The 114,283-nt window shown below is 69.3% G+C and carries 103 protein-coding genes and 2 pseudogenes (1 of these 105 cut by a window edge); 51 read left to right on the top strand and 54 right to left on the bottom strand.

Translation table 11 applies throughout. The features are described 5' to 3' along the window. A protein-coding gene (locus ACWDMM_RS26330; RefSeq protein WP_357112226.1) for an SDR family oxidoreductase crosses the window boundary here: on the bottom strand, positions 1–666 show its 5' portion. The gene continues 138 nt to the left of window position 1, outside the view; 666 of the gene's 804 nt are visible here — the first part of the coding sequence; it begins with the start codon at positions 664–666; its stop codon lies off the left edge, out of view. 417 nt (positions 667–1,083) lie between these two features. Here ACWDMM_RS26330 and ACWDMM_RS26325 point away from each other — a divergent pair, with 417 nt between their 5' ends. Together ACWDMM_RS26325 and ACWDMM_RS26320 are read left to right on the top strand one after the other, a co-directional pair. Next, positions 1,084–2,475 (top strand): three-helix bundle dimerization domain-containing protein, encoded by a 1,392-nt coding sequence (locus tag ACWDMM_RS26325; protein WP_449940013.1) that lies wholly within the window; start codon positions 1,084–1,086, stop codon positions 2,473–2,475. 97 nt (positions 2,476–2,572) lie between these two features. Beyond that, positions 2,573–2,896 (top strand): hypothetical protein, encoded by a 324-nt coding sequence (locus tag ACWDMM_RS26320; protein WP_195082514.1) that lies wholly within the window; start codon positions 2,573–2,575, stop codon positions 2,894–2,896. A gap of 6 nt (positions 2,897–2,902) precedes the next feature. On the opposite strand, the gene ACWDMM_RS26315 is transcribed toward ACWDMM_RS26320, so the two are convergent. The 5 genes from ACWDMM_RS26315 to ACWDMM_RS26295 all read right to left on the bottom strand — a co-directional run bounded on the left by ACWDMM_RS26315 (position 2,903) and on the right by ACWDMM_RS26295 (position 12,390). Further along, the gene (locus ACWDMM_RS26315) at positions 2,903–9,070 is read right to left on the bottom strand and encodes an amino acid adenylation domain-containing protein (RefSeq protein WP_449940011.1); all 6,168 of its coding nucleotides are present in this window, start codon (positions 9,068–9,070) and stop codon (positions 2,903–2,905) included. Between the two features lie 546 nt (positions 9,071–9,616). Next, positions 9,617–10,168 (bottom strand): hypothetical protein, encoded by a 552-nt coding sequence (locus ACWDMM_RS26310; RefSeq protein WP_357208240.1) that lies wholly within the window; start codon positions 10,166–10,168, stop codon positions 9,617–9,619. A gap of 139 nt (positions 10,169–10,307) precedes the next feature. Then, positions 10,308–10,919, bottom strand: a complete 612-nt coding sequence (locus ACWDMM_RS26305) for a DUF305 domain-containing protein (RefSeq protein WP_195082517.1) — start codon at positions 10,917–10,919, stop codon at positions 10,308–10,310. Positions 10,920–11,006: 87 nt separating this feature from the next. Further along, the gene (locus ACWDMM_RS26300; RefSeq protein ID WP_195082518.1) at positions 11,007–11,771 is read right to left on the bottom strand and encodes a hypothetical protein; all 765 of its coding nucleotides are present in this window, start codon (positions 11,769–11,771) and stop codon (positions 11,007–11,009) included. A 46-nt stretch (positions 11,772–11,817) separates the two neighbouring features. Further along, positions 11,818–12,390 (bottom strand): AMIN-like domain-containing (lipo)protein, encoded by a 573-nt coding sequence (locus ACWDMM_RS26295; RefSeq protein ID WP_195082519.1) that lies wholly within the window; start codon positions 12,388–12,390, stop codon positions 11,818–11,820. A 652-nt stretch (positions 12,391–13,042) separates the two neighbouring features. Between ACWDMM_RS26295 and ACWDMM_RS26290 the strand changes: the two genes are divergently transcribed. Both ACWDMM_RS26290 and ACWDMM_RS26285 read left to right on the top strand, forming a co-directional pair. Then, complete coding sequence (locus ACWDMM_RS26290) at positions 13,043–14,194, top strand: class I SAM-dependent methyltransferase (protein ID WP_195082520.1); 1,152 nt, start codon at positions 13,043–13,045, stop codon at positions 14,192–14,194. A gap of 133 nt (positions 14,195–14,327) precedes the next feature. Beyond that, positions 14,328–15,191 (top strand): Bax inhibitor-1/YccA family protein, encoded by an 864-nt coding sequence (locus tag ACWDMM_RS26285; protein WP_449940005.1) that lies wholly within the window; start codon positions 14,328–14,330, stop codon positions 15,189–15,191. A 57-nt stretch (positions 15,192–15,248) separates the two neighbouring features. Here ACWDMM_RS26285 and ACWDMM_RS26280 read toward each other — a convergent pair whose 3' ends face one another. The 3 genes from ACWDMM_RS26280 to ACWDMM_RS26270 all read right to left on the bottom strand — a co-directional run bounded on the left by ACWDMM_RS26280 (position 15,249) and on the right by ACWDMM_RS26270 (position 18,071). After that, on the bottom strand, positions 15,249–16,469 hold the full coding sequence (locus tag ACWDMM_RS26280) for an acetyl-CoA C-acetyltransferase (RefSeq protein WP_195082521.1): 1,221 nt from the start codon (positions 16,467–16,469) through the stop codon (positions 15,249–15,251). 38 nt (positions 16,470–16,507) lie between these two features. After that, on the bottom strand, positions 16,508–17,395 hold the full coding sequence (locus tag ACWDMM_RS26275) for an SGNH/GDSL hydrolase family protein (protein WP_449940002.1): 888 nt from the start codon (positions 17,393–17,395) through the stop codon (positions 16,508–16,510). Positions 17,396–17,609: 214 nt separating this feature from the next. After that, positions 17,610–18,071: a hypothetical protein gene (locus tag ACWDMM_RS26270; RefSeq protein ID WP_449940000.1), complete on the bottom strand. Its 462-nt coding sequence runs from the start codon at positions 18,069–18,071 to the stop codon at positions 17,610–17,612. A 103-nt stretch (positions 18,072–18,174) separates the two neighbouring features. Between ACWDMM_RS26270 and ACWDMM_RS26265 the strand changes: the two genes are divergently transcribed. Beyond that, complete coding sequence (locus ACWDMM_RS26265) at positions 18,175–19,563, top strand: cystathionine beta-synthase (RefSeq protein ID WP_195082524.1); 1,389 nt, start codon at positions 18,175–18,177, stop codon at positions 19,561–19,563. A gap of 55 nt (positions 19,564–19,618) precedes the next feature. On the opposite strand, the gene ACWDMM_RS26260 is transcribed toward ACWDMM_RS26265, so the two are convergent. The 3 genes from ACWDMM_RS26260 to ACWDMM_RS26250 all read right to left on the bottom strand — a co-directional run bounded on the left by ACWDMM_RS26260 (position 19,619) and on the right by ACWDMM_RS26250 (position 23,421). Then, entirely contained in the window at positions 19,619–20,098 is a 480-nt protein-coding gene (locus ACWDMM_RS26260; protein WP_195082525.1) for a DUF4254 domain-containing protein, read from the bottom strand. Between the two features lie 274 nt (positions 20,099–20,372). Then, a complete protein-coding gene (locus tag ACWDMM_RS26255; protein ID WP_357110859.1) occupies positions 20,373–21,995 on the bottom strand; it encodes an HD domain-containing phosphohydrolase in 1,623 nt (540 codons plus the stop codon). Between the two features lie 250 nt (positions 21,996–22,245). After that, positions 22,246–23,421, bottom strand: coding sequence for an acyl-CoA dehydrogenase family protein (locus ACWDMM_RS26250; RefSeq protein WP_357110856.1), 1,176 nt, complete (start codon positions 23,419–23,421; stop codon positions 22,246–22,248). Between the two features lie 228 nt (positions 23,422–23,649). Here ACWDMM_RS26250 and ACWDMM_RS26245 point away from each other — a divergent pair, with 228 nt between their 5' ends. Next, entirely contained in the window at positions 23,650–24,792 is a 1,143-nt protein-coding gene (locus tag ACWDMM_RS26245; protein ID WP_195082528.1) for a cystathionine gamma-synthase, read from the top strand. 97 nt (positions 24,793–24,889) lie between these two features. On the opposite strand, the gene greA is transcribed toward ACWDMM_RS26245, so the two are convergent. Continuing rightward, positions 24,890–25,384, bottom strand: coding sequence for a transcription elongation factor GreA (gene greA / locus ACWDMM_RS26240; protein WP_028477722.1), 495 nt, complete (start codon positions 25,382–25,384; stop codon positions 24,890–24,892). Positions 25,385–25,681: 297 nt separating this feature from the next. Continuing rightward, a complete protein-coding gene (locus ACWDMM_RS26235) occupies positions 25,682–26,146 on the bottom strand; it encodes a DUF4307 domain-containing protein (RefSeq protein ID WP_449939996.1) in 465 nt (154 codons plus the stop codon). Between the two features lie 120 nt (positions 26,147–26,266). Here ACWDMM_RS26235 and mca point away from each other — a divergent pair, with 120 nt between their 5' ends. The 4 genes from mca to ACWDMM_RS26215 all read left to right on the top strand — a co-directional run bounded on the left by mca (position 26,267) and on the right by ACWDMM_RS26215 (position 29,978). Next, positions 26,267–27,133 (top strand): mycothiol conjugate amidase Mca, encoded by an 867-nt coding sequence (gene mca / locus ACWDMM_RS26230; RefSeq protein ID WP_195082657.1) that lies wholly within the window; start codon positions 26,267–26,269, stop codon positions 27,131–27,133. After that, positions 27,130–27,408 (top strand): hypothetical protein, encoded by a 279-nt coding sequence (locus tag ACWDMM_RS26225; RefSeq protein WP_195082530.1) that lies wholly within the window; start codon positions 27,130–27,132, stop codon positions 27,406–27,408. Before mca ends, ACWDMM_RS26225 begins: the two co-directional genes overlap by 4 nt. Positions 27,409–27,563: 155 nt before the next feature. Next, the gene (locus tag ACWDMM_RS26220; protein WP_449939994.1) at positions 27,564–28,874 is read left to right on the top strand and encodes an FAD-binding oxidoreductase; all 1,311 of its coding nucleotides are present in this window, start codon (positions 27,564–27,566) and stop codon (positions 28,872–28,874) included. A gap of 528 nt (positions 28,875–29,402) precedes the next feature. Beyond that, the gene (locus ACWDMM_RS26215) at positions 29,403–29,978 is read left to right on the top strand and encodes a TIGR03086 family metal-binding protein (protein WP_449939991.1); all 576 of its coding nucleotides are present in this window, start codon (positions 29,403–29,405) and stop codon (positions 29,976–29,978) included. 52 nt (positions 29,979–30,030) lie between these two features. On the opposite strand, the gene ACWDMM_RS26210 is transcribed toward ACWDMM_RS26215, so the two are convergent. Beyond that, positions 30,031–30,486: an SbtR family transcriptional regulator gene (locus ACWDMM_RS26210; RefSeq protein WP_449940033.1), complete on the bottom strand. Its 456-nt coding sequence runs from the start codon at positions 30,484–30,486 to the stop codon at positions 30,031–30,033. Positions 30,487–30,659: 173 nt separating this feature from the next. Here ACWDMM_RS26210 and ACWDMM_RS26205 point away from each other — a divergent pair, with 173 nt between their 5' ends. Then, a complete protein-coding gene (locus ACWDMM_RS26205; protein WP_195082533.1) occupies positions 30,660–32,711 on the top strand; it encodes a thioredoxin domain-containing protein in 2,052 nt (683 codons plus the stop codon). A 96-nt stretch (positions 32,712–32,807) separates the two neighbouring features. Here the strand turns inward: ACWDMM_RS26205 and ACWDMM_RS26200 are convergent, their stop codons facing one another. From ACWDMM_RS26200 to trhA, 3 genes are all read right to left on the bottom strand, one after another. Then, positions 32,808–32,963, bottom strand: coding sequence for a hypothetical protein (locus ACWDMM_RS26200; RefSeq protein WP_195082534.1), 156 nt, complete (start codon positions 32,961–32,963; stop codon positions 32,808–32,810). Positions 32,964–33,355: 392 nt separating this feature from the next. Then, positions 33,356–34,993, bottom strand: coding sequence for an adenylate/guanylate cyclase domain-containing protein (locus tag ACWDMM_RS26195; RefSeq protein ID WP_195082535.1), 1,638 nt, complete (start codon positions 34,991–34,993; stop codon positions 33,356–33,358). Positions 34,994–35,552: 559 nt separating this feature from the next. Then, positions 35,553–36,176: a PAQR family membrane homeostasis protein TrhA gene (gene trhA / locus ACWDMM_RS26190; protein ID WP_067809364.1), complete on the bottom strand. Its 624-nt coding sequence runs from the start codon at positions 36,174–36,176 to the stop codon at positions 35,553–35,555. Positions 36,177–36,454: 278 nt separating this feature from the next. Between trhA and ACWDMM_RS26185 the strand changes: the two genes are divergently transcribed. Both ACWDMM_RS26185 and ACWDMM_RS26180 read left to right on the top strand, forming a co-directional pair. Then, a complete protein-coding gene (locus tag ACWDMM_RS26185) occupies positions 36,455–37,234 on the top strand; it encodes an isoprenyl transferase (RefSeq protein WP_067809301.1) in 780 nt (259 codons plus the stop codon). A 61-nt stretch (positions 37,235–37,295) separates the two neighbouring features. Next, positions 37,296–37,895, top strand: coding sequence for a hypothetical protein (locus tag ACWDMM_RS26180; protein WP_357208264.1), 600 nt, complete (start codon positions 37,296–37,298; stop codon positions 37,893–37,895). A gap of 6 nt (positions 37,896–37,901) precedes the next feature. Here ACWDMM_RS26180 and coaA read toward each other — a convergent pair whose 3' ends face one another. Further along, positions 37,902–38,834 carry a type I pantothenate kinase gene (gene coaA, locus ACWDMM_RS26175; protein WP_195082537.1) on the bottom strand — a complete coding sequence of 311 codons (933 nt, stop codon included), beginning with the start codon at positions 38,832–38,834 and terminating at the stop codon, positions 37,902–37,904. A 181-nt stretch (positions 38,835–39,015) separates the two neighbouring features. Here coaA and ACWDMM_RS26170 point away from each other — a divergent pair, with 181 nt between their 5' ends. Continuing rightward, on the top strand, positions 39,016–40,215 hold the full coding sequence (locus ACWDMM_RS26170) for a DUF885 domain-containing protein (protein WP_449939987.1): 1,200 nt from the start codon (positions 39,016–39,018) through the stop codon (positions 40,213–40,215). Positions 40,216–40,357: 142 nt separating this feature from the next. On the opposite strand, the gene ACWDMM_RS26165 is transcribed toward ACWDMM_RS26170, so the two are convergent. Continuing rightward, entirely contained in the window at positions 40,358–40,807 is a 450-nt protein-coding gene (locus tag ACWDMM_RS26165) for a nitroreductase family deazaflavin-dependent oxidoreductase (protein WP_449939986.1), read from the bottom strand. An 11-nt stretch (positions 40,808–40,818) separates the two neighbouring features. Continuing rightward, entirely contained in the window at positions 40,819–41,280 is a 462-nt protein-coding gene (locus ACWDMM_RS26160) for a PaaI family thioesterase (RefSeq protein WP_449939984.1), read from the bottom strand. A 94-nt stretch (positions 41,281–41,374) separates the two neighbouring features. On the opposite strand from ACWDMM_RS26160, the gene ACWDMM_RS26155 reads away from it, so the two are divergent. Next, positions 41,375–41,953, top strand: coding sequence for a TetR/AcrR family transcriptional regulator (locus ACWDMM_RS26155; protein ID WP_195082541.1), 579 nt, complete (start codon positions 41,375–41,377; stop codon positions 41,951–41,953). A 102-nt stretch (positions 41,954–42,055) separates the two neighbouring features. Continuing rightward, positions 42,056–43,351, top strand: coding sequence for a serine hydroxymethyltransferase (glyA, locus tag ACWDMM_RS26150; protein ID WP_195082542.1), 1,296 nt, complete (start codon positions 42,056–42,058; stop codon positions 43,349–43,351). Positions 43,352–43,453: 102 nt separating this feature from the next. Here glyA and ACWDMM_RS26145 read toward each other — a convergent pair whose 3' ends face one another. From ACWDMM_RS26145 to ACWDMM_RS26125, 5 genes are all read right to left on the bottom strand, one after another. Next, on the bottom strand, positions 43,454–44,194 hold the full coding sequence (locus tag ACWDMM_RS26145; RefSeq protein WP_195082543.1) for an ESX secretion-associated protein EspG: 741 nt from the start codon (positions 44,192–44,194) through the stop codon (positions 43,454–43,456). After that, a complete protein-coding gene (locus ACWDMM_RS26140) occupies positions 44,191–45,441 on the bottom strand; it encodes a hypothetical protein (RefSeq protein ID WP_195082544.1) in 1,251 nt (416 codons plus the stop codon). Before ACWDMM_RS26140 ends, ACWDMM_RS26145 begins: the two co-directional genes overlap by 4 nt. Positions 45,442–45,459: 18 nt before the next feature. Further along, positions 45,460–46,047, bottom strand: a complete 588-nt coding sequence (locus tag ACWDMM_RS26135) for a DUF3558 domain-containing protein (RefSeq protein WP_449939980.1) — start codon at positions 46,045–46,047, stop codon at positions 45,460–45,462. Next, entirely contained in the window at positions 46,044–46,430 is a 387-nt protein-coding gene (locus tag ACWDMM_RS26130) for a hypothetical protein (RefSeq protein ID WP_357110823.1), read from the bottom strand. The genes ACWDMM_RS26135 and ACWDMM_RS26130 overlap by 4 nt, the downstream gene beginning before the upstream one ends. Positions 46,431–46,628: 198 nt before the next feature. Then, positions 46,629–47,825 (bottom strand): FAD-dependent monooxygenase, encoded by a 1,197-nt coding sequence (locus tag ACWDMM_RS26125; protein WP_449939979.1) that lies wholly within the window; start codon positions 47,823–47,825, stop codon positions 46,629–46,631. 111 nt (positions 47,826–47,936) lie between these two features. Here ACWDMM_RS26125 and ACWDMM_RS26120 point away from each other — a divergent pair, with 111 nt between their 5' ends. Together ACWDMM_RS26120 and ACWDMM_RS26115 are read left to right on the top strand one after the other, a co-directional pair. Beyond that, a complete protein-coding gene (locus tag ACWDMM_RS26120) occupies positions 47,937–48,647 on the top strand; it encodes a TetR/AcrR family transcriptional regulator (protein ID WP_357110819.1) in 711 nt (236 codons plus the stop codon). Between the two features lie 23 nt (positions 48,648–48,670). After that, entirely contained in the window at positions 48,671–49,093 is a 423-nt protein-coding gene (locus ACWDMM_RS26115; RefSeq protein ID WP_195082549.1) for a limonene-1,2-epoxide hydrolase family protein, read from the top strand. A 6-nt stretch (positions 49,094–49,099) separates the two neighbouring features. Here ACWDMM_RS26115 and ACWDMM_RS26110 read toward each other — a convergent pair whose 3' ends face one another. Then, positions 49,100–49,372, bottom strand: coding sequence for a hypothetical protein (locus ACWDMM_RS26110; RefSeq protein WP_449939977.1), 273 nt, complete (start codon positions 49,370–49,372; stop codon positions 49,100–49,102). Between the two features lie 86 nt (positions 49,373–49,458). Here ACWDMM_RS26110 and ACWDMM_RS26105 point away from each other — a divergent pair, with 86 nt between their 5' ends. The 4 genes from ACWDMM_RS26105 (at position 49,459) to ACWDMM_RS26090 (ending at position 53,229) form a co-directional block, all read left to right on the top strand. Then, positions 49,459–49,827 carry a DUF488 domain-containing protein gene (locus ACWDMM_RS26105; protein ID WP_195046819.1) on the top strand — a complete coding sequence of 123 codons (369 nt, stop codon included), beginning with the start codon at positions 49,459–49,461 and terminating at the stop codon, positions 49,825–49,827. A gap of 266 nt (positions 49,828–50,093) precedes the next feature. Further along, positions 50,094–51,479, top strand: a complete 1,386-nt coding sequence (locus ACWDMM_RS26100) for a PhoH family protein (RefSeq protein ID WP_195082551.1) — start codon at positions 50,094–50,096, stop codon at positions 51,477–51,479. Between the two features lie 188 nt (positions 51,480–51,667). After that, positions 51,668–52,270, top strand: coding sequence for an LGFP repeat-containing protein (locus ACWDMM_RS26095; protein WP_195082552.1), 603 nt, complete (start codon positions 51,668–51,670; stop codon positions 52,268–52,270). 101 nt (positions 52,271–52,371) lie between these two features. Next, on the top strand, positions 52,372–53,229 hold the full coding sequence (locus ACWDMM_RS26090; protein ID WP_195082553.1) for an acyl-ACP desaturase: 858 nt from the start codon (positions 52,372–52,374) through the stop codon (positions 53,227–53,229). Between the two features lie 63 nt (positions 53,230–53,292). Here ACWDMM_RS26090 and ACWDMM_RS26085 read toward each other — a convergent pair whose 3' ends face one another. Beyond that, positions 53,293–54,696, bottom strand: coding sequence for a class II fumarate hydratase (locus ACWDMM_RS26085; protein WP_357110811.1), 1,404 nt, complete (start codon positions 54,694–54,696; stop codon positions 53,293–53,295). Between the two features lie 647 nt (positions 54,697–55,343). Next, positions 55,344–56,387: a class II fructose-bisphosphatase gene (gene glpX / locus ACWDMM_RS26080; RefSeq protein ID WP_067809270.1), complete on the bottom strand. Its 1,044-nt coding sequence runs from the start codon at positions 56,385–56,387 to the stop codon at positions 55,344–55,346. A gap of 130 nt (positions 56,388–56,517) precedes the next feature. On the opposite strand from glpX, the gene ACWDMM_RS26075 reads away from it, so the two are divergent. Both ACWDMM_RS26075 and ACWDMM_RS26070 read left to right on the top strand, forming a co-directional pair. Continuing rightward, positions 56,518–57,084 carry a DUF4245 domain-containing protein gene (locus tag ACWDMM_RS26075; protein ID WP_195082555.1) on the top strand — a complete coding sequence of 189 codons (567 nt, stop codon included), beginning with the start codon at positions 56,518–56,520 and terminating at the stop codon, positions 57,082–57,084. Between the two features lie 188 nt (positions 57,085–57,272). Beyond that, positions 57,273–57,764 (top strand): GNAT family N-acetyltransferase, encoded by a 492-nt coding sequence (locus ACWDMM_RS26070; protein ID WP_323124596.1) that lies wholly within the window; start codon positions 57,273–57,275, stop codon positions 57,762–57,764. Between the two features lie 16 nt (positions 57,765–57,780). Here ACWDMM_RS26070 and ACWDMM_RS26065 read toward each other — a convergent pair whose 3' ends face one another. The 4 genes from ACWDMM_RS26065 to ACWDMM_RS26050 are packed head-to-tail and all read right to left on the bottom strand — an operon-like array spanning position 57,781 to position 60,380. Then, on the bottom strand, positions 57,781–58,125 hold the full coding sequence (locus ACWDMM_RS26065; protein WP_357110803.1) for a VOC family protein: 345 nt from the start codon (positions 58,123–58,125) through the stop codon (positions 57,781–57,783). Further along, on the bottom strand, positions 58,122–58,388 hold the full coding sequence (locus ACWDMM_RS26060) for an exodeoxyribonuclease VII small subunit (RefSeq protein WP_195082558.1): 267 nt from the start codon (positions 58,386–58,388) through the stop codon (positions 58,122–58,124). Before ACWDMM_RS26060 ends, ACWDMM_RS26065 begins: the two co-directional genes overlap by 4 nt. A gap of 1 nt (position 58,389) precedes the next feature. After that, positions 58,390–59,712 (bottom strand): exodeoxyribonuclease VII large subunit, encoded by a 1,323-nt coding sequence (gene xseA / locus ACWDMM_RS26055; RefSeq protein ID WP_449939972.1) that lies wholly within the window; start codon positions 59,710–59,712, stop codon positions 58,390–58,392. After that, on the bottom strand, positions 59,709–60,380 hold the full coding sequence (locus ACWDMM_RS26050) for a lipid droplet-associated protein (protein ID WP_357208285.1): 672 nt from the start codon (positions 60,378–60,380) through the stop codon (positions 59,709–59,711). Before ACWDMM_RS26050 ends, xseA begins: the two co-directional genes overlap by 4 nt. Positions 60,381–60,664: 284 nt before the next feature. Between ACWDMM_RS26050 and ACWDMM_RS26045 the strand changes: the two genes are divergently transcribed. Then, on the top strand, positions 60,665–61,675 hold the full coding sequence (locus tag ACWDMM_RS26045) for a 4-hydroxy-3-methylbut-2-enyl diphosphate reductase (protein ID WP_195082561.1): 1,011 nt from the start codon (positions 60,665–60,667) through the stop codon (positions 61,673–61,675). Positions 61,676–61,707: 32 nt separating this feature from the next. Here ACWDMM_RS26045 and ACWDMM_RS26040 read toward each other — a convergent pair whose 3' ends face one another. Next, positions 61,708–62,568, bottom strand: a complete 861-nt coding sequence (locus tag ACWDMM_RS26040; RefSeq protein WP_449939969.1) for a DUF6542 domain-containing protein — start codon at positions 62,566–62,568, stop codon at positions 61,708–61,710. A 59-nt stretch (positions 62,569–62,627) separates the two neighbouring features. Next, positions 62,628–63,773, bottom strand: a complete 1,146-nt coding sequence (locus tag ACWDMM_RS26035; RefSeq protein ID WP_449939966.1) for a DNA recombination protein RmuC — start codon at positions 63,771–63,773, stop codon at positions 62,628–62,630. A gap of 307 nt (positions 63,774–64,080) precedes the next feature. On the opposite strand from ACWDMM_RS26035, the gene ACWDMM_RS26030 reads away from it, so the two are divergent. Together ACWDMM_RS26030 and ACWDMM_RS26025 are read left to right on the top strand one after the other, a co-directional pair. Beyond that, the gene (locus tag ACWDMM_RS26030) at positions 64,081–65,253 is read left to right on the top strand and encodes an exonuclease SbcCD subunit D (protein WP_449939965.1); all 1,173 of its coding nucleotides are present in this window, start codon (positions 64,081–64,083) and stop codon (positions 65,251–65,253) included. A gap of 34 nt (positions 65,254–65,287) precedes the next feature. Next, entirely contained in the window at positions 65,288–68,536 is a 3,249-nt protein-coding gene (locus ACWDMM_RS26025; protein ID WP_449939963.1) for an AAA family ATPase, read from the top strand. A gap of 28 nt (positions 68,537–68,564) precedes the next feature. On the opposite strand, the gene ACWDMM_RS26020 is transcribed toward ACWDMM_RS26025, so the two are convergent. The 4 genes from ACWDMM_RS26020 to ACWDMM_RS26005 all read right to left on the bottom strand — a co-directional run bounded on the left by ACWDMM_RS26020 (position 68,565) and on the right by ACWDMM_RS26005 (position 73,411). Beyond that, complete coding sequence (locus tag ACWDMM_RS26020) at positions 68,565–69,107, bottom strand: methylated-DNA--[protein]-cysteine S-methyltransferase (RefSeq protein WP_449939960.1); 543 nt, start codon at positions 69,105–69,107, stop codon at positions 68,565–68,567. Next, entirely contained in the window at positions 69,104–70,723 is a 1,620-nt protein-coding gene (locus ACWDMM_RS26015; protein WP_449939958.1) for a DNA-3-methyladenine glycosylase 2 family protein, read from the bottom strand. The genes ACWDMM_RS26020 and ACWDMM_RS26015 overlap by 4 nt, the downstream gene beginning before the upstream one ends. 172 nt (positions 70,724–70,895) lie before the next feature. Further along, positions 70,896–71,090 (bottom strand): YbdD/YjiX family protein, encoded by a 195-nt coding sequence (locus ACWDMM_RS26010; RefSeq protein ID WP_323124607.1) that lies wholly within the window; start codon positions 71,088–71,090, stop codon positions 70,896–70,898. Positions 71,091–71,152: 62 nt separating this feature from the next. Then, a complete protein-coding gene (locus ACWDMM_RS26005; RefSeq protein ID WP_449939956.1) occupies positions 71,153–73,411 on the bottom strand; it encodes a carbon starvation CstA family protein in 2,259 nt (752 codons plus the stop codon). A 203-nt stretch (positions 73,412–73,614) separates the two neighbouring features. Between ACWDMM_RS26005 and ACWDMM_RS26000 the strand changes: the two genes are divergently transcribed. The 3 genes from ACWDMM_RS26000 to ACWDMM_RS25990 are packed head-to-tail and all read left to right on the top strand — an operon-like array spanning position 73,615 to position 76,756. After that, positions 73,615–74,925 carry an ABC transporter substrate-binding protein gene (locus ACWDMM_RS26000; RefSeq protein WP_195082570.1) on the top strand — a complete coding sequence of 437 codons (1,311 nt, stop codon included), beginning with the start codon at positions 73,615–73,617 and terminating at the stop codon, positions 74,923–74,925. 50 nt (positions 74,926–74,975) lie between these two features. Further along, positions 74,976–75,851 carry a carbohydrate ABC transporter permease gene (locus tag ACWDMM_RS25995; protein WP_449940031.1) on the top strand — a complete coding sequence of 292 codons (876 nt, stop codon included), beginning with the start codon at positions 74,976–74,978 and terminating at the stop codon, positions 75,849–75,851. A gap of 11 nt (positions 75,852–75,862) precedes the next feature. Beyond that, positions 75,863–76,756, top strand: a complete 894-nt coding sequence (locus ACWDMM_RS25990) for a carbohydrate ABC transporter permease (protein WP_195082658.1) — start codon at positions 75,863–75,865, stop codon at positions 76,754–76,756. 127 nt (positions 76,757–76,883) lie between these two features. On the opposite strand, the gene ACWDMM_RS25985 is transcribed toward ACWDMM_RS25990, so the two are convergent. From ACWDMM_RS25985 to ACWDMM_RS25975, 3 genes are read right to left on the bottom strand one after another with little or no spacing between them, the layout of a single operon-like run. Then, positions 76,884–77,300, bottom strand: a complete 417-nt coding sequence (locus ACWDMM_RS25985; protein WP_195082572.1) for a VOC family protein — start codon at positions 77,298–77,300, stop codon at positions 76,884–76,886. A gap of 10 nt (positions 77,301–77,310) precedes the next feature. Beyond that, on the bottom strand, positions 77,311–78,147 hold the full coding sequence (locus ACWDMM_RS25980; RefSeq protein ID WP_195082573.1) for an AraC family transcriptional regulator: 837 nt from the start codon (positions 78,145–78,147) through the stop codon (positions 77,311–77,313). A 44-nt stretch (positions 78,148–78,191) separates the two neighbouring features. Then, a complete protein-coding gene (locus tag ACWDMM_RS25975; protein WP_195082574.1) occupies positions 78,192–78,824 on the bottom strand; it encodes an NAD(P)-dependent oxidoreductase in 633 nt (210 codons plus the stop codon). Between the two features lie 74 nt (positions 78,825–78,898). On the opposite strand from ACWDMM_RS25975, the gene ACWDMM_RS25970 reads away from it, so the two are divergent. The 4 genes from ACWDMM_RS25970 to ACWDMM_RS25955 all read left to right on the top strand — a co-directional run bounded on the left by ACWDMM_RS25970 (position 78,899) and on the right by ACWDMM_RS25955 (position 83,283). Then, on the top strand, positions 78,899–79,498 hold the full coding sequence (locus tag ACWDMM_RS25970; protein WP_195082575.1) for a TetR/AcrR family transcriptional regulator: 600 nt from the start codon (positions 78,899–78,901) through the stop codon (positions 79,496–79,498). A gap of 396 nt (positions 79,499–79,894) precedes the next feature. Next, positions 79,895–80,818, top strand: a complete 924-nt coding sequence (locus ACWDMM_RS25965; RefSeq protein WP_195082576.1) for a quinone oxidoreductase family protein — start codon at positions 79,895–79,897, stop codon at positions 80,816–80,818. A 106-nt stretch (positions 80,819–80,924) separates the two neighbouring features. After that, positions 80,925–82,004, top strand: coding sequence for a redox-regulated ATPase YchF (gene ychF / locus ACWDMM_RS25960; RefSeq protein ID WP_195082577.1), 1,080 nt, complete (start codon positions 80,925–80,927; stop codon positions 82,002–82,004). Positions 82,005–82,149: 145 nt separating this feature from the next. Beyond that, on the top strand, positions 82,150–83,283 hold the full coding sequence (locus ACWDMM_RS25955; RefSeq protein WP_449939952.1) for a hypothetical protein: 1,134 nt from the start codon (positions 82,150–82,152) through the stop codon (positions 83,281–83,283). Between the two features lie 223 nt (positions 83,284–83,506). On the opposite strand, the gene ACWDMM_RS25950 is transcribed toward ACWDMM_RS25955, so the two are convergent. After that, positions 83,507–84,982, bottom strand: coding sequence for a cytochrome P450 (locus ACWDMM_RS25950; RefSeq protein WP_449939950.1), 1,476 nt, complete (start codon positions 84,980–84,982; stop codon positions 83,507–83,509). 112 nt (positions 84,983–85,094) lie between these two features. Here ACWDMM_RS25950 and ACWDMM_RS25945 point away from each other — a divergent pair, with 112 nt between their 5' ends. Beyond that, positions 85,095–85,733 carry a TetR/AcrR family transcriptional regulator gene (locus tag ACWDMM_RS25945; protein ID WP_449939949.1) on the top strand — a complete coding sequence of 213 codons (639 nt, stop codon included), beginning with the start codon at positions 85,095–85,097 and terminating at the stop codon, positions 85,731–85,733. Positions 85,734–86,017: 284 nt separating this feature from the next. Then, positions 86,018–86,719, top strand: a complete 702-nt coding sequence (locus ACWDMM_RS25940) for a MerR family transcriptional regulator (RefSeq protein WP_195082659.1) — start codon at positions 86,018–86,020, stop codon at positions 86,717–86,719. 133 nt (positions 86,720–86,852) lie between these two features. Here ACWDMM_RS25940 and ACWDMM_RS25935 read toward each other — a convergent pair. After that, a pseudogene (locus tag ACWDMM_RS25935) lies at positions 86,853–88,019 on the bottom strand (transcription termination factor Rho, short form); the annotation flags it as partial. A 426-nt stretch (positions 88,020–88,445) separates the two neighbouring features. Between ACWDMM_RS25935 and ACWDMM_RS25930 the strand changes: the two are divergent. From ACWDMM_RS25930 to ACWDMM_RS25920, 3 genes and pseudogenes are all read left to right on the top strand, one after another. Next, a pseudogene (locus tag ACWDMM_RS25930) lies at positions 88,446–88,982 on the top strand (FHA domain-containing protein); the annotation flags it as partial. A 21-nt stretch (positions 88,983–89,003) separates the two neighbouring features. After that, on the top strand, positions 89,004–91,205 hold the full coding sequence (locus ACWDMM_RS25925; protein WP_449940029.1) for an ATP-binding cassette domain-containing protein: 2,202 nt from the start codon (positions 89,004–89,006) through the stop codon (positions 91,203–91,205). A 423-nt stretch (positions 91,206–91,628) separates the two neighbouring features. Further along, the gene (locus ACWDMM_RS25920) at positions 91,629–93,332 is read left to right on the top strand and encodes a hypothetical protein (protein ID WP_449939948.1); all 1,704 of its coding nucleotides are present in this window, start codon (positions 91,629–91,631) and stop codon (positions 93,330–93,332) included. Between the two features lie 341 nt (positions 93,333–93,673). On the opposite strand, the gene ACWDMM_RS25915 is transcribed toward ACWDMM_RS25920, so the two are convergent. After that, complete coding sequence (locus tag ACWDMM_RS25915) at positions 93,674–94,012, bottom strand: VOC family protein (protein ID WP_195082590.1); 339 nt, start codon at positions 94,010–94,012, stop codon at positions 93,674–93,676. 20 nt (positions 94,013–94,032) lie between these two features. Next, positions 94,033–94,185, bottom strand: coding sequence for a CopG family transcriptional regulator (locus ACWDMM_RS25910; RefSeq protein WP_195082591.1), 153 nt, complete (start codon positions 94,183–94,185; stop codon positions 94,033–94,035). An 86-nt stretch (positions 94,186–94,271) separates the two neighbouring features. Here ACWDMM_RS25910 and ACWDMM_RS25905 point away from each other — a divergent pair, with 86 nt between their 5' ends. The 6 genes from ACWDMM_RS25905 (at position 94,272) to ACWDMM_RS25880 (ending at position 100,112) form a co-directional block, all read left to right on the top strand. After that, the gene (locus tag ACWDMM_RS25905) at positions 94,272–95,666 is read left to right on the top strand and encodes an ATP-binding protein (RefSeq protein WP_195082592.1); all 1,395 of its coding nucleotides are present in this window, start codon (positions 94,272–94,274) and stop codon (positions 95,664–95,666) included. A gap of 25 nt (positions 95,667–95,691) precedes the next feature. Next, positions 95,692–97,641, top strand: a complete 1,950-nt coding sequence (locus tag ACWDMM_RS25900; protein ID WP_357110756.1) for a vWA domain-containing protein — start codon at positions 95,692–95,694, stop codon at positions 97,639–97,641. A gap of 411 nt (positions 97,642–98,052) precedes the next feature. Further along, on the top strand, positions 98,053–98,439 hold the full coding sequence (locus ACWDMM_RS25895; RefSeq protein ID WP_195082593.1) for a roadblock/LC7 domain-containing protein: 387 nt from the start codon (positions 98,053–98,055) through the stop codon (positions 98,437–98,439). Beyond that, entirely contained in the window at positions 98,429–99,253 is an 825-nt protein-coding gene (locus ACWDMM_RS25890) for a hypothetical protein (RefSeq protein ID WP_195082594.1), read from the top strand. The genes ACWDMM_RS25895 and ACWDMM_RS25890 overlap by 11 nt, the downstream gene beginning before the upstream one ends. Beyond that, a complete protein-coding gene (locus tag ACWDMM_RS25885) occupies positions 99,250–99,729 on the top strand; it encodes a roadblock/LC7 domain-containing protein (RefSeq protein WP_323124591.1) in 480 nt (159 codons plus the stop codon). The genes ACWDMM_RS25890 and ACWDMM_RS25885 overlap by 4 nt, the downstream gene beginning before the upstream one ends. A gap of 11 nt (positions 99,730–99,740) precedes the next feature. Next, entirely contained in the window at positions 99,741–100,112 is a 372-nt protein-coding gene (locus ACWDMM_RS25880) for a hypothetical protein (RefSeq protein ID WP_195046858.1), read from the top strand. A gap of 36 nt (positions 100,113–100,148) precedes the next feature. Here the strand turns inward: ACWDMM_RS25880 and ACWDMM_RS25875 are convergent, their stop codons facing one another. After that, positions 100,149–100,631: a MarR family winged helix-turn-helix transcriptional regulator gene (locus ACWDMM_RS25875; RefSeq protein WP_195082595.1), complete on the bottom strand. Its 483-nt coding sequence runs from the start codon at positions 100,629–100,631 to the stop codon at positions 100,149–100,151. A gap of 71 nt (positions 100,632–100,702) precedes the next feature. Between ACWDMM_RS25875 and ACWDMM_RS25870 the strand changes: the two genes are divergently transcribed. Further along, positions 100,703–102,160 (top strand): MFS transporter, encoded by a 1,458-nt coding sequence (locus tag ACWDMM_RS25870; protein ID WP_323124590.1) that lies wholly within the window; start codon positions 100,703–100,705, stop codon positions 102,158–102,160. Positions 102,161–102,175: 15 nt separating this feature from the next. On the opposite strand, the gene ACWDMM_RS25865 is transcribed toward ACWDMM_RS25870, so the two are convergent. Further along, complete coding sequence (locus ACWDMM_RS25865; RefSeq protein WP_357208310.1) at positions 102,176–103,147, bottom strand: helix-turn-helix transcriptional regulator; 972 nt, start codon at positions 103,145–103,147, stop codon at positions 102,176–102,178. A gap of 88 nt (positions 103,148–103,235) precedes the next feature. Between ACWDMM_RS25865 and ACWDMM_RS25860 the strand changes: the two genes are divergently transcribed. Next, the gene (locus ACWDMM_RS25860; protein ID WP_357208313.1) at positions 103,236–103,871 is read left to right on the top strand and encodes a TIGR03086 family metal-binding protein; all 636 of its coding nucleotides are present in this window, start codon (positions 103,236–103,238) and stop codon (positions 103,869–103,871) included. 110 nt (positions 103,872–103,981) lie between these two features. Here the strand turns inward: ACWDMM_RS25860 and ACWDMM_RS25855 are convergent, their stop codons facing one another. The 4 genes from ACWDMM_RS25855 to ACWDMM_RS25840 are packed head-to-tail and all read right to left on the bottom strand — an operon-like array spanning position 103,982 to position 107,553. Further along, positions 103,982–104,956, bottom strand: a complete 975-nt coding sequence (locus ACWDMM_RS25855; RefSeq protein ID WP_195082599.1) for a glycine betaine ABC transporter substrate-binding protein — start codon at positions 104,954–104,956, stop codon at positions 103,982–103,984. Next, entirely contained in the window at positions 104,953–105,714 is a 762-nt protein-coding gene (locus tag ACWDMM_RS25850; RefSeq protein WP_195082600.1) for an ABC transporter permease, read from the bottom strand. The genes ACWDMM_RS25855 and ACWDMM_RS25850 overlap by 4 nt, the downstream gene beginning before the upstream one ends. Next, a complete protein-coding gene (locus ACWDMM_RS25845) occupies positions 105,711–106,910 on the bottom strand; it encodes an ABC transporter ATP-binding protein (RefSeq protein ID WP_449939940.1) in 1,200 nt (399 codons plus the stop codon). Before ACWDMM_RS25845 ends, ACWDMM_RS25850 begins: the two co-directional genes overlap by 4 nt. Beyond that, positions 106,903–107,553 carry an ABC transporter permease gene (locus ACWDMM_RS25840; protein ID WP_195082662.1) on the bottom strand — a complete coding sequence of 217 codons (651 nt, stop codon included), beginning with the start codon at positions 107,551–107,553 and terminating at the stop codon, positions 106,903–106,905. Before ACWDMM_RS25840 ends, ACWDMM_RS25845 begins: the two co-directional genes overlap by 8 nt. A gap of 197 nt (positions 107,554–107,750) precedes the next feature. On the opposite strand from ACWDMM_RS25840, the gene ACWDMM_RS25835 reads away from it, so the two are divergent. The 3 genes from ACWDMM_RS25835 to ACWDMM_RS25825 all read left to right on the top strand — a co-directional run bounded on the left by ACWDMM_RS25835 (position 107,751) and on the right by ACWDMM_RS25825 (position 110,600). Next, positions 107,751–108,353 (top strand): CHAP domain-containing protein, encoded by a 603-nt coding sequence (locus tag ACWDMM_RS25835; RefSeq protein ID WP_357110737.1) that lies wholly within the window; start codon positions 107,751–107,753, stop codon positions 108,351–108,353. Positions 108,354–108,584: 231 nt separating this feature from the next. Further along, the gene (locus ACWDMM_RS25830; RefSeq protein ID WP_195082603.1) at positions 108,585–109,712 is read left to right on the top strand and encodes a hypothetical protein; all 1,128 of its coding nucleotides are present in this window, start codon (positions 108,585–108,587) and stop codon (positions 109,710–109,712) included. A 177-nt stretch (positions 109,713–109,889) separates the two neighbouring features. Beyond that, positions 109,890–110,600 (top strand): DUF1906 domain-containing protein, encoded by a 711-nt coding sequence (locus ACWDMM_RS25825; protein WP_195082604.1) that lies wholly within the window; start codon positions 109,890–109,892, stop codon positions 110,598–110,600. A 381-nt stretch (positions 110,601–110,981) separates the two neighbouring features. Here the strand turns inward: ACWDMM_RS25825 and ACWDMM_RS25820 are convergent, their stop codons facing one another. Further along, positions 110,982–111,359 (bottom strand): hypothetical protein, encoded by a 378-nt coding sequence (locus tag ACWDMM_RS25820; RefSeq protein ID WP_195082605.1) that lies wholly within the window; start codon positions 111,357–111,359, stop codon positions 110,982–110,984. Between the two features lie 127 nt (positions 111,360–111,486). After that, the gene (locus ACWDMM_RS25815; RefSeq protein WP_195082606.1) at positions 111,487–112,287 is read right to left on the bottom strand and encodes an Rv1157c family protein; all 801 of its coding nucleotides are present in this window, start codon (positions 112,285–112,287) and stop codon (positions 111,487–111,489) included. Between the two features lie 252 nt (positions 112,288–112,539). On the opposite strand from ACWDMM_RS25815, the gene ACWDMM_RS25810 reads away from it, so the two are divergent. Then, positions 112,540–113,838 carry a mannosyltransferase gene (locus tag ACWDMM_RS25810; RefSeq protein ID WP_397071405.1) on the top strand — a complete coding sequence of 433 codons (1,299 nt, stop codon included), beginning with the start codon at positions 112,540–112,542 and terminating at the stop codon, positions 113,836–113,838. Positions 113,839–114,283: the final 445 nt, after the last annotated feature.

Genomic DNA, 114,283 nt, shown 5'->3' with positions numbered 1-114,283 from the left:
GACGATCGTGGTGGCTACCTTTTCGGGGGTGATTCCCTTTGACTGGTTCTCATCGAGTTTCGCCATGAAGGTCGTGAAATCGGCGGTGTGGGGGGAACCTTCGGTGAGGTATTTGGTGCGGCGTTCGCGGAGGCCGGTGTCGATCTGGCCGGGTTCGACGGCGGTGATCCAGACGCCGAAGGGGGATTCCTCGAAGCGGGCGGCGACCGCGAAGCCGCGCAGTGCCGCCTTGGTGGCGACGTAGGAGGACCGGTAGGGCATCGGGAAGCTGGCGAGCATCGAGCCGACCATGACGACGCGGCCGTACCGGCGTTCCCGCATGCCGGGCAGCACCGCTCCGGTCAGGGCGACCGGGCCGAGCACGTTCAGCTGGAACAGTCGCTCGACGGCGTCGGTGGGCAGCTCGGCCAGCGGACCCGCCTGGCTCTCGCCCGCGTTGTTCACCAGCACATCGACGTGGTCCAGACCGGCCGCGAACGTCTCGATCGACGCCGGATCGGTGAGATCCAGCGCCCGGTACTCGACCCCCGGCAGCACGGCGTCCGAACCGATGGAATCGGGATTGCGGCTGGTGCCGATCACGCGATACCCACGCCCGGCCAGCGCGGCTGCGGTGGCCTTCCCGATTCCGGACGACGCACCGGTGACCACAGCGACGCGAGACATAACGCTCCTTTCGACGGCAACATGCTGACGATATCGTCAAGTTCCCGCTTTGTGCTACCCGCAAGTAACTCCTGAGCTTCGCGACGAGTGCGGGGTCCCGGTCCGGCGGCGGTGGGAAACGGGAGTACAACACGTGGTGGCGGCTCGGATATTGCCCATTGAATTCTCCATGGCGGGCTGGAGTCCGAACGGGGCGTCGGCAGGTTCCCGCGGGTGCGGCGCGAGAGTGGCTCGCGGGCCCGTGAGCTGGGCGTACGGGCTCGGGGCCCGATGTGAGAAGCCCACCGCCGCAGCGGAAATCGTTCACCTGTGGGAAATCCGGACGTATGTCGGCAGCCGAACGATGGGGCTAGTGTTGGCCGGCGCGGTGCAGGCCGGAGACGCTGCCGCGCTACCCCCGACGCCGAGGAGATTGTGGTGGTTGTCGATACCGTCCGTGAGGAACAGGCGATCCGTCAGATGACGGAGCGGCTGGTCGAAAACTACACCGAGACATATTCTCCCGAGCATATCGAGAGCGCCGTCGGTGCGGCGCGGCAGAAGTTCGCGGGCCGCCCGGTGCGGCAATTCGTTCCGATTCTGATCGAGCGGGTGGTGCGGCGGGAATTGGAGAAGTCGCCGGAGGCGGAAGTGCAACCCGCCACGGTCCCGCTGGACCAGGAACCGCAGGCCTCCACTCCGGGAAAACTGTCGGAGTTCCGCGAGTTGTGGACCTCGAAGAAGCGTTTCGCTCCGTACGCGCTGGGAGCCGTCGTCATCCTGACGGTTCTCGCCGTGGTTTTCGCCACGCGCCAACCCACTCCCGAGACGCCCGCCGCCGTGCCCGCCGCGCCGCTCACGGTCGTCCACGGTGTGGTCGGCTCGGAGAAGATGCCGTTCTTCCAAGATCCCGAAGTGGTCGACGCGCTCGCGCGCAACGGTGTGCGCGTCGAGGCCGAGCCCGCCGGATCGCGGCAGATCGCCACGTCCATCGATCTCACGAGATTCGATTTCGCCTTCCCGTCCAGTGAGCAGGCGGCCGAGCGAATTCAACGGCAGCGCAACGTGACCGCGAAGTACACGCCGTTCTCCTCGCCGATGGCCATCGCGACGTTCACCCCGATCACCGATCTGCTCACCCGGGCGGGAGCGGTGCGCCCCGGCCAGGTGCCCACCCTGGATCTGCGCCGCTACCTGGAGCTGGTTCGCAACGGCACCCGCTGGGACGAACTGCCCGACAACGCCGCCTATCCGGTGCGCAAGAACATCCTGATCTCCACCACCGACCCGCGCAGCTCCAACTCCGCCGCCATGTACCTGGCCGCGGCGAGCTACGTCGCGAACAACAACACGATCGTGCAGGGGCCCAACGCCGAGCAGGCCGTCCTGCCCGCCGTGTCGCGACTGTTCGTGGGCCAGGGTTACACCGAGAACACCACGGAAGGCCCGTTCAACAACTACCTCGCCACGGGGATGGGTCCCACGCCGTTGGCCTGGATCTACGAGGCGCAGTATGTCGAGGCGACCGTGCGCGGCCAGATCAAGCCAGGGATGACGCTGCTGTACCCGTCACCGACGGTGTTGTCCCGGCACACGCTGGTGCCGTTCGGCGCGACGGGTGACCGGCTCGGTCGGCTGCTGTCCACCGATCCGGAGTTGCAGCGGCTGGCCGCCGAGCACGGCTTCCGCACCAACGACGGCGCCCAGTTCGCGAAGGTCGTCGCCGAACACAACGTCCAGGTGGCCCCCGATCTGCTGGACGTCGTCGCCACCCCGACCTACGACACCCTGGAGCGCCTGCTCGACGGAGTCACCAAGTCCTACAACTGAAACACGGACGCGCTCGCGTTTCGGCGCAGGCGATCCGGGCATCCCTTCCGCATCAGGAACCGGAACGACGGCCGGTATCGCGGCGGGAGGAACAGCAGTGACAGCGGACGAGGGCCCATGGGAGATACCCCCGATCGATGACGCCCCGGATATCGCGCGCGACTCCGCGCCGCCGCCGGGAGCGACGTTGGCCGACGCCAGGAACTGGCCGGGTTACGGGTTGCTGCTGGTCGCCGCGGCTGGCGCGATAGCCGCCGCGGTGCTCGCGGGCTTGGGACTCGGTCGGCTCTCGGTGGTCGCCGCGATCATCACGGTCGTCTTCCTGCTGGTGGGGGTGGGTTTGATCGTGCTGGAGCAGGTGCGGGCCCGCAGGCGCACCGAACAGCCCGCCGAGCGCGCCACCGTGCCGCCGGGGTACTGAGGAACCTCAATCCCGGGGCAGGAAGCCCGACGCGATGAACTCCCGCACGAAGGTGTCCACCACCGTCCGGTCCACTGTGGGGCAGTCCAGGCCCGCGTCCGCGAGCGCGGCGCGGGTGTGCTCGTCGGCCCAGTCGAGATGACCGGCGAGTTCGGCGAAGTTGTGGCTCAGCATGGCCGCGCGCACCAGCGAATCGTCGCCGAGCGCGTCCCGCCGCCGCGCTTCCCTGGCCAGGCCCGCGCGCACCGCGTCCTCCGGCATCGTCGCCACCGGCAACCCGTGCGCGCGCAGACTCGCGAGAATCTCCCCGACCGGTACCGGAGCCCGATTGACCAGGTGATACACGGTTTCCGAGCGCGGGCGAACGGAGATCTCCGCGATGGCGCCCGCCACGTAGCTCACCGGCACCAAGGAGACGGTCGCGTCGCCCACGTCGGGCGCCATGCCGAGCATCGCGGCGGCTCGCACCATGTTCCACAGCGAATCCTGCGGGCTGTTCACGCCGATGTCCGGGCACCCGCAGATGGTGCCAGGCCGGTAGATGGCGATGGGCACGCCCCGCTCGCCTGCCTGGCGGACCAGTTCCTCGGCCGCCCATTTGGACGCGAGGTAGCCGTTGCCGGGCACCTGCCCCGCGCGCAGGCGGACATCCTCGGTGACCACCGGCGAATCCGGCGTCGCGGCGACGGCCGCGCCCATGGTGGAGACCAGATGGAACGGCTTGACCCGCCGCGTCGTCGCCAGCCGCAACAACTCGCGGGTGCCCTCGACGTTGGCTTGCCGCAGCCGCGCGTACGGGTCGACGTGATTGACGCGCGCGCCGTTGTGGTAGATCGCGTCGATGCTGTCGGCCAAGCGTTCGTAGTCGGCGGGGTCCAGGCCGAGATGCGGCGCGGTGAGATCGCCCGCGACCACGACGATCCGCTCGGCGGCGGTGGTCCCCGACAGCCGGTAGTGGCTCAGCGCGCCCAGGATGCGGTCGATGCCCTCCTCGGCGTCGGCGGCGCGCACCACGCACCACACCCGGGCCTCGGTGCGATCCAGCAGCGCTTGCAGCAGGTGGACGCCGAGAAAACCGGTCGCGCCGGTCAGCAGGATCTCCTGCGGCGGACCGGTGTGCGCCGGTTCGCATCCGCCGATGCCGATTTCCGGCTCCAGCACGGCGTCGCGTTCCGGTGTCGCGGCCGTGGGCGCGGACCCGCCTGCCAGCCGGGCCGCGAGGCCGCCGACGGTCGGGGCCGCGAGGATCGCCGACATCGGCACGTCCCGGCCGAGCCGCTTCGACAACCGCTGGTGCAACGTGAAGGCGAGCAGCGACGACCCGCCGAGTTCGAAGAAGTCGTCGGCCACCCCGATCGGGGACACCGCGAGCACGTCGGCGAAGACTTCCGCGATCGCGCGCTCCAACGCGGTGCCGGGACGCGCGCCGGTGCGGGCGGCGAACACCGGCTGGGGCAGCGCGGCGCGATCGAGTTTGCCGCTGGTGTTCACCGGGAATGCGTCGAGCGCGAGCACCGCCGAAGGCACCATGTAGCCGGGTAGCACCCGCGCGACCGACTGCCGCACCGCGTCCGGGTCGACGGTGGCCCCCGGCGCGGCGACGACATAGCCGACCAGCCGGTCCCCGGCGTCGGAGCCCCTGACCACCACCGCGGCCCGGCCCACCGCCGGGTCGGCCAGCAAGGCCGCTTCGATCTCGCCGAGTTCGATGCGATGGCCGCGCACCTTCACCTGGAAGTCCGTGCGGCCCAGGTAGTCCAGGGTGCCGGCGCGATTCCATCGCACCAGGTCACCGGTCCGGTACATCCGTCCCCCCGGGTGCAGCGGATCGGCGATGAACCGGGCCGCGGTCAGCCCGGGGGCGCCGTGGTAGCCGCGGGCCAGCTGAACGCCACCCAGATACAGCTCGCCCGCCACGCCCACCGGGACCGGCCGCAAACGGTCGTCGAGCACGTGGCAGCGTGAATTCCATTCCGGCACACCGATGGAAACGCTGGCCGCGGTGCGGTCGGCGGCCGAGACGGCGTGCCGCGTGATGCTCACCGCGGCTTCGGTCGGACCGTACAGATTGTGCAACTCGGCCCCGGACACCGTCGCGAAGGCGCGGGCGGTCTCCGGGGGCAACGCCTCACCGATGACGAAAACGGCTCGCAACGAGGACAATTCGTCTGCGGTCGCCTGCTGGGCGAACACGGTGAGCATCGCGGGAACGAAATCGGTGAGCGTCACCCGGTGTGCGGCGATCAGCCGCCCGAGCGCCGCCGGATCGCGATGCTCGTCCGGCCCGGCCAGCACCAGCCGTGCGCCCGCGCGCAACGGCAGGAAATAGCCCCACAACGACACGTCGAAGGTCGCGGGGGTCTTGTGCAGATAGACGTCGGTGGCGTCGACGCCGTATTCCGCCTGCATCCAGGCGAGCTGGTGCACGATCGCCCGATGACTGATCGCCACGCCCTTGGGGCGGCCGGTCGAGCCGGAGGTGTAGATGAGATACGCGGGGTGGTCGGCGTGCCACGGCGTCAGCCGCTCGGCGTCGAGCACGGGTTCCGCGCCGAAACGGTCGAGGTCCATGGCGTCGACGTCGTACGCCGCGACGGCCGTGAAGTCGTCTTCGGCGGTGGTCAGCACGCACCGCGGCTGTGCGGACTCGAGCACGTGCCGGATGCGCTCGGCCGGATGGCCGGGATCGATCGGCACCCAGGCCGCGCCCGCCGCCACGATCGCGTGCAGCGCCACGACCTGCTGGATCGATCGCCGCATCGCCACGGCGACGACGGTCTCCGCGCCGACGCCCTGTTCGATCAGCCAGCGAGCCAGCCGCGCGGACCGCTCGACCAGCCGCGCGTAGGTGATGGTCTCGGACCCGCAGACCACGGCGATCGCGTCGGGCGTCGCCGCGGCTTGCCGCGCCGTCGCGGCGGTGAGCGGCTCGGCTTGCACGCTGTGTTCCGGCCCAGTGCCCCAGGACCGGATCCGCTTGTGCTCGACCGGATCCATGATGTCGATGTCGCCCACCACGGCATCGGGCTCGGCCGCGACCCGGTGCAGGATGCGGATATAACCGTCGAGGAAGCGCTGCACCGTGTGCTCGTCGAACAGGTCGGTGCTGTAGCCGAATCGGATGATGATCTCGCCCGGCTCGCCGTCGTCGTCGCGGGTGTCGACCACACCGATGTGCAGATCGGTTTTCGCCGTGTCGGCGTCCACGTCGAGGAACGACACGCTCGGCCCCGACAGGTCGAGGGTGGCCTGCGTGAAGTTCTGGAACGCGAAGCCGACCTGGTAGAGCGGGTGGCGTCCGGGCGAGCGGGTCGGGTCGACCGCGTCGACCACGTGCTCGAACGGCACCTCGGAGTGAGCGAAGTTGACCAGGTCCCGTTCCCTGGTGCGGCGCAGCAGCTCGGTGAAAGTCTCCGCGGGCTCGATCCTGGTGCGGGAGACGGTGGTGTTGACGAACATGCCGACGACGTCCGCGAGCGCGGGCTCGGCCCGGTTGGTCATCGGCACGCCGATCGCGATGTCGTGGCTTCCGGACAGGCGCGCCAGCAGCACGGCGAGCGCCGAGCGCATCACCATGAACAGCGTCGACCGGTGGGCGCGCGCGACGGTGAGCAGGTCGCGGTGCAGACTCGCCCGCGCCGACCGCTGGGTGGCCGAGCCGCGCAGTGTGGCCACCGGCGGGCGCGGCCGGTCGGCGGGCAGATCGAGTTCGTCGGGCAGACCGGCCAGCTCGCCGGTCCAGTACGCCAGCTGCCGAGACAGCAGGGAATCGGGGTCGTCGCGGGAACCGAGCAGATCCTGCTGCCACAGGGCGTAGTCGGCGTACTGCACATCCGGTGGCCGCCAGGCCGGTGCGGCGCCCGCGCTGCGTGCGGCGTAGGCCATCGCCACATCGCGGGCCAGCGGCGCCAAGGAGGACCCGTCGGCGCAGATGTGGTGCAGCGCGCAGACCAGGACGTATTCGGTGGGGGTGCGCAGCAGCCGCACGCGCAGCGGCACCTCGGCCGACACGTCGAACCCGTGGCGCAGGATCGCGCGCACCCGGTCGGGAACCGCGTCGTCGGACAGTTCCTCGACCGCGAAATCACCGACCACGTGCTCGGTGTCGAGAATCAGCTGCCGCGGGCCGGTCGCGTCGGCCGGATACTTGGTGCGCAGCGCCTCGTGCCGCTCGACGGTATCGGCGAAGGCCGCGCGCAAGGCGGGAATGTCCAGTTCCGACAGTCGCAGCGCGAAGCCGATGTTGTCCACCGAGGACATGGTGTCGAACTGGTTGCGCAGCCAGAATCGCAGTTGGGCGGGCGAGAGCGGGATGCGCTGCGGCCGGGTTCGCGCGCGCAGCACCGGGCGCGCGGTGTCGAATTGCTGCGAGCGGATGGCTTGGGCCAGGCCTGCGACCGTCGGATGGTCGAACACCAGCCGGGGCGGGATGCGCAGCCGCCATGTTTCGCTCAGGCGCGCGGCCACCTGGGTCGCCAGCAGCGAGTTGCCACCCGCGGCGAAGAAATCGGCGTCGGCGCTGAACCGCTCCCGGCCCAGCACGCGTGCGAAGACTTCGGCGACCGTCTCCTCGCCGAGGTCGACGGCGGGCCGATAGTCGGGCTCGTCCAGGGCGCGCACGCGCAGGGCGGGCCGATCGGCCTTGCCCGTCGGGGTGCGCGGGATTCGTTCCACGACCGTGATGGTGTTGGGCACCATGTATTTCGGCAGCAGCGCGGCCAGCGCGTCGGCCAGAGTGGCGGGATCAGGGACATGGCCCGGTTCGGGCTGGACGAAGGAGGCCAGCGTGGTCTCGCCCGTGGCGGTCTTGCGGTCGACGGTCACGGCCAGCAGGATGCCGGGCTGGGTCGACAGGATGGCGTCGATCTCGCCGAGTTCGATCCGGAAGCCCCTGATCTTGACCTGGTCGTCGGCGCGGCCGAAATAGTCCAGCTCACCGGAGGTCGTGCGCCGGACGAGATCGCCGGTGCGGTACATCCGGGAGCCGGGCGGCCCGAACGGGTCGGCGAGAAACCGCTGCCCGGTCAGACCGGGGCGGCCGTGGTAACCCCTGGCCACTCCCGGCCCGGACACATACAGCTCGCCGACGACACCGACGCCGACCGGGCGCAGCCGGTGATCGAGGACCTGGCAGCGCATGCCGGGCACGGCCGATCCGATCGTGACCGGTGCGTCCGGTCCCAAGGCCGGGCTCAGCGTCGCCACGATGGTGGATTCCGTTGGGCCGTAAGCATTGTGAAACAGCCGGTCGTCGGCCGCCCAGTGCCGCGGCAACATCGGCGGGCACGGCTCGCCGCCGACGATGACCGAACGCAGGGCGGGCAATCCGTCCGGCTCGATCGTGGCCAGCGCGGACGGGGTGAGGAACGCGTGGGTAATGGATTGCCGCGCGAGCAATTCCACCAACGCCGTGCCGCCGTACAGGGTCGGCGGGGCGATCACCAGCGTGGCGGCGCGGGAGATCGCGAGCAACAACTCCAGCACCGAGGCGTCGAAACTCGGCGACGCGAAATGCAGCACCCGCGCGTCTTCGTCCAGCGCGTGGCGCGCGGCCAGTTCGGCGCACAGCGGGGCGAGCCCGGCATGGGTGACGGCAACGCCTTTGGGCCGTCCGGTCGATCCCGATGTGTAGATCACGTAGGCCGTGTGGGCGGGGCGAAGTCGAGCGGGCCGCTCGAAGTACGCGATCGGACCTGCGGGGTTCGACGCCACCTGCGCGATGAAATCGGCGTCGTCCAGCGCGAACCAGCGCACGTCGGCCGGCAGCGTCGCCGCGTGTGCGGTCCGGGTCAGACCGAGCGCGGCGCCGCTGTCGGCGACCTGGAAACGTATGCGCGACAGGGGAAGTGCCGGATCGATAGGCACGAACGCGGCGCCGGTCTTCGCGATCGCCCACACGGCGAGCACCGAATCGAGCGAGCGCGCCACCGCCACCGCCACCGCCGTTTCGGGCCTCGCACCCGCCGCGATCAGCGTGCGGGCCAGCCGGGACGACCGGGCGTCGAGGTCGCGATAGGTGATCTCACCGTCCTCGCAGACCACCGCGACGCCGTCGGGATTGTGCTCCGCGGCGGCGGTCAGCAGCGCGGCGAACGTCGGTGCGGCCGACTCCGTCGATCTGCGGCGACGGCCGTTCCGGGCGGGTGGACGAGTATCCCGGATGCCGCTGGTCATGTGATCGTCCCGTTCCGCGTGGCAGTAAACGGCCAGATGCTATAGCCGCACGGCGGGATTCCTCACCGATGAGAAGGCGATACCGCTCCGGTCACCGGCGGCGTGCACGGCGACGCCGTCCAGCACGGCAGCGAGCCCGACGCTGTTGGGCGTGTCACCAACGGTCGCAATGGGTTTCGAGCCCGGCCGCAAGGGATGCCCGCGCAGGCATGGTCGCAGGGCCGGCGCCGGCGACAGGCTGTCGGTACGAACCCGCCGCCGTGGGTGCTGGAGCTGCCCGGCACCGGCATCGTGCTGGTCGTCGACGGAAGCGTGACTGCCGCACCTGTGGCTCGGCGACTGGAAATCCACGCTCGATATCGTCAGCGCCCGGTTCTGCGTGCCGGGCGGTCCGAACCGAAGGCGCGCCGGTCGCGGATCGGTTCGGCGACCCGCTCGGCGTGATGGTGATCGACGCCGCGGGCCGGCCGTGCCGCGCGGGATCGGGGCTCCGCCGGTCGAGGCCCTGACTCGCAACCTGCGTCTGGTGCCGGCCGCCCGCGCCGATCAGCGGGTGCCGTGCCCCTGGCAGGCGGTCAGGGCGGTGTTCTTGGTGGCGTTGAACCGGTCGATCGCCGCGTTCAGGGTGTCGGTGTCGGCGCGGCGGGCGAGCGTGTCGGCCAAGGCGTTGGTGTCGTCGCGGTAGGCGCGCAGCGGGGTGGCGACCACGGACGGCACTTCTCTGGTCACGCTCTGGTCCACCGAGCGCGCGTTGTTGCGCAGCGTGGTGACCGCGGTGTCGGCTTTGCCGTTCGTATCGGGGTCGCCGCGGCCCTTCGTGTTGCTGGCATCGATGTAGTCGTTGAACGCCCGCACGGAGCTGCCGTTCGCGGCCAGGAAAGCGTCACAGGCCGATCCGGTGGCGCGTTCGGCTGCGGCGGCCCGGGACGACGAGGCGGCGGCCGAGGAGGAGGTGACCTCCGAGGCGTAGGCGGCCAGATCGGTCCGGTTGACCTCCGCCGTGCCGGAGATCTGCTGTGCGCATGCGCCGATGGTCAGCGCGCCCGCCGCGGCGGCCGTCGCGGCCGCCAGCAGGCCCGCGCGTTCGAGTCGTCGCATGATCGGTCCCTCGCTCCCCTCGGAAGTCCGGCCGGGACGGATGAACGGAGCCGGACGATCCGACCGTACGTCGCGCGGGCTCACCGCGCGGGCCCGAGCCGATATCGATGGACAACCGATATCGGCGCGGGGCCACGGGTCAGCTCTGGCCGAGCATGGCCCGCATCTGGTTGATCTCGGCCCGCTGAGCGGCGATGATCCGCTCGGCGAGCGCCTTGGCGTCGGCGTTCTCACCCTGGGCCAGCTCGGTCTCGGCCATGGTGATCGCGCCCGCGTGGTGCTCGATCATCATGGTCAGCCACTGGCGGTCGAAGTCGGGACCTGATGCCGCGCCCAGCGCCGCCATCTGTTCGGCGGACATCATGCCGGGCATGTCATGGCCGCCGTGCCCCTCGGTCGCGGTGGGCGCCGGTTGGCCGAAGCTCTGCAAAAGGGTGGTGATCTGCTGCATCTCCGGCGCCTGTGCTTGCTCGATCTGAGTGGCGAGCGCCCGCAACTGCTGGTTGTCGGTATGGCTCGGCACCAGCCGTGCCATTTCCACGGCTTGAGCGTGATGCGGGTACATCATCTGCAGGAACATCACGTCGGCGTCGTTGTGCTCGGCGTGGGCGGGCGTGGTCGTGACGGCCGACGTGGTGGTCGATGGACCGTGCTCGGTGGTGTGTCCGGTGTCGGCGTCGCCGCATCCGGCGAGGCTCACCGCGGCCACGGCGGCGAGCGCGAGGGCCGATCGGGTGCGAGTGATGAACATGGGTCGCTCCTTGCGAAGTGCGGAAGTCTGAGGATGGAGTGGACAGCGCCGCCACCGTGGTTCGGACACACGGCGGCGGCGGACCTGTCAGATCCGCAGAATCGCCAGTTCGGCCAAGGTGAGCACGGTCCATGGCGGCGGCCGTTCCCGCCGCGCCCGCCAGTGCCGCGGGCGCGCCGCGCCACCACCGGGACGATCGACCGCCAACCGGAGAAGCAGCACCAACGCGGCCGATGCGATCGAAGCGACCAAGATGAACACACAGCCGTGCAGTGCGCTGTGCGCGCCGTCGCACCCGCCGTCCGCGCAGGGGGAGATCTTCGCCGTGACGGTCGCCCAGACGGCTTGCGGAGACGAGTCGCCGGAAGTTGCCATCGGCGCGCCGGAGACTTCCTGGTTGTCGCGGTGCGCCCGAGCCTGCGGCGGTAGCGGGTCGCGGGCGGTCGCAGCGGTGCCTGCGGGTGCCTGTGGGCCGTGTGGTGGCAGCGCGTTGTGGGCGGTTGTGGCGTTGTGCGTTGCCGACGGCGGGTTGCGCGGCGGAAGTGGGTCGTGGGCGGTCGCGGCGTCGTCCGTGTGTGGTGGGAGTGGGTTGTGGTCGATTGCGGCGTTGCCCGTGGGCGGCAGTGTCGCGTGCCGATGAGGTGAGCCGGACGCATGCCCTGCGGCGGACGCGGCGACAGTTGGTCCGCCGGGTGCCGCTACGGAAGTGGGCGCGAGGGCGGTGTGTGCGCCTGCCGTGTGGCCGGGAAGTCCGAAGACCGCCGAGTGCATCGCGACGACCCCGGCGAGCAACGCCAGCATCCCGAGGACCCGGGCGAGCCCGGCGGCGGGAAGTACGGTGCGTTCGACCACGAGCACCGAGTCTACCCGTGGGTATACCCGTTGGCGGTACGGGTATTTAGTCAGCGATATCGACGACCAACCGTGTCGGGTTGGAGAGGGTGGTGACGGTGAAGGCGGGCCGGTCGGACTGCACGCCGATGAACGACTGCGTCACGCCCTCGAAGACCGTGGTCCGGTAGACGCCCGCGATGCCGGGGACCGCCGGATCGACGGCGGGGTCGGGGCCCTCGTACGGCGTCACGCCACTGTCGAAGGGGTACGCCGAGCCGAGGATGCGTACTTCCAGGATCGATCGGCCCGCCACGTCCACGGGATTGCCGCTGGCGTCCTGCACCGCGCGGTCGGTGTAGCGGACGATCCAGCCGGGCGTGCCGACCCCGCCCAACTCGTAGACCACGCGATCGAAGCCGGGCTGACGCCCCAAGCGGACGTCGGTCACCGTGAGCGCGGCGTCGCCGGAAGGCTTACCCTCCTTCGGTGCGGCGTCCCCGGTGGCGGGCGCCTGCGCGACCTCCGCGGGCGTAGCGGTGGTCGGCGCGGCCGGAAGACCCGGTGCCGACTCGTCCTCCCCGCAGCCCGCGAGCAGTGCCGTCGCGACCGCGACCATGAGCACCATCCTGTTGCGCATGGCCCGATGCTACTCAGCGGAAGGCCGCGAACGGCGCAACCGGAGAGCGTTGCGGGGCATTCGCCAAAGATTGTCGGTGCCCTCCGCGCGTGGGCGGGAACCGGTGCACCTCGAGTGATCGGCTGTCCAGGCCGGTCAATCGCCAACTGATTGCCATGGCAGGTGAAAGTCCTACCGTCGCCAGTGGAGTGATCATCGGCGGGGGTCGCCCCCGCCGAGAGCGAGTGGATCGGCGCTTCGGATGAATATTGTGTCCCTCTGCGAGCCAAAGGCTTCGGTAGAGCCGCGGTGTGGCCCACACGTCCGTCCGCCGCCGCTCCAGTGCATGGAACGCACCAGGCTGCGGCGGAACCCGTGGCTACCGGGCAGGTCTCCAGGTATACCGAGCGCGTCGATCGAACTTTCGGTGCTCTCCGGGAATCCGGAAGCACGGGCCGCGCGACCGGTGCCGCGCTCCTGCCGTCGAATATCTGTGACCTCGGTTGTCGAACTCGGAATCATTCTTCCCCGTTGTCACGAGGTCGTTCGATTCGCCCGCGAAACCCCTTGCCGCGACGTACTTCCGCGCCCTATCGACCGTGCCGAGAATTCGGCGAGATCGATAGGGCGGGGTGGCCGCAAGTATTCGGCAACGATCTAGCACACTTGAGGTGTGGGAAATGTCGAGGACGTACTTGGCCGGTTGCGGCGGTATCCGGACGTGGAGGCGCTGAACCTCTACGCCGTGGACGCCGCTGACCGGCTGATCCTCGACGTCGCAGCCGACGCCCTCGCGACTGCCGATAGCGGGAAAGTAGCCATTATCGGTGACGCTTATGGCGCACTGACCCTCGGCGCCATCGCGGGGCACGATCTGCGCGACGTCCGGGTGCATCAGGACTTGCTCACCGGCGAACTCGCCCTGGCCAACAACGCCCGCGCGGCCGGCTTGTCGGATCGCTACACGGCACATCCGCTCGGCCCCGGATTGCTGCGTGATGCCCGGGTGGTGCTGCTTCGCCTGCCCCGGATGCTGGCCGGGCTGGCCGAGATCGCCGACGCCATCGCGCGCTACGCGGATCCGGCGGTGGAGGTGTTCGCGGGCGGCCGGGACAAGTATCTGACCAAGTCGATGAACGATGTTCTCGCGCAATCGTTCTCCGAGGTGCGGGCCAGCCGTGGCAGGCAGAAGTCGCGGACCTTGCTCGTGGCGGGACCGAAACCCGTCGCCGAACGGCCGTTCCCCGTGCGCGATCGGCTGGAGGAACTCGGTCTCGACGTGGTCGCGCACGGCGCCGCGTTCTCCGGAGCGCGCCTGGACATCGGCACCAGGTTCCTGCTCGAGCATCTGAAACTCATGAAGCCGGACGCGCGCGACGCCATCGATCTCGGCTGCGGCACCGGCATCCTCGCCGTCGCGCTGGCCACGGCGCGGCCGGGCATCAAGGTGATCGCCACCGATCAGTCCGCCGCCGCGGTCGCCTCGGCGCGGGCCACCACCGAGGCGAACGGCGTCGCCGACCGGGTGTGCGTTGTGCGCGACGACGCCATGTCCTCGGCCGCGGACAACAGCGCGGATCTCGTCCTGTGCAATCCGCCGTTCCATATCGGCGCCGCGGTGCACACCGGATCGGCGATCAAGATGTTCGCCGAGACCGGGCGGGTGTTGCGGCCCGGCGGTGAGCTGTGGACGGTGTACAACTCGCATCTGAACTATCGAGCGGTGGTCGAACGGATGGTGGGCCGGACCGATGTGATGGGCCGGAACCGGAAATTCACCGTCACTCGGTCGGTGCGTGGTCTGCACGACCCACGACAGCGGTAGAGTCCGATTTGTCCGGCTCTGTGCGACTCCCCGGGAACTCGCGACGGATGACAAACGTTGGACAGGGCAGTTGGATATCGAGTGAACCACTCGATGAACAGCGGCAACGACTCCAGAAAGGGACGCCGTTCACATGCGTACCACGAGCAATCCGGTTTTCAGGAACCTGCCAAGGCAGGAGGGCGGTGGATACGCCAGCTTCGGTTCCGGCGTGACTTCCGCGGGCCAGTTCGGCAACCAGTACGGCCAGTACCCGCAGCAGTACGGCCAGTATCCGCAGCCCTACCAGCAGGCTCCCCCCACCACCAGGTCGATGACCATCGACGACGTGGTGACGAAGACGGGCATCACCCTCGCGGTGCTCGCACTGTCCGCCATCGTCTCCTACGGCCTCACCAACGCGAACACCTCGCTCGCGCCGCTGTTCGTGATCGGCGGCGGCCTGGTCGGCCTGGTGCTCGTGCTGATCGCGACCTTCGCGAACAAGATGGACAACCCGGCGATCGTGCTGTCCTACGCCGTGGCCGAGGGCCTTTTCCTCGGCGCGCTGTCGTTCATGTTCACCAATATCGAGTTCGGCGGGGTCGGCGGTAGCGCGCTGATCGGCCAGGCGGTGCTAGGCACCTTCGGTGTCTTCGCGGGCATGCTGGTGGTCTACAAGACCGGCGCCATCCGCGTCACGCCGCGATTCACCAGGATCATCGTCGGCGCCATGATCGGCATCCTGGTCCTGATGCTGGGCAACCTGGTCGTCAGCTTCTTCATCGACGGCGGCCTCGGCCTGCGGGACGGCGGCCCGCTGGCGATCGTGTTCAGCCTGGTGGTCATCGCCATCGCCGCGTTCAGCTTCCTGCTCGACTTCGACGCCGCCGATCAGCTGATCCGCGCGCAGGCTCCGGAGCGGGCGGCCTGGGGCGTCGCCCTCGGCCTCACCGTCACCCTGGTCTGGCTGTACGTCGAGATCCTGCGGCTGCTGAGCTACTTCCAGAACGACTAGCCATACGACGAAGGGGCGGTCGCCGGGATGTCCGGCGACCGCCCCTTCGTGTGTGGGTCAGCTCAAACGTTCGATGACCATCGCCATGCCCTGGCCGCCGCCGACGCACATGGTCTCCAGACCGAACTGCTTGTCGTGGGTCTGCAGGTTGTTGATCAGCGTGGTGGTGATGCGGGCGCCGGTCATGCCGAACGGATGGCCCAGGGCGATCGCGCCGCCGGAAACGTTCAGCTTGTCCTCATCGATCTTCAGCTCCCGCGCCGAGCCGAGCACCTGCACCGCGAACGCTTCGTTGATCTCGACCAGGTCGATGTCGTCGATGGTCTTGCCCGCCAGCGCCAGCGCCCGCTTGCACGCCTCGATCGGGCCCAGGCCCATGATCTCCGGCGACAGACCGGACACACCGGTGGATACGATCCGCGCCAGCGGCGTCAAACCGAGTTCCTTGGCCTTGGTGTCGGACATGATCACCAAAGCGGCGGCGCCGTCGTTGAGCGGACAACAGTTGCCGGCGGTGACGGTGCCGTCCGGGCGGAACACCGGCTTCAGCGCCGAGACCGCCTCGTAGGTGACCCCGGCGCGCGGGCCGTCGTCCTTGCTGACCACGGTGCCATCCGGCAGCGTCACCGGGGTGATCTCGCGTTCGAAGAAACCGTTCTTGATCGCTTCCTCGGCGCGGTTCTGCGAACGCACGCCCCAGCGGTCCTGATCCTCGCGGGTGATCCCGGTGGAGGTCGCCACGTTCTCGGCGGTCTGGCCCATCGCGATGTAGACATCCGGGATCAGGCCGTCCTCACGCGGATCGTGCCAGATACCCGCGCCGCCCTCTGCGGTCTTCGCGGTACGCGCCTGCGCCTCGGCGAACAGCGGGTTCTGCGTGTTGGGCCAGCTGTCGGCCGACCCGTTCACATACCGCGACACCGTCTCCACACCGGCGGAGATGAACACATCACCCTCACCGGCCTTGATCGCGTGGAAGGCCATCCGGGTGGACTGCAGCGAGGAGGCGCAGTAGCGGTGCACGGTGGTGCCGGGCACGAAGTCGTAACCGAGCTGCACGGCGACGACGCGGGCGATGTTGAAGCCCTGCTCACCGCCCGGCGAGCCGCAGCCCAGGATCAGGTCATCGATCTGGGCGGGGTCCAGGGCAGGCACCTTGTCGAGCGCTGCCCGCACAATCTGCGTGGTCAGATCGTCGGGCCGCATATCGACCAGCGAACCCTTACGGGCCCGGCCGATCGGAGAGCGCGCGGTCGAAACGATGACGGCCTCAGGCATGAGGACTCCTTGGGTCGGACGGTTCTGGCGAACCCTTGTTACTCGCGGGTTCTTACCGAATCTACGTCCCGTCGCCGAGTACCGGAAGCGCCCGTCCCACCCAGCGCTTCCAGCAGCACCGGGAGCAATTGCCCGGCGGCCAGCTCGTATCCCGCGGCCGACGGGTGGAAACCGTCGGCGGAGAACAACAGCTCCGGTGCGGCGCGGAACTCGGGAGCGAGCAGGTAGCCCATGCGCACGGGGTGCCCTCCCGCGACCGTCGTCGCGACATCCTGCGCCTTGGCCAGCCGCACGCTCCAGTTCTGCACCACGGTGCGCAGCGGCTGCGGGATGGCCGCGACGGTGCCCAGATTCGGGCAGGTGCCGACCACCACCACCGCGTCCGCACGGCGCAAACGGGCCACCGCGGCGGCGAGCCTGCGCGCGGAGGCACGGATCGAGTGCTTCTTGGTGACGTCGTTGGCGCCGACGAGGATGACCGCGGCATCCGGCGGCGGACCCGCGACGAACATCGCGTCCACCTGCCCGGCCAGGCCCTTGGAAGTGGCGCCGGAGATCGCTTTCGTGCTCAGGCGGATCCGCTGCCCGGTCGCATCGGCGAGTCCCCGGGCCAGGCGCACCCCCGGCACCTCGTCGGCCACGGTGCAGCCGAGGCCCGCCGCGGTGGAATCGCCGAAGATCATCAGATGCAGATCGGCCTGCTTGCCCGCACGCCACGGCTCGGGCTCCGCGCAGCCCGGGGTGTAGATACCGTCCGCTTCGGGTGGCTTCGAAGTGTCCCTGCCGATCACTCCACGCGCTACACCCGCCTGCGCCATGAGCAGGCGGTAGGTCGCCCACCAAGCGGTCCCAGCGCCGGAGCCGGCGAGTACGGCCGCGGCCCCGGTCAGCGCGGCCGTGCGCCAGGGAAACCGAGATGCGCTCACGCCGGGAATTTTACGAGAATCCACCGAGTCGACCAGCGGCGAACGAGCGGCACCGGCAACGGCCCGTGCCGGCTCCAGCGGACGCGGCGACGGACACCACACCGCCGCCTGGGGAGCGTGGCCGGAAGTCGCCAGGATCGCTCACCCGTGCCTGGGTCCGTGCTTCGACGGGATCGACGGGCCGGAGTCCGAACGTGCGTCCCGTCCGCAGGGATCAGCCCGGGACCACGAACGTGCCGCGAGCGGGGATGCTCGCCGCATCGGTGGTGACGGTGACTTCCACGAGACCGGGGCCGGTGTCCTGGAACAGCGCGTACTGGATGCTGCCGTAGATGCCGGTGACCACGATGTTGTCGTAGCTGCCCGTCGCGCCGGTGGTGACGTTGCGCCACGCCACGGTGGTGCGGACCTCACACAGCGGCGCCAGCGGGTAGGAACCCGGCCCGATGCCGTTCACGGGGAGCGCCCGGACGTTGAGGATGGCCCGCCCCGGCCATTCCGGGCTGGTATCGGCCCAGGTGCGGATGCTTGTCCAGCACAGACCGCCGCGCGCGAGCGTCGGCACCTGCGGGAATTCCACGGTGGCCGCCTCCGCGTGCGCGCCGGATCCGACCACCAGGGCCACCGCGGATCCGGCCAGAAGCGTTGCGGCGCGGGCAATGTTCGACTGCCTCATGGCAGCGATCCTAAGGCGGCGGCGGCCGGTTCGCCGGTAGTCCCGGCCCGCTGCACGTGGCGTGCGCGAACTCACAGTTAGTGCGTCTGGAACTATGGGGGCCATGCGCATCGCGGATCATGTCGTGGATCTCATCGGCAACACGCCGCTGGTCCGGTTGAACTCGGTCGTCGGACCGAACGCGGGGCTGGTCGCGGCCAAGATCGAATACCTGAACCCGGGCGGCAGCTCGAAGGACCGGATCGCGGTGAAGATGATCGACGCCGCGGAGCGGTCCGGGAAGCTGCGGCCCGGCGGCACCATCGTCGAGCCCACGTCCGGCAACACCGGCGTCGGCCTCGCCCTGGTCGCCCAGCAGCGCGGCTACAAGTGCGTGTTCGTCTGCCCGGACAAGGTCAGCGAGGACAAGCGCAACGTGCTGCGCGCCTACGGCGCCGACGTGGTGGTCTGCCCGACCGCCGTGCCGCCGGACCACCCGAACAGCTACTACAGCGTCTCCGACCGACTCGTCCGCGAGATCGACGGCGCGTGGAAGCCGGATCAGTACTCCAACCCGGGCGGCCCGGAAAGCCACTACGAGACCACCGGCCCGGAGATCTGGCGCGACACCGACGGCAAGGTCACCCACTTCGTGGCGGGCGTCGGCACCGGCGGCACCATCACCGGCACGGGCCGCTACCTCAAGGAGGTCTCCGGCGGGAAGGTGCGGATCATCGGCGCCGACCCGGAGGGTTCGGTGTACTCCGGCGGCACCGGGCGGCCGTACCTGGTCGAGGGCGTCGGCGAGGACTTCTGGCCGTCGGCTTACGACCCCGCCGTGCCGGACGAGATCATCGCGGTCTCCGACGCGGACTCCTTCGAGATGACCCGCAGGCTGGCCCGCGAGGAAGGCCTGCTGGTCGGCGGCTCCTGCGGCATGGCGGTGGTCGCCGCCGTCGAGGTGGCGCGGCGCGATCCGGACGCGGTGGTCGTGGTGCTGTTGCCCGACGGCGGACGCGGCTACCTGTCGAAGATCTTCAACGACGAGTGGATGAGCTCCTACGGCTTCCTGCGCGAACGGCTGGACGGCACGGCGGAACCGCTCGTGGGCGACGTGCTGCGCGGCAAGTCCGGGGAGCTGCCCGACCTGGTGCACACCCACCCGTCGGAAACCCTGCGCGACGCCATCGAGATCCTGCGCGAGTACGGCGTCTCCCAGATGCCCGTGGTCGGCGCCGAGCCGCCGGTCATGGCGGGTGAGGTCGCGGGCAGCGTGTCCGAGCGCGACCTGCTGTCGGCGGTCTTCGAGGGCAGGGCCAATCTGACCGATTCGGTGGCCCAGCACATGAGCCCGTCGTTCCCGCTGATCGGCTCCGGCGAGCCGATCTCCGCCGCGACGAAGGCGCTCTCGGACACCGACGCGCTGATGGTCGTCGAGGACGGCAAGCCCGTCGGCGTGATCACCCGCCACGACCTGCTCGGCTTCCTCAGCACGGGCAACATCGGGAAGTAGCCGAGGCCGGTTCGCCGCGCCGCACGGATCGGTGCGGCGAGTCCCGCCCGCGCGCCTACGCCGGTCTCCTACCGCGGACCGTTTCGCGCACGCCGCCGGTGATCAGGTCGGTCCATTCGTCGGCCAGCAGCGCCAGCCGGTACCAGGCGGCGTGCACCCGGGCGTCGGACACCTTCTCCGCGGTGTGCAGCAGGTGGCTGGCGTGCACATGGGCGGCGGCCATGCGGTCGACCGTGGCGCCGATGGACTCGCTGCGCAGATGGTCATTTGCCCGCTTGCGCGGCAGCTGGTCGACCACCCACGCATCGATCGCGGCCACCAGTTCGGCGCGGCGGCAATCTATTCCGGCGGCGGCCAGCGGATCGCGATGCCGCTGCCGGTGCAGCGCGGCCAGTGTGCTCGCCCAGCCGATCAGGGGGTGGTCTTCGGCCGACTCGCTCGGGTGGCCCCCGAAAGCGGCGACCAGTTCTCGCTGATCCGGCAGCGGCCGTGTGACGCCGTGCGGGCGCCGCGGCAGATGGTCACGCACGAACATGGCCGGCTCCCAGTGCGTTCTGAACGGACCGCCGTGCGTCGCGGTCGATCGGCGAATTGTGCATCGTGCACCTCCGATAGTGTGGGGGTGGAGGCATCGCCCCAATGCCGGGTCCCTTTGAATGATGCGCGCTTTCGCTGGCCTACCGGTGACACCCACATGGCACTTGAATGACAAGACGTAACAATGCGCTGGCCGCCGATTCCACACCCCGGTGAGAACGCTCTTCGCACAGTCCGTTTCGGGTGTTCGGACGTATATCGGTGCGCGGGAGTCAGCCGGGGAGGATGTGGTGGGTCATCGCGAAGACGGCCGCACCCGCTCGGGTGTGGTGGCCGGTCTTGGCGCGGATTTCGGCCAGGTGCTGGGTGACGGCGCGTTCGGGCAGCAGCAGTTCGGCGGCGATCTCACGGCCGCAGCGGCCGCGGGCGCGCAGCCGGAGGACGTCGGTCTCGGCTTCGGACAGGCCGTGGGCGGCGGGGAAGGGAGGGGCGTCGTCCGCGGCGGCCCGGACGACGGCGGCACAGGCGTCGCCGTCCAGGCGGCCCGCCGCGACCTCGGCCGCCAGCTGAGCGGCGGCTTCCTCGGGCCGGGCGGCGGGACGATAAGGCCGCGCTTCGGTGCAGGCCGCGAAAACCTCTGCGGCCGCGAGTAATCGGGCGCCGGGTGCGGGGTCGCGTTCGCCCCGCGGACAGCCGCTGCCGTCGAGTCGTTCGTGGCGCCCCGCCGTGAGATCGGCCAGCGCCGCGAGCCCGGGGCAGCGCCGCAGGATGCGATCGGTCCAAAAACGGCGCAGTCGAACGCGTTTCCAATCCCACGATCCGAGCGGACCGCGTCGGTCCCAGACCGCGCTCGACACCGCGGCCCGGCCGAGGTCGTGCAGCAGGGCGGCGGCGCGCAGGGCCTCCCGTTCCCCGGCGGGCACGCCCATCCGGACCGCCGCGGCATCGGCGAGCCCCGCCACGTGCGCCGAATGCCCGAGCAGGTACCGCCCTTTCAAATCGACGAACATGGCCAGCGCCGAGCCGGGCCGATCCCATCGCGCGGACGGGAACGAGGACGGCGTCCCCGGCTCCGCGGCGAGGACAGCGGCCAGCAGGTCGGGGACGTCGAGCACCGCTCGGATGGCATCGGCGTCGCACACGGCGACCAGATCGGGATCGAGATGTCCGCCGGCGCGTCGCCGCAACTCGTCGACAACGACGTCCAGCCGTCTCGCCACGGCGCCGAGAGCGAAGCGTGCCCGGTCGTGCGAGGCGGCCGGGTCCACCGGCTGCGCGTCGCGGTGGCCGGGGACGGTCGCGCGTTCCTCTCCGACCGAGTCGAGCGCGAGTACCGCCTGTTCGGCCACGTGCAGGATCCGGCCGGCGAGCGAGATGGATTCCCCGCGCAGCCGGTTCGGCGCGCCCAGTCCGTCCCAGCGTTCCTCCACCTCGGTCAAGGCGCGAACGGCCGCGTCCGGCAGACTCAACTGCGATCCGAGCGCCTCGACGACCTCGCTCGACGAGCGCAGTGCCTGCGGGGAGCCGGACCGCAACCGGGCGACGAACCGATTGCGCAGCGCCGACTGGGCGGCGGGCGCCCAGCCGCCGAACCGGCGCAGCTGCTCGGTGAAGACGACGGAATCGCCCGGATCCAGCACATGACAGGCGCGCTGGAAGGCGATGTCGTCGGCGTACGCCTGCGCGTTCTCCGAAGCGCGGCCGGTGCATCCGAGGCCGCCGAGCAGCGCGGCATGGAAGACCGCACGGCGCTCGGCTTCCGGCAGCCCGACCCGCTGGGCCAGGCCGGTGGCGACCAGGCAGGTGGCCAGCCCCTTCTCGAACGGCATCCCGGTGGCGAGATCGGTGGTCAGCGACAGTGCCGCGAGAATCTCGGCGGCGCGGATCGACGACATGCACCGACAGTAGTGTCCGTGCGGGTCTCGCGCAGGCCCGAACCTCGTTCCGGCAGAGCGTGATCCGCGCCGCGACGGGCCGGCGTCCGACCGGCTACGGGACGGTGGTCCGGCTCCGAGAGGGCGGACTCGGGCCGATGCGATCAGCGAGCGGCATCCGGCAATCCATCCGCACTCTTCTCGCCGGGGACCCCGGCGTCGTGCTCGGTGCCCCAGCGCGACGCCGGATCGCGCGACGCGGCCGCGGTTGTCAACGGAAGGCGTTGGCGTCGGTCAGTGCCCGGCCGAGCACGAGCTGGTGCACCTCCGCCGTGCCTTCGTAGGTGAGCACCGACTCCAGATTGTTCGCGTGGCGCAGCACCGGGTAGTCGAGCGTGATGCCGTTGGCGCCCAGGATGGTCCGGCACTCGCGGGCGATGGCTATGGCCTCGCGCGTGCTGTTCAGCTTGCCCGCGCTCACCTGCTCCGGCGTGACCACGCCGCGGTCCTTCAGCCGTCCGATGTGCAGCGCGAGCAGCTGGCCCTTGCCGAACTCCAGCGCCATGTCGGCCAGCTTGGCCTGGGTGAGCTGGTAGGCGGCCAGCGGCTTGTCGAACACCTCGCGGGTCCTGGCGTACTCGATGGTGGCCGCCAGGCAGTCTCGCGCGGCGCCGAGCGCGCCGAAGACGATGCCGAAGCGCGCCTCGCTCAGGCAGGCCAGCGGCGCGCCGAGTCCGCGCGACCCCGGCAGCACCGCGTCGGCGGGCAGGCGGACGTCGTCGAGGTCCAGCTCCGCGGTGATCGACGCGCGCAGCGACAGTTTGCGGCGCATCTCCCGCGCCGTGAACCCCGGCGTTCCGGCCGGGACCAGGAACCCCCGGATCACCTGCTTGCCTTCGTCTTCGGTCTGCGCCCAGACCACCGCGACATCGCTCACCGAGCCGTTGGTGATCCACATCTTCGAGCCGCTCAGCACCCAATCGGCGCCGTCGCGCTTGGCCCTGGTGCGCATGCCGCCCGGGTTCGAGCCGAAGTCGGGCTCGGTCAGCCCGAAGCAGCCGATGGCGCGGCCCGCCGCCAGCTCGGGCAGCCACTGCTGCTTCTGTTCCTCCGAGCCGTATTTGTGGATGGCGGTCATCGCCAGCGAACCCTGGACCGAGACCATGCTGCGGATACCGGAGTCCACCGCCTCCAGCTCCTGACAGGCCAGGCCGTAGGTGGTCGCCGACATGCCGGCGCAGCCGTATCCCTCCAGATGCATGCCGAGCAGCCCCAACGCACCCAGCTCAGGGGCGAGCTCGCGGGCCGGGAAGGTGCCCGCCTCGAACCACTCCGCGACATGCGGGCGCAGTCGCTGAGCCGCGAAGGTGGCGACGGTATCCCGGATCTCGCGCTCCTCGTCGGACAGCAACGCGTCGGTGGCGAACAGTTCTTCCACAGTGACCATGGACTCAGCCTAAAGGGGCGGCCGAAGAGTGAGACCGAACTCACGCCCCTTGCCTGACCGCAAGATTTCCGAGCTGGTAGTGCCCTTGACGTAATTCGGTCGAAATCAGAGGCTCGATCTCGTTACGCCGACGCCATTGTCCGTATTCGCCCGATTCGCCTGCGCGCGCGCCCGCTGTATGCACACACCGGGAAGTTGCCCGGGAATCGCCCCGGATAGGCTGACCACATGAGCGAGCTGGGATTCTCCACACGGGCCGTGCACGCCGGATACGAACCCGATCCGCAGACCGGCGCGGTGAATGTGCCCATCTACGCGAGTTCGACGTTCGCCCAGGACGGCGTGGGCGGGTTGCGCGGCGGTTTCGAATACGCCCGCACCGGCAACCCGACGCGGTCGGTGCTGGAGGCGAACCTCGCCGCGCTGGAATCGGGCCGCTACGGCCGGGCGTTCGCGTCCGGCATGGCCGCGACCGACTGCGCGCTGCGGGCCACGTTGCGTCCGGGCGATCACATCGTGATCCCCGACGACGCCTACGGCGGCACCTTCCGGCTGATCGACAAGGTCTTCAGCCAGTGGGGCATCGAGCACTCGCCCGCCCACGTGTTCAACGTGGACGAGATGCGCGCCGCGATCCGGCCGAACACCAAGCTGGTGTGGATCGAAACCCCGACCAACCCGCTGCTGAGCATCGGCGACATCCCCGCGCTGGCCGACGTCGCGCACGCGGCGGGCGCGAAGCTCGTCGTCGACAACACTTTCGCGACGCCCTACCTGCAGCAGCCGCTGCTGCTCGGCGCCGACATCGTGGTGCACTCCACCACCAAGTACCTCGGCGGACACTCCGACGTCATCGGCGGCGCGCTGATCACCGACGATCCGGAACTCGACGCGGCGTTCGCGTTCCTGCAGAACGGCGCGGGCGCGGTGCCGGGCCCGTTCGACGCGTTCCTCACCCTGCGCGGCGCCAAGACCCTCGCCCTGCGCATGGACCGGCACTGCGACAACGCCGAGACCATCGCGGAGTTCCTGTCCGGGCACCCGTCGATCTCCCAGGTGATCTACCCGGGCCTGCCGGAGCACCCGGGCCATGCGGTCGCGGCCAAGCAGATGCGGCGCTTCGGCGGGATGATCTCGGTGCGTCTGGGCGGCGACGTCGAGGCGGCGCGCAAGTTCTGCGCGCGGACCGAGGTGTTCACCCTGGCCGAGTCCCTGGGCGGCATCGAGTCGCTGATCGAGCATCCGGCCGCGATGACGCACGCCTCCACCGAGGGTTCCGAGCTGGAGGTTCCCGCGGATCTGGTGCGGCTCTCGGTCGGCATCGAGGATGTCAGCGACCTGCTTGCGGACATCGAGCAGGCATTGAGCTAAGTTCACGGACATGAGGAAGCGGCCGCACCCGATGATCGGGCGCGGCCGCTCGTGTCCGCGGGGGTTTCGGCCTGCCGTGGCGGCGCGGCCGAGCGCGTCAGCTGTGGTAGGGCTCGGCGCTGAGCAGGGTGACCTTCATCGTGTTCCCATTGGGCAAGGTGTATTCCCTGGTCTCGCCCACCTTGGCGTCGATGAGCGCGCCGCCGAGCGGGGAGTTCGGCGAGTACGTCTCCAGCTTGGAATCGCGGAGACCCTCCTCGCGGGTGGCGATCAGGAAGGTTTCGGTGTCCGTCTCGTCGCCGTCGTAGTAGACCTTGACGACCGACCCGGGAAGCGCGACGCCGGACTTGGTCGGCGCGACGCCGACCTTGGCGTTGTTCAGCAGCTCCTGCAGCTGGCGAATGCGCGCCTCCTGCTGACCCTGCTCCTCGCGCGCCGCGTGGTACCCGCCGTTCTCCTTGAGGTCGCCCTCTTCCCGGCGTTCGTTGATCTCGGCGGCGATGACCGGACGATTGGCGATGAGCGCGTCGAGTTCGCTCTTGAGCCTGTCGTGCGACTCCGGGGTCAGCCAGGTCACTTGCGTCTCAGTCATCTCGATCACTCCCTAGTAGTTGTTCCCGGCAGGCCGGGATTCCCTGAGCACCGGCGTGTGCTCACCCGAAAGCGGGCACGCGCCAGTCGACGGCTAGAGCGATCCTGGGAAGTTCATCGAACCCCGACAGGCCCTGGTCTCGGGCGAGCTCGCAAGCCCGAACCGTCAGCGCTGGCCGCCAATGCAGCAAACACGGCTCCGAGCTTCGGAACCGTGTATCACGCCATTTTAGCATGATTCACAAATGTGCAGGTCGGAGTTGATTTCGCGGCTAAATCGCGGGTTTATGCGCGGAAATCAGCCAACTCGCAGATAGCTGGGTACCCGATCGCTGCACGCGTACACACTGCCCGACACCGGCCGCGCGGAGGACCGCACGACGGTGGTCAACTCGACCGTTCCGCTGCTCGACGGCTCGATCAGCACCTCGCGGCGGCCGAGTTCGGAACCGTCGCGGGCCATGGCCCGGACGAAGCACACCACCGGCTGCCGCGGGTCGGCGCGGGTGACCTTCAGCCGGATGGTCATGGTCGAGTCGTCGACGACGACGTAGCCGAGCTGCTCGGCCTCGATGTCCTCCGGCCCGTACTTCTGGTAGCCCAGGTAGGCCACGCCGAGCCCGGCGAGCACCACCAGCACGCCGAGCACCGGCACGATCCAGCGGCGCGGCTTGCGCGGCCCGGCGCCGTACCGGTCGGCCGGTGGACCGCTCGCAGCCGCCGCCTTCGCGTCACCGCCGTCGTCGGGCGCTGGCTGGCTCATGGTGGTCGCTCCCGGGGGGTACGTCGGAACAAAAGCGGGTCGAATGGAACTATAGGTAACGAAGCCCCGACACCCGCGACCGAGAGCGACGGAGAACGAGACGTGAGTGGCCTTCGCCTCATGGCGGTGCACGCCCACCCAGACGACGAATCCAGCAAGGGTGCCGCGACGACCGCCCGTTACGCCGACGAAGGACACGACGTCCTCGTCGTGACGCTGACCGGCGGAGAGCGCGGAAGCATCCTCAACCCGGCCATGGACACGCCCGGCGTGCTGGAGCGGATCCACGAGATCCGCCGCGAGGAGATGGCCGCCGCCGCCCGTGCGCTCGGCGTGCGCCAGCACTGGCTCGGTTTCGTCGACTCCGGCCTGCCCGAGGGCGACCCGCTGCCGCCGCTGCCGGAGGGCAGCTTCGCGCTGGTTCCGCTGGAGGAGGCCACCGAGGCGCTGGTGCGGGTGGTGCGCGAGTTCAAGCCGCACGTGATGACCACCTACGACGAGACCGGCGGCTACCCGCACCCCGACCACATCCGCTGCCACGAGGTGTCGGTGGCGGCGTTCGAGGCGGCGGGCGACCCCGAGCGGTTCCCCGACGCGGGTGAGCCGTGGACGCCGCTCAAGCTGTACTACGACCACGGCTTCAGCATGAAGCGGATGGAGATCTTCGCCGCGGAGTACGAGCGGCTCGGCGAGCCGTTCCCGCTGCAGGAGTGGCTGGACCGGATGCGCAAGTACGCCGCCGAGCGCGGCGACGTGTTCTCCCGGATCACCACCCAGATCGACTGCGCCAAGTACTTCCCGCAGCGCGACGACGCCTTGCGCGCGCACGCGACGCAGATCGACCCCAACGGCGCGTTCTTCGCCATCCCGATGGAGATGCAGCAGCGGTTGTGGCCGACCGAGGAGTTCGAGCTGGCCAAGACCCGCGTGCGCACCGAGCTGCCGGAGACCGACCTGTTCGCAGGCATCGAGGACGAGCGGTCGTGACGCTGGTCCTGCTCGCCCAGACACCCGGGACGCCGACCGGCCCCGAGTTCGGCAAGGCGTCGCCGCTCGGCCTGGTCATTGTCCTGATCCTGCTCGCGGGCACCTTCCTGCTGATCCGGTCGATGAACCGGCACATCAAGGGCCTGCCGGCGACCTTCGAGCCCGAGCATCCCGAGCCGGACCAGGAGGCAGACGAGGGCACCGAACACGGCATCACCCGTCGTGCCGAGGAGCCGAAGGGCGCCGACCCCGAAGGGCGCGCCGGGCCGGACTGACCCGGAAACCCCTTTGACCTGCTCGTTGTTACCTTTCCGCGCTCTCTTTCGTCAATGAGGTAGTCGCGGCGCGAACCGCGGCCTCCCGCCGGAGGCCGGCACCCGGATTTCGTTGCGCGCGTCTGCTTCCGAACGCTGAGAGTCAGGACAGAGCAATGACATTCGACGAACTGCGCGCCACGCTGCCCGGCCGCGTGCTGGTGGCCGGTGACGAGGGCTTCGAGACCGCGGCGCGGCCGTGGACGACGACCGTCGACCAGCCGGTGGCCGCCGTGGTGCGGGCCGGGGACGCCGGTGACGTCGCGGCCGTGGTCCGGTACGCGAGCCGCGTGGGCGTGCCGGTGGTCACCCAGCCGACCGGCCACGGCGCGTCCGGCGGGGTGCCCGAGGCGATCCTGCTGCGCACCGGGCTGTTGGACGGCATCGACATCGACCCCGCGCGTCGGGTGGCGCGCGTCGGCGCCGGAGTGCCGTGGGGCCGGGTGCAGGCGGCCTCGGCCAGGCACGGGCTGACCGGCCTTGCGGGCAGCAACCCGGTCGTCGGCGTCACCGGTTACACCCTCGGCGGCGGCATGGGCTGGTTCGGCCGCAAGTACGGCTGGGCTTCCGACGCGGTGCGCGCGTTCGAGATCGTCGACGCCGATGGCGCTCAGCGCCGGGTCACGCCCCAGGACGATCCGGAGCTGTTCTGGGCGCTGCGCGGCGGCGGCGGCGACTTCGCCGTGGTGACGGCGCTCGAGTTCGACCTGTTCCCCGCGCCGGAACTGTTCGGCGGGCGCATGCTGTGGCCGCAAGCGCGGATTCGCGACGTGTTCGACGCCTTCCGGGAGGTCACCGCCGCGGCTCCGGACGAACTGTCGGTGTGGTTCCAGCGTCTGCAGATCCCGGACGCACCGCCGATGGTCGGCGTGGACGCGGTCTACCTGGGTGATCCCGATCGCGGCCGGGCGCTGGTGGCCGCGTTCGACGCCATCGGGGACACCGTTCTCGACAAGCGTGGTGTTTTCGGGCCCGCCGACATCGGCTCCGTGACCGCCGAACCCACCGACCCGAGCCCGTCGCTGTCCCGTGCGGAGCAGTTGACCGATCTGGGCGACGCCGTGGTCAAGACCCTGATCGAGGAACCGGTCGCCCCGCTGGCCAACGTGCAGATCCGCCATCTGGGTGGCGCCTTGGCCGAAGCCGGGCCGGACGGTGGCGCGCGGGGTCCGATCGCGGAGCCGTACCTGCTCTACTGCCTCGGTGTCGGGCTGCCGCACCTGCGCGACGCGGTTCAGGCGCGGCGCACCGCCATCGTCGACGCGGTGAGCGGGCAGATCGGCGGCCGCAAGCCGTATACCTTCCTCACGCCCGGCGAGTCGGCCGAGGCCGCGTTCGATTCGGCGACGCTGACCCGGCTGCGGGAGATCAAACGGGCCCGCGACCCGCACGGCGTCATCCGGGCGAACTACCCGGTGCTGGGGTGAGCCATGAGGGCTCCGGAAGGCCGCGTCGGTCCGGCGGCCGACGGCGTGCTCCGGCAGACTGCGGGGCCGAGACCGCGGAACGGTTTCGGCCCCGGCCGCTCAGAACGGCCAGTCGGCGACGTGGCCCGCTTCCAGCAGCGGGATACCGCCTCGCCGATGGCACCCCGCGCTGTGGATGACCCTGGAAGACGGTGCCACCGAATCGGCCCGCGCACGCCTTTCGGGTTCCCCTACCGCGCCGCTGTGAACGCGCGGATCGCCAGTTCCCCCGTGGAAAGGAGAATTCGCCGGTCGGGCGTTCGAGAAAAGGTGGCGACACTTTTGGGTCCGAAGTAGACGTGGTCGGCGCCGGGGCCGGTTCGCGCGTTTCTGGGTCGCGTTGTAGCGCACGCGCATCCGATTCAACCAGGGGTCACGAGAAGCACACTGTCGGCAACTTTTTCGGCGCAAGCTGGAGTTCGCATTGCCGCGCGCTTGTCGGTGTCCTGTGTTACCAATTCAGCCAAACCGCTCGACCGAAGGATGCTCATGGACAACGTGATCGGACAGATCGACCGCGCACTGGATGCGACCGGAGCGATCGTCGCCGCCGTGGCGGGAGCGGGCCTGACGACGCCGACGCCGTGCCGGGACTGGGATGTCCGTGCCGTTCTCAACCACACGGTGGGCGGTATGCACCTCTTCGCGGCGGCGCTGAGCGGCACGGACGCGGGCGCCGACCACGAATCCGACTGGCTCGGCGGTGATCCGCAGGGTGCGTACGCCGCGGCCGCGGAAGTGGACCGCGCCGCTTGGCACCGGCCCGACGCGCTGGACGGCACGGTGGGCATCTCGCTCGGGGAACTGCCCGGCCCCACGGCCGCGCTGGTGCACCTCACCGAGGTTCTGGTGCACGGGATAGACATCGCGGTCGCCATCGATCGGCCGGATCTGGCCGACGACCAGCTGTGTGGCGAACTGCTCGCCACCATGCAGACCATGGGCGGCATCGATTCCTTCCGCGCCCCCGGCATTTTCGGTCCCGAGGTGCTCGTCGCCGCGGACGAACCGGCACATCGCCGGTTGCTGGCATATGTCGGGCGCGAGGTAATGGCCCGCACGTAGCCCGCTGTTTCCAGAGAGCTGAAAAGTCTGGCAGCTGTCGCCGAGAACATTCTCAATTTCGCCGCGGCCGTATTCCGTCGAGGATGATGTGGGCTATGTGGGCTATGTGGGCAGAACGTGTCTCACTCGTCTCGGCTCCGGCGTGGCGGATCGCGGCGAATGCGCCGGCGAGCAGCGCCATCAGTTCTTCGACGGTGACGTCTCGGCGTGCGGCGCCGACGGACTGGGCGCGGTCGAGCAGGCCCGCGACCTGGTGGGTGGCGAGGTCCGGCGCGGCGGTTCGCAAGTCGTATCCGCGGCCGCGAGCGCGGTTCTCACGGTCGCGTTCCGCGCGCCGGAGGCCATCATCCGCGACAACAGAGCCACGTCGGAGGTCCCGTTGGCGGCGATCTGCTTCGCCTCCGCGACCAGTTGCTCGAGCTGATCGATCGCGACGGCCAGATAGAGCGCTTCCTTGGAGGGAAAGTGCCGGTGGACCGTGCCGGTCTGGAGCGACCAGCCGCAGCACGGCGACAACCAGACGCTGGCCGCGCCGGAACTGAGACCAGCCCTTCGGCACGGCGGTGGCCTTCTTCGCCCCGTACGCGGCGCGGCGTGTGCACCTCCGCGTCGTCCCCGGGTCACGGGAGAGTCACGGACAAGGTGCCCGCACGGCGCCGAGAAGGGTCGTACGGTGGAGCCATGAACCGGCTCGGAGAGGCGACGTCCCCGTACCTGCGCCAGCATGCGGACAACCCGGTGCACTGGCGGGAGTGGGACGCGGAGGCACTGGCCGAAGCGCGGGAGCGGGACGTGCCCGTCCTGCTGTCGGTCGGGTACGCGTCCTGTCACTGGTGCCACGTGATGGCGCACGAGTCGTTCGAGGATCAGGCCACCGCCGACCAGATGAACGAGAATTTCGTCTGCGTGAAGGTCGACCGGGAGGAGCGGCCGGACCTGGACGCGGTCTACATGAACGCCACGGTCGCGATGACGGGGCAAGGCGGCTGGCCGATGACCTGTTTCCTGACTCCGGACGGCGAACCGTTCTACTGCGGCACCTACTACCCGAAGCTTCCGCGCGGCGGCATGCCGTCGTTCACCCAATTGCTCACCGCGGTCACGGAAACCTGGCAGCACCGGCGTGAGGAGGTGAACCAGGCCTCCGCGCAGGTGGCCGCGGCGCTGCGCGACCAAGCGGGGGGACTGCCCGACGCGGACCTGACGATCACCCCGGAGTTGCTCGCCCACGCCGTCGCCGCCGTGCTGCGCGACGAGGATGCCGAACACGGGGGGTTCGGCGGCGCTCCGAAGTTCCCGCCGTCGGCGCTGTTGGAGGGCCTGCTGCGGCACTGGGAGCGCACCGGCGACCGGGCGGTGTTCGACGTGGTGGCCCGCACGGCCGAAGCCATGGCCCGCGGCGGCATCTACGACCAGTTGCGCGGCGGGTTCGCGCGGTACTCGGTCGATGCCGCCTGGGTGGTGCCGCATTTCGAGAAGATGCTCTACGACAACGCCCAGCTGCTGCGCGCCTACGCGCACCTGGCCCGGCGCAGCACATCGCGGCTTCCGGAGTCGTTGTCGCACCGGGTCACCCGGGAAACCGTGCGGTTCCTGCTCGACGACCTCGGGACCGCACAGGGCGGTTTCGCCTCGGCGCTGGACGCCGACACCCACCTGGAACCCGGCAAGCCAGGCGTCGAAGGCGCGACGTACGTGTGGACGCCCGCCGAACTGGCCGGTGTGCTCGGTCCGATCGACGGGGCGTGGGCAGCCGAATTCTTCGGCGTCACCACCGCGGGCAATTTCGAACAGTGCACCTCGGTGCTGACCAGATACACCGAACCCGCCACGCCGCAGGACGCCGCGCGGCTGGAACACGTCCGCGCGGCGCTGATCGCCGCCCGCGACCGCCGTCCACAGCCGGACCGGGACGACAAAGTGGTCACCGCGTGGAACGGGATGGCGATCACCGCGCTCGCCGAGGCGGCGGGCGCGCTGGACGAGCCGGAATGGACCGCCGCCGCCGTCCGGTGCGCGCGCTTCCTGCTGGCCGAGCACGTGGTGGACGGCAGGCTGCGGCGCGCCTCGCTCGGTGGGGTCGCCGGCGCGGCGCCCGGCATCCTGGAGGACCACGCCTGGCTGGTCACCGGACTGCTCGCGCTGCACCAGGCCACCGGCGAACTCGGCTGGCTGGACGACGCCCAGCGCTTGCTCGACATCGCGATCGAGCACTTCGCCGACCCCGACCGACCGGGCAGCTGGTTCGACACCGCCGACGACGCCGAAACCCTCGTCGCCCGACCGCGCGACCCGATCGACGGCGCCACCCCCGCCGGCGCCTCCGCACTGGCCGAAGCGCTGCTCACCGCCGCGGCCGCGAGCGACCCGGAACGGGCCGTCCGCTACCGGGAGCTCGCCGACCGCACGCTCGACCGCGGGGCGATCGTGCTGGCGCGCGCGCCGCGCTCGGCGGGCCAGTGGCTCACCGTGGCGGAGGCGGCCCTGCGCGGCCCGCTGCAAGTCGCCATCGCCACCGAAGCGGCGGCCCCTTCCGCCGAGCTGCTCGCCACGGCTCGTTCGGCCGCCCCCGGGGGTTCCGTCGTCCTCGCCGCCGCCCCGAACGCCGTCCCGTTGCTGGCCGATCGGCCCCTTGTCCGCGACGCCGCCGCCGCGTACGTCTGCCGCGGCTCCGTCTGCGACCTCCCGGTCTCCACTCCCGACCAGCTCCGCACGGCACTGCTGCGCACTTAGCGGCCGGGTATCCGGGCCGGGCCGCACCGGCCCGGTCTCGAGTCCGGCCTCCACGGCATCAGAGGCCTCTCGGTGGAGCGGCAGCCGAAAGTGAACTCACCGCCCCGGCCGGACCACCGCTGCATGCGAGCCGATCCGGTCGAGTTCCTGCTGTGCGTGCCCCGCACCGCCGTCCACGAGCTCGTCGGCGTGCTGCTCGGTCGGCCGCACCGGCCGCTGGCGGTCCCTCGACGTGCCCGCCGCGATACCCATGCTGGACAGTTGCGCGGTGCCGTCTCGGCCGGGCGGGAAGCTTCACGGAGGCGATCCAGCGTCATCCCGCGGCGCGGCGCGGACGAGGAACGCCGCGAGATTGTTGGACGCGCCGAGCGGATCAGGCGTCCGCCGGCGGGTGGCGGTCGAACGGTTGGCGCACAGGCGCCGATGATTCCGCTGCCACGGCGGGCGGGACGGCGACCGCACGGACCTGATCGATCTACCGGCCACCGAGGTCGGCCGGAACGAACTCGGCACAGATCGAGCGGCGTCGATGCGGTGAGCCTGCGGCATCAGCGCTCGATCATGTTGCCGAGGCGGCCGCAGGACTACCGCGATGCCGTGTCCGGCGGGCTCTCCTGGCCCGAGAACCCGGTGCGCGCGGCGATCTAACGCCGGTGCGGAGCGTCGAATTCGGCGTCCGGCAGCTCGGTGCCGTCGGGTGGCTCCGCGACCGTGTGGATCTCGATGACCGGGTTGGTGTCGGCGGGCAGGTCGGCGCTGTCGAGTTTCGCGGTGCGGGTCTCGACGCGCTCGGTTCGAGCGCCGGAGGTGTCGATGTCGGTCCAGCAGAACGTCGGGTCCTTCATGCCGCGCAGCACGATGGTGTCGTAGAACGTCCACTTGGCCCGTTCGTCTTCCGTACCGGCCTCGATCACCGCTTGGCTCACCAGGATTCGCCGCGGCACCTCCTTGGCCGCCGTGGTGAGACGGGCGGCCTCGTTGACGGCGTCGCCGATCACCGTGAATTCCAGCCGGGTGTCGGAGCCGACGTCGCCGGCGAAGACCGGGCCGCGCGCGACGCCGATCCCGATGTCGAGCTCTCCGGTGGCGAGCACCTCGTCCCGGATGCGCCGCGCCGCCCGCAACGCCGGGGTCGCGTTGTCGCGCAGGGCGATCGGCGCTCCGAAGACGCACAGCGCCGCGTCGCCCTCGAACTTGTTGACCAGGCCGTTGTTCTCCTCGGTCGCCGCGACGACGATCGCGAGCAGGCGGTTGAGCTTGGCGACGAACTCCTGCGGCGGCAGCCCGGTGGACAGCTCCACCGACCCGGTCACGTCGACGAACAGCGCCGACACCTCGCGCACGTCACCGCTGAGATCCGCCCCGCGGGCCAGGGCGCGCTCGGCCACCTCGGGGCCGACGTGCCTGCCGAAGACCTCCCGCATCCGCTCCCGCTCGCGCAGGTTCGCCGCCAGCTCGTTGACCGAGTGCTCCAAGCGGCCGATCTCGCTGGTGCTGCCGATGGGCACCCGGGCACCGAGATCGCCCTGCGCGATGCGGTCCAGCGCGCGACGCAGGGTGCGCATCGGCGCGGCGACCGCGCGGGCGAGGAACGCCGTGGCCAGCGCGCCCACACCGATCCCGACCGCGGACAGGTAGATGGCCGTGCGCACCCGGTCGGGCGCGGCGGCCACCGGATCGGCCAGCACGACGATCAGCATGAGCAGCGGGAGCGCCGCCGCCACCGCCCAGGTCAGCACGACCCGCACCAGCACGGAGGAACTCCAGTGCATGGTCCAGCCGAGCACCCCGGCGACCACCGGAATCGTCGGCCGGATCAACCGGTCCACGATCAGGAAGGTGACCGCCGCCGACTCGAAGGCGCCGATCGTGAACAGCGCCGCCGTCACGCCGGGATCGTTGTCCGGGCTCAATCGCGCGAAGATGACCGTCGCCACGATCACGCCGGGAATCCACAGCGCGAGCGCGCGCATGCTGATCGCGACGGGTAGGAGCAGCAGGCGCCGCGCCTCCACCTCCGTGGGTTTGCGCCCTGCGTCGAGCCAGCCGAAGTACAACTTGCGATCGCGCACGGCCAGGACGATGCCGGCCACGAACCCCACCGCCGGATAGATGCCGACGAAGGCGAGCGCCCGCACCCAATCCGTGCCCAGCCTGCCGAGGAACCCGTTGAGCCACAGCTGGGTGACGATCACCGCGAGACCGCTGAGATTCGCCGTGGTGACCAGCGCGGCCAGGCCACCCCGCGCTTTGAGCGCCCAGAGGACGAGTTTCGCGATCATCGGATTCGCGATCCCGATGCCCGGCCGGTGCGGGCCCGCTCCGGTGTAGGTGCCGCGCCCGCCATGGACTCCGCACCTGCTGGGGTGATGACCCGCCTTCCGAAGGCGGCGGTCGCAGGGTTCCCGCAGCTGCCCGAGCGCAGCGGCTGGTGCTTCGCGATCCGGGCTGATACCGGAGACTCCGCCGACCGAAGATCACCGAGCGCCCGTCCCGAGGGCGGCAGACGCCGCGCGACCGCCGGAAACGGCAGGGCGATGCCACACGAGGCGGCGACGGAGAACACGAACGAGCAGCATAGAGCCACGGCGACCGGCACAGGAGTTTTCCCGGTGATCTCCCCGGACCCGCCCGCCGACCAGCCGCACCGCGGCATCGTCGGTCCGTCGTCCGGCAGCGCGGAGCAGGCGATGGGGTGGATCACCGCCCGATCGGGCCTCGGCCCGCCCGCGCACCGGCGCTCGCGGCGCGGATGCCGAATCGCCGCGCGGCTTTCGGACGCACGCTGTTCCATTGCCTGCGCCGCCCCTCTCGTCCGACCTCCCCGTCGACTCTATGCGCTCAGCGCAGGACCACGAGCCACACCGCCGCGTAGTGGGTCAACGCGGCCAGCACCGTGGCCGCGTGGAAGAACTCGTGATGCCCGAAGACGGTGGGCCACGGGTTCGGCCACTTCGTGGCGTAGAGGATCGCGCCGCCGCTGTAGAACAGGCCGCCGATCAGCAGCAGGATCAGCGGCGCGATGCCGATCTGGCCGTTGAGCTGGCCGGCCACCGGCACGATGGCCCAGCCCAGCAGCAAATACAGCGGAACGCCGACCCAGCGGGGCGCGGTGGGCCACAGCAGTTTCAGTGCCACTCCGGCCAGCGCACCGGCCCAGACCACGGCCAGCAGCGTCTGCCCGGTGCGTCCGGGCAGGCCGAGCAGGGCGAAAGGGGTGTAGCTGCCCGCGATGAACAGGAAGATCATCGAGTGGTCCGCTCGCTTCATCCGGATGCGGGCGCGCGCGGTCGGCCAGGTCACCCGGTGATAGACCGCGCTCACGCCGAACAGCCCGCACACGGTGAGCCCGTAGACCAGCGTCGACCACCCCGCGGTCGCGGAGACCCTGGCGGCGGTGGCGATCAGCACGACGGCCGCGATCGCGGCGACGCCGACGGCCCAGGTGTGGATCCAGCCCCGCATGCGCGGTTTGACCAGTGCCCCGGCGAGCGCTTCGCCCGCAGAGGCGGGAACCGGTGTGACCACTGCCGCATCGGCGGCGTCGACCGATTCGGACACGAATACCTCCTAGTGGGGACGGCAGGAGCAGCCTGTCCACGGCCCCACGCCGGACCGAGGACGGACGCGGTAGTTGAACCCGTCAGTAACCTACGCAACCGTAACTTGCGTGCTCCCGGCCACTGTACCGGCGTATCGCGGTCGATGCCGCGTTCGTGTCGCCGAGGCGTAGGGTTGCCCGCGTGGAACTTCCGAGTCAGGTGCGGGGTCTGCCGTATCGCATCTACGAGGCCCGGCTGTCCAGGCAGCTGGCCGGCAAGCAGCATCCCCGGCACGTCGCGGTGATGTGTGACGGCAATCGCCGGTGGGCGCGGGAGAACGGTTTCACCGACGTCAGCCACGGCCATCGGGTCGGCGCGCTGAAGATCGCCGAGCTGGTCGGCTGGTGCGAGGCCGAGGGCATCGAGATGGTGACCGTGTACCTGCTGTCCACCGAGAATCTCCAGCGTGATCCGGACGAGCTGGAGACGCTGTTCGAGGTCATCACCGACGTGGTGGAGGAGCTGTCGGCGCCGGAGCAGAACTGGAGCGTGCGCATCGTCGGCTCGCTCGACGGCTTCCCGGAGCTGATCGCCAAGCGGATGCGCACCGCGGCCGAGCGCACCGACGGCCGCAACGGCGTGCACGTCAACGTCGCGGTCGGCTACGGCGGCAGGCAGGAGATCGCCGACGCGGTGCGCTCGCTGGTCCGTCAGGAGATCGCCGCGGGCGAGACCGGCGAGGACCTGGTGCAGTCGATCACCGTGAACGCCATCGGCCAGCATCTCTACACTTCCGGTCAGCCGGACCCAGACCTGGTCATTCGCACCTCCGGCGAGCAGCGGCTGTCCGGGTTCCTGCTGTGGCAGAGCGCATACTCGGAGATATGGTTCACCGAGGCGTACTGGCCGGAGTTCCGCCGGGTGGATTTCCTGCGGGCGCTGCGCGACTTCGCCGCGCGTCATCGCCGTTTCGGCGTCTGATCCGGGGTCGCGCCGGTGAATCCGGCGCCATCACCACGCTTCTCGCGTACCGTGCGGTCTCATGAGCTCGTTCGATCACCGGCCCGCCGGAGCCGCGCGGGGCGAACCGGACGACTCGATCAGCTATGCGGAGTTCGGTAGACGCTTCCTGGAGTACGCCGCCTCCGAAGCGCGCATCTCGGGCGCGTTCGCCCAGCTGACCGGTAGCGCCTTCGATTTCGGCCCGATCGGGGCCGGGCCGGGCCGACTGGCCAAGGTGACCGCACAGGTGCGGCTCGGCGCGTCCCGGTTGGGCCGTCGCGACGACGAGACCATCGCGTTCGAACTGATCATCCCGCTGGAGGTCGACCTGCTACTGGACTTGGCGGTCGACCGGCACCGGTTCCACGTCGAGGGAACCGTGCATCTGCGCCTGACGGTGCACACGGCGGCGCCGCTGCGGGTGGTGATCGATATCGCCGAGCCGCGCCCGGCCGACGTGCGCGTCAGCGTGGCCGCCGCCACCAGGCGCGGGCAAATGCTGCGCGCTCTCGCCGGCGTCGATCACGAGATCAGGCGTTTCGTCGCCCGCTATATCTCCGCCGAGATCCGTAAGCCGCACATCGCCGCGGTGCGGGATATCGATGTCGCGCAGCGCCTCGACGAAGCGTGGAAATTGTAAGCGGAATCACAATTTCCGCAGTCGCAGCCGATTGATGCTGTGATCGGCGTCCTTGCGCAGCACCAGGGTCGCGCGCGGGCGAGTGGGCAGAATGTTCTCCACGAGATTCGGCCGGTTGGTGTTGTTCCAGATCTCCTGCGCCGCGGCGGTCGCCTGCTCGTCGGTGAATCCGGAGTAGTGGTGGAAATGCGCGTTCGGATCGGCGAACGCGGTCTTGCGCAGGGTGAGAAACCTTTGCACGTACCACTTCTCGATGTCTTCGATGCGCGCGTCCACGTAGATCGAGAAGTCGAACAGATCCGACACCATCAGACGCGGACCGGTCTGCAACACGTTCAACCCCTCCACGATCAGAATGTCGGGCTGGCGCACGCAGTGCAGCTTGTCCGGCACGATGTCGTAGGAGATGTGCGAATACACCGGCGCGCAGACCTCGGCCGCGCCTGATTTCACCTCGGTGACGAATCGCAGCAGCTTGCGGCGGTCGTAGCTCTCCGGAAAACCTTTGCGGTGCATGATGCCGCGCCGGGTGAGTTCCGCGGTGGGATAGAGGAATCCGTCGGTGGTGACCAGGTCCACGCGCGGGTGGTGATCCCAGCGCGCGAGCAGGGCTTGCAGTACGCGCGCGGTGGTGGACTTGCCCACCGCGACGCTGCCCGCCACGCCGATCACGAACGGCACCTGCTGGTCGGGATGGGTTTCGCCGAGAAATGTGGCGGTCGCGGCGAACAGTCGCTGCCGCGCGGCCACCTGCAGGTGGATGAGACGAGCGAGCGGGAGATACACCTCCGCGACTTCTTCGAGATCGATCTGTTCCCCGAGGCCGCGCAGGCCGATGAGTTCTTCCTCGGTGAGCACCAGGGGAGTCGATTTACGCAGGGTCCGCCACTGTTTCCGGTCGAATTCCACGTAGGGACTCGGCTCGCTCATTCGTGCCATTTACCCGACGCTCCGTTTCGGCAAACACGCACAGTTACCGTGCGGATCCGGTGAGATTCGGTCTAGCTGTCGCCGCATAGGCGAATTCTGCTCCGCGCCGACACGATGAGCCGAGCGGGGTGCCACTACCGGTTGGTAACCGGCTCGATGCCCCAGGTGTGGGCCGCTAATCTCGGCTGGCATGGAAGCGCATCCGCTCGTGACCGAATACCTGCGGCTCGGCCTCGCCTTCGACCGGCTGGAGGAAGGATTCGTCGACGCCTACACCGGTGATCCCGCGCTGCGCAACGAGGTGCGCGCCGCGCCGGCCCCGCAGCCGCGCGAGCTGGCCCGCCGGGCCGCCGAGTTGCGCGGCGCGGTGTCGGAGGCCGGACTGACGCCGCAGCGCGCCGAGTTCCTCGACGTGCACCTGCGCGCGCTGGAGTGCTCCGCACGGAAGTTCGCCGGCGAGGACATCGGCTTCATCGACGAGGTGCGCGCCTACTTCGACGTCGACATCACGCCCGGCGACGTGGACGACTACCGCGAGGCGCACCGGCAGATGGACGAGGTGCTCGCCGGGGACGGTCCGCTGTCCGAGCGGATGGCCGCTCATCGCAAGGCCGACGAGATCCCGCCGGAGCGCCTGGCGGTCTGCGTCGAGGCGTTCTCCGGTGCGCTGCGTGAGCTGGTGCGCGCCCGCTACCCGCTGCCGGACCACGAGCACGTCACCTACGAGGTGGTCGGAGACAAGCCCTGGTCCGGGTTCAACTACTACCTGGGCAACTACCGCTCCCGCGTCGCGATCAACTCCGACCTCGAGCAGCACATGGCGCACCTGCCGCAGCTGATCGCGCACGAGTCCTACCCGGGCCACCACACCGAGCACTGCCGCAAGGAAGCCGGGCTGGTCGCCGCCGGGCAGGCCGAGCAGACGCTGTTCCTGGTCAACACCCCGCAGTGCCTGATGGCCGAGGGCCTCGCCGATCTGGCGTTGCGTTCCATCGTCGGGCCCGGCTGGGGCAAGTGGGCACAGGAGATCTACGCGGATCTCGGGCTGCGCTTCGACGGCGAACGAGCCGAACGCCTTTCGAACGCCTCGGCGAAGCTGCTGGGCGTGCGCCAGGACGCCGCGCTGCTGCTGCACGACCGGGGCCGCTCGCACGACGAGGTGGCGGAGTTCTTGCAGACCTGGAGCCTGACGACGCCGGAGCGGGCGCGCCAGTCGCTGCGCTTCCTGTCCTCGCCGCTGTGGCGCGCCTATATCTCCACCTACGTCGAGGGATACCGGCTGCTGGGTGGCTGGCTCGATCGCGCGGCCGAAGCCGAGGACCGGGCCGATCGGTTCCGCAGGCTGCTCGACGAGCCGCTCACGCCGGGCGCGGTGCGCGCGGCGGTGTGAGAATCACTGGATCACCGCACAGCCCTGTCCGCCCGCGGAGAGGCTGCACAGCAGCAACGAAAGGGTGCGCAGCAGCGCCTCGACCGGAGAGGCGGGCACCGAGACCGAGCCGATCATGTCCGTTCCTTCCTGGGTTCGGTGGTCACGCGCCCGCGAAAGTGATGCGCACCGAGATCGGGTCGCTTTCCGGCGCTTTCATGGTGCGTTCGGCGACGGCGGCGGCGACGCGCCCTTTGGCGAACGTGCGGGAGCGTGCCACCACATCGTCCTGCGGCACGAAGGCGGCCGTGCCGGTGCGCCAGTGGCTGCCCTGCCGGAGCCGGACGTGCGGGTCGGCGGCGATGTTGCGGGCCCAGCCGGAGCGATAGCCGTGCTGCGAGATCAGCCACGCGCCGGTCTCGTCGATCGACGCGGTGACCGGCACCCGCCGCGGCTGCCCGGATTTCGCTCCGACCGTCTCCAGTTCGGCGATCAGCGACGATCGGATGCCGAGCCGGTCGAGCAGGCCGACGGCCGGGTTGACCAGGTAGCGGCCGATCAGGCGTTCGCGCCGGAATATGCGTACCGCGGCGCTCGGTGTTCGTCCGGCCATGACAGTGCTCCTCAGGTTCGATGCGGGCGGAAGACGGCGCAGGTGGTGGTGGCGTGCGCGACCAGGCGGCCCTGCTCGTCGACCACCCGCCCCTCCGCGGTCGCGGTGCTGCGCCCGACGTGGATCGTGGTGCCGGTGGCGGTGAGGCGCTGCCCGTCGGTGGGCACGGCGCGGATGTAGTTGATCTTCAGCTCCAGCGTCGTGTATCCCACGCCTGGCTCCAGCGTGGTGTGCACCGCGCAGCCCATCACCGAGTCGAGCAGGGTGGCGCAGATGCCGCCGTGCGTGGTGCCGAGCGGGTTGGCGAAGTCGGGCCTGGTCCGCAGGGCGAAGACCACCTTGCCGTGCTCGAGTTCGTCGACCTCCATGCCGAGCAGGTCGCCGATGAACGGCGGGCGGTCCGTCCTGCTCATCGCGGTGCGCAGGAGCTCGAGGCCGGACAGCTGAGCCGGATCGATGGTGGCTTCGGACATGGGTCCCATCCTTTCGATGAACCGATCGGTCCACATCTGTCATGATTGCAACATGGACCGATCGGTTCACGCAACCCTCGAGCAAGGAACCCGCATGACCACAGGGCCGCGCACCAGGCTGATCGAAACCGCCATCGAACTGGTGCGCGAACAGGGTGTGCACGCCGCGGGGCTCGCGACGCTGCTGGAGCGGAGCAACGCCTCGCGCAACTCGCTCTATCAGCACTTCCCCTCCGGTAAGAGCGAGCTGGTCGAGACCGCGACGCGCGTGGCGGGCGTGCGGATCGGCGAGGTGATCGACAAGGTCACCGCCGCGCCGCCGCGCCGGTGGTTCGATTCGCTCATCGGCTGGTGGGTCGGCGCGTTGCGCAAGACCGGCTACCGCGCCGGGTGCCCGGTCGTCGGGGCGGCGCTGGCCGAGTCGGAACCCCGGGTGCAGGCGGCCGCGGGCGAGGTCTTCGGGGATTGGCACCAACGGCTCGGGGCGGCGCTCACCGCCGCGGGCTTGGACGCCGAGGAAGCGCGCTCGTTCAGCAGTTTCGTGTTCAGCGCGATGGAAGGGGCCATCGTCCAGGCGCGGGCCATGAAATCCACGCAGCCGCTGGAGGACGCGCAGCGGCATCTGGCGGTGCTGTTGGAGACCTATCTGCCGGAAGACGGCGCATCGAGTTGACGGGCCGGCGCGTCACTGCGGATCGCCCGGCGCGCCACCGCTGACCAGGAGGGGTGAACCCCCTGCTCGAGGGCCGGGCATGCGGCCCATAGACTGAGGGTCGTGACGCAGACGACCGCCTCTGTCAATACCCAGTCTCTCGGTGAGCTCGATCCGGAGCTCGCTGCCGCGATGGCAGGCGAGCTCGCCCGCGAACGCGACACGCTCGAGATGATCGCCTCGGAGAACTTCGTGCCGCGCGCGGTGCTGCAGGCGCAGGGCAGCGTGTTGACCAACAAGTACGCCGAGGGCTACCCGGGGCGGCGCTACTACGGCGGTTGCGAGCACGTCGACGTGGTGGAGACCTTGGCCCGCGACCGTGCCAAGGAGTTGTTCGGCGCCGAATTCGCCAATGTCCAGCCGCATTCCGGCGCGCAGGCGAACGCCGCGGTGCTGATGTCGCTGATGGACCCGGGCGACAAGCTGCTCGGTCTCGACCTCGCGCACGGCGGTCACCTGACCCACGGCATGCGCCTGAACTTCTCCGGCAAGCTCTACGAGGTGCACTCCTACGGAGTGAGCAAGGAAGACCACCGCGTCGACATGGACGAGGTGCGCGAGATCGCCTTGCAGGCGCGTCCGAAGGTGATCGTGGCGGGGTGGTCGGCCTACCCGCGCCACCAGGACTTCGCGGCGTTCCGCTCGATCGCCGACGAGGTCGGCGCCTACCTGTGGGTGGACATGGCCCACTTCGCCGGTCTGGTCGCCGCCGGCCTGCACCCCTCGCCGGTGCCCTACGCCGACGTCGTGTCCTCGACCGTGCACAAGACCCTCGGCGGTCCGCGCTCCGGCCTGATCCTGGCCAAGCAGGAGTACGCCAAGAAGCTGAACAGCTCGGTGTTCCCCGGCCAGCAGGGCGGGCCGCTGATGCACGCCATCGCCGCCAAGGCCGTCGCGTTCAAGATCGCCGCGAGCGAGGAGTTCCGCAATCGCCAGGAGCGCACCCTCTCCGGTGCGAAGATCCTGGCCGAGCGGCTCACCGCCGCCGACGTCAAGGACAAGGGCATCAGCGTGCTCACCGGCGGCACCGATGTGCATCTGGTGCTGGTCGACCTGCGCAACTCCGAGCTCGACGGCCAGCAGGGCGAGGATCTGCTGCACGAGATCGGTATCACGGTGAACCGCAACGCCGTTCCGTTCGATCCGCGTCCCCCGATGGTCACCTCCGGCCTGCGCATCGGCACCGCCGCCCTGGCCACCCGCGGCTTCGGCGACACCGAGTTCGCCGAGGTCGCCGACATCATCGCGAGCGCGCTGGCCGGTAGCGCCGACCTGGACGCGCTGCGCGCCCGGGTGAGCAAGCTGGCCAAGGACGTTCCGCTGTACGACGGCTTGGAGGACTGGCGCCTGCTGGGCTGACGCCGGTTCGCTTCGTGCGTCCGGCGCGGCCGGATGCACGAAGCCCGTCGCGGCCGCTTCCTGGATCCACAGTCCTTGCCGACGGGCACGGCGATCCGGGAGCTACCTATCCATCCGCGCCTTCGCTCGCACAATCGATTCGTCCAGGTACCGGGCGATATCGGCGCTGGTGCCGGGGCGGATCATCAGGGCGCGGTTCGCGGGGACCTCGCAGTAGCGGCCGTCGGGCGTGTCGATCCAGCGGAGCCGGCCGGTGCGCAGCGGTTCGGCGTTGCGCGGGCCGAGCAGCACGGTGGCGGTGCCGCGGGTGGCGCACGACTGCCGCCAGAAGCGCCGGTAACGCTCTTTCGCCTGGCTGGCGGGCGCGTTGCCGAAGACGTCGGGGCGATCGTCGTTGAGATCATCGAGCAGGAAGCTCTTCTCACCCACCGTTCCCGCCGTGGCGTCCGGCAGCAGACGCACCACTTCGGTGGCGAGCTGATCGATCCGGCAGCGCCGCAAACGCACTAGTCCGCCGTCCGGCGCGGGCGACTGCGCGGCGAGCACACCGGAACCGCTGCGGGTACCGCAGGCCACCGCGCGAAGTTCGACGCCTCCGCGCGTGTTGTCGTAGCCGAACAGCTCGATGCGCCAGTCCGGAACGGCCAGCGTGGTGATCGCGCCGCGCAGTGGCAGCCGCTCGGCGCGTCCCAGCTCGGCGTTGAACTGCCGCTGATACGCCTGGTACTCGTTGCGGCCGGGGAAGCGGCTGGTGAACCGGAACGGAAAGGGCATGCGGTCCAAGCCCGTCCCGAACCAGGCCGCGGCGAACTGCTCGGCCGACAGCGACCACTGGGTGGTCATTGCTCACCGAGCACGGGCGGCACCGTCGGTTTCACCTCGCCGAGCAGTTCTTTCGCGTGTTCCTCGGTGCGCAGGTACTTCGGCGAGTCGTGCTCGTCGTCGTCCGTGCGCCTGCCGCGCAGTCCCGGCGGCACCATGCCCGAATAACCTGCGGCGCCCGTTGCCCCCGGGCGCCCGGGCGCGGTGGGTTGCCCATTCGCCGCGGCGGGGACGGTGGGCTGGGCGGGCCGAGACGTGCCCGCGCGCGCTTCGTTGTCCGAGGTGGTCGGGATGCCGGCCGGGCCGGGGGCGCCGCCCGCCCTGCTCGGCGTGCCGGTCGGTCTGCCGGTGAACGAGGTCGGGGTGACGGTGGTGGGTGTCGTCTGCGGCGGCGGTGCGGAGGGGACGATGGGCGCGTACGGTGTGGATGTCTGCGTCCTCGTGATGGATGCCGGAGTGGTCGCCGCGGTGTCCTGGTTCGAGGAAACCGCTTGCGACGGGACAGTTTCCGGCGTGTCCGCAGCGGTTGGATGCACTCCGCTGTCCGGCTCGCCGTCGTCCGCGGAACCGGTGGGGGAGGCGGTGTCCGCAGTGGAAGATGGTTCGCCGGAGGCGGAGTTGTCCGGGGAGCGGGTGAGGGCCACGGCCTGCGAGTCGACGCTCGTGCCGCTTTCCACGCCCGTGCCGGTTCCCGGGTCGGGATTGGTTTCCGAACTGGTGCCGGTTCCCGAACCCACGCCGGGCTGCACACCGGTCGGCGCCGCTGCGGCCGGAGCGACCGGGGGTGGCAGCGTCGGGATACCCGGAGCGGTGGCCCCGTACGGCTGGATGTACTGGGTGTTCATCTCGTCGCGGGCCTGTTCCTCCCGCGAGTTGCGCTGTGCCGGATCGGCCGTCGCACCCGAGGCGTCCAGCAGCTCCGGCACCGACATCTTGAACTTGGCCGCCGCGTCGGCCGCCGCCGACAGCGGCAGACTCTGCGCGCCGATGGCTTCCCCGAGTTCGCCCACCCGCGCCGCGTACTCTCGCACGCCGCGGACCGCGCTGTCGGCCGCCGCGCCCTCCCAATGCTGTTCTACCGCGTTCTTGATCGCGTCCTCGAATCGCTGGCCCGCGTTCGTCACCGCCGCGGCGATGGCCGACCACGCGGCGAACGCGCCGTCGAGCGCGGCGGGATTCATCGCGTCGGCGGCTTGCTTGATCTCAGCGTGCGAAAAGCTCTGCGCGTTCTCCGGGTTGGTGATCGCGCGGCCGTCGGTCTGTCTCATGATCGCTTCCCCCGGTGGTCAGCTGCCCGCGGGCAGCAACGGTGCGACTGCTGTGGCGATATCGGTGGCGGTGTCGCACGGCGGCAGCTTGCGTGGGTGCTTGCCGCTGGGATCGTCGACGAGGATGTACAGCGAGCCAGCGCGCATCTCGACGTTGACCGTGCAGCCGCCGGGCACGTCGGGCCGGGCCTCGTACCGCAGAGCGTTCCGGCTACCGACCGTGGTGCTCGTTGCCGAAGGAAACTTCGCCTTCACCTGCTCGAGTGTGCCGTTGGTTGTCTGGATCGTGAGGCCGTATCCGGCTCTGGCGACATACCGGCAGCCCTTCCAGCTGATGCTGCCGGTGCTGGTCTGTTTCGGCGCGGGCGGCAGCGCGTCCCACTGGTATTCGGCCAGGAACTGTGGTGTCAGAGCGGTGCAGGGATCGAACGACTGCGCACCGGCGGCGGAGCCTGTCTCAGCGGCGGAGGAATCCGGGCGAGTCTGGGTTGTCGCAGTGTGCGATGACGCTGTCTCTTCACCGCATCCGGTGAGCAATACGGCCACCGCCGCCAGTGCGGTGAAACCGGCCTCCGTCCGGCGACTCGTATACGCGCTGCCGGTCATACGTTGAGTTCCCGCATCTTTGCCGCGAATTCGGCATCGGTGCGCTGATAGGTATCGCTGATCGCTTTGAACATGGCTCGGATGTCCTCGGCGACGGTGATGTAGTCGCTCAGCATGTCGTAGGCATTGTTCGGGCCGCCGAACGCCTTCTCCCGAAACAGCTGGACCAGTTCCATCGCCGAGGAAAGGCGTGGGTTGTTCTCGCCCAGTCCCCATTGTGTCTGCTCACCGAGATCGCGAGCGTCCGCGCGAGCGCCGGTGAGTTGGCCGATCAACTCCTCGCATGCTCGATCGATCTCCACGAACGCCTGCGGGTCCATCCGCACTCGCAACGCCCCGGTTTTCGCAGCTTCGATGTACCCGGGAAACGGGCTGTCCGCCATCGCCGCCCCTTCCGTCAGTGCCGTCTGACCTTATAGACGCGCCCCGTCTCGCTCCGGTTCCATCGAAACACAGCCGAATCCTCCGGTCGCCCCGTCCCGCCGGTCGTCGCCGGCCGCGCACGGCTCTCACCTGGGATGTTGTGCCGCGCAGCGACCGGTGCGGCGACCTCGATCGCTGTCAAGGCTGCTGACGAGCGCTCAGCGCGCATTCGCCGCCGCGACCAGAGCGGGGTAGTCCTGCAAGTCGATGTCGTTGGCGGCGTTGTCGCTGTATTTCGTCATCAGCGCGAACATCCGGGAACCGAGGAACCAGTTGCGCGTCTTGATGCCGCGCGCGGTCTTCGGGGCCAGGAAGCGACCGGCATTGCTGTTGCCCGCGATCTTCGCGTATCGCTTCATGAGCTCGTCGTAGCGAGCGAAGGCGACGGTGTGATCGCCGTCGGCCAAGGCCAGCTCACCCGCGATGACGTACGCACCGACCACGGCCAGCCCGGTGCCGAAGCCGCCGAGGGTGTTCCCGTAGCCGGAGTCGCCGACCAGCGCGACACGGCCCTTGGTGTACCCGTGGGGCATCCGGACCCGGCCGATCGAATCCATGTAGAAATCATCGAATTCGGGCAGTTCGGCGAGCATTCGCGGCACGTCCCAACCGACCTCGGCGAAGGTCTCGGCGAGGATGCGCCGCTGGGCCGCGCTGTCGTCGCGGGCGTAATCCAGTTCGGGGGAGGCGAACATGTACATCTGCTGCGCCTTGGGGCCGCCGCTGATCGCGAGGCGGCCGGGCGCGTTGTGGCCGTACGCGACCACCCGCTCGCGCGTCCCGGCGGAGGTGCCGCTCCACGGGCCGGCCCCCGCGACGGCGTAGTAGTAGCCGAGGTGCTTCACGAAGTCGCGCTCGGGACCGAAGGCGAGTCTGCGGACCCGGGAATGGATGCCGTCGGCGCCGAAGACGAGGTCGAAGGTGCGGGCGGGGGCGTGCTCGAATTCGACGTGGACGCCGGCCGAGGTCTCGGTGAGCGCGGTGATCGAATCGCCGAACAGGTAGTCGCAACGGTCGGCGGTGCGCCGGTACAGGATCTCGGACAGATCGCCGCGCAGGATCTCCACATCGCCGCCGGTGAACTCACCCGACATCAGCGCCAGCTCGTCGCCCCGCTCGTCCACGAAGACGGTGTCGGTGGTGCCCGTCCTGCGCTGCTCGATGTCCGCCAGCACGCCCATCCGTTCCAGCACCGTGCGGTGGGTGCGGCCCTTGAAGTCGATCGCCTGACCGCCGGGGCGCAGCGCCGCGGCCCGCTCCACGACGGTGACCGCGAAGCCGTAGCGGTGCAGCCAGTAGGCCAGCGCGGGTCCGGCGATGCTCGCGCCGGAGATGAGAACGGTGGTGTTGCGCATGAGATTCTCCTCGTAAAATCTGCGTCCTACGGAAACTGTATCCGATGGACGCTGATTAGCGTATGGTAGACACAGTTACACGTCAAGGCGATCTCCGGAAGGATCTCGGGCATGCCGACACCGACCACACTGGAACTGCTCTGGGGTACCGGTCCGCGGCCCAAACGCGGGCCGAAACCCGCGCTGTCGCTGGAGCGGATAGTCGCCGAGGCCATCGCGCTGGCCGACGCGGAAGGGCTGGCGAACCTGTCCATGCAGCGGCTGGCCGAGCGCTTGGGTTTCACGAAGATGTCGCTGTACCGCTATGTGCCGGGCAAGGCGGAACTCGTCGCGCTGATGCTGGACACCGCACTCGGCCTGCCGCCGGAACTGAGCGCGGAGGCGCTGGAGGACGGATGGCGCGAGCCGCTGCGCGTGTGGTGCGAGACGATCTACGCGCGCTTCAGCGCCCACCCGTGGTCACTGGAGGTGTCGGTGGGTCTGCGGCCGGTCGGCCCGAACGAGCTGGCATGGATGGAGGCCGCACTCGGCGCGCTCGCCGGAACCGGGCTCACCACGGCCGAACGGCTGGACACGATCGTGCTGCTGACCGGGCACGCCCGCAGTTTGGCCACGCAGGTGCGGGTGGCCGACGCCGACGCGTTCGAAAGGCAGATCGCGGGTCAGTTCGCCGAAATGGTGGCCGCCGCGGCCGACCGGTATCCGGCCGCGGCCGCCGCGTTCGCCGAAGGCGGCGCGGTGGCGGGCGGCGAGGGCGCGCTGCGATTCGGCATCGAGCGGATTCTCGACGGACTGGCCGTGCTCATCGCGCGCCGCGGGTGACCGGCGCGGCCTACGCTCGGACCATGACCGACGAACCCGATCTGAAACAGGACTCGATCACCACCGTGCGGGAGTTCTTCGCCGCGCTGGAGATGGGCGCCGCCGAGGAGGCGATCGACCTGCTGCACCCGGACATCGTCTGGAAGAACACCTCGCTGCCCGATGTGAAAGGCGTCCGCCGGGTCGGCGGCGTGCTGCGCGGCCTGCGTCGCGACTGGCTCGGCTTCGGGGTCGACCTGCACCACATCGCCGCCGACGGCGACGTCGTGCTCACCGACCGCACCGACTATCTGCGCTTCGGCCCGGTGCGCACCGGCTTCTGGGTGACCGGCACCTTCGAACTGCGTGACGGCCGAATCATCTTGTGGCACGACCACTTCAGCTGGGAGAACTTCCTGCGCGGCACGGCTGTCGGACTCTGGCGCGCGGCGCTCGCCCGGCGCTGACCGGCCTCAGCAGTGCTGGGCCAGGTAGTCCAGATACACCGGGCGCAACACCTCGGCGACCGCGCCGTCACCCGCGTGGACGTAGTCGTCGAGCATGGGCAGCACGTACTTGATGTCCGCCTCGCTTTCGCCGACGTTGCCCGCGGCGGCCTCCGCGGCCGGGATCGACGTGAGCAGCCGCCACAGGAACTTCACATCCCCACGCCGCACGGCGAGCTTCATCGCCCGGTCGTGCAGCTCCTTCGACGACAGCTTCTCCAAATCCTCGTTACCGGACATACCAGCGACTCTATCCGTCGAATCGGGCGACAGCGACCGCGTGGCGAAGTCCGTCGCGGCCCGCACGCCGTGCTGCGATGACTGCTATGACACCGCAACCTGGACCCGGCTTCCGGATCAAGCGCGTCTACGACGACCCCGACCCCGACGACGGCACCCGGGTGCTGGTCGACCGGCTCTGGCCGAGGGGCATCACCAAAGCGCAAGCGCGGGTCGATCGCTGGCCCAAGGCGATCACTCCGACCACCGAATTGCGGCGCTGGTTCCACGCCGATCGCGACGCGCGCGGCCCGGAATTCGCCGACCGATACCGCGCCGAACTCGCCGCGCCGGAGGTTCAGCAAGATTTGCGGGATTTGCGCGCCCTGGCCGCCGAAGGTCCGGTCACATTGCTCACGGCCGTACAGGATCCGGCGCACAGCCATGTTCCGGTATTGCTCGACGTGCTCCGGTGAACCCGTGTGACGTGCGGGTTTACCACAAATTCACGGACACGCCTCGCGGTCCCTGAGCGCGGACACCGTGATCGGAGGTAGCGTCGGGTGTGCGGGCCGCGGCGGTGTGGCTCGTACGGGAGGTCCTGACCGTGACTGAGCTACTCAGTACGAGGGGGCCGGCGCCCGGCCCTCGTGGCATCTGACGGCAACGTCGGGTCCATCAGGACGGACCGGTCCAGCGAGATCGTTCGTGCGAGTACCGCACGAACACAGAGGAGCCCACCGTGACTGCTGCACGCTCCGTTTCCGCTCCCTCGGCGAACTCCAGCTCCGCGAAAGGCGGAGCCGCCGCGAAGGGGGCCCGCCCCTCGCAATTACTCGGCAAAACCTTCGTCATCGATACGTCCGTCCTGCTGTCGGATCCCTGGTCCTTCACGCGGTTCGGCGAACACGACGTGGTGTTACCCCTGGTGGTCATCAGTGAACTCGAAGCCAAACGGCACCATCACGAGCTGGGCTGGTTCGCGCGAGAAGCTCTGCGCAACCTCGACGATCTGCGCCTGCAGCACGGCAGGCTGGATCAGCAGGTGCCGATCGGCACCGAGGGCGGAACGTTGCAGGTGGAACTGAACCACACCGATCCCGCGGTCCTTCCGGTCGGCTTCCGCACCGACACCAACGACTCCCGGATCCTGGCCTGTGCGCTCAACCTCGCGGCCGAGGGCCGCGAAGTGGTGTTGGTGTCCAAGGACATTCCGCTGCGGGTCAAGGCCAGCGCGGTGGGCTTGCACGCCGACGAGTATCACGCCCAGGACGTGGTGACCTCGGGCTGGTCCGGCATGGTGGAACTCGATGTCAGCACCGCGCGCATCGATCAGCTCTACGCCGAGTCGGTGATCGACTTGGACGAAGCGCGAGAGCTGCCCTGCCACACCGGTGTTCGGCTGCTCGGCGTCAGCTCCAGCGCGCTGGGGCGCGTGACGCCGGACAAGCGGGTGCAGCTGGTGCGCGAGCGCGAGGCGTTCGGTCTGCACGGCCGTTCCGCCGAGCAGCGCATCGCGCTCGACCTGCTGCTGGACGAGAGCGTCGGCATCGTCTCCCTCGGCGGCCGGGCCGGTACCGGCAAGTCGGCGCTCGCGTTGACCGCGGGCCTGGAGGCGGTGCTGGAACGGCGCGCGCAACGCAAGGTGGTGGTCTTCCGTCCGCTCTACGCGGTGGGCGGCCAGGAGCTGGGCTATCTGCCCGGCACCGAGAGCGAGAAGATGGGCCCGTGGGCGCAGGCGGTCTTCGACACGCTCGACGGGCTGGCCAGCCGTGAGGTGATGGAAGAGGTGCTCAGCCGCGACATGCTGGAGGTGTTGCCGCTGACCCACATTCGCGGGCGGTCGCTGCACGACTCCTTCGTCATCGTGGACGAAGCACAGTCGCTGGAGCGGAACGTGCTGCTCACGGTGCTCAGCAGGCTGGGAACCGGCTCGCGGGTGGTGCTCACCCACGACGTAGCCCAGCGCGACAACCTGCGCGTCGGCAGGCACGACGGGGTCGCGGCGGTGGTCGAGAAACTCAAAGGTCATCCGCTCTTCGCGCACATCACGCTGACCCGTAGCGAGCGCTCGCCGATCGCGGCGCTGGTCACCGAGATGCTGGAGGAGTACGGCCCCAACGCCTGAGTTCGCGACGCCGTTCAGCGGCGGGTTTCACCGCAGGTCCGGTGGGTATCACCCGCCGCGATAGCAGTTGAGTATGACCCGGTGGCCGCTCGTCGGTCACCGGGTCATTGCCTGACAATCGGCCGAGGCTGCGCGCGGCGTCGTCATGGAGTCGTGGTGCGCCCGCAGCCCCCAGCGAGAGGATGGACATGCACCACTTCGCTCGACGAACGGCTGGATTCACCGCAGTGCTCGCCGCGGCAGGACTGGTCTTGGCCGCCTGCGGCGACAATGACGACAAAGGCGACAGCGCCAAGACCGGTATGGCCAGTATGACCGGCATGGTCACCTCGATGATGAGCCCCGGCGCCGCGACCACCACGCACGCCGAGGGGAGCGCCACGCACACCGAGGGGAGCGCGACCAAGACCTCCGGCGCGGCAGCCGCCGAGGGGACCAAGATCGCCACGCCCGGTGGCGAGATCAGCGTCGACGGCGACATCTACAAGAAGTACGAACAGCTCGGGGGACCGACGGGCACGCTCGGCCTTCCGCTGCAGGCCGAGGAGCAGGGCCCCGACGACGGGGAGTACCAGGACTTCGCCGGCGGCACCATCTACGAGGCCAAGGACGGCGAACCGCACGTCGTCTGGGGCGAGATCCGCAAGGCGTGGGAAGACAACGGCGGCGCGCAGGGGCAGCTGGGGTACCCGGTCAGCGACGAGAAGGACATCCCCGGCGGCAAGCAGAGCGACTTCTCCGGCGGCACCATCACGTGGGTGAACGGTACTATCACCGTCACGCCGAAATAGGAGCCAGATATTCGGCGTCCGGGATCGCGGCGCGGTCTCGGTTGCCTGTGAATCCCATCCATCCGTCCCCGCTCCGCGGGCCAAGCCGCTAGGTTATCTCGGTGCAAACTCTCCTGACCGATCGCGAATTGCTCGAATCGCTCGCGGTGGACGTAGAACTGCTGCTGCGTAAGCACGTGGATGTCGCCGACGGGTGGCAGCCGCACGACTTCGTGCCGTGGGACGACGGGCGCAACTTCGCCTTCCTCGGCGGCGCCGACTGGGCGCCTGAGCAGTCCGAACTCAGCGAGACCGCCAAACTGGCGTTGACCGTCTCGGTGCTGATCGCCGACAACTTGCCCTCGTATCACCGCGAGATCGGCAAGTACCTGCGCACCGGCGCGTGGTGGCGCTGGGTCGGCCGCTGGACGGCCGAGGAGAACCGCCACGAGATCACCATCCGCAACTACCTCATGGTGACCAGGTCCGTCGATCCGGTGGAGCTGGAGCGGCTGCGCATGGAGCACATGACCAAGGGCTTCCGCCGCCCTGCGATGCACTTGCTCGATGTACTGGCCAACTGCGCGTTCGAGGAGGCCGCCAGCGCGGTCCGGCATCGCAATACCGCGGCGCTCGGGGAGAACCCACTGGTCACAGCCATCGCCGAGCGCATTGCGCTGGACGACGAACTGCAGTCGGTGTTCTTCGCCGACCTGGTGGCCGCCGCGCTGGATCTGGCGCCGGACCAGACCGTGCGGGCCATCGCCGACCGGGTCGCCGGCTTCGAGGTCCCGACGGTGACGCTGCCGGACGGCCGCAGCAGCGACGTGGTGCTCGCCGAGGCGGGCATCTACGACCGGGCCAAGGAGGGCGAACTGGTGTTCGCCCCGCTGCTGAAGCGGTGGAACATTTTCGGCCGCACCGATTTCGGCCCGGACGGGGAGTCGGCGCGCGAGGAACTCGCGCACCTGCGCGACTGAACCGCGGCCCGGCACAGCGATCGAACGCCACCTCGGCTACCGGGGTGGCGTTCGTTTCGCCGGTCAGTCCTGCTTCTTCACCTTCGCCATGGCCAGCACGTCGAGGCGGCGGTCGAGCTCGTCCTCGGTCAGCTTCTCGTCGAGCAGGCCGCGGTCGATGACCGTCTGGCGGATGGTCTTCTTCTCCTTCAGCGCTTCCTTCGCGACGGCCGCCGCCTCCTCGTAGCCGATCGCCGAGTTCAGCGGCGTCACGATGGAAGGGGAGGACTCGGCGAGGGTGCGCAAGTGCTCGACATTGGCGACCAAGCCGCGCACGCACTTGTCGGCGAACAGCCGGGAGACGTTGGCCAGCAGACGGATCGACTCCAGCAGGTTGCGCGCCATCACGGGGATGTACACGTTCAGCTCGAAAGCGCCGTTCGCGCCCGCGAACGCCACCGCGGCGTCGTTGCCGATCACCTGCGCGCCGACCTGGGTCACCGCCTCCGGCAGCACCGGGTTCACCTTGCCGGGCATGATCGAGCTGCCCGGCTGCAGGTCCGGCAGCTGGATCTCGGCCAGGCCGGTGAGCGGGCCCGAGCCCATCCAGCGGATGTCGTTGGCGATCTTGGTCAGGCTCACCGCGATGGTGCGCAGCGCGCCGGACGCCTCCACCAGGCCGTCGCGCGCGGCCTGCGCCTCGAAGTGGTCCTCGGCCTCGCGCAGCGCGTCGATGCCGGTGGCCCGCACCAGTTCGGCGACCACCTTCGCGCCGAAGCCGTCGGGCGCGTTCAGCCCGGTGCCGACCGCCGTGCCGCCGATGGGCAGCTCGCCGAGCCGCGGCAGCGTCGCCATGATGCGGTCGATGCCCGCGGCGACCTGCCGGGTGTAGCCGCCGAACTCCTGCCCGAGCGTCACCGGGACGGCGTCCATGAGGTGGGTGCGACCGGACTTCACCACGGTGCGCCATTCCGTCGACTTGTCCAGCAGCGCCAGCCGCAGATGCTCCAGCGCGGGGACCAGATCGGTGATGACCGCTTCGGTGGCCGCGAGATGCGTTGCGGTGGGGAAGGTGTCGTTGGACGACTGGGACATGTTCACGTCGTCGTTCGGGTGGACGGTGACGCCGTTGGCCTTGGCCAGCGAGGCGATCACCTCGTTGGCGTTCATGTTCGAGCTGGTGCCGGAACCGGTCTGGAAGACATCGATCGGGAACTGATCGTCGTGTTCGCCGCGCGCGATCTCGTTCGCCGCGGCGATGATGGCGTCGGCCTTCACGGGATCGAGCAGCCCCAAGTCGCGGTTCACCGTCGCACACGCGGCCTTGAGCAGGCCGAGCGCGCGAATCTGCGCCCGCTCCAAGCCGCGTCCGCTGATCGGGAAGTTCTCCACGGCGCGCTGGGTCTGCGCCCGCCACAAAGCGTCCACCGGAACCCGGACCTCGCCCATGGTGTCGTGCTCGATGCGGTACTGCGTCTGCTCGCTCATGATCCCGACCCTATGCCGCGACAGCGGCCCGTGGGGCAGGCACGCCTGAGGTCATTCGCACACCTCGGCGGGCCTTCGCCCGGGAATACGAACCGTTCTCCGACTGCCCGCGCCCGGGTGCGCCGAAGCCGCGCCCGCCTCGACCCAGGTTCCCTCCGCGCTCTCTCACTCTCACTGTCCCCGGTGCCGCGCTGCCGCATGAATCGTCGCGACCGAGACAACAGATCGACGGCCGCGCGACACGTGGCCGTGATCGAGCGGTGTGGAAAGAGGTTTCCTGGGTGCCGCGGCCTGCCCTGCGCGAGCGTTGAGCCTTGGCTCGAGGTACCGGCCGAATCGAAATCAGCGAGCGTCATGCCCCCTGGCCGCCGACGTGCGGCGGCAATCCCGCCTATTCGATCGCCATGGGTGGAAAGCGACCGAGGCACCATGAACGGCGCACATCGGGTGCGGCGGTTTGCCCCCCCTGCGGAACCACCGACCCCCACTCCCGGTTCCGAGCGAAGCAAGACCGAGCATCCGCCGTTCGCGGCCCGGCTCGCGTTTGCGCGGCCGCCGCGTTCGCGACGAAGTCGCCAGCGGTGGTTGCGCAAACGTGAGCCACGAGGGGGCCGCGAACACCCAGCGCCGCAGGCGCTGGAAAAAAATTACGGCAGCGGCGGGACCGCGTGTTCGTCGCCGATGAAATCGACCGAGGAGTATTCGCGCAGCTTGGTCAGGCGGTGGTAGGCGTCGATCATGCGGACCGTGCCGGACTTCGAGCGCATCACGATCGACTGGGTGGACGCGCCGCCGCCGTAGTAGCGCACGCCGCGCAGCAGGTCGCCGTCGGTCACGCCGGTGGCGCAGAAGAAGACGTTCTCACCGGAGACCAGGTCTTCGGTGGTCAGGACGCGGTCGAGGTCGTGGCCCGCGTCGATGGCCTTCTGACGTTCCTCGTCGTCCTTCGGCGCGAGCATGCCCTGGAGCTCACCGCCCATACAGCGCATCGCGGCGGCGGCGATGATGCCCTCGGGGGTGCCGCCGATGCCGACCAGGATGTCGGTGCCGGAGTCGGGGCGGGCCGCGGCGATCGCGCCTGCGACGTCGCCGTCGGAGATCAGGCGGATGCGCGCGCCCGCGTCACGCACCTGCTGGATCAGCTCGGCGTGCCGGGGGCGGTCCAGGATGCAGACGGTCAGGTCGGACTTCGCGGAGTTCTTGGCCTTGGCGACCCGGCTGATGTTCTCCGCGATCGGGGCGGAGATATCGATCACGTCGGCGGCGTCGGGGCCGACGGCGATCTTGTGCATGTAGAACACCGCGGACGGGTCGAACATGGCGCCGCGCTCGGCGACGGCGAGCACCGAGATCGCGCCGGGCACGCCCTTGGACATCAGCGTGGTGCCGTCGATCGGGTCGACCGCGAAGTCGACTTCCGGGCCGGTGCCGTCGCCGACGGCCTCGCCGTTGTACAGCATGGGCGCTTCGTCCTTCTCGCCCTCGCCGATGACGACGATGCCGCGCATGGACACCGAGCTGACCAGCTGCCGCATGGCGTCGACGGCGGCGCCGTCGCCCCCTTCCTTGTCGCCGCGTCCGACCCACCGGCCCGCGGCCATCGCCCCTGCCTCGGTCACGCGGACCAGCTCGAGTGCGAGGTTGCGGTCGGGCGCCTCGCGGCGGCTAGGTGTGGGGGAAGTTGCCGTCATTGCGGGGTGCCTCCTGTGCGTCGGTACGTACCGGTCAATTGTCTCATTCGATGTGGCACGGGCGTACACCCCTGCTCGTGGTGTCCGGGGTGCGGGCGGCGGCGTCGCCGCGCGAGTGGATACTGGGAGCGTGTCGTACCAAAAGCCGCGCATCTTGAACGACTACCGGGATCTGTTCTGGTCGCTGATCCCGTTGGTCCTGATCGCGCTGGTGTTCGCCGGGCTGGCCAGCCAGTGCAGTTTCGCCGCGAACGGTCCGACGCAGGGTCAGATCCCGCATTTCGACGCGCGCGCTGCGCTCACCGCCGACGCTCGTTCGCTGCCGTTCCCGATCCGCAACCCCGACCTGCCCGCGGACTGGACGCCGAACTCCGGCAGCCGCGAATCCATCGGCGGCAACGGCGGCGGGCCGGTCAGCACGGTCGGCTACATCACGCCGCAGGGCACCTACATGCGCTTCACCCAGAGCAACGCCACCGAGGAGGCGCTGGCCAGGTTCGTGCTCGGGTCCCGGTACGCCAGCGGCACCGAGCAGGTCGGCGACCGGAAGTGGATCGTCTACGCCGAGCAGGGCTCGGAGACCGCGTGGATCACCGACCTCGGCCAGTCGCGGGTGCTGATCACCGGCGCGGGCGACCACGCGGCATTCACCACGCTCGCCCAGGCGATCGCGGCGGCGCAACCCCTGAAGCCCTGAGAATTCGCTTGTCTTCGGCGGCGCGCGTCCGTTAGGTTTCGCCGCGGTACGAGACACGTGCCGAACCGGTCTTCGGAGGTCGATGAATATGGCTGCGCTCAGCCCTATTTCGCATGCCCTTCGCCGGTTCGCGCGCCACTGATCTCCCGCAGACGCGGACCGGTCTCTTCGATGACCAGGAGTGTCACGTGTCTGTTTCCCATTCCCCCGATCTGCGCACCGACCGGCTGATCCTGCGGTCGTGGACCGCCGGTGCGGCGGCCGCAGTGCTCGACGACCGCCGTGACGCCGAGTGGGCGGCGGATTTCCCGGCCGACGGCGATCGCGTCATCGCGGGCCTGCTCGCGGCGCATCCGGACTGGCTCGGGCCGTTCGGGCACCGGCTCGTCGTCGAGCGCTCGAGCGGGCTGGTCGTCGGCTCGATCGGGCTGTTCTGGCCGCCCGCCGACGGGGAGCTGGAGATCGGGTACGGCATCGTCGCCTCGCGGCGGGGTCGCGGTTACGCGACCGAGGCCACCGTCGCGCTGACTGCGCACGCGTTTACCGCGGCGGGCGTTCGCGCGGTGCGCGCCGAGGTGGAGCTGTCGAACCCGTCGTCGGCGCGGGTGCTGGAGAAAGCCGGTTTCGAGCGGGTGAGCAGCGCGGACGGCGTCGCCCGGTTCCGAGCCTCGTCGCGCTGACGCAGCCGGGCCGTCGTCAGCGGTGGCTCACCACGTTGACGACGGTCCCGCTCGGGTCGCGGACGAAGAAGCGGCGTACCCCCCACGGCTCGTCGCGCAAGGGGTAGACGACCTCGGCGCCGGCGGCGGTCACCGCCGCGTGCACGGCGTCGACGTCGTCCACCTCCACGCTCATATCCGGCTGGAGCTGCTCGGCGTCCGGGCCGACGAGCAGGACCTGGGCGGTCGGGTTGGACGGCGAGGCCATCGTCACGACCCAGCCGAGGTCCATCGCCTCCTGGAAGCCGAGCAGACGGTAGAAATCGCGGCTGGCGGCCAGGTCGGTGGTGCGGATGTCGGGCGTGGCGCGGCGGATGGTCATTCCTGCTTCTCCAGGTCGGTGCGGTGCAGCGCGTCCTCGACGCGTTTGCGCGCGCCGGCCAGGTGTTCTTCACAGCGATTGGCCAGCGCCTCGCCGCGCTCCCAGAGGGCGAGGGATTCGTCCAGGTCCAGGCCGCCTTGCTCGAGGATCTTGACGACGTTGACCAGTTCGTCGCGCGCGCGTTCGTAGCCGAAACCGGCGATCTCGGCGGCGTCGTCGGCCGGGTCGGCGCCGGTTTCGGTGGACTTGCCGGACTCGGCCAAGTCAGTTCCTCCCTGTGTCGGTGTTCTTCGCCCCGAGGGCCTGGGCGCCGAGCGCGGCGGCTGTGACGGCCCCGTCGGCGACCCGGATGCGCAACTGGCTGCCCGCGGGCGCGTCCTCGATCGAACGCACCACCTCGCGCTCCTTACCGGTGACGCGCTGCACGACAGCGTAGCCACGGGCCAGCGTGGCGGCCGGGCCGACGGCGGTGAGTTTCTCGCGCAGATGCCGGGTTGCCGTGGCTTCGGTGCGGATGAACTGCTCGGCGCAGCGGCGCGCCGCCGTGCGCTGGCGTTCTACCTCTTCTCGGCGGCGCTCGATCTCGCGCAGCGGGTCGGCCAGTACGGGCCGCGAACGCAGTTGGGCGAGCGCCTTGGTCTCGCGGTCCACCCAGCCCCGCAGGGCGGCGGCGGTGCGTTCGCGCAGTTCACGAATGCAAGCCAGTTCGGCGGCGGCGTCGGGGACGATGCGTTTGGCGGCGTCGGTCGGCGTTGCCGCACGCAGGTCCGCGACGAGGTCGCTGAGTGGATTGTCCGGCTCGTGGCCGATCGCGCTGACGATCGGCGTGGTCGCGGCGACGATGGCGCGGCACAGCGCCTCGTCGGAGAACGGCAGCAGGTCTTCCACGCTGCCGCCGCCGCGCGCGAGCACGATCACCTCGACGTCCGGATGCCGATCGAGTTCGGCCAGCGCGGTGAGCATCTGCGAGACCGCGGTCGGTCCCTGCACGGCCGTGTTGCGGATCTCGAAACGCACCGCGGGCCAGCGATTGCGAGCGACGCTCAGCACATCGCGCTCCGCGGCGCTCGCGCGGCCGGTGATCAGGCCGATGGTTCCGGGGAGGAAGGGGATCGGGCGCTTGAGCCGGGGATCGAACAGGCCTTCGGCGTCCAGCAGCGCCTTCAGTCGTTCGATGCGGGCCAGCAGTTCACCGATACCGACGGGCCGGATCTCGAGCACGCGCAGCGAAATCGTGCCGCGTCCGGTGAAGAAGGACAGCTTGCCGTAGACGACCACCCGGCTGCCCTCTTGCAAGGGGACGGGCGATTTGCGGATGAGGTCGGGATCGCAGGTCACCGACAGCGACATGTCGGCGGACGGGTCGCGCAGCACCAGGAACGCGGTGCGGGTGCCGGGCCGGAGGTTGATCTGGGTGATCTGACCTTCCACCCAGATGCTGCCGAGCCGGTCGATCCACTGGGCGATCTTGATGGAGACCGAACGCACCGGCCAGGGGTGCTCGGCGGAGTTGGCCGGTGCGGCGGCGGGTTGGCCGGAGGTGTCCCGGCCAGCCGTCGGCGAGGAGGGTGTCCGTGGTTCGGTCACTGGGCCTGCACAGTGGCGATCCGGTTCGTGAGCATGGTCACGAACGGCGCCCTGGCACGGGTGTGCTGCTCGTACTCCAGCAGCGCGGTGAGGTCGTCGAGCGTCAGCAGGCGCAGGCGGGCGCGCAGCTGGGCCAGGGTCATGTTGGCGTAGTCGTAGCGGGCGGCGACTTCCGGTTCGACGATCGCGGTCGTTTCGGCGGGATCGGGATCGGTGTCCGAGTCAGTCGGCGCCGGGTCGTCGTCCGGGTCCGGGTCCTCGGCCGGTGGCTCGCCGATCGGCGTCACCGAGGCGACATGACCGTTGGTCGAGCCGGTGTCGTCGGCGGCGAAGGGGTCGGGCGCTCGGAACGGCTCGGGATCATCGGCGGTGTAGAGATCGAAGCGGCTGGTGCGCGACGTGCCGGGGTTCGGGTCGTCGGCGAGGTCCTCGTCGAAGGTGGCCCACTCCGGCTGGTCGACCGGGCGGTTGGACAAACGGTCGAAAACCGCGTCGCCCTTCAGGGCCAGACTGGTGACGAACTGCTGGACGTGCATCGTCGTCTGCAGTACCTGACTGATGGCCGTGATCGGCAAATTCATTGCCGCCGTTGGTAGCCGACGGGATTCCTCGAGGGCGTATACGGCCGCGCCTGCGGCGACCCGGGCCAGAAAGGGTGGTCGAAACATGGTCCTAGCCTGCCCGAAATGGTGTGTTATGCAAAGAAGTGGCGCGCGTCGTCCGGTCGTCCGCCGGCCGCGGCGCACCGCCGATCGGCGGGAATCGCGTGGCGGTGTGCTCATAGTGCGGAGAATAGACCCAGGTCCCGGCTCCAAGTGTCCGAGACAATCGCGACACCCGGTCGTCGGCGCGAGCCGCGCCCGTCTTCCCGCCGCTCGGCGCCTGCGCTGCCCCGGTGTGACGGGCAACTCCCGCACGTGGCGCGAACGCGGGCCGCACGTATCCTGTGGGCATGTCTTCGGCCATTCCCTTGAACGTCGGAATCGCCCGATCGGCAGGTGCGGGAAGCGCCGTCGCCGACGGCGGAAAACGCGTGTTGCTCGCGGAGCCGCGCGGGTACTGCGCCGGCGTCGACCGGGCGGTCGAAACCGTCGAGAAGGCGCTGGAGAAGCACGGTGCGCCCATCTACGTGCGCAAGGAGATCGTGCACAACCGGCACGTCGTGGAGACGCTGCGCGAGCGCGGCGTGATCTTCGTCGACGAGACCGACCAAGTGCCCGAGGGCGCGGTCGTCGTGTTCTCCGCGCACGGCGTGTCCCCCGCTGTGCACGCGTCGGCCGCCGAGCGCGGCCTGCACACCATCGATGCCACCTGCCCGCTGGTGACCAAGGTGCACCAAGAGGCGAAGCGGTTCGCCCGCGACGACTACGACATCCTGCTGATCGGTCACGAGGGCCACGAGGAGGTCGAGGGCACCGCGGGCGAGGCGCCCGAGCACGTCCAGCTGGTCGACGGGCCCGGCGCGGTGGACCAGGTCAGCGTGCGCGACGAGTCGAAGGTGATCTGGCTCTCGCAGACCACGTTGAGCGTGGACGAGACGATGGAGACGGTGCAGCGGCTGCGTGAGCGCTTCCCCGCCCTGCAGGACCCGCCGAGCGACGACATCTGTTACGCCACGCAGAACCGCCAGGTCGCGGTGAAGGCGATGGCGCCGGAATGCGATCTGGTGATCGTGGTCGGATCGCGCAACTCGTCGAACTCGGTGCGCCTGGTGGAGGTCGCGCTCGGTGCGGGCGCCAAGGCCGCGTACCTGGTCGACTTCGCTCGCGAGATCGACCCGGCCTGGCTCGACGGCGTCGGCACGATCGGCATCACCTCCGGCGCCTCGGTGCCCGAGATCCTGGTCCGCGGCGTGCTGGACCGGCTGGCCGAGTACGGCTACGGCGATGTCCAGCCGGTCACCACGGCCAACGAGACCCTCGTCTTCGCCCTTCCGCGCGAACTGCGCGACGCCAGGCGCTGAGGCCCCGGCCCCACGCCGATGGTGCGGGGCGGCTACAGATTCTCCGGCCTGCGCCGTTCCGGGCGGCCCGATTCGCGGTAGCGCACGTTGGGCTGAGGGTGCGGCGGCATGTCGCGGCGGCGGCCCGCGCCGCGCGGTGGTTCGCCTTCCGGCCGCGGCATGGCGGCGGTCGGGCGAGTGGCGCCACGGGCGGGAGCCCGTCCTTCGCGCGGACGGGAGGGGGCGACACGCGGCGGGGTGTCGGCGACCTGCGCCGCCGGTCGGCGGGCCGGCCGGGCGGCGGGCTGGTCCGCGTCGGCCGATTCCGGCTCGCCGGGCTCGCCCTTCGGGCGGCGGGTTTTGCGGCGCGCCGGCTCCGCGGACCCGCGGGACGAACGGCCGGGCTTGCTCTGCTTCCCCGGTGACTTGCCCCAGCTGTCGCGCTTGCGTGACGACGACGGCTGGTCGGCTCCCTCCTCCTTGCGGTGCAGATAGATCCGTGCGCCACCGATCAGCAGCACGACCACCGTGGCCAGCATCATCGTGGGGAACCGGTTCACCAGCGGAATCGCCAGGTTCAGCAGGATGTCCTTCATCGAGGTGGCGCCACGGCCGGTGAGTTGCTGGTAGGCCAGCGGCACGGCGACGAACAGCAGCAGCGGCGGCAGCACCATCGTGCTGAACAAGCCCCGGTAGCGAACGGCGGCGACGGCCGCGACACAGCCCACGACGTACAGCGCGGCGAACGTGCCGGTCAGCTCGGCGCCGCCGCCGCTGGCATCGATCAGAAATCCCAGAAACGTGCAGGCAACCGCGATCAGGATCGCCGCGCCGACCGGGATCCCCGGCACCGACGGCAGGATCGAGCGTTGCGGCGCGGGCACCCGGGATCGCACACGTTCGGAAGCAGCCACGATATGCACACTAGTTGCCGCCGCTCCCGGCGGCGTGGCGGCACGGCCATACTCCCCGGTTACTCGCCCGCGTCGGCGAAGCTCACCGCGCGCGGCCGGGAATCCACGCGTCCGATCTCGGGCACTCCCTGTTCGGCTATCTCCAGCTCGTGCAGTTTGCGCGCGGTGACCATCACCCGCGACTCCACCGAGGCCACCGTGTCGTTGAAAGCCTCTACGGCTCTGCCGAGTTGCGCCCCCAGCCGATCCAGGTGTCTTCCCGTGGTGCCGAGACGTTGATACAGCTCGCGGCCGAGACGCTGGACGGTGGCCATGTCCTTGGACAGCGCCTCCTGCCGCCAGCCGAAGGCGATGGTGCGCAGCAACGCGATCAAGGTGGTGGGAGTAGCGAGGATCACATCGCGGCCGAACGAGTACTCCAGCAGCTCGGAGTCGGTGGTCAGGGCGGCGTCCAGGAACGGATCGCCGGGCACGAACAACACCACGAATTCCGGCGCCGGGTCGAAGGCGGCCCAGTACGCCTTGTCCGACAGCTGGTCGACATGCGCGCGCAGATGTTTGGCGTGCCTGGCGAGCAGATCGGCGCGCACGTCGGGGTCGTCGGTGCCGCAGGCGTCCAGATAGGCGGCGAACGGCACCTTCGCGTCCACCACGATGTGCCTGCCGCCCGCCAGGCGCACCACCAGATCGGGTCGCACCGTGCGGTCGTCCGCGCCGCGACCGGTGCGGCTCACCTGGGTCCGGAAATCGCAGTGCCTGGTCATCCCGGCCAGCTCGACCACCCGCTCCAGCTGGATCTCGCCCCATCGGCCGCGTACCTGAGGGGCGCGCAGCGCCGCGACCAGCTGACCGGTCTGCCCGGTGAGCTGGTGCGAGGTGCGCTGCATGCTCGCGACCTGCTCGCGCAGGCTGGAATACGCGGAGAGCCGTTGCCGCTCGACCTGCTGGATGTGCTCGTCGAGCGCCCCGACCGCCGCGCGCAGCGGTTCCACCAGCGCGCCGACGGCGTGCGAATGCCTCCGCGCGGCATCCTCGTTGGCCGCGGTGAGCGACTGCCGCAACAGTCGTTCGTTGTCCGCGACCGCCGCCAGCCGCGCCTCGGCCGCCGCAGCGCGATGCCCGGCCCGCGCGGCGCGGCCGAGCCAGCCGAGGCCGAAACCGGCGGCGAACACCAAGAGCAGGGCGACGAGCACGGGTGCGGTCATGGCGCTGATAGTGCCGTAGGACACCGACAAGAACGCGCATCTGGCAACTGTCCGGCATCGTGCCGGAAATGGGGCTCGGCCAGCGCATTGCCGCGGACTCCGCATAGCTGTTCGGGTTCTGGCATCCGGTGTCGTCCACGTCGTGGGATTCGGGAGGGCAAGAGGTGCGTGAGGTTTCGGTCTGTCGGTGATCGGCGACCGGCCGACTCGCCGGGCCGGTGGACACGCCGGGCCCTGGCCTGGCGAACCCGGCACAACGGGCGGGTCGATTGAAGTCTGTCGGTGCCGTGCCCTACGGTTTCGCGGCATGCGGATGCTGCACACCTCGGACTGGCACATCGGTCGCACGTTCCACGGGGTCGATCTGCTTGCCGACCAGGCTCGTTCACTGACCGCCGTCGCGGAGTTGGTGGCCGAGGAATCGGTCGACGTGGTGGTGCTGCCGGGTGACGTATACGACCGGTCGATCCCCAGCGCCGACGCGATCGCGGTGTGCAACCGGGGATTCGAGGCGATCCGCGCCGCGGGTGCCCGGATCGTCGCCACCTCGGGCAACCACGATTCGCCCGCCCGGCTGGGTGCGGGCGCGAGCTTCGCCGCGGCGGGCGGGCTGCATCTGCGCACCACCGTGGCCGACGCCGACCGGCCCGTGCTGCTGGAGGACGAGCACGGGCCGGTGGCGTTCTACGGCATCCCGTACTTGGAACCGGAGATCACCCGCGCCGAACTGGAAGTGCCGCAGGCACGCTCGCACGCCGAGATCCTGGACGCGGCCATGGCCCGGGTGCGTGCCGACATCGCGCGGCGGCCGGGGGTGCGAACGGTCGTGCTGGCGCACGCCTTCGTGGTCGGCGGGGAAGCCACCGGATCGGAGCGCTCCATCTCGGTCGGCGGCGTGGAGACGGTGCCGCTCGTCGCTTTCGACGGCATCGATTACGTGGCCCTCGGTCACCTGCACTCACCCCAGACTCTCACGGACGCGGTGCGTTACTCCGGCTCGCCGCTGCCGTACTCGTTCGGCGAGAGCGCGCATCGCAAAGCGGTATGGATCGTCGACTTGGACGCTTCCGGCCTGCATGCCGTGCGCCGCAGGGACCTGCCGACCGTCCGGGGCCTGAGCAAGCTGACCGGCACGCTGGACGAACTGCTGAGCGGCGCGGAATTCGGCGCGGCCGAACAGCACTATGTGTCCGCCGTGCTCACCGACGTCGCGCGCCCGGTCGACGCCATGCGCAAACTGCGCGAGCGGTTCCCGTACGCGGTGCACGTCGAATGGGCGCGGCCCGAGGGCAGCCCGGAACTGCGCTACCGTGAGCGGGTGCACGGCCGCCGCGACATCGAAGTAGCCCACAGCTTCCTCACCGACGTCCGCGGCGCACCGAGCCCGAGCGAGATGGCCTGGCTGGAGCGGGCGCTGTCGGCCGCCGTGGCGGAACCGGAGCAGGTGGCCGTAGCCGCCGCCGAGGAACTGACCGCATGAGCACGTCGCCGAGGCCGGGCGTGGGCGCGGCGGCATGAGGCTGCACAAGCTGGAGATGACCGCTTTCGGCCCGTTCGCCGCCACCACGGTCGTCGATTTCGACGCGCTCGGCGCCGACGGGTTGTTCCTGCTGCACGGCCAGACCGGCGCGGGCAAGACCACGGTGCTGGACGCCATCGCGTTCGCGCTCTACGGCCGGGTTCCCGGCGCGCGCGGGGAGAGCAAGCGGCTGCACTCCGATCACGCGCCGGAGCAGACGCCGCCACAGGTGGTGCTGGAGGCCACCTTGGGCGGGCGGCGGCTGCGCCTGACCAGGAGCCCCGAGTTCCAGCGCCCCAAGCGCGACGGCACCGGTATGCGCACCATCAACCCGAAGGCGACCCTGACCTGGCTGGACGGCAGAGGCGAGAACCTGTCCCGGATACCGGATATCGGCGAGGAGGTGCTGCGCCTGCTCGGGATGAGCGCCGACCAGTTCTTCCAGGTGGTGCTGCTGCCCCAGGGCGATTTCGCCCGTTTCCTGCGAGCGGACAACGAAGACCGCGAGAAACTGCTCGAAAAACTCTTCGACACCAGGCGTTTCGGCACGGCGGAGCAGTGGCTCGCCGACAAACGCCGCGCCGCCGAAGCGGATCTGGATGCTCGCACCGACGGTATCAAGCGGCTGATCACACAGGTGGGCATGGCCGCGGGAGTGACGGATTCGGTCGGTACGGCCGAGTGCGTCGGATGGTCGCAGGATCTGCTGGCCACCGCGCGTGCCGATCTGACCGCCGCCGTTGCGGAAGTCGAACGCTGCCAAGCGGAATCGGCGCGGGTCCGGGAGCAGGCAGAACAGCAGCGTCGGCTGCACGAATTGCGCCGCCGCATGAGCGCGGCCCGCGCGCAACTCGACGAGTACGCCGCCGGGGCCGATCGACGCGCGGCATTGCAAGCCGAACTCGACCTCGCTCGCCGAGCCGAGCCGGTCGCCGCCGCCATCGTCGAAGCGCGTTCGGCGGTGCAGAACCAGCGCAGGCGCGACAGCGAAAAGGACTCGGCGGCGCAGCGGCTGGCGGACCGCTTGCTGGAACCGGCCAGCGCCGAACTCGGCGGAACGGAACTGGTCGACGGCAGCCGGATTCGCGACGACGCCGACATCGACGCCGCGGTCCAGCGATGGAGCGCGCAGATCGGCGCACTGGACGAAGTGCAAGCCGACGCCGCCACCGCCACCGAACTCGGCGGTGAACTCGACGCTCTGCGCGCCGAGGACGCGACGCTGGCCCGGCGCGTCACCGAACTCACCGCGCGACGCGACCAACTGCCCGCCGCGCTCACCGCGGCCGAGGCCAGGCTGCGCGAGGCCACCGAAGCGGTCGCCGCCCTGCCCGGCATCACCGCGGAGACCGAGCGATTGCAGGCCGCCGCCGCGGCCGCGGTCGAGCTGGCGGCGCGGCGCACCGCGCTCGACCACGCCCGCGTCGAGCTCGACGCCGCCCGCGCCGCGCACCTCGACGCCAAGGAGCTGGTGCTTGATCTGCGTGAGCGCAGGCTGAGCGGAATGGCCGCCGAACTGGCAGGCGAGCTGGTCGACGGAAGTCCGTGCGCGGTCTGCGGTTCGGTGCGGCATCCCGCACCGGCCCAGCCGACCGACGACGCGGTGTCCAAGGATGAGGAGGAGACCGCGGCGGCGGCCGAGCGCGCCGCGGAGGACACCCGCGACCGTGCGCTGGCCCGCATCACCGGCCTGGAGCGCGAGATCGAAGCGCTGGTCGCTCGCGGCGGCGACACCGACCGGGTCGAACTCGCCGCGGCTCTGCGCGCCGCGACCCTCCGCTACGAGGACACCTCGGAGCTGGCCGCCAACGCCGACGGGCTGGAAGCCGAACTCACACGCCTGCGCGGCGACGAGGCGCGCCTGCACGACGAGCTGCGCGCATCCGAGGCGCGCCGCAGCGCGGTCGCGGCCACCGCCGCCTCCGCCGAGAAGCGTCTCGCCGAACTCACCGACCGGCTGCGCGGCGCCGCAGGCGCCGACCAGACCATCGACCGCCGCCGCGCCAGGCTCGTGGCTCTCGTCGCCGAGGCGACCGCGCTGCGCGATGCCCGCGCCGAGGCGATGGCAGCGCGTGAACAGGTGTCCCTGATCGCCGATCGGGTTGAGAATCTGGCGCGCGCAGCGGGTTTCGTGCCTGAGGGTGAGTACGGCGGTCCGGTGTCGGTTCTCGGGTCCGCGTCTGCCGCCACCGAGAATGCGGCTCGGTCCGGGGAAGGTTCGGCTTCATCCGGGGAAAGTCCGGCTCCGTCCAGGGACGGTTCGGCTCAGCCGACGGAATCCGGCGAGACCGCCTCCGCTCCGGCTCCCGGCGGCGGGGCGGAACCGGCGCAGCTCGACACCGGCGCTCGCGCCACGGTGGCAGACGATGTCGCACGCTTGACCGCCTACGCGAAAGTCGTCAACGCCGCGTCGCGCGACTCCCGGCGGCAGGCCGAGATCGAAGCGGAACTCGTGGCCGCCGACCGCGCCCGCGCCGCCGCCGAAGCGGTGCTGGCCGAACCGGAGATCCGAGCGGCGTCGGAGCGCGAGCCCGGCGATGAGGCCGAGCTCGACGCGCTGGTGACGGCCGCGCAGACCGCGCTCAACACGGCGGTGGCCGCTCATGCCGAGGCGAGCAGGCGAGCAGGCCAGCTCGAGGAGCTGGGCGGTCAGCTCTGGGCTGCCGTGGACCGGATCGCACCGGCGCAACGAGCGTTCGAAGAACTCGACGGCCTCGCCGACCTGGTCGCCGGGCGCGGTGCGAACAACCGCCGCATGTCCCTGCACTCCTACGTCCTGGCCGCTCGCCTGGAAGAAGTCGCCCAGGCGGGATCGCTGCGGCTGCGCCGGATGTCCGGCGGCCGTTACGAATTCGTCCACTCGGACAAGGCAGGGCCGCGCGGTCGCCGAGGCGGGCTGGGCCTGGACATCCGTGACGATTACACCGGAGCCATCCGCCCGGCCAAGACGCTGTCGGGCGGCGAGACCTTCATGGCCTCCCTTTCGCTGGCACTCGGGCTCGCCGACACCGTCGCCGCCGAATCCGGTGGTCTGGTGCTCGACACCCTGTTCATCGACGAAGGATTCGGCGGCCTGGACGCCGACACCCTGGACGCCGTGATGGGCGTCCTCGACGAACTCCGCACCGGCGGACGGGTGGTCGGCGTGGTCAGCCACGTGGACGAGATGCGCCAGCGCATCCCCAGCCGCCTGCACGTCGTGCGCGGCCGCGACGGCTCCCACCTTCAAGCCACCATCGCCTGAGCGCGTTTCGCCAAGCGGCCTTCTCCGCTCACCTCTCGTGGTCGAGCAGCCACCGTTTCACCGGCAGCCCCCAGCGGAAGCCGCCGAGTGCGCCGCCGATGCGGAGGATGCGGTGGCAGGGCACGAAGAGGGCGGCGGCGTTGCGGGCGCAGGCGTTGGCCGCGGCGCGAGTGGCGTCGGGGCGGCCGGCGCGGGCGGCGAATTCGGTGTAGGTCAGCGGGCCGCCCGCCGGGACGGCGCGCAGCACTTCCCAGGCGTGCAGGAGGAATTCACCGGAGTGCTGGCGAACCGGAATCGGGTCGATCGCGGTGAGATCGCCTTCGTGGTAGGCGGTGACGGCGGCGGTCACCTCGCCCAAGGCATCCCGCTGTCGCAGTCCGCCGGGCCGCAGGGCGGGGTGGATCAAACCGCGCAGGTTCTCCGCGTCGGATGTCCAACCGGAGGCCAGTACCGCGCCGTCGGAGTCGACGAGGGTGGTGAACGGGCCGAGCGGTGTCTCGCTGACGGCGAAATCCGCTGTGGCGGTCCGGGTGCCGCCGACGTCGGTGCGGACGGCGATGCTGGCGTTCATGATTGGACACTGCCTTTCGTGGTAGTGAGCGCTGGGCTGTCGGAAGGGGTGATGCGGCTGGTCAGCGCCGCTTTCCACAAGTGCATGGACAGGTATGACCGCCACGGAGCCCAGCGCGCGGTATCGGCCGGATCGATGCCGAGCAGGCTCGCGCCGCGGCGGACGACCAGATCCGTGCTGAGCAGGACGTCCGGATCGGCGAGCAGGCGCATGGTGACGTAGTCGGCCGTCCACGGCCCGACGCCGTCCAGCGCGAGCAGATCGCGGCGCAGATCGGCGGCGGTGCGCCCCTGGTGCAGCGCCAGCTCGCCGGAGGCGAGCGCCTCGGCCGCCGCGATGATGGAACGGATGCGCCGCGCCGGTCCGGTCAAGACCTCGGCGCCACGCTCGGCGATCACCTCCGGGGAGGGGAACAGCAGCGGGATCGGTCCGTCCACCCGTTCCCCTAGCGCCTCGACCAGCCGAGCGGTGTGCGTGGCCGCGGCCGACACCGAGATCTGCTGCCCGATCATGGTGCGCAGCAGCAGTTCGGCGCCGTCCACGGACCCGGGCACGCGGATACCGGGGGTGAACGACGGGCGATCCGCGTCGAGCGGCTCCAGCTCGGGCACCGCTTCGGGCTCGGCCGGCGACCCCGCTCCCGCGTCGGGCAGATACTCGGCGGCCTGTTCCGGCGGCCGTAGCACGGAGCCGGACGCCGCGGACCCGACGCCGAGCGCTTCATCGATCCCGACGGGGTCGGCATCCAGGTCGAGCAGGTGCCGCAGCCTGGTCACCGTCGGCGCGAGGTCGCGCATGTCGTGCAGGGACAGTTCCGCCCGCACATGGTCGCGCTGGAAGCTGAGCCGGGCGGTGGCGTGCCCGTGCGGAGTGCGCAAGTTCCTGGTGTAGGTGCGGTCCTCCCACAGCTCCATGCCCGCCACTACATGCGCGGACAGGAACCATTCCAGCCAGGCCCGGTCGAGCGGCTCCCGGTAGGGCAGCCGCAGCGTGAGCGATCCGCTGCCGAGCGGCGCCGAACGCGCGGGCGCGCCGGTCTTCGCGCGCTGCGCTTCGAGGCGCATGGTGGTGGGGCTGACCGCGAACACCTCACGCACCGTGTCGTTGAACTGGCGGATCGAGGCGAAACCGGCCGCGAACGCGATATCGGACATGGGCATCGCGGTGGTCTGGATCAGCAGCCGCGCCGTGTGCGCCCGATGCGCCCTGGCCAGCGCCAGCGGTCCAGCGCCCAGTTCGGTGGTCAGCACCCGGGTGAGCTGGCGCTGGGAGTAGCCCAGGGTGGCGGCCAACCCCGGCACCCCGGCCCGCTCGACCACGCCGTCACCGATCAGCCGCATCGCCCGCGCGGCCAGATCCGCCCTCGTGTTCCACAGCGGCGAGCCGGGCGCGGCGTCGGGCAGGCAGCGGCGGCAGGCGCGGTAGCCCGCCTGCTGCGCCGCGGCGGCGGTCGGCAGGAACGACACGTTGGCACGCTTCGGCGTGATCGCCGGACACGAAGGGCGGCAATAGATTCCGGTGGTTCGCACCGCGGTGAAGAATTGCCCGTCGAATCGGGAGTCCCGGGTCGACACCGCCCGGTAGCAACGTTCGAAATCCAATGCCGTGATCGTCACGCCCACCACAATGGCAGCTGCGGCGAACCCGCGCTAGCGGGAATCGGCCACCACTGCTGGTGGTGGTCGCGACCTCGCACGACGGGTATGACATCGCACAGCCGCTGCCCGGGCAGCGGCTGTGGCAACTACCAAATCGGCCTGCGGCGACGCGCGCCGAGAATTCTTTCGCTCAGCAGCACCGGTTGGCCGGATTGCGATCCGCCTCGGCATGCCGCTGCCGCCAGTACTCCCGCTCGGTCGGGATGGCGCGGCCGGGATGCCTGCGCCGCAGGTGCTCGACGTAGCGCTGGTAGTCCTGTCCGCCCAGGATCGAGTTGAACCACCAGAGGCCCGCGCGGACACCGCCGCCGCAGGCGCGGGCCACGGCGCGCAGTCGCGCGCCGACCGGTCGCGCGGACCGATCGGCACCCGGCTGCGCGGAGTCGCTCATTGCGCGTGGACGTGGGCCGCGCCGGAGGGACGCACCTTCCCGGCCGCGATCAACTCGTCCCACTGCTTCTGGACTTCCTTCTCCGCGGCGGTGGCGACGAACCCGCTGGGCGCGAAGATCTTCGACGGCTCCTCCGGAGTCTCGGTGGTCGTCGTCTCCCCGGAGCGCCAGGCGCGGAAGGCCACCAGCGCGCCGACCACCGCCACGATCAGCACCAGCACCGCGAACACGATCGACAGCGTGCCCTGGATGAAAGTGTTACGCACGATCGCGTTCATGTCGTCCTGGGTCTTCGCCGTCAGGCACAGTTTCCCGGCGTCCTGCGCGGCCTGGCAGATGCTGTGCTGCTTCCAGTAGCCCAGCTTCGGGTCGGCGGAGAAGATCTTCTGCCAGGAGGCGGTCATGGTCACCAGCAGATCCCAGACCAGCGGGATCGCCGGAATCCAAGCCCATTTCGCGAGGCCCTTCTTCACCACGATCACCAGCACCACGGTCAACGCGATGGCCGCGAGCAGCTGGTTGGCGATGCCGAACAGCGGGAACAGCGTGTTGATGCCGCCCAGCGGATCGGTGACGCCCATCAGCAGGATCGAGCCCCACGCGCCGACCACGACGGCCGAGCACAGCCACGCGCCAACCCGCCAGGACGGATCACGGAACTTCCGCGCCGCACCGCCGAAGTTGCCCAGCGCGTCGGAGAGCATGAACCGCGCCACCCGGGTGCCCGCGTCGATCGTGGTGAGGATGAACAGCGCCTCGAACATGATCGCGAAGTGGTACCAGAACGACTTCATGCTCGCGCCGCCCAGGAACTGGTGGAACACCTCGGAGATGCCGATCGCCAGCGTCGGCGCGCCGCCCGTGCGGGAGATGATCGATGACTCGCCCACATCGCTCGCGGCCTGGCTCAGTTCCGCCGGGGTGATCGCAGGACCGCTGAGTCCGAGGCCGTTGGTGTAGGCCGCGGCCTTCTCCGCGGTGCCGCCGGTGAGACCGAGCGGCGCGTTCATCGCGAAGTACAGGTGCTGGTCGATGATCGAGGCGGTGATGATCGCCATGACCGCGACGAACGACTCCATCAGCATGCCGCCGTAGCCGATCATCCGCGCGTGGGATTCCTTCTCCAGCAACTTCGGGGTGGTGCCGGAGGAGACCAGCGCGTGGAAGCCGCTCAGCGCGCCGCAAGCGATGGTGATGAACAGGAACGGGAACAGCGAACCCGCGAAGGCCGGCCCCGTGCCGCTGGAGGCGAAAGACGAGACGGCGGGCGCGTGCAGCACCGGCAGCGTGACCAGGATGCCGACCGCGAGCAGCACGATCGTGCCGACCTTCATGAACGTCGACAGGTAGTCGCGCGGGGCCAGCAGCAGCCACACCGGAAGCACCGAGGCGACGAAACCGTAGGCGATCAGCAGCCAGGAGATGGTCACCGGCGAGAGCGTGAACCAGTCCGCGCCCCACTCGGTTTCCGACACCCAGCCGCCGCCCACGATGGACAGCAGCAGCAGGGCGAACCCGATCACGGAGACCTCGCCGACCTTGCCCGGCCGCAGGAACCGCAGGTACACACCCATGAACAGGGCGATCGGAATGGTCATGCCGATCGAGAAGACGCCCCACGGGCTGTGCGCGAGCGCGTTGACGACCACCAGCGCGAGCACCGCGAGCAGGATCATCATGATCACCAGCACGCCGACGATGGCCGACCAGCCGCCGATCACGCCCAGCTCGTCGCGGGCCATCTGACCCAGGCTGCGCCCGCGCCGCTTCATCGAGACCCACAGCACCAGGTAGTCCTGCACGGCGCCGGCCAGCGCCACGCCGACCACGATCCAGATGGTCCCCGGCAGGTAGCCCATCTGCGCGGCCAGCACCGGACCGACCAGCGGACCCGCGCCCGCGATGGCGGCGAAGTGGTGCCCGTAGAGCACCCGCCGGTCCATCGGCATGTAGTCCTTGCCGTTCTCCAGGATTTCGGCGGGCGTGGCCAGGTCGTCGCGCGGTTTGACGATTTTGCGTTCGATGAACCTGGCGTAGAACCGATACGCGATGGTGTAGGTGCACACCGCCGCGATCACGATCCACACCGCGTTCACCGATTCGCCGCGCGAGATGGCGAGCACCGCCCACGCTATGGCGCCGAGAACGGCGATCCCCGCGAAGATCAATTTCTTGGCCGGTGTGATCGGGGACTTGTCGACCACGCCGACGGGCGGCAGATCGGGATCGGTCCGCAGATATTCGATTGTCGCCATCTGCCTACTCTCCTGTAAAACGCGCAGGATCTTGCTCAAACACGTGACAACGTAACCGATCGGCGATCGCCGTCGTGCCGATTCCGGACGCCGGACGAGCACCGTGAAATATTGTTCATGTGTCGGCCGTCACCACCTGATTGCCGAACGTATGCTGCCATGCGGTTCGATGAGCTCCACATCCGCCCCGGAGGAGGGCTGTGTTGCGTGCGAATCCCGTCGCCCGGCTCCGTCGCCGGACGCTGCTCGGCTCGGCGCTGGCCGCGCCGCTGCTGGCCTGCGGCGGCTGCGGCTCCGATGACGACGCGCTGACCTTCTTCTTCCAGGCCAGGCCGGAAGAGGCGCGGGTGCGGCTGAAGATCATCGACGAGTTCCGGAAGCGCCGCCCCGACATCAGGATTCGCACCATCATGTCGGGGCCTGACCCGCTGCAGCAGATGCTCACCTACTGCGCGGGCGGCAAATGCCCGGACGTGCTGATGGCGTGGGAACTGACCTACGCGGGGCTGGCCGAGCGCGGCGTGCTGCTGGATCTGAACACGCTGCTCGCCCGCGATCCGCGATACGCTGCCGAACTGCGCGCCGACAGCTACCCGGCGCTGTACGACACCTTCACGTACGCGGGCGGGCAGTACGCCCTGCCCGAGCAGTGGTCAGGAGTGTTCCTGTACTACAACCGGGCACTGTTCGACGAAGCCGGGATCACCGCGCCCGCGCGCTGGCGCGACGCCTGGTCGTTCGACGAGTTCCTGGCCGCGGCCGAGGCGTTGACCAGGCACGACTCGGCTCGGACCCGATGGGGCTTCGCGGACGCCTGGGTGCCGTACTTCTCAGCGGCCTGTTTCGGCATGAACAACGGCGCCGAATGGTTCTCGCCCTCGGTGAACCCGACCAGGACCAATCTGGGCGATCCTCGGTTCGCCGAAGGCTTCCAGTTCTACGCCGACCTCGCCGTACGCCATCGCGTGGCGCCGAAGGCCGCCGACACGATCTCCGTCTCGGCCCCCGACCTGTTCCGGCGCGGCCGGGCGGCAATGGCGCTGGGCGGGCACTGGTTGTATTCGGAGTTCGCCGGGCACGCCGATCTCCCGATCGACGTCACCGTGCTGCCGGTCGGCCCGCACGGCGGTCCAGGCGCCATCACCGATGTCGGCAGTACCGGGCTGGCCATCGCCGCGGACAGCCCGCGCGTCGAACAGGCTTGGGAGTTCGTCAAATTCGCGACCGGACCAGTGGGGCAGGCGATCATCGCCGCGTCCGGGCTGTTCGTCCCGGTGCTGCAGTCCGCGATGAACTCCCCAGGTTTCGCCGCCGCGCACCGCGAGATCCGCAATCTCGAGGTGTTCACCTCCGGTCCGGCCAATTCCCGTCCGTTGCCGGTCACCCCGGCTTGGGGAAAGGTCTCCGCCCTGCTCGAACGCGGTTCCAACCGAGTGCTTCGCGGCGCCGCCACCGCCGCGTCCTTGGACGGGCGTTTCGCCTCCGACGTCGACGCGCTGCTGGAGACGCCATGACAGGAGCGCGGCAATCGCAAACACCGGGCAAAGCGGGAGTCGCGTCCGGATTGGCGCGGCGGCGGGAACGGGCCGGTTGGGCATTCGTCGCGCCGAATGTGGCGGCCGTCGCGGTTTTCTTGTTGTTCCCGTTGGCCTTTTCGCTCTATCTGAGTTTTCATTCGTGGGACCTGTTCAGCCCCATGCGATTTGTCGGTGTGGACAACTACCGGCGGCTGTTCAGGTCGGACCCTCTGTTTCTCATCGCATTACGTAACACGGCCGTATTCACGCTGCTGACCTTGGTGCCAACGGTGGTGATCGGACTCGCGGTCGCCGCCGCGCTGAATCGAAAGCTGGCCGGTATCGGCCTATTCCGCACCATCGCTTTCCTGCCGCTGGTCGCCTCGGCGGTCGCCATGGCCGTGGTGTGGCGGTTCCTGTTCACCGATGACGGGCTGCTGAACGTCGCGCTCGGCTGGATCGGCATCGACGCGGTGCCCTGGCTGACCGACCCGGACTGGGCGCTGGTCTCGCTCAGCATCGTCACCGTGTGGAAGAGCGTGCCGTTCGCGACGGTCATCCTGCTCGCCGCCATGCAGGGCGTGCCGGAGACGCTCTACGAGGCCGCGAAGATCGATGGGGCCGGGGCGCTGCGGCGCTTCTTCGCGATCACCGTGCCGCTGATCCGTGGGCCGCTGTCGTTCGTCTTCATCATCACGATCATCAATTCGGTGCAGGCCTTCGACCAGGCCTACGCGCTGACCGGCGGCAACGGAGGACCGGAGACGGGCACCTACCTGCTGGGGATCATGCTGTTCCAGAACGCCTTCGGCTTCTACGAGGTCGGGTACGCCTCCGCGCTCGCCTGGGTGATCTTCGCGATCCTGTTCCTGCTGACACTGGTGCAACTGCGGATGGCCCGGCGTTCGGAGGTGGAACAGTGAACACCTACCAGATGGTGCGGCGCGCGCTGCCGGTGCGGCGCGACCGGGTGTCCGTCGCGGCCGGTCGGGTCGATCGGGCGATCGTGCGGCGAGTCGTGCGCGGGACCACGATATACGCGGTGCTGGTCGGCATCGCGTGGTGCGCCCTGTTGCCGATCCTGTGGGCGGTATCCGGCTCGCTGAAGCGGGACGGCGAGATGGCCGACGCGACGTTCCTTCCGCACCGGCCGCAGTGGTCGAACTACGGGAAGGTCTTCGAACTGCTGCCGATGGGGCGGATGCTGCTCAACACCACGGTCTACGCGTTGTGCGTGACGGCGGGGCAGGTCTTCTTCTGCTCGCTGGCCGGTTACGCCTTCGCCCGCTTGCGTTTTCGCGGGCGGGATGTGCTGTTCCTCGCCTATCTCGCGACGCTGATGGTGCCGTTGACCGTGACGGTGATCCCGCAGTTCCTGCTGATGCGGGCATTCGGCTGGGTGGACACCCCGTGGGCGATGATCGTGCCCGGCCTGTTCGGCAGCGCGTTCGGCACCTATCTGATGCGGCAGTTCTTCCGCACGCTGCCCGAGGAACTCGAGGAGGCCGCCATCCTCGACGGCTGCTCCACCTGGCAGGTCTATTGGCGGGTCTTGTTGCCGCACACCCGTCCGGCCCTGATGGTGCTCGCCGTGCTCACCTGGATCACCGTGTGGAACGACTTCCTCTGGCCGCTGGTCATGATCCAGCGCGAGGACGTCGCCACCGCGACACTGGGCCTGATCCGCCTGCAAGGCCAGTACCACACCCAGTGGCCGATCCTGATGGCCGCCGCCATCGTCATCCTGCTGCCGTTGCTGCTGATCTATGCGATAGCCCAGCGCGCGTTCATCCGCGGCATCGCGATGTCGGGGTTCGGTGGGCGGTGAGCGGGTGGCTTCGGTTCGTTGCGTCCAGGCGCGAGGTCGCGAACGACGTCTCATCGGCGCGGTGCCGCGGCCGGGCGAAGGTCGTCGCCAGGCCGCGGCCGCGCGGTGCAAGGGGATGCCGCCGCGATCAAGCGCCCCAATAGGTGCCGAAGCTCCAGAGGTTGCCTTCCGGGTCGCGCACCGTGAAGCCGCGTGAGCCGTAATCTTCGTCGCGCAGGCCACGGACGACTTCGGCGCCTGCGGCAGTGGCGCGGGCGAACAGCGCGTCGGGGTCCTCGCAGACGAGGTAGACCGAGTCGGTGCCGGTCGGGCGGGTGCTGAACGGGCTGTCGTCCTTGCCCGCGGAGCCGAACATCACTCCGCCGCCCAGGGGCCAGCGCAGTTCCGCGTGCTCGATGATCGACGGATCGTCCTCGCGAGGGTAGATCGCGGCCTCCCGGAAGCCGAACGCCTCGACCAGGAAGGTGGCCATCGCGCGGGCATCGCGGAAGGTGAGCGTGGGCCAGACGGCGGTGCGGGTGCTGGTTTCTGTCGGATTCGTCATGCGTTCATCGTCATCCGGCGGACTCGTCCGGGGCTTGGACGGATGTAACCTCTTCGGCCAGCCACGCGGTCGGGCTCGTCCCGGCGAGATCGGCGAAGTCGCGATCCAGATGAGCCTGGTCGTAATACCCGCAGGCGGCGGCCACCTGGGCGATGGTGACGTAGGACGGCGTGTGGGCGAGCATCCGGCGCGCCCGCTCGAAACGGGTGATCCGGGCCGCCAGCTTGGGGCTGAGGCCGAACTCGCGATGGAACCGGCGCGTCAGATGCTGTCTGGTCCAGCCGATCTCATCGGCCAGCGAACCGACCGCGATCCCGCCGCCGGAACCGACCACCGCACGCCACGCCCGGGTGAGTTCGGGACCGACCGCGCGGTCCGGGTCGGCCAGCGCCGAGAGCACCCGATCGCAGACACCGAAACGCTCCGGCCAGCTCGGCGCGTACTGCAATCGCTCCCACAGCTCCGATCCGACCGGTCCCACCACGTCGGCGAACTCGACCGACGTGTCCCACAGTGCCGCCGCGGGCATGCCGAACAAGATGCGGCAACCGAGCGGCGTGAGCGATACGGCCACGCCTTCCTGATAACCGCCGTGCGCGATCAGTGCCGTGCTCGCTTGCAGGCCGCTCAGCACGCACCGGTAATTCTGCGGCGACTGACGCGGATCGGTCTGTTCGACCACGTCGATCGTCGGCCCGATCGCGACGATGAAGGTCATGTGCCGCGACGGCAACCCCCGATGGATCCCCGCCGAGAATCCGGCCATGCGATAACCGAGGTACCGGTCGATGAACCCCGCGAGCGCGGGCGCCGGACGCGCCGTCATCACCTCCGTGGTCGGCTCCATGCGGTCACGCTACGCCGGGGGACCGACAGATGAAGCGGCGTCGATCAGTTCGCGACGTTCACGTGCTTGCGGATCGCTGATCCGTCGGTGACCGAGTCGAGCAAACAGGCGGCCAGGTCGTCGCGGGTGACGCGGACGCCGAACAGCACGTTGCGTTCCACCGCGGTGCGGTAGGAGCCCTTCGCCGCGTTGTCGGTGAGCTGCGGTGCGCGCACGATCGTCCAGTCCAGCGCCGAGTCGCGGACCACGCGCTCGGCTGCGGCCATGTCGGCCAGGCTGTGGCGCAACAGCGGGCGCAGGATGAGTGGCTTCACCAGGAAACGGGTGAACCAGTCGTCGCCGGGTCCGGCGATTCGGGCACTGTTGCTGACGATGACCAGCCGCTTCACCCCGGCGGTCGCCATAGCGTCCGCGATGGAGCGGGCGGCGTCGGCGCAGACGGAAGTGGCGCCCTTTTCCCGCGAACCGATGGTGTCGATCACGGCATCCGCGCCGTGCAGCGCCGCGACGATGTCGGCTGGCTTCATGACGTCGGCTACGACCACACGCAGTGCGGGGTGGTCGGGCAGTGATTGCGGACCACGTGTCACCGCCGTGACTTCGTGCCCTGCTGCCAGTGCCCGCGTGACGACGCGCGCGCCGGTGTTGCCCGTCGCCCCGAAAACAGTCAGGTGCATAGCTTCTCCAAGTTGGTGAGTACTTACTAACCTAGGATGGTGAGTAATCACTAACCTGTCAACCGGGAGCCGGAATGGGAACGCGCGATCGAATACTCGACGCGGCCGCGGAGATCATGCGCGACCGCGGTGTCGTCCACGCCACGACGAAGGAGATCGCCAAAGTCGCCGGCTACTCGGAGGCGGCGTTGTACAAGCACTTCAGCGACAAGGAGGACATCATTCTGAATGTCCTCCGGCATCGGATGCCCGATCCGGCGGCGGCGCGGCCCGAGCCAGGACAGTCCACCGTGGAAGACAACCTCACGGCCATGGCCCGCGATGCATTGAGCTTCTACCAGCAATCCCTCCCGTTGCTCGGGGGCTTGCTGGCGCAGCCGCAGCGGATGGCGGCCCACCGCGACTCTATGCGCCGCCATGGTGCGGGACCCGGCCACGCCATCGCGAACATCGCCGAGTATCTGCGTGCCGAGCGCGACCTCGGCCGCGTCGCTGCCGACGCCGACGTGCTGACGGCGGCCTCCATGCTCGACGGCACCTGCTTCCATCAGGCGTTTCTGCGCTACTACGAGTCCGGTGCAGGCGCGGCGCCTGCTCCGGACGACCTCGCTCGCGGATTGGCGCGGACGTTGATTTCTGGTCTCGGCTCGTGTGCTGATGATGTCTCCGGCTGAAGTGCGATTGCCTGCGGAGCGGGCCGAACTTGACTCGGCGCGGTTGCGCTCCGTGGTCTCGGCGCGTCCGCCGATTTTTCTTCGATCCGGCGCGGACCAGTGGTCACGTCGGCTGCGCGAGTGTCGCGCCGGACGAACGGTGTCGAATTCTGTCCCCCTGTGCGCCGCTGGGGCTGGACGGAACTCGTTCCCGCGGCTCTCCTCTGGTGACGAACTCTTCGGCGGATCGGTGCGGGTTGGTCCTGGTGCGCCGGTGGGGCTGGACCGAATCCGACCCGGAAGCTCTCCGCCGGTTCCGAGCAGCGGTGAGATGTACCACTACAGCGTGTAGTTGACTGTGATCACCTGCCGCGATCCGGATACCGTTGCGCCTTCTGACGGAAATCTGGAGGTGTGATGCGGCGGGTGCAGTACGAGCGCAGCGGTGGTCCCGAGGTGCTCGAGCTCGTCTCGGTCGAAGTGCCGACGCCGGGGCCGGGTGAGCTCCTGGTTCGCGTCGAGGCGGTCGGGGTGACCCTGCCGGTGGTGCGGAAGGTGCGCGAGCAGCGCGAACCGATCGCGTTGGGCGGCGAGGTCGCGGGTGAGGTAGTCGCGGTGGGCGAGGGCGTCGATCGATACACGCCCGGCTATCGCGTGACCGGTCTCGTGTTCGGTCACGGCTACGCCGACTACGCCCTGCTCTCGGCGGCCATGGCGTCGCCGATTCCGGACGGGGCGTCGGCCGTCGACGCGGTCGCGCTGGTGCGTAGCGGCCTGGTCGCGCTCGGCGCGCTCAGTGCCGCAAACCCGCGGGAAGGCGAATCCGCCCTGATCACCGCCGCCGCGAGTGGCGTCGGCCACCTCGCGGTCCAGTTGGCGCGGGTGCGCGGTGCGGCGCGGGTGGTCGGCGCGGTGTCGGATCTGGCGAAGGCGGAGTTCGTGCAGAAACTCGGCGCCGACGAGGTAGTCGAGTACGGCCAGGAATCCTGGGGCGCCCCCGTCGACTACGTGCTCGACGCCGTCGGCGGCGACTTGCTTTCCCCCGCCCTCGCCGCGCTGGCCCCCGGCGGCCGTTTGGTCGCCTACAGCTCCGGCGGCGGCGTCATCCAGGCCTACGACCTGCTCGCCGGCGCGAAATCCGTCATCGGCTTCCAAATGGCCCGCATCGCGAGAACCCAGCCGGACACCTACGACCACTGGCGCCAAGAACTCTGGCAGTACTTCGCCTCCGGCCAACTACGCCCCGCCGTGCACGCCGCGTACCCCCTCGAAGACGCCGCCACCGCCCACGCCACCATCGAAGCCCACGCCAACCTCGGCAAAGTCGTCCTCATCCCCTGAGACCGGCCGCGAGTGGCACATGGCTGCGGCGAAGTGCGAGTAGCCGCTCCACCATGTGCCACTCGCGGGGGAGCGGGGTTTGGGTGCCGCGTAGACTCTGTTCCTCGTGAGTCTCACCTTGGGAATTGTCGGTCTGCCGAACGTCGGAAAGTCGACGCTGTTCAATGCGTTGACGAAGAATGACGTGCTCGCCGCGAACTACCCGTTCGCGACCATCGAGCCGAACGTCGGCGTTGTCCCGCTGCCCGATCCGAGGCTGAACAAGCTGGCCGAGATCTTCTCCTCCGAGCGGATCGTGCCCGCCACCGTGTCGTTCGTCGACATCGCCGGCATCGTGAAGGGCGCCTCCGAGGGTGCGGGCCTGGGCAACAAATTCCTCGCCAACATCCGCGAGGCCGACGCCATCTGCCAGGTGGTGCGGGTGTTCGCCGACGACGACGTGGTGCACGTCGACGGCCGCGTCGACCCTGGCGCCGACATCGAGGTGATCGAGACCGAACTCATCCTCGCCGACCTGCAGACCCTGGAGAAGGCGGTCGTGCGGCTGGAGAAGGAAGCCAAGGTCAAGAAGGACCGCAAGCCGGTCGCCGACGCCGCCAAGGCCGCGCAGGAGATCCTCGACAACGGCACCACCCTGTTCGCCGCGGCCGACAAGGTGGACACCGAGCTGCTGAAAGAGCTCTCGCTGCTCACCACCAAGCCCTTCCTCTACGTCTTCAACGCCGACGAGTCCGTGCTCACCGACGAGGCGAAGGTCGCCGAGCTGAAAGCCTCCGTCGCCCCCGCCGACGCCGTCTTCCTCGATGCCAAGGTGGAAGCCGAACTGCTCGAACTCGACGAGGAATCCGCCACCGAACTCCTCGAATCCATCGGCCAGACCGAACCCGGCCTGCACGCCTTGGCCCGCGCCGGCTTCCACACCCTCGGCCTGCAGACCTACCTCACCGCAGGCCCGAAAGAAGCCCGCGCCTGGACCATCCACCAGGGCGACACCGCCCCGAAGGCCGCAGGCGTCATCCACACCGACTTCGAACGCGGCTTCATCAAGGCCGAAGTCGTCGCCTTCGACGACCTCGTCGAAGCGGGCTCCATGGCCGCCGCCAAGGCCGCGGGCAAGGTCCGCATGGAGGGCAAGGACTACGTCATGGCCGACGGCGACGTGGTCGAGTTCCGCTTCAACGTGTAGCCCGGCTCCGGTTCAACCGAGGTGCGGCAGTCACGGGTACTAGAAGCTGTAGGACAGCAAAGCGCCTCAGCGGCGTAATCTGCAATGGACCAGAGGCCGATCTGAGGCGCTGCTACGAGTATAGCGCTTCGAGACAATTTGGATCGTGGGGGAGTCATTGACTGATCCGACCGCATGGATCACGCAACGTCGATTCGATGAGTACCTGGTGGCTGGGAACCGTCATCCTGTGGCAGCGCGCGAACTGTACGAGTGGAACGTATCGATCTCCGCGGCCTTCTTCGAGCTGATATCTCATGTCGAGGTTGCCCTGCGTAACGCGATCGATGTGGTGCTTCGGCCACTCGAGACTCCGGAGTCGGCTCGGGTGGATCATCGGCAGGGATGGTGGTTCGCGAATCCGGCGTTCCTGGCTGACCACGACCTGGAGTTCTACCGGACTGCGCGCAGACATTTGGGCCCCAAGGCCGACGGGGCCTCGCGCGACAAGTATCTGGCATCGATCACATTTGGCCTTTGGGAAGGCGTTTTCGGGCCAAAGTACGAACAGCTGTTCCGGAAGCACCTCGTCTATGCGTTCCCGAACAGGGAGAAGACGGGATTCAAGCGGGATGCTGTGCACAAAAACGTGCTCGCGCTGAAGACGTTGCGCAACCGCATCGCTCACCATCAAGCCATCTTCGATCTCCCACTCGAAGAGCGATTCGAGCAAGCGATGGATCTACTCAGGTGGATCGACGCTGATCTGGAGCGATGGGTCACAGGCCTCTGTCGGGTGCCAGATCTGCTGGATGGCCGCCCCGAGGCGGCCGAATCCATCGCCGTGGTCGTGCCTGCGCGCCTGGCGTGGCCGTTCTATCAGACGCACGGCGCGTATGTTTGCCAACCTGGCAGATACTTTCGCCAGGTCAGCCACGTCGCGTTCTACGCCGATGGTGCGGTGCAGTGCGAGGTGCCAAAGGTGCTCGCACGAATCGACCACATCGACTGGACACCTGAGGAGATCGGCCGACGAAGGTCCTCGCACAATGACGAAGACAGGCGAATAGCGGAGATCATCAAGGGTGCCAGGGAGCTTGGCTGGGAGGGCAACGAGTACCAGCTGTTCCTCCTTACACGGCCTGATTCCGAGGGGCAGAGCTCAGGACATGTGACGTTGAACACTGAGCTTCGCCATCAGCGAAGTGGGCGAGGAAGCGCATGGGTGCAACGACAGCGATATGTGGCCGTTGCGGCGCTGGAAGCCGCCCGAACCCTTGGCGATCTCGATCAGTTGTAGGGCGAGGTGCCGAGAGTCGCTCATCGGAATTCACGCCAGTCGGAGGATTATCGGTCGTGGCGAGAATCGCTCCCGCCGAGTCTTTCCCGTAGGCCGGCCTCGGACGACGACAGTCCGGGCGGTCATTCTCGCCGTGCACCACAGGCAGGGCGGATGGCTTGGAGAAGCGGCACGGTGTTGTTTGTCGGCGCCGGCAGGCTGGCCAGGCCCGCGGCCTCGACACCTACTCCCACCCGGTCTCGCAGCTCGGGACCGGGTGAACCGCTGCCGAGAATTTCGAGATATGTGCGTGCCGATGGCGCAGGTCGATCGGCAGGCCGTCGTCGGGGGTGGGGCCGGTGCCCCAGGTGAGCGGTACCTGGTAGTCGGCGGGGACGGTCCATTCGTACCGCAGCAGCATTCGGTGCATGATCGACTTCACGGTCATGCCTCCGAAGTGCAGGCCGATGCACTTGTGCGCGCCGCCGCCGAAGGGCGACCAGGCGTACCGGTGAATTCGGTCCTCGCGCCGGTGCTCGGCGAAGCGTTCCGGATCGAATTCGTCCGGGCGGGGCCACCAGCGGGCCAGCCGCATGGAGGGGTATGCGCCGATGATGATGTCGGTGTCGGCCGGAATGTAGCGGCCCAGGATTTCGGTGTCCGCGAGCGTGCGGCGCATCAGCACGCCCGCGGGCGCGTACATGCGCAACGTTTCCTTGAACGCCAGGTCCAGCGACGGCAGCCGGTCCAGGTCTTCGTAGTCGAGGTGATCCTTGCCCAGCGCGATCGCCTCCGTGCGCAGCCGCTGCTGCCAGTGCGGATTCTTGCCGAGCAGATAGGTGAGCATGGACAGTGCGACGGCGCTGGTGTCGTGGGCCGCCATCAGGACGAAGATCATGTGGTTGACCACGTCGTCGTCGGTGAAGGTCTCGCCGGTGTCGCTGGTGGCGTGGCACAGCACGCTGAACAGATCGGAGCCTTCGCGCGCTCGTTTGGTCGGCAGCTGGGCGCGGAAGTACTGTTCCAGCACTTTCCGGCCGTGCAGACCGCGTGACCATTTGCCGCCTGGCGCCGAGGTCCGGATCAGGGCCTGCCCGCCGACCACGGTGCGCTCGAACGCGTGCTCCAACCGCTGCGCCTCCGGCCCGAGCTTCGCGCCGACGAAGACCTCGGTCGCGAGGTGCAGCAGCATCTGTTTCACGTTGTCGTACAAGCGGAATGCAGACCCGGGGCGCCAAGAGTCGAGTTCCCGCTCGATTCCCGGTCGCATCAGGTCGAGGTAACTGATCAGCCGCGGTCGCGTGAACGCCTGCTGCATGATGCGCCGGTGATGCAGGTGCTCATCGAAATCGAGCAGCATGATCCCGCGCCGGAAGAACGGCCCGATCCAGTACTCCCAGCCCTTCTCGCTGGAGAAGACCTTGTCCTTGTTGCTCCAGACCACCTCCAGCGCGGCGGGGCCGAGCACACTGACCGCGCGACGGCCGTAGATGCTCGTCCAGGACACCTCGCCGTACTTCTCGAATGCGTTGCGCGCCCACAGGAGTGGGTCGTTATAGACGCGCAGTGAATGTCCGATCAACGGCGCCCCCGGATCTCCCAGCACCGCGAGCAGGCCGCTCCCCGGCGGGGGCTCGGCGAGCGCTGTCGTCCGGGCTGGATAGCGATCCGCCAGGTCGGCGGCGTACTGCTCGAACCTGCGGCGGAGTGCTGCGTTCATGTGGTGTCCTTTCGCGGCGCTGCGAAGGTTCGCGAGATCCGGCTCGCCATCAATTGGTGACGATCTGTCACCAATTGACGCGCACCGCGCGCGGGCTTGTCAAGATGGAGTCATGACCAGCGCATCGACCTGGGGCGGCCGGACCGTCGAGGCGCGGCGCGCCGCGCGCCGGGAACGGCTGATCGACGCCGCGATCGATATCTGGGCCGACAGTGGCTGGGCGGCGGTCAGCCTGCGCAGCGTTTGCGCGCGGGCGGGCTTGAACGATCGGTACTTCCGCGAAAGTTTCGCCGATCGGGAGGAATTGCTCGCCGCGGCCTGGGACCACGTGCGGGACGAGACGACCGACACCCTGACCGCCGCGATCGGCGACCGCCGCGATTCACCGCCGCTGGAGATACTGCATCGCGCGGTCGAGGCGGTGGTGCTGCGCTTCGCCGAGGATCCTCGGCGCAGCCAGGTTCTGTTCGGTGATCACGCAGGCAGCGCGATACTCGAACGTCGCCGCCACGACCTGGTACTACTCGCTGCCGACTTGCTGGCGACGGGCCTCGAGCCGTATCTGCGCGCCGGTGTCGACCGCGAGGAGTTCCATCGCACGGCATTGATGGCTGTCGGCGGGTTCGTGGAACTGACGAGCGCGTGGCGGGCGGGCGCAGTCGCGATCGATATTCCCGGTCTCATCGATCAGACCATCCGTCTCGGTGACATCCTCGCCGCACACTATCTCGCCGACCACACCCCTTGGTGAGCACTCGACGGTGGCTGTCCTGCTGGCGTTCGCGAGGTATCTCGCGGTCGTCAGGTCACCGGAGAGCAGGCGTCACGGGCTGCACGCTGCGATGTGCAGTCGCTGTGTCGGCGATGAGGACACCGCGTCGCCGTTCGAGTCGGCCGGGATAAGCCGGGATGTGGCCTGGGAGATCGCCGATCGGCGGTAGCACGGCGCGTATGGCCGGTGCCGGGAACAGGCTGCGGCGGGTGGTTGGCTCGGCCAATACGTGCAAGAGATAGATCCTCAATCGGAGGTGCAAGCTGCGTCCCATCGACCTCGCCCGGGAACACGGGCTGTCGGCACAGGCGATCCGCAATTACGACGACGCGGGCATCCTTCCGCCGACCGAACGCAGCGAGACCGGCTACCGGCGCTATACGCTTCTGCACGCCCAGGCCTTACGGGCCTTTCTCGCGTTGCGCGGCGGACACGGGCACCAGCAGGCGATGGAAATCATGCGCGCGGCCAACCGCGGCGACACCGAGTCGGTCTACCGGCTGATCGACGCCGCGCACGTCGCATTGCTCGCCGAACGTGACACCCGCACCGAGGTCGCGCAGGCGCTGGGCAGCCTGTCCACCGCGACACCGGCTCCTCTCCAGGGTCGGCCGCTGACCGTGGGCGAACTCGCGCGCCGCATCCGCGTGCACCCGGCGACCTTGCGCACGTGGGAGACCCATCGGATCCTGCGCCCCGAACGCGATCGGGCGACGGGTTACCGCCAATACGGACCGGACTGCGTTCGCGATGCCGAGATCGCACGTCAGTTGCGCCGAGGCGGCTACCGGCTCTCCCAGGTCGCGCGATTCATCGAGGCACTGCGCGAGGCGGGCGGCGCGGACCCGTTGCGCGCTTTTCTGGACTCCTGGCAGTCTCGGTTGACCGCGCGCAGCCGCAACCTTCTCGCCGGTGCGGCCCAGCTCGACGCCTACCTCACCATGCTCGATCAGGCGCAGGAGTGATGACTGCGCCGGGCCGAGTCTCAGCTCTTCCGAGACGATCCACAGCAATTCGCCGCCCCTCTCGATCGTGCGGAAGGTCATCGAGCACTGGCGGCAGCTCGGCCGAGCGCGGACGGTAACTCGGCCGTCGTTCTCAGCCCGCGTTGCGGATCTGGGTCAGGAATTCCGGGTTCGTTCCGGTCTGCCGGAGACCGGTCAACAGCAGTTCGAGCGCTTGCTGCGGGTCGCGGCCCGCGAGGGTCTTGCGCAGGGATCGCGTGGCGGTGAGCTCGTCGGCGGTGAGCAGCAATTCCTCCTTGCGCGTGCTCGAGCGGTCGATGTCGATCGCGGGGAACAGGCGCCGGTCGGCCAGGTGCCGATCGAGCTTCAGTTCGGCGTTTCCGGTGCCCTTGTATTCCTCGAAGATCACGGTGTCGGCGAGTGAGCCGGTCTCGACCAGGGCGGTGGCGATGATCGTGAGTGAGCCGCCGTGCTCGATATTGCGGGCGGCGCCGAGGAATTTCTTCGGTGGCGCGAGCGCCCCGGCGTCGACACCACCGGAGAGGATGCGGCCGGACCCGGCGGCGGCCAGGTTGTAGGCGCGGGCGAGCCGGGTCAGCGAGTCCAGCAGAACAACGACGTCATGGCCCATTTCGACGAGGCGTTTGGCGTGCTCGATGGCCAGTTCGGCGAGCGCGATGTGCTCGTGGGCGGGCTGGTCGAACGTCGCGGCGGCGACCTCGGCAGGCACCGCGCGGGACAGATCGGTCACCTCTTCCGGGCGTTCCCCGACCAGTACCAGCATGAGCTGGCATTCGGGATGGTTCTTGGCGATGGCGTGCGCAATGGATTGCAGCACGGAGGTTTTACCCGCCTTGGGCGGTGCGACGACCAAGGCGCGCTGGCCTTTGCCGATCGGCATGACCAGATCGGTGACGCGCGTGGTGAGTTCGTGCGGCTCGGTCTCCAGCCGTAGCCGGTCCTGCGGATAGATGGGAACCAAGTCGGCGAAGTGCGGTCGCGCCTCGGCATTGCGCGGTGGCAGGCCGTTGATCTGGTCGACTCGGACCAGCGGTGCGAGTTCGGCGCCCTCACGTTTGGGTCCGACTACGCCGGTGACGGTATCGCCGCGACGCAGGCCGTACTCGCGGACCAGTCGCGTCGGCACATGAGCGTCGTGCGGGCCGGGCAGATATCCGTCGACGTGCAGTGTGGCGTGGTTGTGGTTGATGTCGAGGATGCCGGTGACCGGCGTTGTGCGGTTCGCCCTGGTTGGGTTGTCTTCGGTGTGATTCGTGTTGCGCTGCATGGGGTTTCTCCTGGGAAAGTTATGGATGTGGCGGGTCGCCGTGGAATGCCGCCTGCTGGGAATGGCGCTCGGTGCATGCGCAGAGGTGTGCTGGAGCCATCCGGTGCGCACATGCTGTGGTTACGAGATCGCCGTGGCGAATGTGGACTCTTGCGGGAGGGAAGTGTCACCTACATCCACAAGATGAAGACCGCACCAACAGTAGCGGCATCGGGCACAACACGCAATAGCTCCCGTTTGTTTCCACGGCATGTCGCCTGAATCGCTGCGACAGGCATGGTGCGACGACGCTCTGCCGCACCGTGGCGCGCGAGCGCGCTCGCCCAGTCGTCTACTGCCCGTCGAAAACATTCATTTCGTTGTGGAACGAATCGTATTGCGGCAGTCGAGCATTGCGGGAGCGTCTTGTGAATCAATTGGAATATCGTCGAATTCGGCATGTTGAATCTCCGATCGGCGGACCGCTACCTCGGCATCGAACACGGAATATCAGAACCAGACGGGGTGAGACCTCGCGTACACCGGTTCGGTGGTCGCATCGGCAAGCTCCGTATCCAAATCCCGGATTCGGCACTTTTCTGCGTACGACAAGGCGGGCCGCTGGGGAATGCCTGGTCAGCCTTCTGTCGCCCGCACCTGTTCGCGCTGGTCACGCGGCATTTTCGGGATGGTAGGGCGCGCAGCGCGGAAGATCGAGGTGCGCGCGACTATTGCGGTGACCGTGCCGCGCGGTCGTATACTCCCTTTATGGCGGATGGTTCTTCCTCCACCGAAGTCCCCGAGCCGGTTCTCGTGGTGCAGACGCGAGAACGCGTCTATCGGCTCCGCGCCGGGGGCGCATATAACGTCGGTCGCGATCCGGCGGCCGATATCGTCGTCTCGGATCCGCGGGTCTCCTCCTTGCACGCCGTTCTGGAGCGTGGCGCGGACGGTTGGAAAATTGAGGACGCGCACAGTCTCAACGGCACATTCTTCGACGGTCACCGCGTCGATCGAATGGTGATCGATCACGACGAAACGTTCCAGCTCGGGCACGCCGTCGACGGCGAGAAATTGGCCTGTTCGGTGGAGACGCCACCCGGCCAAGAGCCCGATGGCGATGCCGGCGGCGACACGATGATCGTGCCGAATCCCGGCTACGACCTCGACGACGAAGCCACGGTTACGAAGTTCGACCCGCGCCTGTCGCGGCGGGTGTCGCGCTCCGCGCCCCCGGCGCACCACCCCAGCGCGGTGGTCCGGATAACGTCGCCGACGCTGCGGATCGGACGCTCCGCCGACAACGACATCGTCGCGCACGATCTGATGGTCTCCCGCCGGCACGCCGAGTTGCGGACGATCGGCGCGGGCAGATACCGGATCGTCGACCTCGACAGCCACAACGGCACCTACGTCAACGGTGCCCGTGTCGATGCCGCCGATCTGTCCGAGAACGACTTGATCGGGATGGGGCATACGACCTTCCGGCTGGTCGGCGACGAACTGCGCGAGTTCGTCGACACCGGTGACGTATCGGTCTCGGTGCAGAACCTCACCGTGCGGACACCGGAGGGCAAAGTGCTGCTCGACGGTGTGGGCTTCCCCATCCCGGAGCGCTCGCTCGTCGGCGTCATCGGACCGAGCGGCGCGGGTAAGTCGACGCTGCTCGGCGCGGTGACGGGATTGCGGCCCGCCACGGAGGGGACGGTCCGCTACGACGGCCGCGACCTGTACGCGAATTACGACGAGCTGCGCCACCGCATCGGGTTGGTCCCGCAGGAGGACATCCTGCACAACCAGCTTCCCACCCGCCGCGCCCTGCTCTACGCGGCCGAGCTGCGCTTCCCCGGCGACACGCGCCCCGAGGAGCGCGAACAGCGGGTCGACGAGGTGCTCGAGGAACTGGGTCTCGCGCGGCATGCCGATACCCGCATCGACCAGCTCTCGGGTGGCCAGCGCAAACGCGTGAGCGTCGCGCTGGAGTTGCTGACCAAACCGTCGCTGCTGTTCCTCGACGAGCCGACTTCCGGCCTGGACCCCGGCCTGGACAAGACGGTCATGGAGATGCTGTCCGAGCTGGCGCACGACGGGAGGACGGTCATCGTCGTCACCCACAGCGTGGCGAATCTCGACGCCTGCGACCGTCTGCTGGTCCTGGTGCCCGGTGGCAGGCTGGCCTACTACGGGCCGCCAGCGGAAGGATTGCAGCAGTTCGCCGCGGGGAACTGGGCCGAGGTGTTCCAGGCGTTCGATCGCGAGCACGACCGGGACTGGGCCGGTGAGTTCGAGGCGTCGCCACGCTTCGAGCGCTACGTGGCGGTCGGTCTCACCGATGACGTCGGCCCGGCGCAAGTGCACACCCCGGCGCCACCGCCTGCGCCGCAGTCCGAACTCAGCCAGCTCAGCACGCTGTGCCGGCGCTACCTGGCGGTGATCGCGTCGGACCGGAGCTATCTGGCGTTGCTCGGCGTGCTGCCGCTGCTGCTGGGCGGCTTGATCGCCGCGGTGCCTTCGGGCGCGGGATTCACCGGGCCGCCGGGCACGAACGTCGATGCCCCGACCAAGCTCATGGTCCTGGCCTTCGCCGCGTGCTTCGTCGGCACCGGCAACTCGATCCGCGAGATCGTCAAGGAACAGACGATCTATCGCAGAGAACGCGCGGCAGGGTTGTCGGCGGGGGTCTACCTGATGTCGAAACTGCTGGTGCTGGGCGTGATCACCACACTGCAGGCGGCGGTGTTGGTGTTGATCGGCACCATCGGCGTGAGTATGCCGCCCAAAGGGCTGTTCACCTCGGTCGAGTTGGAGCTGATCGTGGCGATGGCGCTGCTCGGCATCGCGTCGCTGGCACTGGGGCTGCTGGTGTCGGTCACCGTGAACACGTCGGAGAAGACGCTGCCGCTGCTGATCGTGCTGTCCATGGCGCAACTGGTGCTCACGGGCGGGCTGGTACGGCTGCCGGGCACTCCCGTTCTGGAGCAGCTGGCATACATAGCACCGGCCCGCTGGGGGTTCGGCGCGGGAGCCGCGACTCTCGACCTCGACACTCTCGCGCCGCATGACGGCGGGCCCGACCCGCTGTGGAAGCACACCATCGGCACCTGGCTGCTCGATATGGGCGTCGTCGCCGGTTTGGGAGCGATATTCCTGGCGCTGGCCTGGTATCGCCTGTATCAGCTGCGTCCGCGGCGCCGCGGCGCCCGCCGCGCGAGGATCTGACGCTTCCGCCGGAGACCGCGTCCAGGGGACTTACCCGGCCGTCTCCGAGTGCCTTTCCCTGCCGGGTGACGGGACCGCCGCTTGCATTCCCGACGGGCGCCGCCGGTTCGAACATCCGCCTGGACGGCACGGCGTCTCCGGCCACGACCTGCGGGCGACGGTGCAGCAAGCGGCGCCGAACGGTTCGCCGGAAGGCTACTGAGTGCCGGTCGGAAACGACTGTCCGCACGGCGGCCAGGGTTCTGTCTCGGGTGATTCGTCCCGCTGCCCCCGAGCAGCCATGATTGCTCGTCGGGTCGAACGGATTTCGATGACGAGTTATCTTTTCGTTCTCGGCCGAGTCGGTCGTCCGGTTCGGCGCGGCCGAAGCAGCTATGGCGCGTTGCGTCTGGAACACTCGACCGTCGGAAAGGTTCTTTGCTGATGTTCCGTCGTTTCACGACCAACGCGCCCGCCGGGGCGCCGCCGGTGGATGATCTGGTGGCAGGCGCGCTGCCGGACCGGGTGCAGATCGCGCACGAGCGGTTGGCCCACCAGGACGATCCGGCGCTGCTCGAAGCACTATCGGAGCGTGAGCTCGCCGCCTCCCGCGAGTTGGCCGAGCTCGTGCGTGACTATGAACGCCACGAGAAACGCGCGCGCATCCAGGCGGCCGCCGACGCCGCGGAGCGGGTGCGTCGCACGGCCGCCGAACTGGCCGAACGGGAAGCCGCCGACCTGCTGCGCGCCGCGCAGGCGATCGGTGAGCAGCGCCACAGCAGCAGCCCGCACGCGAAAGTCGCTCGCTTGCATCAGCGCAAGCCGCGGGTGCTGGGCCTGCTGGCCGGAGTCGTAGCGTTCTCGATGCTGTTCTCCGCGGTCACGGTGCAGCAGAACATCGCGCCGACCGGAGGCGCGACCAATCCGATGTTCTGGCTGTCCTACGGCTTGGAGGCGCTGATCAGCGCGGTGCTGGTCGCGCTGATGCTGTCCACGGGTGACACCGCCGAATGGGGCGTGATCGATCGGTTGTGGCAGGTCTACACCGTCGAGGGCGTCTTGCTGACGGCGAGTATCGCGTTGAACACGTTCCCGTACTTCCGGTCGGGCGACATGGCAGGCATCGGCATCCACGCGATCGCGCCGATCATGATCGGCGTCGCGCTCGTCACCCACCGGCTCGTCGCCGAGCGCTACGGGCGCGCGATCGAGCAAGCGACCGCCGCCGTGCCCGACCATGAGGATCTCCAGGAACGGCTGGCGGCGCTCACCCAGGTCGGTGGCGCGGGGAACCAGATTCTGCCGAGCATCCTCATGGAGCCGACGGCGACCGCTCGCCGCGAGAGCGAACCCGCGAGCGCCGAAGCGCCCGCGCCCGGCGCGGAGGGTGCGGCCGGACCGCAGACCGAACAGCACGCCGCGTCGGAGCGGCCCGCCCCTGCGGCCGAAGTCGCCGCGCCCCCTGTTCCCGCGCCCGAACTTACCGAGCTGTGGTTCGCTACGACGCCGCTGCCCGCGGTCGAACGGGTTGCTGCCGGCGGTCCCGAAGCGCCCGTGGAAGCCAGTCCGGACGAGGCCGTCCTCGACGCGCGTCTTGCTGCGGCGGTGCGACAGACGCTCAACCGGATCCGGTCGGTCAAGCAGCCCGAGCCGGGCGAGCAGCCGGTGCAGCCTCCGGCCGCGCCCCAGCCGAGTGCACCCGCAGTCGCGGAGGTTGCCGACGGGCATGACGCGCGCGGCGAGGCGCATCGGACGGGTCCCGCGCCGACGGCTGACGGCACGGTCGTCGAGCACGACCCGCGTTTCCAGGCCGCCGAGGCGAACCCCCAGCCCGACGATCGTGACGTGATGGCTGGGGTCACCGAGCACGTCGTGCGCGCGGAGGCCGCCGATCGTGACGCGGTGGCGGGTGCCACCGAGCACGTCGTGCGCGCGGAGGCCGCCGAGCTGCATCCGGAATCGAATGGCGCCGCGCTGGAACCGCTCGGTGCCATGGCCCAGCACTATGGGCCCGGCGCCGCGGGCAACGATCAAGCGCCGCGGATGGAACACGTGGCACCGATCGCCGCCGTGCACTCGGCTCCGATCCAGGCGGCGGACGCCGCCGCACCGCACGCGGCCAACGAACCTCAGCTCACCACTCGGTGAGCGGAGCGGCACGGCGATTCGGTTCGACCACAGCCTGTTCAGCGGAACGCGGCTCGATGCGCTGGTTCGCATGTCCCGCTCCGATTGCGCAGGCGCGGGAGGACGCTGCCATACCGCGCGGCCGACGAACCTCAGCTCACCACTCGGTGAGCTGAGCGGCGTCGGATTGTCGCTGGGCGCAGCGAGTCACCGGTCATCCGCCGTGGCGAATTCGCGCACCAGCGGTCGCGCGGGGCTGCCGTGCCCCGGTGCGTCTACCTGAGCACGGACGGCCCCGCTCGAGTGCGAACCTCGAGGCGCGGTCCGGCTTACCGGGCGCGGTGCCTCGGCGTGGCGGGCCCTCAGCCCTGCGCCTGCAGGCTCCAGGTGCGTCCGTCGGGATCGCGCACCGTCATTTCCTTTGTGCCGTAATGGGTCGCCTCGAACGGCGCCACCACGTCGATGTCTTCGTTCGGACGGAACGCGTCGGCGTCGGTGACGGTGAGGACCAGTTGGGTGCGCGGCGTCTGATTGTTCGGGATCTCCGCGATGAAGACGTAGGGTCCGTCGCCGTTGCGGAACAACCCGGAGCTGTGGTCGGTGGTGAATTCCGGCTCGTAGCCGAGGGCTTGGAAGAATCTCGCCGTCTTGCCCCAGTTGTGCGTCTCGACGTGCACGCCCTCGATGCCCTTGGTCGTCATATCGCTCTCCTTCGGTTGCTTCAGTTGTCGGTGGTGTCGTCGAGATAGGCGCGCAACGCGTCCGCGACCAGCGCGGACAGGGACGTGCCCGACTCGATGGCGCGAAATTTCACCTGCTTGATCAGACCGATCGGCAAGTACACGTTGAACTGCTTCACTTCCTCGTCACCCACGCGGCGATGCTAGCATGCTAGCAAGCTAGCGTGCATCCGGTTTGTTTCGGTCGACCCGATGGCGGAATGGACGTAGCGTCGAATTCGTGAAAGTTCCCGAACACCTGCCCACGACCGCGGGCGAACTACGTTCGGCCGGCTATCTGCCGCGTGGCGTGAAGACCGAGATCCGCGAGAACCTCTTGGCGCTGCTGAGTTCCGGCGGCGACCCGTGGCCCGGCATCGTCGGGTTCGACCGGACGGTCGTGCCGCAGCTGGAACGCGCCCTGCTGGCGGGACACGACGTCGTGCTGCTCGGCGAGCGCGGCCAGGGCAAGACCCGGCTGCTGCGTACCCTGGCCGGCCTGCTGGACGAATGGACGCCCGTGATCGCGGGGGCCGAGCTGGGCGAGCATCCGCTCGACCCGATCAGCCCGGCCGGGCGCAGGCTGGCCGCCGAACTCGGCGACGATCTGCCCGTCGCGTGGCGGCATCGGTCGCAGCGGTACGCCGAGAAGCTCGCCACGCCGGACACCTCCGTCGGCGACCTGATCGGCGACGTCGATCCGGTGAAGGTGGCCGAGGGCCGCAGCCTCGGCGACCCGGAGACCATCCACTTCGGACTCGTTCCGCGCGCGCATCGCGGCATCGTGGCGATCAACGAGCTGCCCGACCTCGCCGAACGCATCCAGGTCGCGCTGCTGAACGTCATGGAGGAGCGCGATATCCAGGTCCGCGGCTACACCCTGCGGCTGCCGCTGGACGTGCTGCTCGTCGCCACCGCCAACCCGGAGGACTACACCAACCGCGGCCGGATCATCACGCCGCTGAAAGACCGTTTCGGCGCGGAGATCCGCACCCACTACCCGCTCAGCGTGGAAGCGGAGGTGGCGCTGGTGCGCCAGGAGGCGGAGCTGGTGGCCGAGGTGGGCGATCCGCTGATCGAGGTGCTCGCGCGGTTCGTGCGGCAATTGCGCGAGTCGCCCGCGATCGACCAGCGGTCCGGCGTATCCGCGCGTTTCGCCGTGGCCGCCGCCGAGACGGTCGCCGCGGCGGCCTTGCGCAGATCCGCGGTGACGGGGGAGAGCCCCGCCGTCGCGCGTCCGGTCGATCTGGAATCCGTTCCCGCGGTATTGCGCGGCAAGCTGGAGTTCGAGTCCGGCGAGGAGGGGCGCGAGCAGGAACATCTCACCCACCTGCTGCGCCGGTCGTTCTCCGAGACGGCGCGTGCGCTGCTCGGCGGACTGAACCTGCGGCCGCTGGCCGACGCGGTCGGCGACGGGCACCTGGTCACCACCGGGGAACGCGTGCCGGGTGCGCAGGTCCTCTCGGCGCTGCCCGAGCTGCCCGTCCTGCACGAAGTCGCCGGACGGCTCGGCGTCGACGCGGCCGATCCGCCGCCGCGGATCGCCTCGGCCGTCGAGTTCGCGTTGGAGGCGCTCTACCTGGCCCGGCAGATCGCGAAGGATTCCGACGACGGGTCGGCGGTGTACGGCCGATGACCGCCGCTGTTCCCGGCGAGGCATCGTGACCACCCCCGATCGCTACTCCTACGGCCCGTATCACGACGGACCGGACCCGTTGGCGCCTCCGCTCGACCTGCGGGAAGCGCTGGACCGGATCGGGCGCGACGTGATGGAGGGCAGCTCCCCGCGCAACGCCATGCAAGAGCTCCTGCGGCGCGGCACCCGCACCATGCCAGGACTGGAGGAGCTGACTCGCCGGTTGTGGCAGCGCCGCGCCGAGATCGCCCGCAGCCACCGCCTCGACGGCACGCTGCAGCAGGTCCGGGCCTTGTTGGAAGAGGCGCTGGAAGCCGAGCGCGGCGCGCTGTTCCCCGACCCCTCCGACGACGCCAGGTTCGCCGAAGCGCAACTGGACGCCCTGCCGTCGAGCACCGCCGCCGCCGTCACCGAACTCGCCGACTACCCCTGGCGATCGGAGACCGGCCGGGAGAACTACCAGAAGATTCGCGACCTGCTCGGCCGCGAACTACTGGAGTCGCGCTTCCAGGGCATGAAAGAGGCCTTGCGGAACACCACCCCGCAGGACGTCGAGCGGGTCAGGCGGATGATGTCCGATCTCAACGACCTGCTCGCCGCCCACGCCAGAGGCGAGGACACCGAGCAGCGGTTCGCCGAGTTCATGGCCGAGCACGGCGAGTTCTTCCCGGAGAACCCGCGCGACACCGAGGAATTGATCGACGCGCTCGCCGCCCGCGCCGCCGCCGCGCAGCGCATGATGAACTCGATGTCCGAGCAGCAGCGTGCGGAGTTGTCCGAGCTGATCGGCCAGGCGTTCGGTGATCCGGCGATCGCGCAGCAGGTCGCCGCGCTGGACGCGAACCTGCGTGCGCTGCGTCCTGGCGAGGATTGGAACTCCGCGCGGCGCTTCCGCGGCGAGGACCCGCTCGGCCTGGGCGCGGGCGCGCAAGCGCTGCAGGATCTCGCCGAACTCGACGCGCTCGCCGAGCAACTCGGCCAGTCCTACGCGGGCGCGCGGCTGGAGGACATCGACTTGGACGCGCTGGAGCGCCACCTCGGCGCGGACGCGAGCGTGGACGCCGCGCGGCTGGCCGAGCTGGAACGTGAATTGCGCAGGCAAGGCATCTTCGAGCGCGCGCAGGACGGGTCGTTGCGGTTGACGCCGAAGGCTCTGCGCAGGCTGGGCGAGACGGCGCTGCGAGATGTCGTTGGGCGCTTGCGTTCCCGGCGCGGAGAGCGGGACACGGCCCTGGCCGGGGCCGCGGGTGAGCCGACCGGTGGCTCCAGGGCCTGGCGCTTCGGCGACACCGAGCCGTGGGACGTCTCGCGGACCGTGCGCAACGCCGTGCTGCGGTCGGCGTCGACGGGGGATCGGCGGGTGCGGCTGGATGTGTCCGACGTCGAGATCATGGAGACCGAGCAGCGCTCCAGGGCCGCCGTCGCGCTGTGTGTGGACACCTCATGGTCGATGGTGCAGGACGGCAGGTGGGTGCCGATGAAGCGCACCGCGCTCGCGCTGCACCATCTGATCGGCACCCGGTTCCGCTCCGACGCGCTGAGCGTGATCACCTTCGGCAGGCACGCGACGACCGTGGACATCGGCGAACTCACGGCGCTGGAAGGGGTGTGGGAGCAGGGCACCAACCTGCATCACGCACTGCTGCTGGCCGCGGCGCACCTGCGCAGGCACCCCGACGCGGTGCCGGTCGTGCTCGTCGTCACCGACGGTGAACCGACCGCCCACCTCGAGCCGGACGGGGAGACCTACTTCAACTGGCCCCCAGCGCAACGCACGCTGGCCGTGACGATGGCGCAGGTCCACGCCTTGGCCGAATTGGGTGCGTCGGTGACGGTGTTCATGCTCGGCGAGGACCCGCGCCTGGCCGCCTTCGTCGATCTGATGGCCCGCCGCAGCGGCGGCCGCGTGGTGGCGCCCGACCTCGACGGCTTGGGCGCCGCCGTGGTCAGCGACTACCTGCGCGGCAGGCGCTGATGTCGCGCCTCGCCGGGTCGATCTTGTAATTGCTGCGAGATCACTGCTGGCCTGTCCATCGTTCCGAACCGCTCCTGCCGTCGGGCGCAGGGTACGGCGGGAGACCTCCTGCGGCCGTGCCGTTGCGGTCGTGCACGTTCGTGCGTGCGCGGTCGCAGGCGTGTCGTGGAAGTGGCACGGCGGCAGTCGAGCGGGCGTATCGAGGATTTATTGTGTCCGGCTCGGCGTGTCCCGAACGAAAACCGAAGGGTATTGAATACCAATAGGTATTGAATACCGAAAGGTATTTATCACGTATTTCCAGGGGCGATGTTTTTTACCGGAAATTTCTCACCGATTTGCTGTACAGCGCGCGGTGCCCGTGTGTAGCGTCTGGAACCCGTAAACCCCTCCCATGACAAGTGGTGGCGTGTGAACGGAATCGACGGCTGTCTGAAACGCATCATGGATATTCCCGGTGCGCGCAGCGTGACGCTGGTTGACGGAGCGAGCGGTCTGGCGATCGCGGCGGACGGCAGGCACGACCTGGTTGACGAGCACGAAGACGCCGCGGCCACAACGGATGTGGTGCGCGCGGTGCTCGCCTGCCCGGCATTGTCGACCGACGGCGACGACGTCACCGAGATCATCGTCTGCGGCACTCGGGGATATCACCTGTTGAACCTGGTGAACGGCGATTTCGACGGACGGCTTTTCGTGCACGTGCTGTTCGACGCGGACGCCGGAAATCTCGCGATGGCGCGATACCAACTGCGCGGAATTCTCGACGAATCGGCCGAGGACGCTCATGAGCCCTGAACTCGCGGTCGAATTGCGGCGGCTGGAGCAGGAAGGACGGACGGGGGTGCTGCGCGCGGGCGACGGTGCGTTCCATCTCGCCGAGGGCGCGATCGTTTCCGCCGACTGCCGCCGCACCACCGGGTTGGACCGGCTGGTCGTCGAAGCGGGCGTGGCGACCGCCGAGGACTGGCGGCGCGCCGACGCGGGCGATCCCGGCCGTGTGCTGGGGCGGCCACGGCTGGAGACCCTCGCGATGCTGTCGGTGTTCGATGCCGCCTATTTCCTGCTCGCCTCGCCCGCCGTCCCTGAGTTCCGCCCGGCCCCGCCGCACTGGCTGGCCCCGGTCTGCCACATCACGCCCCGTGCTCTCGTGCAGGAGTGCGCGCGGCGCGGCGATCCCGGCACCGGACCATGGCCCGCCGACCTGGTCGATCGCGTTCCGGTCGTGCCGGTGCGGCGGGTGCGGCGCAGGCGCCTGGTACTCACCGGGGGACAGGCCGAGGTGCTGGCCGCCGCCGATGGCAGGCGCAGCGTCGCCGGCATCGGGCGGGAACTCGGTCGCACCACCTACGGATGTCTGATGGCGGTGCGGGATCTGACCGCGGCGGGTCTGATCGAGCCGCCCGTCGCGGCGCGGGTCCCCGTGGCGGCCGGGCCGGTCGCGCCCGAGCCGGTGCGCAGCGAGCCCGCGCCCGTGCTCGCCGAGCCGGGGCGGCTTCCCCGCCGTCGCGGCAGGCATTCGGCGCCACCCGCCCCGGTCACCGATCCGTTGGAGCCGCCGGATCGAGACCTGCTCGTCCGCCTGCAAGCGGCTTTGGAGGAACTCGCGTGACCGCGCGGAAGAAACTGCTCGGCGATTGGATGGGAAGAAGGTTGACGAAGGTGGCGATGTCCGGACCCGAACCGAACGCGGCGGTGCTCGACGAGCTGAAGGCGCTGCGCGATCGGGTTCCACGGCTGACCGGCGCGCTGGTCGCGTCGAACGACGGGCTGCTCGTCGCCCACGATCTGCCCCCGCAGATCGAGCCGAACGGGATGGCCGCCATGGCCGCTTCGCAGCTGTCGCTGTCGCATCGGCTGGCCACCACCGCGCACGGCGGCGGCTTCAGCGAGGTCGTGGTGCACGGCACCGGCGGGCACGTGGTCATCTACGCCGCGGGCTGGACCTCGCTGACCGTCTTGGCCGCACCCGAGGTGAACATCGGCCGGCTGCACCTGGAATCCCGTCCGGCGGCCCGAGCGATCGCCGAGTTGCTGACGTCGGTGACCGCAGGCGCAGGAAGCGAACAAGCAACGAAAACCCACTGAAAGGAACACATATGTCCAATATGGATCTGGCACTCAAAGACATGATGGTGATCGACGGCGCGATCGGCGCCGCCGTGGTCGACTACAACAGCGGCATGGCGCTGGGCATGCTCGGCAGCTCCAAGTCCCTCGACCTCCAGGTCGCGGGCGCGGGCAACACCGAGGTGGTGCGCGCCAAGTTGCGCACCATGGATCAGCTGGGGCTCAAGGAAGAGATCGAGGACATCCTCATCACGCTGTCCGGGCAGTACCACATCATCCGGCCGATGACCGGCCGCAAGTCCAAGGGCCTGTTCCTCTACCTCGCTCTGGACCGGGGCCGGGCGAATCTGGCGCTCGCCCGCCACCGCCTGAGGGGCATCGAAGAAGATCTGGAGGTCTGATCGGCGGCCGGTAGCAGTCCCACCGCACGGCCTGCATCAGTCCAGCTCGGCCGGACGAGGCCAGGGGTTGGCCTCCTTGTCCTCGACCGACTGATTGAAGCGCGCGATGAGCCTGCTGAACAGATCGATGTCGGCCTCGGTCCACTCGGCCACCACCGCGCCGATGCCTTGGCGGCTCTGTTTGCGGTCGGCGGCAAGCAATTCCAGTCCCTTGGCGCTGGCTCGGATCTTGCGGGCGATACCGCCGTCGGGGTCGGGCACCCTCTCGACCAACCCTTGCTTACGCATGGCCCCGACCTGTCGGTTGATCGTGGAAACGTCCAATTGGAATGCCTCGGACAGCTCGCGCAAGCTCAGCGGGTGGTCCAGTTCCAGCCTGGTCAGGATCAGATATGCCGAGCGGTCGAGCTGAAAGCCGGGACGCCGGAGCAACGCGGCGGGGAAGTGCCTCGACAGCAGCGACAGTTCGAAGGTGAGGCGGTTCAGCGCCGCCTTGTCGCCGGGACCGGAATCGGACATAGCTCACTATGTCGCGCGGATCACGTACTCGCCAAATTGTGCAGCATACACACCATATGTACCGTGCACATGTGACTGTAGCTGCCGACGCGTCCTCGACCGTCTCTGATTCCGGCGACCGGCGCCGTCCCTCGTCGGCACTGCTCATCGCGACGCTGGGCATGGTCGGAGTGGTCGTCTCGCTCATGCAGACGCTGGTCATCCCGATCATTCCGTCGCTGCCCACGCTGTTGCACACCTCCGCGTCCAACGCCTCCTGGGTGGTGACGGCCACGCTGCTGGCGGGCGCGGTGGCGACCCCGATCAGCGGGCGGCTGGGCGACATGTTCGGCAAGCGGCGGGTCTTGTTCGCGAATCTGCTTCTGCTGGTGGCCGGTTCGGTGGTCTGCGCGTCGTTCGCCACCCTGGTGCCCGAGATCGTCGGGCGCTCGCTGCAAGGGGCCGCGGTCGGCGCGATTCCGCTCGGCATCAGCATCATGCGCGACGAGTTGCCCGCCGAGCGAGTGGGTTCGGCGATGGCGATCATGAGCGCCACGCTCGGCGTCGGCGGCGCGATCGGCCTGCCGGTCGCGGCGGCCATCGCGCAGAACGCCGATTGGCACATGCTGTTCTGGACTTCCGCCGCGCTCGGCGTCCTGTGTGCCGTCCTGGTCTTCGTGTTCGTCCCGGAATCGCCGGTGCGCACGCCCGCACGGTTCGACTTCGGCGGCGCCATCGGATTGTCGGTGGCGCTGCTCGCGCTGCTCGTCGCGATCACGAAAGGCGCGGACTGGGGGTGGGCCAGCGCCCGAATCCTGACTCTGTTCGCGGTGTCGGCGGTGGTGTTCCTCGGCTGGGGCGCTTTCGAACTGCGGCAGCGGTCACCGCTGGTGGACCTGCGGGTCTCGGCGCGGCCGAGGGTGCTGTTCACCAACGCGGCCTCGATAGCCGTCGGATTCTCCCTCTACGGCATGTCGCTGACCTTCCCGCAGTTGCTGATGGCGCCGGAGCAAACCGGATACGGCTTCGGGTTGTCCATGATCACCGCGGGCTTGGCGCTCGCCCCGACCGGCTTCGTCATGATGCTGCTGTCACCGGTGTCGGCGCGGCTGTCGGCCAGCCGCGGGCCCAAAGTCACCCTCGCGCTGGGATCCGCGGTGATCGCGGTCGGTTATCTGTGCGCGGTGGTGCTGATGAACAGCGTCTGGGAGATCATGCTCGCCTCGGTGATCGTCGCGGGCGGCGTCGGCCTGGCGTACGCGGCGATGCCCGCGCTGATCATGGGCGCGGTGCCGATCACCGAGACCGCCGCGGCCAACGGCCTCAACTCGCTGATGCGCTCGATCGGCACCTCGACCTCGGCGGCGGTGATGAGCGTGGTGCTGGCGCACATGACCATGAAACTCGGCCCGCACCTGCTGCCCTCGCGCGACGGTTTCCACACCACCTTCCTCATCGCGATGGCGGCGGCGCTGGTCGCGATCGGCCTGACCGCGTTGATCCCGATGCGCAAGACCGCCGACGCGGCGACCACCACCGGGCACTCCTGACGCGTTCGGCTCGGTTCACACGTCGGCGACGGCCTCGGTGTACCGGCGGCCAAGGGTGCGGATGTGGGCGACGAGTTCCGGCGGGCCGTCGACGCGGAAGTCCATCATCAGCATGGACAGGTAGATGGCGATCGTCTCCAGCGCGTCCGCGCCCGTGTAGAGCACGCAGGTGTCCTGGTCCACCGGCTCGACCACGCCGACGGCGGGATTGATCCTGGCGATGACCGTCTCGGCGGGCGCGAGCACGGTGACCTCGGCCCGCACCCGCCACCCCGTGGTGGCGATGTGGCGCATGACGAAGGCGACCAAGTCGCCGTCGGGAAGCGCACGCGCGGCGAAGCGGCGTGAACTCGTCTCCGCGCGCAGCACGCGAGCGACCGGGATCGCACGCCAGGAGTGGTCCTCCAGGCTGTAGGCCACCAGGTACCAGCGGCGCTGCCAGTTGATCAGCCGGTACGGCTCGATCTCGGCGCAGGACGCGGCCTCGGCTTCGGAGATACGGATGGTCGCGCCGTCGCGAATGGCTGCGGCGAGGGTGGTGAGCACCGCCGCGGGTACCGGTGCGTCCGGCTCGCGCGATCCCGTCGTGGCCGGGCCGATGGCCGTGGCGTCGCGCAGCGCGGACACCTTGCGCTGCAATCGTTTCGGCAGGATCTGGTCCAGTTTGCCCAGCGCCTTCGTGACGTGCTCGGCGATGTCCGCGATGCCGGTGGAGCCGTCCTCGGCGAGGCCGACCGCGACCGCGACGGCCACCGCTTCGTCGTCGTCCAGCAGCAGGGGCGGCATGGTCGCGCCGCGGCCGAGCCGGTAGCCGCCGATCGCGCCGCGCCCGGCATGCACCGGGTAGCCGAGCTCCCGCAGCCGCTGAATGTCTTGCCGCAGCGTCCGATCGGTGACGCCGAGGCGCTCGGCCAGCTCCCGGCCGGTGTACGTGCGGTCCTGCAGCAGCGCGAGCAACCGCAGCAGACGCGGTGTGGTCGACGCCACTTTCGCCCTCCTGGGTTATTAGGAATAAAAGTAGCCTAATGTCCGAATAGGCTGGTGTCATCAGCGAGAACGACCGAAAGGCTCCGAGATGAACGCCACCGCCACCGCGACTCTGCTCCCCGTTTGGCGGGACGTGCTCGCCGATTCCCACCGCGCGCTGGAAAGCGTCGTCGCCGGAGTGCGAGCGGATCAGTGGCACCTGCCCACCCCGTGCTCCGACTGGGATGTGACGCAGGTCGTGCAGCACGCCGCCGGCGACCAGCTGGCCTACGCGGCGTCCCTGGGCATCGGCAACGGACCGGCGTACAACCCGTTCGCGCCGTCCGGCATGATCGACGGCGCCCCCGCCGACCTGGTGCGTACGGCGGTCGAGCAGACCGCCTTCGCCTGGACCACGGTCGACGACGCCGCCGAGACCGTGCCGACGCCGCTGCCGCACGGCGCGCTCGCCACCCCGGTCGCCGCGGTCATGTGCGCGCTGGATGCCGCGGTCCACGCCTGGGACGTCGCGATCGCGACCGGCCAGCCGTCGCCGTTGACCGACGAACTCGCCGCACACCTGCTCACCGCCGCGCGGGCGGGTCATCCCGCGCCCGGCAGCGGCGAGACGGCCGAGATCATCGAGCCGCTGCGCCAGTGGGGGGCTTACGCCGCGATCGTCGACGGTTCGGCCGATGGAGCCGTCGGAGAACTGCTGCGCTACCTGGGCCGCGATCCGCGCTGAGCGCCCGGCCCGACGCGGGGCTCGCCGACCGGGCCCCGCGGGCGATGCAGCGGGTGGGCGTCATCGAAGCGTCTGTCCGACCGGCAAGGCGGCGCTCCGCAGGCGTCGACTCAGCGCGCGGTGACGAACCCTTGGGCGACCATCCAGTCCCTGGCGACCTCCGCGGGCTCGCGTCCTTCCACGTCCACCTGACGGTTGAGCTCGGTGATGGCCTCGTTGGTGAGGCGCTGCGAGATCGGCGTCATCACCGCGATCACCTGTGGATGCGCCGCGGCGAAACTCTCGCGCAGCACGAGCGCCGCGTTGTACTTCGGGAAGAACCCACGATCATCTTGCAGCAGAACGAGATTCAGCGCCGGAATGCGTCCGTCGGTGGCGGCGACCGAGCCGAATCGGCACTGCCCGCCGTCGGCGGTCGCCTGGTAGACCACCGCGTCCTGCACGATCTGCTTGCGCACCTTGCTCGTGTCGATCTCGTATTTGCGGGCCAGCCCGGGAAATCCGTCCTGGCGGACGTTGAACTCGGTGCCGACGCAGATGGCCGCGGCCGCCGGATCGGCGGCGGCCAGCCTCGCGTAGTCCGACAGCGTGCGCACACCGGTCTCCTGGGCGGTGCGCGCGCTCATGACCAGCGCGTAGGTGTTGTTCATCGGCGCGAGCGCCGTCCAGAGCATGCCGTGCGCGGCGAGGTCGGCGTCGCGTACCGCCTCGAACTGGCCGATTTCGTCCGGCACCGGTGTCTCGTTGCCGAGGTAGTTGATCCACCCGGTGCCGGTGTAGTCGTAGGCGAGGTCGATCTGCCCGTGCAGCTGGGCGTCGCGCACGCTGTTGGAGCCCTGGATATTGGTCAGGTCGCGCACCTGCGCGCCCGCCGCCGTCAGCGCGAACTCGATCAGATAACCGAGGATGTTCTGCTCGGTGAAATCCTTGGACCCCACCGTGACCTGCACACCGTCCAATTCCGGAACGGGCCGGATGCTGCCGGGACCCACCGGCAGCGGCACCGAACTGCCGGATTGCAGTCCGCAGGCCGCCACCAACGCCACACCCACCCCGAGGGCCAGCGCGCGCCACGCCCGGATCATTTCAGCCCCCTCGGCCCCAGGAACGCTTCGGCGAGCGCGCCGAGCCAGTCCACCAGCAGCGCCAGCGCCACCGCGAGCACCGCGCCGACCACCAGGGTGACGTTGTCGCGCAGCTTGTAGCCGGTGTCGATCAGAATGCCGAGGCCGCCCGCGCTCACCAGGAACGACAGCGTCGCGGTGCCGACCGCGAGCACCAGGGAGGTGCGCAGCCCGGCGAGGATGTAGGGCACCGCGAGCGGGAATTCGATGCGGCGCAACACGGTGACGGCCGACATGCCCTGGCCGCGCCCCGCATCGATGAGCGTCCGGTCCACCTGCTGATAGCCCAAGATGGTGTTGCGCAGCACCGGGAGCAACGAATAGAACGCGATCGGCGCCACGCCGATCCAGAAGCCGGTGGTGCGGGTGACCAGGTAGAACAGCACGATCAGGCCGATGGCCGGTGCGGCGGCGCCGATATTCGCGATACCGACGAAAAACGGTGTCAGACGGCGGAATCCCGGCCTGGTGAGCAAGGTTCCGAGCGGAACGGCCACCGCGACGACGATCAGCACGACCGTCCCGGTGATCCGGACATGCTGCCAGGTGACGGTCGCGACGTTGCCTGCGTTCAGGCTCGCCTGCTGGGTGACGGTGAGGTCGCGGGCGAACGCCCACACCAGCACGCCCGCGGTGAGCAGGAGGACGACCAGCGGCTGCACGACCAACCGGATACGCTCGGCCCTGCGCTGGGCGGCGGGCGACGCGGCGGTGGTCATGCCGCGCCGTCCGTCGCGGCACGGCCTGCTCCGTGCTCGGCGCGCAAGGCCGACAGGTGGCCGACCAGGGTGTCGATGGTGATCAGCCCCGCGTACTCGCCGTGCGCACCGGTCACCACCGCGGTCGCGCTCTGATGGGTCAACAAGGCTTCCAGGGCGTCCTGAAGGGTCGATCTCAGCGACAACGTCTGCGGCACCGCCGTTCCGAGGTCGCGCAGCGAATCGGCATGGGCCAATTGGTCCGCCGACACCCAGCGGCGTGGCCTGCCCTGTGCGTCCAGCACCAGCGCCCACGGCCAGTCACGGTCCGCGAGCGCCGCGCGCAACTCGCCGACGGGATCCTCTTCGGTGGCGGTGGGGCAGTCGCCGAGATCGACGTTCCCGACTCGGGTCAGGGTGAGCTGTTTGAGCGAGGCGTCCGCACCGACGAAACCGGCGACCGTCTCGTCCGCCGGATCGGCCAGGATGGCCGCGGGCGTGTCGTATTGCAGGATCCGGGAACGGTCGCCGAGCACGGCGATGCGGTCGCCGAGCTTGACCGCCTCGCTGAAATCGTGGGTGACGAAGACGATCGTCTTGCCGAGTTCGCCTTGCAGCCGCAGCAACTCGTCCTGCAGCAACCCCCGGGTGATCGGATCGACCGCGCCGAACGGCTCGTCCATCAGCAGCACGGGCGGGTCGGCCGCCAGCGCCCTCGCCACGCCGACGCGCTGCTGCTGGCCGCCGGACAGCTGGCGGGGATAGCGGTCGCGGAAGGTGCCGGGATCCAGACCGACCAACTCGAGCATCTCGTCCACCCGTTCCGCGACCCGCCGCCGGTTCCACCCGATCAGCCCGGGCACGGTCGCGACGTTCTTCGCGACGGTCAGGTGCGGGAACAGCCCGGCTTGCTGGATCGAATAGCCGATGCCGCGTCGCAACCGGTCGGGCTGGATCGTGGCCGCGTCGCGGCCGTCGATCGTGATGGTGCCGGAACTGGGCTCGATCAGCCGGTTGATCATCCGCATGGTGGTGGTCTTGCCGCAGCCGGACGGTCCGACCAGCACCACGATCTCACCGGCCGGGATGGTCAGCGAGACGCGATCCACGGCCGGATCGCGCTGACCCGAATAGTGTTTGGTCACCGCGTCCAGCACGATCTCGACGCCGGAGACGACGGATGCCGCGCGGCCGCCACTGGTTTCGGTTTCAGTCACGAATTCCCCTGGAGGTGGTGAGCCGTCCGATCAGGACGTAGATCCCGTCGAGGACGAGTGCGAGGACGACGACGAGGATCGTGCCGACCAGCGCCTGCGGCACCGCGTTCGGGCTGCCGAGGCGCGCGAGTCCGGAGAAGATCAGGTTCCCGAGCCCCGGACCCTTGGCGTACGCGGCGAGGGCGAGAATCCCCATGATCAGCTGGGTGCTCACCCGCATGCCGGCCAGGATCGCGGGCCAGGCCAGCGGCAGTTCGATCCGGGCGAGCACCCGCAGCCGGTTCATCCCGACGCCGCGGGCCGCGTCGGTCACGGCCGGGTCCACCGAGGCGAGTCCGATGATCGTGTTTCGCATGATCGGCAGCAGCGCATACACCACCAGCGCGGTGATCGTCGGCGCGACACCGAGGCCGAGCACCGGGATCAGCAAGCCGAGCAGCGCGAACGACGGAACGGTGAGCACCGCGCCCGCCAGCGCGGAGGCGACCGACGAGCCGAACGGACTGCGGTAGACCAGGATCGCGATCAGCACCGAGATCACCGTAGCCAGCAGCACGGATTGCACCACGGCCGAGACGTGCAGGTATGAGTCGACCAGCAACTGGTGCCGCCGGTGCACGATGAATGTCCACAGCGTGTCCAGGGCCGTACCTCCCCATCGGCTGGTCTCTCCGGAGACTAGCGTGGTTTTCCCGGTGCCGTCCATGATTTCGGCTCCGCCGGGCCGGGCTGTCCGCTCAGTCGCCGAACCCGGTGACGGCGCAGGGAACCATTCGGCGTCTTCGCGCGTCGAAATCTATAAGGCGGACAACAGCATCACACGAACGAAGCGGGGGAACCATGACTCGACAGCCGGGATCGCGATCGGGGCGGTGGATCGCGCTCGCGTTGGTGGTGCTCGGTGTGGCCGCCGCGGGCATCGCCGGTGGTCTGTGGTGGCAGAACCGAGCCGACCACCGTGCGATCGCGGGCGAGCGCCTCACCGAGTTCCCCGCGCTGGATCGTTCGGCGCTGGACGCCACCCAAGCCGGAATCGTCGCGGTCGCCGAGCGCGAGTTCGCCGATCCCGGCGCGGGCCCGAAATACGCGGAAGGAGCGCAGGAGGCGTGGTGCGCCGATTTCGTCAGCTGGGTGCTGCGCGAGGCCGGTGCGCCGCTGGCCAATCCGAATTCGGGCTCCTGGCGGATTCCCGGCGTCTACACCTTGCAGGAGTACTACGAGAGCGTCGGCCGGTTCGTCCCGGTCGGCTCGGGCTATCGCCCGCGGACCGGTGACGTGCTGCTGTACCGGGAGTCCAGTCCGTTCGGGCAGCACACCAACATCGTCCTGCGGACCGATGGCGGCCGGGTGACCACGATCGGCGGCAACGAGTACGGCGAGGTCCGGATCCACCGCTTCGTGCTGGACGACATAGCGGGGGTCGTCGGTTTCGGGCGATTGTGAAGATCACCCCATCTGGCGGGATTCGGCGGATATGCGGGTGAAACGGCGTGCCGGAAAGTCCTACGATGGAGGCGGCGGCGCCCGGCAGCGCCGCCGCCGGTCCCCGCCCTGCTTCCCCCTCATCGGCAGGACGGGGATCTCGGGCGCACAGCAGTGCGTTCCGGGGTGGGACGAGATCGGTCGCGTACCGTGTCGGGTGTCCATCGAGAGGTGAGGGTTGCGGAACTAGCGATGCATCCGACCGACGAACCGAGCAGTGCGCCCGGCTGGATCGATTACGCCGAGTTCGGCGAGCGTTTCGTCACGCACGCCGTGAACGCCGCTCGTATCGAGTCCGCCATCTCCGGCATGACGGGCCGCGGCATGACCATCGGCCCCGTCTCGATCGGCCCGGCCGGACTCGCAGGCTTCGTCGCCGAGGGAAAGGTCGGCGCCCCGCGCGTCCTGCGCAGCGGCCCGAAGGTGACCTTCGAGGTGACCGTCCCCGTATCGCTCACCTTGAAGGTGCTGCTCGGCGGCCGGAAACTGCGGCTGGAGGCCAGGGTGGAAATCGATCTGATCCTGCACGCCCGCACCGCCGAACCCGTGCTCATCGTCATCGACATCCCGCCGATCACCCAGCGCGACATCAGCTTCGTCCTACGCGCCCAAGCGGTGGACTCGGCGTGGGAATGGCTGCTCGACCCGATCGCGGGTGTGGTGCAGCGCGAGGTCGCCTCCAGGGTGAACGCCATGCTGGCCGATCCGCAGACCCGCCGGGGACTGGTGTTCGACGTCGAGGCCATGGTGGCGCGCGAGCGCTCGCCGCATCGGGACCGGCTCGCGTTCGACTGGATCGGCTACGACGAGTTCGGGCATCGGTTCTTCTCCCGCATCGTGACGCGGGAACGGGTATGTGACGTGGTGGAACGGCTGGCGGGCCGGCCGATCGAGGTCGGGCCGCTACGGACGGGCCCGCGGGCAGGCGCTGTCGTGACCGTCCGGGGGCAGGTGCGGATGCCGCGGCTGGCGGATCGGTCGGCAAATCCGGTCGCGTTCGACCTGACGTTGCCGGTGGGCCTGGACATCACGGTCGACGTGCTGAAAGCCAACCGCTATCGCGCCGACCTCGAGGTGCCGTTGGTGCTCACCGCCCGCGCCGCCGATCCCTTGCGTGTGGTGATCGACGTGCCGCCGCCGGACCCGGCCGACATCCGGATGGAGTTCACCGCCCACGGCGCCCGCGCCGCCGCCCTCGGCGCGCTCGCCGGGATAAAGAAGCAGGTCGTGGCCCAGGTGGCTGCGGTTGTCCGCAAAGAACTGGCCGACCCAGCGATGCGCACCATCGATGTCGCCGCGCGCATCGACGGCATCGTGTGAGCCGGCCGCGGCACTGAGCCCATGTGGCGAAAGTGAAATGTGATTCTCCTGGGTCTAGCGGTTCCAATGTGAATGTGGTGAAATGAGTTCACGTTCGAGGCTCCCGGCGCGCGGTGGTTTGGGGAAGGTGCGCCGGGCACGCTGCCATCCATGTCGGGTTGCGCGAAGGAGTCGACGATGCGTTCCAATTCGGTATCCCGGCGTGATCTGTTCGCCTACGCGGCCGCGGCGGCCGTGGTGGGCCTGAGCGCCGCGGCTCCCGCCTCCGCTCGGCCGGCGCTCGGCACTCTCATCGACTACGCCGGTGGTGTTCCCTCCGCCGCGGCGATTCGCGACGCGGGACATATCGGCGTGATCCGCTACGTGTCCGATCGCAGGCCCGGCGCCGAATGGATGGCGGGCAAACCCTTGCGATCAGCGGAGGTCGATGACCTCAAAGCGGCCGGTCTGCAGATCGTGTCCTGTTACCAGTTCGGCAAGGGGCCGACGGCGGACTGGCGCGGCGGGCTGGAAGCGGGCAAGCGGCACGCCGAGCGCGGGCTCGCGTTGCACCGCGCCGCCGGCGGCCCGGACAACGTGCCGATCTACGCGTCCATCGACGACAACCCGTCTCCGGTCGACTTCGCCACCATGATCGCCCCGTACCTGCTGGGCTGGCAGTCCGTGCTCGGCCCGCAGAACACCGGCGTCTACGCGAACACCCCGACCATCGAACTGGCCAGTGCCGCAGGCTTGGGCTCCTGGTACTGGCAGCACAACTGGGGCACGCCGAAAGGTTTCGTGCACCCTGCCGCCAACCTGCACCAGTTCGAGATCGACAAGCAATCCATCGACGGGGTGGGGATCGATGTGAACAACGTGCTCACCCCCCAATATGGGCAGTGGTGAGAACGCGCCGCATCGCTATCCTCATCCTTTTCGGCGGGCCGACCGCTCGACGCTCTGTACAGCGGCCACGCCCGCTTGTCCCGGCTAACGCCCCAGCTGTATGACCTGAGAGGTCAGGAATGCGGCTCGGTGTCTATCGCGTTCGGCTACCCGGCGGCGCCACGAAGATGGCTCCCGGTGGCTGCCCGATGGACGCCTTTGGAGCGTGTTGCGAGGCCCAGCATGCCAGCGTCCCGGAACGGTGCACCCCGATGGTGAGATCGGTGCCTAACGGCCCGGCTCACCGCAACCACGTCTTTCGAGCGAAGCGAGACCGAGCAGCCGCGAACACGCCGCGACGCAGTCGCGGCCGAACAAACACAGCTGGAAAAACGAACACAGCTACGTCTGGCAGTGGCTGATCGGGGTGACGCGCAGGTCGGGCTCGTCGTCGGGGACCACCCGCAGGGAAGGGCGGCTGTCCGGGGCCTCGTGGTCGCCGAGCCACGAGAACAGCGACCACCTGGACAGGCCGGAGAACGCGGAACCGAGGCTGGCGAAAGAGAACGAGGAGATCGCCGACCCGAACGACCCTACCGATCCGATCGACAGCACCGATCCCACGCTGCCGATGGACAGGATCGAATAGGCCGAGCCGATCGAGAGGATCGACCCCTCCGAGCGGATCGACAGAATGGAACGGTGCGAGCGCCTGCTGCGGATCGAATGACCCGGCCGGCTCGACCAGTCCGTGGGTATCGCGCAATCGGTGGTCGCCATAGATAGCGGTCTACCACAGTCCCGCCCCCTCGTGTGGCGGTGCGGCAGATCCGTAGCGGTATTCGCGGAATTCCCGAAAACGACGAAGGCGGCGACCCCGATGGAGTCGCCGCCCTCGGCCGGAGGCTCAGCCTACGGTGAAGAATCCGAGCGTCGGCAGGAACGAGCAGGTCCGCGCCTCCGCGTCAGCGGCCTTGGTGGTCAGCGAGCCGGAGACCACCGCGACGACGCGGCCGCTGCCCGTGTCGGCGATCGCGGACAGCGTGGCGGGGCCGTCCGGGTTGATCTTGGCCTCGTCGGTCAGCGGCAGGACGCCGGACTGACGGGTGTCGAGGTTCAGCCACTGCACCGTCATCGGCGGATCCTGCACGGGCGTCGGCCCCTTGGTGCCGAGCGCGGTGAAGACGAAACCGGTCTGACCCGCCTGCGGGCCGGGCGGAGGCAGCGTGGCGGGGCCCGGCACGGCCAGGGCGGTGCCCACCGAGTCGGCGGACGGGCCGATGCAGCCCTTGCCGATGCTCGGGTACAGGAACTGGGCGATCACCGGGCCGTCCTGCGGCACCTCGGGGCCTCCGCCGCCGCTGCCGTCCAGGAAGGTGATGATCCGTTCGAGCGTGGACTTGATCTGCGGGGGAAGGTTCAAGGTGGCCAGCAGCCTGCGCGCCTGATCGAGGATGGCCGACTGCGGTCCCGCGATGCCCGCGGGGCTCGCGATATCAGCGGGGCCCGCGATGGCGCCGACGATGGCTGGGGCGAGCGCGGCCAGCGCGTCCACCGGAACACCTTCGGGAACCATGGGAACGCTGTTCGTAGCCGCCGCGTGGGCGGTGGCGGGGGCCGCGATTGCTGTCGTCGGCGCGGCGAGCGTGGCACTCGCCGCGATGACGAGTGCGGACAATGCGATCCGCGATCCTCGGGTGCGAAGCACTGGTCTGGCCGTCCTTACCTCGGGTACATCAGGGTTCGATTGCTAAAAGCCATCGTTTCCGGGGTCACTCTAGGGACATTGCGGCTATGTGTACAGCCGCGGGGTCCGGAAGCCGCCGTGGACGAACAGTGTCAGCAGAAGATACCGCGCCCTGATGTTACTGGTGTGAAAGTTGATGCAAATGTTATCGGTGGTTCGAGGGGGGAACCGACCGGATTCGAGCTGCGGTTAATCTAATCGGTGCCGTCCGCGCTGTCGCCAGAACATCCAAGTCCGGGCGTGCCGAACCGACGCACCGCACTCGAGCCGAAAGCCAGCGATTTGAATCGTCATCTCCGATGGGCCGTGTCGGTGCTCGGCCTGTCCGTGCTGGCCCGGCTGCTGTGGATGCTGCTGTCCCCGAACGGGATGAACCTCGTCGACCTGCACGTCTACGTCGGCGGATCGGCCGCGCTGCTGACCGATCATCTCTACGACTTCACGTATGCGGAGAAGACCCCGGACTTCCCGTTGCCGTTCACCTATCCGCCTTTCGCGGCAGTGGTCTTCTTCCCGTTGCACTATCTGCCGTTCACCCTGGTCGCCGTCGCTTGGTTGCTGGCCATCGCCGCGGCGCTGTACGCGGTGGTGCACATCAGTCTGGAACTGCTGTTCGGGGCGCAGCGCTTGCGCACGCCGCGCTGGCGGGCCGCCACCGTCGGCTGGACCGCGCTGGGGCTGTGGCTGGAGCCGGTGCGAACCACGATGGATTACGGCCAGGTCAATGTCTTCCTGGTGCTCGGCGGGATGCTGGCGGTGCGCAGTTCCCGGTGGTGGCTCTCCGGCGGACTGGTCGGGATAGTCGCGGGCATCAAGCTGACGCCCGCGATCACGGGGTTGTATTTCGTCGCGCGCAGGCGCTGGGCGACGGTGGTGTGGTCGGCCGTGGTCTTCGGTGCGACGGTCGGGCTGAGTTTCTTGATCGCACCGGCGGAAGCGCGCCAGTATTTCGGCACACTGCTCGGCGACGCCGACCGGATCGGCCCCGTGGGGTCGGTGTGGAACCAATCGCTGCGCGGCACGCTGAGCCGGATCCTCGGCTACGACGTGCAATCGGGCCCGTGGTGGATCGCGGCCGTGCTGGTGGTCGCGGCGCTGGCGTTCCTGGCTTGGCGCGCGCTCGGCCGGGACGACCGGCTCGGCACGTTGATCGTGGTGCAACTGTTCGGGCTGATGGTCTCGCCCATCTCGTGGTCGCATCACTGGGTGTGGCTGCTGCCGACGGTGCTGTGGCTGGTGTACGGGCCGCTGCGCCGGGCGCCCGGCGCGCGGATCATCGCCGGGTACTGGCTGGTGACCATGCTCGTCGGGGCGCCGTGGGTGCTGTCGTTCTTCCAGGATTCGATCTGGACCATCTCGCGCCCTGGCGTGCTGGCCTGGCTCGGCGCCGTCGACGCGCTCGGCGTCGTGGTGCTCTACCTCTGGGTGATCCGCTTCGGAACTCGCTACGCGCGCCCGGCCGCGGACGAAGGAACTCCCGTGCCGACCGAGGGCACCGCGCGCGCCGCATAGGTGTCGCTCGCCGTGCCCGGAAAGTCACCGCCCGTGTGGATCTTCGACCGCAGGTGCACTCGAATGCCGCAGATCCCATATTGTCGCGCCCAGCTCACCCCGACCAAGTCTTTCGAGCGAAGCGAGACCGAGCATCCGCCGTTCGCGGCCCGGCTCGCGTGCGCGTGGCCACCGCGTAGGCGACGAAGGCAGCGAGCGGATAGTCGGCCCAGCCGACAATCAGCCCCTACGAACCGCGTACGCCTGATCGCGGGCATTGACACCGACGTGCCCAGCGCACCGCAACCACAGGTTTCGAGCGAAGCGAGACCGAGCATCCGCCGTTCGCGGCCCGGCTCGCGTGCGCGTGTCCACCGCGTAGGCGACGAAGGCAGCGAGCGGATAGTCGGCCCAGCCGACAATCAGCCCCTACGAACCGCGTACGCCTGATCGCGGGCATTGACAC

Source organism: Nocardia sp. NPDC003726 (genome assembly GCF_053586955.1).
The sequence above is the reverse complement of the archived record's forward strand: the minus strand, read 5'-3'. Positions and strand labels throughout refer to the sequence as shown.

Coding starts and splice junctions, on each gene's coding strand:
- ACWDMM_RS26315 (WP_449940011.1), bottom strand. CDS start 9,070: ATGACCAGCGGCATCCGGGATACTCGTCCACCCGCCCGGAACGGCCGT.
- ACWDMM_RS26310 (WP_357208240.1), bottom strand. CDS start 10,168: ATGCGACGACTCGAACGCGCGGGCCTGCTGGCGGCCGCGACGGCCGCC.
- ACWDMM_RS26305 (WP_195082517.1), bottom strand. CDS start 10,919: ATGTTCATCACTCGCACCCGATCGGCCCTCGCGCTCGCCGCCGTGGCC.
- ACWDMM_RS26295 (WP_195082519.1), bottom strand. CDS start 12,390: ATGCGCAACAGGATGGTGCTCATGGTCGCGGTCGCGACGGCACTGCTC.
- ACWDMM_RS26285 (WP_449940005.1), top strand. CDS start 14,328: ATGCGTACCACGAGCAATCCGGTTTTCAGGAACCTGCCAAGGCAGGAG.
- ACWDMM_RS26280 (WP_195082521.1), bottom strand. CDS start 16,469: ATGCCTGAGGCCGTCATCGTTTCGACCGCGCGCTCTCCGATCGGCCGG.
- ACWDMM_RS26270 (WP_449940000.1), bottom strand. CDS start 18,071: ATGAGGCAGTCGAACATTGCCCGCGCCGCAACGCTTCTGGCCGGATCC.
- ACWDMM_RS26265 (WP_195082524.1), top strand. CDS start 18,175: ATGCGCATCGCGGATCATGTCGTGGATCTCATCGGCAACACGCCGCTG.
- ACWDMM_RS26260 (WP_195082525.1), bottom strand. CDS start 20,098: ATGTTCGTGCGTGACCATCTGCCGCGGCGCCCGCACGGCGTCACACGG.
- ACWDMM_RS26255 (WP_357110859.1), bottom strand. CDS start 21,995: ATGTCGTCGATCCGCGCCGCCGAGATTCTCGCGGCACTGTCGCTGACC.
- ACWDMM_RS26250 (WP_357110856.1), bottom strand. CDS start 23,421: ATGGTCACTGTGGAAGAACTGTTCGCCACCGACGCGTTGCTGTCCGAC.
- ACWDMM_RS26245 (WP_195082528.1), top strand. CDS start 23,650: ATGAGCGAGCTGGGATTCTCCACACGGGCCGTGCACGCCGGATACGAA.
- greA (WP_028477722.1), bottom strand. CDS start 25,384: ATGACTGAGACGCAAGTGACCTGGCTGACCCCGGAGTCGCACGACAGG.
- ACWDMM_RS26235 (WP_449939996.1), bottom strand. CDS start 26,146: ATGAGCCAGCCAGCGCCCGACGACGGCGGTGACGCGAAGGCGGCGGCT.
- mca (WP_195082657.1), top strand. CDS start 26,267: ATGGCGGTGCACGCCCACCCAGACGACGAATCCAGCAAGGGTGCCGCG.
- ACWDMM_RS26220 (WP_449939994.1), top strand. CDS start 27,564: ATGACATTCGACGAACTGCGCGCCACGCTGCCCGGCCGCGTGCTGGTG.
- ACWDMM_RS26215 (WP_449939991.1), top strand. CDS start 29,403: ATGGACAACGTGATCGGACAGATCGACCGCGCACTGGATGCGACCGGA.
- ACWDMM_RS26205 (WP_195082533.1), top strand. CDS start 30,660: ATGAACCGGCTCGGAGAGGCGACGTCCCCGTACCTGCGCCAGCATGCG.
- ACWDMM_RS26200 (WP_195082534.1), bottom strand. CDS start 32,963: ATGGGTATCGCGGCGGGCACGTCGAGGGACCGCCAGCGGCCGGTGCGG.
- ACWDMM_RS26195 (WP_195082535.1), bottom strand. CDS start 34,993: ATGATCGCGAAACTCGTCCTCTGGGCGCTCAAAGCGCGGGGTGGCCTG.
- trhA (WP_067809364.1), bottom strand. CDS start 36,176: ATGCGGGGCTGGATCCACACCTGGGCCGTCGGCGTCGCCGCGATCGCG.
- ACWDMM_RS26180 (WP_357208264.1), top strand. CDS start 37,296: ATGAGCTCGTTCGATCACCGGCCCGCCGGAGCCGCGCGGGGCGAACCG.
- coaA (WP_195082537.1), bottom strand. CDS start 38,834: ATGGCACGAATGAGCGAGCCGAGTCCCTACGTGGAATTCGACCGGAAA.
- ACWDMM_RS26170 (WP_449939987.1), top strand. CDS start 39,016: ATGGAAGCGCATCCGCTCGTGACCGAATACCTGCGGCTCGGCCTCGCC.
- ACWDMM_RS26165 (WP_449939986.1), bottom strand. CDS start 40,807: ATGGCCGGACGAACACCGAGCGCCGCGGTACGCATATTCCGGCGCGAA.
- ACWDMM_RS26160 (WP_449939984.1), bottom strand. CDS start 41,280: ATGTCCGAAGCCACCATCGATCCGGCTCAGCTGTCCGGCCTCGAGCTC.
- ACWDMM_RS26155 (WP_195082541.1), top strand. CDS start 41,375: ATGACCACAGGGCCGCGCACCAGGCTGATCGAAACCGCCATCGAACTG.
- ACWDMM_RS26145 (WP_195082543.1), bottom strand. CDS start 44,194: ATGACCACCCAGTGGTCGCTGTCGGCCGAGCAGTTCGCCGCGGCCTGG.
- ACWDMM_RS26140 (WP_195082544.1), bottom strand. CDS start 45,441: ATGAGACAGACCGACGGCCGCGCGATCACCAACCCGGAGAACGCGCAG.
- ACWDMM_RS26135 (WP_449939980.1), bottom strand. CDS start 46,047: ATGACCGGCAGCGCGTATACGAGTCGCCGGACGGAGGCCGGTTTCACC.
- ACWDMM_RS26130 (WP_357110823.1), bottom strand. CDS start 46,430: ATGGCGGACAGCCCGTTTCCCGGGTACATCGAAGCTGCGAAAACCGGG.
- ACWDMM_RS26125 (WP_449939979.1), bottom strand. CDS start 47,825: ATGCGCAACACCACCGTTCTCATCTCCGGCGCGAGCATCGCCGGACCC.
- ACWDMM_RS26120 (WP_357110819.1), top strand. CDS start 47,937: ATGCCGACACCGACCACACTGGAACTGCTCTGGGGTACCGGTCCGCGG.
- ACWDMM_RS26115 (WP_195082549.1), top strand. CDS start 48,671: ATGACCGACGAACCCGATCTGAAACAGGACTCGATCACCACCGTGCGG.
- ACWDMM_RS26110 (WP_449939977.1), bottom strand. CDS start 49,372: ATGTCCGGTAACGAGGATTTGGAGAAGCTGTCGTCGAAGGAGCTGCAC.
- ACWDMM_RS26105 (WP_195046819.1), top strand. CDS start 49,459: ATGACACCGCAACCTGGACCCGGCTTCCGGATCAAGCGCGTCTACGAC.
- ACWDMM_RS26095 (WP_195082552.1), top strand. CDS start 51,668: ATGCACCACTTCGCTCGACGAACGGCTGGATTCACCGCAGTGCTCGCC.
- ACWDMM_RS26085 (WP_357110811.1), bottom strand. CDS start 54,696: ATGAGCGAGCAGACGCAGTACCGCATCGAGCACGACACCATGGGCGAG.
- glpX (WP_067809270.1), bottom strand. CDS start 56,387: ATGACGGCAACTTCCCCCACACCTAGCCGCCGCGAGGCGCCCGACCGC.
- ACWDMM_RS26065 (WP_357110803.1), bottom strand. CDS start 58,125: ATGACCATCCGCCGCGCCACGCCCGACATCCGCACCACCGACCTGGCC.
- ACWDMM_RS26050 (WP_357208285.1), bottom strand. CDS start 60,380: ATGTTTCGACCACCCTTTCTGGCCCGGGTCGCCGCAGGCGCGGCCGTA.
- ACWDMM_RS26045 (WP_195082561.1), top strand. CDS start 60,665: ATGTCTTCGGCCATTCCCTTGAACGTCGGAATCGCCCGATCGGCAGGT.
- ACWDMM_RS26035 (WP_449939966.1), bottom strand. CDS start 63,773: ATGACCGCACCCGTGCTCGTCGCCCTGCTCTTGGTGTTCGCCGCCGGT.
- ACWDMM_RS26030 (WP_449939965.1), top strand. CDS start 64,081: ATGCGGATGCTGCACACCTCGGACTGGCACATCGGTCGCACGTTCCAC.
- ACWDMM_RS26025 (WP_449939963.1), top strand. CDS start 65,288: ATGAGGCTGCACAAGCTGGAGATGACCGCTTTCGGCCCGTTCGCCGCC.
- ACWDMM_RS26020 (WP_449939960.1), bottom strand. CDS start 69,107: ATGAACGCCAGCATCGCCGTCCGCACCGACGTCGGCGGCACCCGGACC.
- ACWDMM_RS26005 (WP_449939956.1), bottom strand. CDS start 73,411: ATGGCGACAATCGAATATCTGCGGACCGATCCCGATCTGCCGCCCGTC.
- ACWDMM_RS25990 (WP_195082658.1), top strand. CDS start 75,863: ATGGTGCGGCGCGCGCTGCCGGTGCGGCGCGACCGGGTGTCCGTCGCG.
- ACWDMM_RS25985 (WP_195082572.1), bottom strand. CDS start 77,300: ATGACGAATCCGACAGAAACCAGCACCCGCACCGCCGTCTGGCCCACG.
- ACWDMM_RS25980 (WP_195082573.1), bottom strand. CDS start 78,147: ATGGAGCCGACCACGGAGGTGATGACGGCGCGTCCGGCGCCCGCGCTC.
- ACWDMM_RS25975 (WP_195082574.1), bottom strand. CDS start 78,824: ATGCACCTGACTGTTTTCGGGGCGACGGGCAACACCGGCGCGCGCGTC.
- ACWDMM_RS25970 (WP_195082575.1), top strand. CDS start 78,899: ATGGGAACGCGCGATCGAATACTCGACGCGGCCGCGGAGATCATGCGC.
- ACWDMM_RS25965 (WP_195082576.1), top strand. CDS start 79,895: ATGCGGCGGGTGCAGTACGAGCGCAGCGGTGGTCCCGAGGTGCTCGAG.
- ACWDMM_RS25950 (WP_449939950.1), bottom strand. CDS start 84,982: ATGAACGCAGCACTCCGCCGCAGGTTCGAGCAGTACGCCGCCGACCTG.
- ACWDMM_RS25945 (WP_449939949.1), top strand. CDS start 85,095: ATGACCAGCGCATCGACCTGGGGCGGCCGGACCGTCGAGGCGCGGCGC.
- ACWDMM_RS25925 (WP_449940029.1), top strand. CDS start 89,004: ATGGTGATCGATCACGACGAAACGTTCCAGCTCGGGCACGCCGTCGAC.
- ACWDMM_RS25920 (WP_449939948.1), top strand. CDS start 91,629: ATGTTCCGTCGTTTCACGACCAACGCGCCCGCCGGGGCGCCGCCGGTG.
- ACWDMM_RS25915 (WP_195082590.1), bottom strand. CDS start 94,012: ATGACGACCAAGGGCATCGAGGGCGTGCACGTCGAGACGCACAACTGG.
- ACWDMM_RS25890 (WP_195082594.1), top strand. CDS start 98,429: ATGAGCCCTGAACTCGCGGTCGAATTGCGGCGGCTGGAGCAGGAAGGA.
- ACWDMM_RS25880 (WP_195046858.1), top strand. CDS start 99,741: ATGTCCAATATGGATCTGGCACTCAAAGACATGATGGTGATCGACGGC.
- ACWDMM_RS25875 (WP_195082595.1), bottom strand. CDS start 100,631: ATGTCCGATTCCGGTCCCGGCGACAAGGCGGCGCTGAACCGCCTCACC.
- ACWDMM_RS25860 (WP_357208313.1), top strand. CDS start 103,236: ATGAACGCCACCGCCACCGCGACTCTGCTCCCCGTTTGGCGGGACGTG.
- ACWDMM_RS25855 (WP_195082599.1), bottom strand. CDS start 104,956: ATGATCCGGGCGTGGCGCGCGCTGGCCCTCGGGGTGGGTGTGGCGTTG.
- ACWDMM_RS25850 (WP_195082600.1), bottom strand. CDS start 105,714: ATGACCACCGCCGCGTCGCCCGCCGCCCAGCGCAGGGCCGAGCGTATC.
- ACWDMM_RS25835 (WP_357110737.1), top strand. CDS start 107,751: ATGACTCGACAGCCGGGATCGCGATCGGGGCGGTGGATCGCGCTCGCG.
- ACWDMM_RS25830 (WP_195082603.1), top strand. CDS start 108,585: ATGCATCCGACCGACGAACCGAGCAGTGCGCCCGGCTGGATCGATTAC.
- ACWDMM_RS25825 (WP_195082604.1), top strand. CDS start 109,890: ATGCGTTCCAATTCGGTATCCCGGCGTGATCTGTTCGCCTACGCGGCC.
- ACWDMM_RS25820 (WP_195082605.1), bottom strand. CDS start 111,359: ATGGCGACCACCGATTGCGCGATACCCACGGACTGGTCGAGCCGGCCG.